Annotated in this window: 102 protein-coding genes, 2 tRNA genes and 4 pseudogenes (1 of these 108 only partly in view); 40 read left to right on the plus strand and 68 right to left on the minus strand. The window is 68.2% G+C overall.

Going from position 1 to position 114,197, the window contains the following annotated elements; translation table 11 throughout:
- Positions 1–198: 198 nt before the first annotated feature.
- The 3 genes from ACFVXC_RS06335 to ACFVXC_RS06345 form a co-directional block, all read right to left on the minus strand.
- Positions 199–2,415 (minus strand): sensor histidine kinase, encoded by a 2,217-nt coding sequence (locus ACFVXC_RS06335; protein ID WP_389902037.1) that lies wholly within the window; start codon positions 2,413–2,415, stop codon positions 199–201.
- Positions 2,405–3,232 (minus strand): response regulator transcription factor, encoded by an 828-nt coding sequence (locus ACFVXC_RS06340; RefSeq protein ID WP_389902039.1) that lies wholly within the window; start codon positions 3,230–3,232, stop codon positions 2,405–2,407. Before ACFVXC_RS06340 ends, ACFVXC_RS06335 begins: the two co-directional genes overlap by 11 nt.
- Before the next feature lie 86 nt (positions 3,233–3,318).
- On the minus strand, positions 3,319–3,810 hold the full coding sequence (locus ACFVXC_RS06345) for a hypothetical protein (protein ID WP_389902042.1): 492 nt from the start codon (positions 3,808–3,810) through the stop codon (positions 3,319–3,321).
- A 186-nt stretch (positions 3,811–3,996) separates the two neighbouring features.
- Between ACFVXC_RS06345 and ACFVXC_RS06350 the strand changes: the two genes are divergently transcribed.
- Positions 3,997–4,539, plus strand: coding sequence for a hypothetical protein (locus ACFVXC_RS06350; RefSeq protein ID WP_389902045.1), 543 nt, complete (start codon positions 3,997–3,999; stop codon positions 4,537–4,539).
- Positions 4,540–4,564: 25 nt separating this feature from the next.
- Here ACFVXC_RS06350 and ACFVXC_RS06355 read toward each other — a convergent pair whose 3' ends face one another.
- The 3 genes from ACFVXC_RS06355 to ACFVXC_RS06365 form a co-directional block, all read right to left on the minus strand.
- A complete protein-coding gene (locus tag ACFVXC_RS06355) occupies positions 4,565–5,641 on the minus strand; it encodes a LacI family DNA-binding transcriptional regulator (protein ID WP_389902046.1) in 1,077 nt (358 codons plus the stop codon).
- A 106-nt stretch (positions 5,642–5,747) separates the two neighbouring features.
- On the minus strand, positions 5,748–6,134 hold the full coding sequence (locus ACFVXC_RS06360) for a hypothetical protein (protein ID WP_389902049.1): 387 nt from the start codon (positions 6,132–6,134) through the stop codon (positions 5,748–5,750).
- Positions 6,135–6,731: 597 nt separating this feature from the next.
- Positions 6,732–7,100 (minus strand): hypothetical protein, encoded by a 369-nt coding sequence (locus ACFVXC_RS06365; protein WP_389902051.1) that lies wholly within the window; start codon positions 7,098–7,100, stop codon positions 6,732–6,734.
- 42 nt (positions 7,101–7,142) lie between these two features.
- Between ACFVXC_RS06365 and ACFVXC_RS06370 the strand changes: the two genes are divergently transcribed.
- Positions 7,143–7,307 carry a hypothetical protein gene (locus ACFVXC_RS06370; RefSeq protein WP_389902053.1) on the plus strand — a complete coding sequence of 55 codons (165 nt, stop codon included), beginning with the start codon at positions 7,143–7,145 and terminating at the stop codon, positions 7,305–7,307.
- A gap of 174 nt (positions 7,308–7,481) precedes the next feature.
- On the opposite strand, the gene ACFVXC_RS06375 is transcribed toward ACFVXC_RS06370, so the two are convergent.
- The 14 genes from ACFVXC_RS06375 to bldG all read right to left on the minus strand — a co-directional run bounded on the left by ACFVXC_RS06375 (position 7,482) and on the right by bldG (position 27,601).
- A complete protein-coding gene (locus tag ACFVXC_RS06375; RefSeq protein WP_389902056.1) occupies positions 7,482–8,039 on the minus strand; it encodes a hypothetical protein in 558 nt (185 codons plus the stop codon).
- A gap of 133 nt (positions 8,040–8,172) precedes the next feature.
- The gene (locus ACFVXC_RS06380) at positions 8,173–9,504 is read right to left on the minus strand and encodes a hypothetical protein (RefSeq protein WP_389902057.1); all 1,332 of its coding nucleotides are present in this window, start codon (positions 9,502–9,504) and stop codon (positions 8,173–8,175) included.
- Positions 9,501–10,637, minus strand: a complete 1,137-nt coding sequence (locus tag ACFVXC_RS06385) for a hypothetical protein (RefSeq protein ID WP_389902060.1) — start codon at positions 10,635–10,637, stop codon at positions 9,501–9,503. The genes ACFVXC_RS06380 and ACFVXC_RS06385 overlap by 4 nt, the downstream gene beginning before the upstream one ends.
- A 692-nt stretch (positions 10,638–11,329) precedes the next feature.
- Positions 11,330–11,403 (minus strand) — tRNA-Thr (locus ACFVXC_RS06390).
- Between the two features lie 191 nt (positions 11,404–11,594).
- Positions 11,595–13,142 (minus strand): alpha/beta hydrolase, encoded by a 1,548-nt coding sequence (locus ACFVXC_RS06395; RefSeq protein ID WP_389902062.1) that lies wholly within the window; start codon positions 13,140–13,142, stop codon positions 11,595–11,597.
- 106 nt (positions 13,143–13,248) lie between these two features.
- Positions 13,249–14,454, minus strand: coding sequence for a DNA polymerase III subunit delta' (locus ACFVXC_RS06400; protein ID WP_389902065.1), 1,206 nt, complete (start codon positions 14,452–14,454; stop codon positions 13,249–13,251).
- Between the two features lie 109 nt (positions 14,455–14,563).
- Entirely contained in the window at positions 14,564–17,710 is a 3,147-nt protein-coding gene (gene tmk / locus ACFVXC_RS06405) for a dTMP kinase (protein ID WP_389902068.1), read from the minus strand.
- 134 nt (positions 17,711–17,844) lie between these two features.
- Positions 17,845–20,676, minus strand: coding sequence for a type I DNA topoisomerase (gene topA / locus ACFVXC_RS06410; protein WP_389902069.1), 2,832 nt, complete (start codon positions 20,674–20,676; stop codon positions 17,845–17,847).
- A gap of 308 nt (positions 20,677–20,984) precedes the next feature.
- Positions 20,985–21,182, minus strand: a complete 198-nt coding sequence (locus ACFVXC_RS06415) for a hypothetical protein (protein ID WP_389902071.1) — start codon at positions 21,180–21,182, stop codon at positions 20,985–20,987.
- 297 nt (positions 21,183–21,479) lie between these two features.
- Positions 21,480–23,012 carry a methyltransferase gene (locus ACFVXC_RS06420; RefSeq protein WP_389902074.1) on the minus strand — a complete coding sequence of 511 codons (1,533 nt, stop codon included), beginning with the start codon at positions 23,010–23,012 and terminating at the stop codon, positions 21,480–21,482.
- A 138-nt stretch (positions 23,013–23,150) separates the two neighbouring features.
- Complete coding sequence (locus ACFVXC_RS06425; RefSeq protein WP_389902076.1) at positions 23,151–23,732, minus strand: small secreted protein; 582 nt, start codon at positions 23,730–23,732, stop codon at positions 23,151–23,153.
- A 199-nt stretch (positions 23,733–23,931) separates the two neighbouring features.
- The gene (locus ACFVXC_RS06430) at positions 23,932–26,340 is read right to left on the minus strand and encodes a sodium-translocating pyrophosphatase (RefSeq protein ID WP_389902079.1); all 2,409 of its coding nucleotides are present in this window, start codon (positions 26,338–26,340) and stop codon (positions 23,932–23,934) included.
- 368 nt (positions 26,341–26,708) lie between these two features.
- Positions 26,709–27,146: an ATP-binding protein gene (locus tag ACFVXC_RS06435; protein WP_389902081.1), complete on the minus strand. Its 438-nt coding sequence runs from the start codon at positions 27,144–27,146 to the stop codon at positions 26,709–26,711.
- A 113-nt stretch (positions 27,147–27,259) separates the two neighbouring features.
- Positions 27,260–27,601, minus strand: coding sequence for an anti-sigma factor antagonist BldG (gene bldG / locus ACFVXC_RS06440; RefSeq protein ID WP_003975386.1), 342 nt, complete (start codon positions 27,599–27,601; stop codon positions 27,260–27,262).
- A gap of 80 nt (positions 27,602–27,681) precedes the next feature.
- Between bldG and ACFVXC_RS06445 the strand changes: the two genes are divergently transcribed.
- Positions 27,682–30,135, plus strand: coding sequence for a DEAD/DEAH box helicase (locus ACFVXC_RS06445; protein ID WP_389902083.1), 2,454 nt, complete (start codon positions 27,682–27,684; stop codon positions 30,133–30,135).
- 261 nt (positions 30,136–30,396) lie between these two features.
- On the opposite strand, the pseudogene ACFVXC_RS06450 reads toward ACFVXC_RS06445, so the two are convergent.
- From ACFVXC_RS06450 to ssd, 7 genes and pseudogenes are all read right to left on the minus strand, one after another.
- A pseudogene (locus ACFVXC_RS06450) lies at positions 30,397–30,747 on the minus strand (Rv3654c family TadE-like protein); the annotation flags it as partial.
- Complete coding sequence (locus tag ACFVXC_RS06455) at positions 30,744–31,154, minus strand: TadE family type IV pilus minor pilin (protein ID WP_389902085.1); 411 nt, start codon at positions 31,152–31,154, stop codon at positions 30,744–30,746. The gene ACFVXC_RS06455 and the pseudogene ACFVXC_RS06450, both read right to left, overlap by 4 nt.
- Complete coding sequence (locus tag ACFVXC_RS06460; RefSeq protein WP_389902987.1) at positions 31,141–31,353, minus strand: DUF4244 domain-containing protein; 213 nt, start codon at positions 31,351–31,353, stop codon at positions 31,141–31,143. Before ACFVXC_RS06460 ends, ACFVXC_RS06455 begins: the two co-directional genes overlap by 14 nt.
- Positions 31,354–31,474: 121 nt before the next feature.
- Positions 31,475–32,257 carry a type II secretion system F family protein gene (locus ACFVXC_RS06465; RefSeq protein WP_389902087.1) on the minus strand — a complete coding sequence of 261 codons (783 nt, stop codon included), beginning with the start codon at positions 32,255–32,257 and terminating at the stop codon, positions 31,475–31,477.
- Entirely contained in the window at positions 32,254–33,099 is an 846-nt protein-coding gene (locus tag ACFVXC_RS06470) for a type II secretion system F family protein (protein WP_389902090.1), read from the minus strand. The genes ACFVXC_RS06465 and ACFVXC_RS06470 overlap by 4 nt, the downstream gene beginning before the upstream one ends.
- Entirely contained in the window at positions 33,096–34,271 is a 1,176-nt protein-coding gene (locus tag ACFVXC_RS06475) for a TadA family conjugal transfer-associated ATPase (RefSeq protein WP_389902092.1), read from the minus strand. Before ACFVXC_RS06475 ends, ACFVXC_RS06470 begins: the two co-directional genes overlap by 4 nt.
- Positions 34,268–35,413, minus strand: coding sequence for a septum site-determining protein Ssd (gene ssd, locus ACFVXC_RS06480; RefSeq protein ID WP_389902094.1), 1,146 nt, complete (start codon positions 35,411–35,413; stop codon positions 34,268–34,270). Before ssd ends, ACFVXC_RS06475 begins: the two co-directional genes overlap by 4 nt.
- Positions 35,414–35,933: 520 nt before the next feature.
- Here ssd and ACFVXC_RS06485 point away from each other — a divergent pair.
- Positions 35,934–36,773 (plus strand): HAD family hydrolase, encoded by an 840-nt coding sequence (locus ACFVXC_RS06485; RefSeq protein ID WP_389902095.1) that lies wholly within the window; start codon positions 35,934–35,936, stop codon positions 36,771–36,773.
- Between the two features lie 319 nt (positions 36,774–37,092).
- Here the strand turns inward: ACFVXC_RS06485 and ACFVXC_RS06490 are convergent, their stop codons facing one another.
- The gene (locus tag ACFVXC_RS06490; RefSeq protein WP_389902096.1) at positions 37,093–37,908 is read right to left on the minus strand and encodes an oxidoreductase; all 816 of its coding nucleotides are present in this window, start codon (positions 37,906–37,908) and stop codon (positions 37,093–37,095) included.
- Between the two features lie 100 nt (positions 37,909–38,008).
- Between ACFVXC_RS06490 and ACFVXC_RS06495 the strand changes: the two genes are divergently transcribed.
- Entirely contained in the window at positions 38,009–38,989 is a 981-nt protein-coding gene (locus ACFVXC_RS06495) for an ATP-binding protein (RefSeq protein ID WP_389902097.1), read from the plus strand.
- A gap of 150 nt (positions 38,990–39,139) precedes the next feature.
- Here ACFVXC_RS06495 and ACFVXC_RS06500 read toward each other — a convergent pair whose 3' ends face one another.
- Complete coding sequence (locus tag ACFVXC_RS06500) at positions 39,140–40,420, minus strand: hypothetical protein (RefSeq protein ID WP_389902100.1); 1,281 nt, start codon at positions 40,418–40,420, stop codon at positions 39,140–39,142.
- Positions 40,421–40,784: 364 nt separating this feature from the next.
- Between ACFVXC_RS06500 and ACFVXC_RS06505 the strand changes: the two genes are divergently transcribed.
- The 6 genes from ACFVXC_RS06505 (at position 40,785) to ACFVXC_RS06530 (ending at position 48,898) form a co-directional block, all read left to right on the plus strand.
- Complete coding sequence (locus ACFVXC_RS06505) at positions 40,785–43,151, plus strand: bifunctional SulP family inorganic anion transporter/carbonic anhydrase (protein ID WP_389902102.1); 2,367 nt, start codon at positions 40,785–40,787, stop codon at positions 43,149–43,151.
- Between the two features lie 49 nt (positions 43,152–43,200).
- Positions 43,201–45,204, plus strand: coding sequence for an acetate--CoA ligase (gene acs, locus ACFVXC_RS06510; RefSeq protein WP_389902104.1), 2,004 nt, complete (start codon positions 43,201–43,203; stop codon positions 45,202–45,204).
- Between the two features lie 220 nt (positions 45,205–45,424).
- Positions 45,425–46,846 carry a Na+/H+ antiporter NhaA gene (gene nhaA / locus ACFVXC_RS06515; protein WP_389902106.1) on the plus strand — a complete coding sequence of 474 codons (1,422 nt, stop codon included), beginning with the start codon at positions 45,425–45,427 and terminating at the stop codon, positions 46,844–46,846.
- Between the two features lie 121 nt (positions 46,847–46,967).
- Positions 46,968–47,483 (plus strand): phage holin family protein, encoded by a 516-nt coding sequence (locus tag ACFVXC_RS06520; protein WP_389902108.1) that lies wholly within the window; start codon positions 46,968–46,970, stop codon positions 47,481–47,483.
- Positions 47,480–48,427 carry an alpha/beta fold hydrolase gene (locus ACFVXC_RS06525; RefSeq protein ID WP_389902110.1) on the plus strand — a complete coding sequence of 316 codons (948 nt, stop codon included), beginning with the start codon at positions 47,480–47,482 and terminating at the stop codon, positions 48,425–48,427. The genes ACFVXC_RS06520 and ACFVXC_RS06525 overlap by 4 nt, the downstream gene beginning before the upstream one ends.
- Before the next feature lie 279 nt (positions 48,428–48,706).
- Entirely contained in the window at positions 48,707–48,898 is a 192-nt protein-coding gene (locus tag ACFVXC_RS06530; protein WP_389902113.1) for a hypothetical protein, read from the plus strand.
- Between the two features lie 40 nt (positions 48,899–48,938).
- Here the strand turns inward: ACFVXC_RS06530 and ACFVXC_RS06535 are convergent, their stop codons facing one another.
- From ACFVXC_RS06535 to nth, 3 genes are all read right to left on the minus strand, one after another.
- Entirely contained in the window at positions 48,939–50,141 is a 1,203-nt protein-coding gene (locus ACFVXC_RS06535) for a MarP family serine protease (protein WP_389902116.1), read from the minus strand.
- Between the two features lie 49 nt (positions 50,142–50,190).
- Positions 50,191–50,940, minus strand: a complete 750-nt coding sequence (locus tag ACFVXC_RS06540; protein ID WP_389902989.1) for an NUDIX hydrolase — start codon at positions 50,938–50,940, stop codon at positions 50,191–50,193.
- A 160-nt stretch (positions 50,941–51,100) separates the two neighbouring features.
- The gene (gene nth / locus ACFVXC_RS06545) at positions 51,101–52,141 is read right to left on the minus strand and encodes an endonuclease III (RefSeq protein ID WP_389902118.1); all 1,041 of its coding nucleotides are present in this window, start codon (positions 52,139–52,141) and stop codon (positions 51,101–51,103) included.
- Positions 52,142–52,442: 301 nt separating this feature from the next.
- On the opposite strand from nth, the gene ACFVXC_RS06550 reads away from it, so the two are divergent.
- Positions 52,443–53,117 carry a Crp/Fnr family transcriptional regulator gene (locus ACFVXC_RS06550; RefSeq protein WP_016642758.1) on the plus strand — a complete coding sequence of 225 codons (675 nt, stop codon included), beginning with the start codon at positions 52,443–52,445 and terminating at the stop codon, positions 53,115–53,117.
- Between the two features lie 165 nt (positions 53,118–53,282).
- Here the strand turns inward: ACFVXC_RS06550 and ACFVXC_RS06555 are convergent, their stop codons facing one another.
- The 4 genes from ACFVXC_RS06555 to ACFVXC_RS06570 form a co-directional block, all read right to left on the minus strand.
- Complete coding sequence (locus ACFVXC_RS06555) at positions 53,283–54,113, minus strand: MBL fold metallo-hydrolase (RefSeq protein ID WP_389902121.1); 831 nt, start codon at positions 54,111–54,113, stop codon at positions 53,283–53,285.
- Between the two features lie 112 nt (positions 54,114–54,225).
- Positions 54,226–55,092, minus strand: a complete 867-nt coding sequence (locus ACFVXC_RS06560; RefSeq protein ID WP_389902122.1) for an NUDIX hydrolase — start codon at positions 55,090–55,092, stop codon at positions 54,226–54,228.
- Positions 55,093–55,305: 213 nt separating this feature from the next.
- Positions 55,306–55,776, minus strand: a complete 471-nt coding sequence (locus ACFVXC_RS06565) for a RidA family protein (RefSeq protein WP_361190913.1) — start codon at positions 55,774–55,776, stop codon at positions 55,306–55,308.
- Positions 55,773–55,931, minus strand: a complete 159-nt coding sequence (locus ACFVXC_RS06570) for a DUF4177 domain-containing protein (RefSeq protein ID WP_355686832.1) — start codon at positions 55,929–55,931, stop codon at positions 55,773–55,775. The genes ACFVXC_RS06565 and ACFVXC_RS06570 overlap by 4 nt, the downstream gene beginning before the upstream one ends.
- Positions 55,932–56,013: 82 nt before the next feature.
- Between ACFVXC_RS06570 and ACFVXC_RS06575 the strand changes: the two genes are divergently transcribed.
- Both ACFVXC_RS06575 and ACFVXC_RS06580 read left to right on the plus strand, forming a co-directional pair.
- A complete protein-coding gene (locus tag ACFVXC_RS06575; protein ID WP_389902125.1) occupies positions 56,014–56,994 on the plus strand; it encodes an ArsA-related P-loop ATPase in 981 nt (326 codons plus the stop codon).
- The gene (locus ACFVXC_RS06580; protein ID WP_389902127.1) at positions 56,991–58,514 is read left to right on the plus strand and encodes an ArsA-related P-loop ATPase; all 1,524 of its coding nucleotides are present in this window, start codon (positions 56,991–56,993) and stop codon (positions 58,512–58,514) included. The genes ACFVXC_RS06575 and ACFVXC_RS06580 overlap by 4 nt, the downstream gene beginning before the upstream one ends.
- Positions 58,515–58,630: 116 nt before the next feature.
- Here the strand turns inward: ACFVXC_RS06580 and ACFVXC_RS06585 are convergent, their stop codons facing one another.
- Positions 58,631–58,975 carry a WhiB family transcriptional regulator gene (locus ACFVXC_RS06585; RefSeq protein WP_383269756.1) on the minus strand — a complete coding sequence of 115 codons (345 nt, stop codon included), beginning with the start codon at positions 58,973–58,975 and terminating at the stop codon, positions 58,631–58,633.
- Between the two features lie 449 nt (positions 58,976–59,424).
- Between ACFVXC_RS06585 and ACFVXC_RS06590 the strand changes: the two genes are divergently transcribed.
- Positions 59,425–61,701 carry a transglycosylase domain-containing protein gene (locus ACFVXC_RS06590; RefSeq protein WP_389902129.1) on the plus strand — a complete coding sequence of 759 codons (2,277 nt, stop codon included), beginning with the start codon at positions 59,425–59,427 and terminating at the stop codon, positions 61,699–61,701.
- Between the two features lie 150 nt (positions 61,702–61,851).
- Here the strand turns inward: ACFVXC_RS06590 and ACFVXC_RS06595 are convergent, their stop codons facing one another.
- A complete protein-coding gene (locus ACFVXC_RS06595) occupies positions 61,852–62,316 on the minus strand; it encodes a GatB/YqeY domain-containing protein (RefSeq protein WP_351166937.1) in 465 nt (154 codons plus the stop codon).
- A gap of 75 nt (positions 62,317–62,391) precedes the next feature.
- Between ACFVXC_RS06595 and ACFVXC_RS06600 the strand changes: the two genes are divergently transcribed.
- Both ACFVXC_RS06600 and ACFVXC_RS06605 read left to right on the plus strand, forming a co-directional pair.
- Positions 62,392–63,318 carry a metallophosphoesterase gene (locus tag ACFVXC_RS06600; protein WP_389902131.1) on the plus strand — a complete coding sequence of 309 codons (927 nt, stop codon included), beginning with the start codon at positions 62,392–62,394 and terminating at the stop codon, positions 63,316–63,318.
- A 179-nt stretch (positions 63,319–63,497) separates the two neighbouring features.
- Positions 63,498–63,571: transfer RNA gene (locus ACFVXC_RS06605), tRNA-Pro, on the plus strand.
- Positions 63,572–63,648: 77 nt separating this feature from the next.
- Here the strand turns inward: ACFVXC_RS06605 and xerC are convergent.
- From xerC to ACFVXC_RS06665, 12 genes are all read right to left on the minus strand, one after another.
- On the minus strand, positions 63,649–64,836 hold the full coding sequence (gene xerC / locus ACFVXC_RS06610) for a tyrosine recombinase XerC (protein WP_389902133.1): 1,188 nt from the start codon (positions 64,834–64,836) through the stop codon (positions 63,649–63,651).
- Positions 64,836–65,024: a helix-turn-helix domain-containing protein gene (locus ACFVXC_RS06615; protein WP_389902135.1), complete on the minus strand. Its 189-nt coding sequence runs from the start codon at positions 65,022–65,024 to the stop codon at positions 64,836–64,838. The genes xerC and ACFVXC_RS06615 overlap by 1 nt, the downstream gene beginning before the upstream one ends.
- Positions 65,021–66,400, minus strand: coding sequence for a replication initiator protein RepSA (gene repSA, locus ACFVXC_RS06620; protein ID WP_389902137.1), 1,380 nt, complete (start codon positions 66,398–66,400; stop codon positions 65,021–65,023). Before repSA ends, ACFVXC_RS06615 begins: the two co-directional genes overlap by 4 nt.
- Positions 66,393–66,578 carry a hypothetical protein gene (locus ACFVXC_RS06625; RefSeq protein WP_389902140.1) on the minus strand — a complete coding sequence of 62 codons (186 nt, stop codon included), beginning with the start codon at positions 66,576–66,578 and terminating at the stop codon, positions 66,393–66,395. Before ACFVXC_RS06625 ends, repSA begins: the two co-directional genes overlap by 8 nt.
- Positions 66,579–66,667: 89 nt before the next feature.
- A complete protein-coding gene (locus tag ACFVXC_RS06630; RefSeq protein ID WP_389902141.1) occupies positions 66,668–66,979 on the minus strand; it encodes a SpdD-like protein in 312 nt (103 codons plus the stop codon).
- A gap of 23 nt (positions 66,980–67,002) precedes the next feature.
- On the minus strand, positions 67,003–67,158 hold the full coding sequence (locus ACFVXC_RS06635) for a hypothetical protein (RefSeq protein ID WP_135332310.1): 156 nt from the start codon (positions 67,156–67,158) through the stop codon (positions 67,003–67,005).
- Between the two features lie 13 nt (positions 67,159–67,171).
- Positions 67,172–67,363 (minus strand): mobile element transfer protein, encoded by a 192-nt coding sequence (locus ACFVXC_RS06640; RefSeq protein WP_135332309.1) that lies wholly within the window; start codon positions 67,361–67,363, stop codon positions 67,172–67,174.
- A gap of 31 nt (positions 67,364–67,394) precedes the next feature.
- Entirely contained in the window at positions 67,395–68,054 is a 660-nt protein-coding gene (locus ACFVXC_RS06645) for a DUF2637 domain-containing protein (protein ID WP_389902144.1), read from the minus strand.
- A complete protein-coding gene (locus tag ACFVXC_RS06650; protein ID WP_389902146.1) occupies positions 68,054–68,257 on the minus strand; it encodes a hypothetical protein in 204 nt (67 codons plus the stop codon). Before ACFVXC_RS06650 ends, ACFVXC_RS06645 begins: the two co-directional genes overlap by 1 nt.
- Before the next feature lie 80 nt (positions 68,258–68,337).
- On the minus strand, positions 68,338–69,696 hold the full coding sequence (locus tag ACFVXC_RS06655; protein WP_389902149.1) for an FtsK/SpoIIIE domain-containing protein: 1,359 nt from the start codon (positions 69,694–69,696) through the stop codon (positions 68,338–68,340).
- Positions 69,697–69,698: 2 nt separating this feature from the next.
- Positions 69,699–70,055, minus strand: a complete 357-nt coding sequence (locus ACFVXC_RS06660) for a hypothetical protein (protein WP_389902152.1) — start codon at positions 70,053–70,055, stop codon at positions 69,699–69,701.
- Positions 70,056–70,194: 139 nt separating this feature from the next.
- Positions 70,195–70,977, minus strand: a complete 783-nt coding sequence (locus ACFVXC_RS06665) for a GntR family transcriptional regulator (protein ID WP_389902154.1) — start codon at positions 70,975–70,977, stop codon at positions 70,195–70,197.
- Positions 70,978–70,995: 18 nt separating this feature from the next.
- Here ACFVXC_RS06665 and ACFVXC_RS06670 point away from each other — a divergent pair, with 18 nt between their 5' ends.
- Positions 70,996–71,463, plus strand: coding sequence for an NUDIX hydrolase (locus tag ACFVXC_RS06670; protein ID WP_389902156.1), 468 nt, complete (start codon positions 70,996–70,998; stop codon positions 71,461–71,463).
- Positions 71,464–71,785: 322 nt separating this feature from the next.
- Here ACFVXC_RS06670 and ACFVXC_RS06675 read toward each other — a convergent pair whose 3' ends face one another.
- The 5 genes from ACFVXC_RS06675 to ACFVXC_RS06695 all read right to left on the minus strand — a co-directional run bounded on the left by ACFVXC_RS06675 (position 71,786) and on the right by ACFVXC_RS06695 (position 77,619).
- Positions 71,786–75,514 carry an NACHT domain-containing protein gene (locus ACFVXC_RS06675; RefSeq protein WP_389902159.1) on the minus strand — a complete coding sequence of 1,243 codons (3,729 nt, stop codon included), beginning with the start codon at positions 75,512–75,514 and terminating at the stop codon, positions 71,786–71,788.
- A 257-nt stretch (positions 75,515–75,771) separates the two neighbouring features.
- Positions 75,772–76,074, minus strand: a complete 303-nt coding sequence (locus ACFVXC_RS06680) for a hypothetical protein (protein WP_389902161.1) — start codon at positions 76,072–76,074, stop codon at positions 75,772–75,774.
- On the minus strand, positions 76,071–76,802 hold the full coding sequence (locus ACFVXC_RS06685) for a GntR family transcriptional regulator (RefSeq protein ID WP_389902991.1): 732 nt from the start codon (positions 76,800–76,802) through the stop codon (positions 76,071–76,073). Before ACFVXC_RS06685 ends, ACFVXC_RS06680 begins: the two co-directional genes overlap by 4 nt.
- Before the next feature lie 8 nt (positions 76,803–76,810).
- Entirely contained in the window at positions 76,811–77,008 is a 198-nt protein-coding gene (locus tag ACFVXC_RS06690; protein ID WP_389902994.1) for a hypothetical protein, read from the minus strand.
- A gap of 332 nt (positions 77,009–77,340) precedes the next feature.
- On the minus strand, positions 77,341–77,619 hold the full coding sequence (locus tag ACFVXC_RS06695) for a hypothetical protein (RefSeq protein WP_389902164.1): 279 nt from the start codon (positions 77,617–77,619) through the stop codon (positions 77,341–77,343).
- A 78-nt stretch (positions 77,620–77,697) separates the two neighbouring features.
- Between ACFVXC_RS06695 and ACFVXC_RS06700 the strand changes: the two genes are divergently transcribed.
- The 3 genes from ACFVXC_RS06700 (at position 77,698) to ACFVXC_RS06710 (ending at position 81,224) form a co-directional block, all read left to right on the plus strand.
- Positions 77,698–78,453, plus strand: a complete 756-nt coding sequence (locus tag ACFVXC_RS06700; protein ID WP_389902167.1) for a GntR family transcriptional regulator — start codon at positions 77,698–77,700, stop codon at positions 78,451–78,453.
- Between the two features lie 1,129 nt (positions 78,454–79,582).
- On the plus strand, positions 79,583–80,086 hold the full coding sequence (locus tag ACFVXC_RS06705) for a DUF4365 domain-containing protein (protein WP_389902169.1): 504 nt from the start codon (positions 79,583–79,585) through the stop codon (positions 80,084–80,086).
- A 1-nt stretch (position 80,087) separates the two neighbouring features.
- On the plus strand, positions 80,088–81,224 hold the full coding sequence (locus ACFVXC_RS06710) for a hypothetical protein (RefSeq protein WP_362374542.1): 1,137 nt from the start codon (positions 80,088–80,090) through the stop codon (positions 81,222–81,224).
- A gap of 66 nt (positions 81,225–81,290) precedes the next feature.
- Here ACFVXC_RS06710 and ACFVXC_RS06715 read toward each other — a convergent pair whose 3' ends face one another.
- The 3 genes from ACFVXC_RS06715 to ACFVXC_RS06725 all read right to left on the minus strand — a co-directional run bounded on the left by ACFVXC_RS06715 (position 81,291) and on the right by ACFVXC_RS06725 (position 83,805).
- Positions 81,291–82,796, minus strand: a complete 1,506-nt coding sequence (locus ACFVXC_RS06715; protein ID WP_389902170.1) for a LacI family DNA-binding transcriptional regulator — start codon at positions 82,794–82,796, stop codon at positions 81,291–81,293.
- Between the two features lie 31 nt (positions 82,797–82,827).
- Entirely contained in the window at positions 82,828–83,196 is a 369-nt protein-coding gene (locus ACFVXC_RS06720) for a DNA-binding protein (protein WP_389902172.1), read from the minus strand.
- A gap of 324 nt (positions 83,197–83,520) precedes the next feature.
- Positions 83,521–83,805 (minus strand): helix-turn-helix domain-containing protein, encoded by a 285-nt coding sequence (locus tag ACFVXC_RS06725; RefSeq protein ID WP_389902175.1) that lies wholly within the window; start codon positions 83,803–83,805, stop codon positions 83,521–83,523.
- Between the two features lie 300 nt (positions 83,806–84,105).
- On the opposite strand from ACFVXC_RS06725, the gene ACFVXC_RS06730 reads away from it, so the two are divergent.
- From ACFVXC_RS06730 to ACFVXC_RS06745, 4 genes are all read left to right on the plus strand, one after another.
- Positions 84,106–85,290: a DUF3631 domain-containing protein gene (locus ACFVXC_RS06730; protein ID WP_389902995.1), complete on the plus strand. Its 1,185-nt coding sequence runs from the start codon at positions 84,106–84,108 to the stop codon at positions 85,288–85,290.
- Between the two features lie 191 nt (positions 85,291–85,481).
- Entirely contained in the window at positions 85,482–86,261 is a 780-nt protein-coding gene (locus ACFVXC_RS06735; RefSeq protein WP_389902177.1) for a DUF2637 domain-containing protein, read from the plus strand.
- Between the two features lie 243 nt (positions 86,262–86,504).
- Positions 86,505–86,933, plus strand: coding sequence for a plasmid mobilization protein (locus ACFVXC_RS06740; RefSeq protein WP_389902180.1), 429 nt, complete (start codon positions 86,505–86,507; stop codon positions 86,931–86,933).
- 4 nt (positions 86,934–86,937) lie between these two features.
- Positions 86,938–88,638, plus strand: a complete 1,701-nt coding sequence (locus tag ACFVXC_RS06745) for a mobilization protein (RefSeq protein ID WP_389902182.1) — start codon at positions 86,938–86,940, stop codon at positions 88,636–88,638.
- On the opposite strand, the gene ACFVXC_RS06750 is transcribed toward ACFVXC_RS06745, so the two are convergent.
- Both ACFVXC_RS06750 and ACFVXC_RS06755 read right to left on the minus strand, forming a co-directional pair.
- Complete coding sequence (locus ACFVXC_RS06750; RefSeq protein ID WP_389902183.1) at positions 88,639–89,196, minus strand: flavoprotein; 558 nt, start codon at positions 89,194–89,196, stop codon at positions 88,639–88,641. It abuts the gene before it with no gap.
- Entirely contained in the window at positions 89,193–90,464 is a 1,272-nt protein-coding gene (locus tag ACFVXC_RS06755; RefSeq protein WP_389902186.1) for a helix-turn-helix domain-containing protein, read from the minus strand. Before ACFVXC_RS06755 ends, ACFVXC_RS06750 begins: the two co-directional genes overlap by 4 nt.
- A gap of 176 nt (positions 90,465–90,640) precedes the next feature.
- Here ACFVXC_RS06755 and ACFVXC_RS06760 point away from each other — a divergent pair.
- The 7 genes and pseudogenes from ACFVXC_RS06760 to ACFVXC_RS06790 all read left to right on the plus strand — a co-directional run.
- Positions 90,641–90,970, plus strand: a pseudogene (locus ACFVXC_RS06760) (ATP-binding protein); the annotation flags it as partial.
- A 144-nt stretch (positions 90,971–91,114) separates the two neighbouring features.
- Entirely contained in the window at positions 91,115–92,398 is a 1,284-nt protein-coding gene (locus tag ACFVXC_RS06765) for a UDP-N-acetylglucosamine 1-carboxyvinyltransferase (RefSeq protein ID WP_389902997.1), read from the plus strand.
- Complete coding sequence (locus ACFVXC_RS06770; protein ID WP_389902188.1) at positions 92,395–93,630, plus strand: bifunctional metallophosphatase/5'-nucleotidase; 1,236 nt, start codon at positions 92,395–92,397, stop codon at positions 93,628–93,630. Before ACFVXC_RS06765 ends, ACFVXC_RS06770 begins: the two co-directional genes overlap by 4 nt.
- A complete protein-coding gene (dcd, locus tag ACFVXC_RS06775; RefSeq protein WP_389902190.1) occupies positions 93,627–94,166 on the plus strand; it encodes a dCTP deaminase in 540 nt (179 codons plus the stop codon). The genes ACFVXC_RS06770 and dcd overlap by 4 nt, the downstream gene beginning before the upstream one ends.
- Complete coding sequence (locus ACFVXC_RS06780; protein WP_389902192.1) at positions 94,163–94,699, plus strand: deoxycytidine triphosphate deaminase; 537 nt, start codon at positions 94,163–94,165, stop codon at positions 94,697–94,699. Before dcd ends, ACFVXC_RS06780 begins: the two co-directional genes overlap by 4 nt.
- Entirely contained in the window at positions 94,696–95,817 is a 1,122-nt protein-coding gene (locus ACFVXC_RS06785) for a glycosyltransferase family 4 protein (protein WP_389902194.1), read from the plus strand. Before ACFVXC_RS06780 ends, ACFVXC_RS06785 begins: the two co-directional genes overlap by 4 nt.
- A gap of 98 nt (positions 95,818–95,915) precedes the next feature.
- Entirely contained in the window at positions 95,916–96,953 is a 1,038-nt protein-coding gene (locus tag ACFVXC_RS06790; RefSeq protein WP_389902197.1) for a serine hydrolase domain-containing protein, read from the plus strand.
- 55 nt (positions 96,954–97,008) lie between these two features.
- On the opposite strand, the gene ACFVXC_RS06795 is transcribed toward ACFVXC_RS06790, so the two are convergent.
- Together ACFVXC_RS06795 and ACFVXC_RS06800 are read right to left on the minus strand one after the other, a co-directional pair.
- Positions 97,009–98,145 carry an ImmA/IrrE family metallo-endopeptidase gene (locus tag ACFVXC_RS06795; RefSeq protein ID WP_389902200.1) on the minus strand — a complete coding sequence of 379 codons (1,137 nt, stop codon included), beginning with the start codon at positions 98,143–98,145 and terminating at the stop codon, positions 97,009–97,011.
- Positions 98,146–98,194: 49 nt separating this feature from the next.
- A complete protein-coding gene (locus tag ACFVXC_RS06800; protein WP_389902203.1) occupies positions 98,195–98,569 on the minus strand; it encodes a hypothetical protein in 375 nt (124 codons plus the stop codon).
- 117 nt (positions 98,570–98,686) lie between these two features.
- Between ACFVXC_RS06800 and ACFVXC_RS06805 the strand changes: the two genes are divergently transcribed.
- The 4 genes from ACFVXC_RS06805 to ACFVXC_RS06820 all read left to right on the plus strand — a co-directional run bounded on the left by ACFVXC_RS06805 (position 98,687) and on the right by ACFVXC_RS06820 (position 103,162).
- A complete protein-coding gene (locus ACFVXC_RS06805) occupies positions 98,687–98,827 on the plus strand; it encodes a hypothetical protein (protein ID WP_165951458.1) in 141 nt (46 codons plus the stop codon).
- Positions 98,828–98,919: 92 nt separating this feature from the next.
- Positions 98,920–99,927 carry a nucleotidyltransferase gene (locus ACFVXC_RS06810; protein ID WP_389902204.1) on the plus strand — a complete coding sequence of 336 codons (1,008 nt, stop codon included), beginning with the start codon at positions 98,920–98,922 and terminating at the stop codon, positions 99,925–99,927.
- Positions 99,924–101,387, plus strand: coding sequence for a ThiF family adenylyltransferase (locus ACFVXC_RS06815; RefSeq protein WP_389902205.1), 1,464 nt, complete (start codon positions 99,924–99,926; stop codon positions 101,385–101,387). The genes ACFVXC_RS06810 and ACFVXC_RS06815 overlap by 4 nt, the downstream gene beginning before the upstream one ends.
- Positions 101,384–103,162: an SAVED domain-containing protein gene (locus ACFVXC_RS06820; RefSeq protein ID WP_389902208.1), complete on the plus strand. Its 1,779-nt coding sequence runs from the start codon at positions 101,384–101,386 to the stop codon at positions 103,160–103,162. The genes ACFVXC_RS06815 and ACFVXC_RS06820 overlap by 4 nt, the downstream gene beginning before the upstream one ends.
- A 34-nt stretch (positions 103,163–103,196) precedes the next feature.
- Here ACFVXC_RS06820 and ACFVXC_RS06825 read toward each other — a convergent pair whose 3' ends face one another.
- Complete coding sequence (locus ACFVXC_RS06825) at positions 103,197–103,424, minus strand: hypothetical protein (protein WP_389903055.1); 228 nt, start codon at positions 103,422–103,424, stop codon at positions 103,197–103,199.
- Positions 103,425–103,469: 45 nt separating this feature from the next.
- Positions 103,470–103,994: pseudogene (locus tag ACFVXC_RS06830) on the minus strand (LacI family transcriptional regulator); the annotation flags it as partial.
- Between the two features lie 462 nt (positions 103,995–104,456).
- On the opposite strand from ACFVXC_RS06830, the gene ACFVXC_RS06835 reads away from it, so the two are divergent.
- On the plus strand, positions 104,457–105,914 hold the full coding sequence (locus ACFVXC_RS06835; RefSeq protein ID WP_389902209.1) for a hypothetical protein: 1,458 nt from the start codon (positions 104,457–104,459) through the stop codon (positions 105,912–105,914).
- 333 nt (positions 105,915–106,247) lie between these two features.
- Here ACFVXC_RS06835 and ACFVXC_RS06840 read toward each other — a convergent pair.
- Together ACFVXC_RS06840 and ACFVXC_RS06845 are read right to left on the minus strand one after the other, a co-directional pair.
- Positions 106,248–106,424 (minus strand): annotated as a pseudogene (locus ACFVXC_RS06840) (site-specific integrase); the annotation flags it as partial.
- 2,496 nt (positions 106,425–108,920) lie between these two features.
- Positions 108,921–109,628: a TMEM175 family protein gene (locus ACFVXC_RS06845; protein ID WP_389902210.1), complete on the minus strand. Its 708-nt coding sequence runs from the start codon at positions 109,626–109,628 to the stop codon at positions 108,921–108,923.
- A gap of 173 nt (positions 109,629–109,801) precedes the next feature.
- On the opposite strand from ACFVXC_RS06845, the gene ACFVXC_RS06850 reads away from it, so the two are divergent.
- Positions 109,802–110,113 carry a hypothetical protein gene (locus tag ACFVXC_RS06850; RefSeq protein ID WP_389902212.1) on the plus strand — a complete coding sequence of 104 codons (312 nt, stop codon included), beginning with the start codon at positions 109,802–109,804 and terminating at the stop codon, positions 110,111–110,113.
- 349 nt (positions 110,114–110,462) lie between these two features.
- Here ACFVXC_RS06850 and ACFVXC_RS06855 read toward each other — a convergent pair whose 3' ends face one another.
- On the minus strand, positions 110,463–111,071 hold the full coding sequence (locus ACFVXC_RS06855) for a TetR/AcrR family transcriptional regulator (RefSeq protein WP_389902214.1): 609 nt from the start codon (positions 111,069–111,071) through the stop codon (positions 110,463–110,465).
- Positions 111,072–111,933: 862 nt separating this feature from the next.
- Between ACFVXC_RS06855 and ACFVXC_RS06860 the strand changes: the two genes are divergently transcribed.
- Positions 111,934–113,373, plus strand: coding sequence for an FG-GAP and VCBS repeat-containing protein (locus ACFVXC_RS06860; protein ID WP_389902216.1), 1,440 nt, complete (start codon positions 111,934–111,936; stop codon positions 113,371–113,373).
- 296 nt (positions 113,374–113,669) lie between these two features.
- Here ACFVXC_RS06860 and ACFVXC_RS06865 read toward each other — a convergent pair whose 3' ends face one another.
- The gene (locus tag ACFVXC_RS06865; protein ID WP_389902999.1) at positions 113,670–113,972 is read right to left on the minus strand and encodes a hypothetical protein; all 303 of its coding nucleotides are present in this window, start codon (positions 113,970–113,972) and stop codon (positions 113,670–113,672) included.
- Between ACFVXC_RS06865 and ACFVXC_RS06870 the strand changes: the two genes are divergently transcribed.
- Positions 113,854–114,197, plus strand: partial view of a hypothetical protein gene (locus ACFVXC_RS06870; RefSeq protein ID WP_389903057.1) — the 5' portion only. 187 nt of this gene lie beyond the right edge of the window; the window shows 344 of its 531 coding nt (coding positions 1–344); its start codon is at positions 113,854–113,856; its stop codon lies beyond the right edge, outside the window. The genes ACFVXC_RS06865 and ACFVXC_RS06870 overlap by 119 nt on opposite strands.

Genomic DNA, 114,197 nt, shown 5'->3' on the forward strand with positions numbered 1-114,197 from the left:
TCGAATCCCTCAATGACGCCCGAAGCGGTATCCCCGTATCCCTCGGTAACGCCAACCGGCCATTCCGACGGGTGACGCCAACGGGAAGCACCAACGGGAAACCTGACCGGCAACACCACCAGCCGACACCACCAGCCGACATCCCCAGGCAGCGCCAGGCAGCACCAGGCAGCACCAGGCAGCACCAGGCACCGTCCATCATTCCGACGGCACCCGCACCGTGAAGACCGCCCCTTCCCCCGGCGTGCTCCGCGCCGTCACCGTCCCGCCGTGCCCCTCCACCAGCTGCCGGACGATCGCGAGGCCGAGGCCGCTGCCGCCGGTAGCCCGCGTACGCGACTTGTCGGCGCGCCAGAAGCGGTCGAAGACGTGCGGCAGATCGTCGGGCGCGATTCCGGTACCGGTGTCGGCGACCTCCACCACCACCGCGTCGAGTGTGGCGCGGCAGCTGATCGTGACGCTGCCGCCCTCCGGAGTGTGCCGGATCGCGTTGGAGACCAGGTTTCCGATCGCCTGGCGGAGCCGGAGCGGATCGGCGGTGAAGCAGGGGTCGCCGAGCGTGGTCGCGCTCAGCCGTACGCCCGCCGCCTCCGCGCCCGCCTGGTGCCCCGCCGCGACCTGGTCCACGATGTCGGACGCGTGCACGGGCTCACGGTGCAGCCGGAGCGTACCGGCGTCGGCGGCGGCAAGATCCTGCAGGTCATTGACGATGTGCTGGAGCAGAAGCGCCTCTTCGAGGAGCGAGGTGACGAGCTCAGGGTCGGTCTCGACCACGCCGTCCTCGGCCGCCTCCAGCCAGCCCCGGATGTTGGACAGCGGCGTACGCAGTTCGTGCGCGACGTCGCTCACCATGGCCTGACGCTGGTCCTCCAGGGCCTTGCGGTGGGCGGCCATGTCGTTGAAGGCCTCGGCGAGCTGGCGGATCTCACCGGCGGAACCCGCCGACCGCGCCGTGACGGGTTCGACCCCTTCACCCGTCTTCATCCGCTGGGTCGCGGCGGTCAGCGCCCGCAGAGGGCGGGTCAGCCGGGTCGCGGCGAAGGCGGTCACGGCGACCGTCACCGCGAGGATGCCCGCGGAGAGGCCCGCGAGCCGGAGGGTGTTGGCCCCAGAGAGGCTGAACTTCGAGCTCTCCACCGCGCGGGCCACCGCGGTGCGCGAACCGTCGGAGCTGGTGACGAAGAGGAGCGCGGGTTCGGAGACGTACAACCCGAGCTGCTCGCGCCGGGCGCTGCCCACGCAGGCGGCGGTCTTGGTGTCGTACTCCCTGCCGGCACGGCTGACCCCGCCCGACGGCACGGCGGGGGAATCCGTTTCCGAGGGGGTGGTCGTGGGCGTGTCCGGCGTGTCCGGCGTGTCCGGCCCCTCGGGAACTCTGACAGCATCGCCCGGCTCGGTGGGGGTGAAGGCGTCGGCCTGGCCGCCCGTCACCGATTCGGGCACGCCCGAATCGGTGGGATCGGTGGGATCGGTGGGATCGGCGGGATCGGCAGGATCGGCAGGATCGGCAGGATCGGCAGGATCGGCAGGGGTGTAGCGCCCGGAAGACCGGGCGAACACTCCCGCCGACTGCCACCACGTCAGATCGAGCCCGACCTTGACGGGCGGGGCGCCCCCGCGCCGCAGGCAGGCGTTGGTGAGCTTGTTGAGCCGCTCGAGCGCTTTGCTTTCGGTACGGGTGGGCGTGTCGAGCTGATCACTGTGGCAGATCGAGTCGAGGAACCGGGACGGGTCGTTGGGGGCGTCGACGCGAGGACGTCCACCGGGGCCTTGAACGGCCCGGGCGGAAACCCCGAGGTCGTGCATGCAGCCCACGACGCTCGCGGCGACCTTCGCCAGCTCTCTTCGCTCCACCGCCGGCAACCGGAAGGGACCGACCGCGCGCGGGTCGATACGGTCCTGCCCCCCGGTCTCGGCGTTCGCGTTCCCCGCACCGGCGGTCAGGGCCCCGTCGACGGCGAGCGGATCGACGACGGCGGAGGCTTTGGCAGGCAACTCAGTGCCAACTACCCCTTTACCGCTTTTGTTTCCCGCCCCACCCTTATCCCCCTTACCGCCCTTACCGTCCTTACCGCCCTCATCGCCCTCATCCCCCTCATCACCCTTGCTCCGCGAGTCGGCGATGACGACACGCTTCTGCGTGGTCAGGGTGATACGCCGTCCGGTCTTCCGGGCAAGCTCCCGCACGGTCTTGTCGGCACCCTGCCACCCGGGCGCACCGGCCCCGAGGCCCAGCAACTCGTCGTAGACACGGGCGTCATCGGCGAGCACCTGCCCCTGCTCCTGCCGGATCGCGCCGGACGTGGTCTGAGCGGCGAGCCAGGCGGTGGCGGCGATCGAGACCACGGAGACGAGCACGGAGACGACGAGCAGCCGGGGCAGCAGGCTCTTGCGGAACGGTATGTCACGCGCCATGTCGCGCCGCCGCCCCCGGGGCCGCGGCGGTGGGTGCGCCGATGGGTGGGGCGCCGGTGGGTGGGGCGCCGATGGGCGCAACCGTGAGCTTGTATCCGACACCGAAGACCGTCACCAGATGGCGGGGTCTGCGCGGATCGTCCTCGATCTTCTTGCGCAGATTGAGGACATGTACGTCGACGGTGCGCACCGATATGTATCCGGACGACCCGTGGATACGGTCCAGGAGCTGGGGCCGCGTGAACACCCGCTCCGGCTCCGCCGCGAGAGCCGCGAGCAGGTCGAACTCCCCCGGAGTGCACTCGACGAGCCGCCCGTCGACGGTCACCTCGTGCCGCACGGGATCGACGGCGATCCCACCCGCCCGCAGCACACGCGGCACGGATTCGGCACCCTCGACGACCGGGTGGTACGTGCCCTGGGCACGCCGCAGCAGCGTACGGACGCGGGCCATCAGCTCGCGCGGACTGTACGGCTTCGTCAGATAGTCGTCGGCGCCGAGATCGAGGCCGAGCAGCAGATCGTCCTCGGTCGTACGCGCGGTCAGCATCAGAATCGGAATGGCGGCCACGGGTCCGGGCCCGCCCCCGCTGCCGCCCCCATTCCCGCCCCGCAGCACACGAGTGACGCCGAGCCCGTCGACGTGCGGCATCATCACGTCGAGCACGAGCAGGTCCGGGGGCCTGCGCCGCACCTCGTCGATCGCGGCACGCCCGTCGTGGACGACGGCGACCGTGTGGCCCTCACGCTCCAGATAGCGGCGGACCAGCTCGGCCTGTTTCTCGTCATCCTCCGCGACCAGGACAAAAGCGCACATGGCGATGAGCATAAGCGGGGCGGGCCTGCCCGAACGGAATACGAACAGCGGCCTGACAGGATCCTCATAAGTCCCCGCGAGACTGCCTACGCCTCGTGCGCCCTGTGCGCTCCGTGCGCCCCGTGCACCCCGTGCGCCCCGTGCGCCCCGTGCACCCCGTGCGCCTCGTGCGCCTCGTGCGCTCCGTCGTACGGCACGACGACGACCTGGAACTCGTCCTCGTAGACAACGCGCCCCGGATCCGACGACCGCACCACCCGGCACTCGATGTCGTGGGCGTCCAGGATCTCCAGATACCCGGGTACGCGGTCGATGAGATGGGTGGCGGTGACCTTGAACCAGGCCACGGCGCCGGGCGTGACGGCATGGTCGTAGACGGTGGGGTCGACCTTCGACGGGGTCGGATACGCGGAGTCGTACCAGTCGTTGTTGGCGCGCCGGAACCGCTCCTGCTCCGGCGTCAACTTCCCTTCCCTCGCAAGCCCGTTGACGAGAAAGAACACCCCGGGGAAGTGCCCGCGCTCATGACGCACGGGCGACTCGTAACGAACGTATGCGGCAACACCTTCATCACTCATCGCGGCATCCTCGCACCCCCACCGGGAACGCCACCAAAGGGCCTCTCTCCCCCGCCCGTCCGCAGTCGGCGGCGTACCCGAGGGGACGACCCGGTAGGCCTGCCCGCATGGCCCCCGCATGGCCCCCGCAACCCATACGGCCGCCCCACCTCGCGCCGACCGTCCATCCCCCCGAAGGTGGTCCGCATGACCGTGACCCGCACCCGTACAGCCGCCACCCCCACCGGCCCTCGCACCGGCCCCCGCACCGGCCCTCGCACCGGCTCCCGCACGGCCGCCCGATTCGCCACCGCCGTAGCCGCCACCGCCCTGCTGGCCCTCACCGCCACCGCCTGCTCGGACAGTGACGTGGACAAGGCCAAGGACAGGGCCGCCTCCGCGACGGCCAAGGCGGGCGAAGCCGTGTCATCCGCCACGGAGGCCGCAGCCTCCAAGATGGCCGAGGTGAAGGACGGAGTGGACGCGAAGGCCGACGTGAAGGTCGACGGCCCCACCAAGTCCGACGACAACCGGGCAACGGCGAAGATCACGGCGACCAACAGCACGGACAAGAAGGCGGACTACGCCATCTCCGTCAACTTCCGCGACGGCGACGGCAACCTCCTGGACACGGTCGTCCTCAACATCAACGGCACAGACCCCGGCCGGTCGAAGTCCGGCACGGCCCGCAGCAACAGGAACCTCTCCGGCACCCCGAAGGCAGAGATCGGCAAGGCACTACGCCACTGACCGATCGCGCCCCCAGCCAGCCGGATCAGGCCGACTCCCGCACCACCAGTCGTACCGGAGTGACCACCGAGGACAACGGAAGGCCACAGTCTCGCCCCACGCGCTCACCCGATGCCGTCGACTCGAACAACAGCTGTGCCATCAGTCGCCCCATGCCCTCAATGTCCTGGTGCACCGTGGTCAGCGACGGTTCCGTCACTTCGGCGATGGTCGCGAGGTCGTCGAAGCCGACGACTGCGACATCCTCGGGTACGCGGCGCCCACGTTCTCGCAGCAGGCGCAGAGCACCGACGGCCATGAGGTCCGAGGCGACGAAGACCGCGTCCAGGTCCGGGCACCGGTCGAGGAGCACGGCGATGGCATCGGCGCCACCCCGCAGTGTGAAGTCGCCCTCGGCGATGAGTTGGGGCGGGGAGTCGGGGAGTACGTCCCGGTAGCCGTCGAGGCGGTCGATCGCGGAGGCCTGGTCGAGCGGGCCGGTGACGGTCCCGATACGCCGGCGTCCCATCCCCACGAGATGCCGGACGGCTTCCCTGGCTCCGCCACGGTTGTCAGCATCAACGTACATGTGACCGTGACCGTGACCGTGACCGTGACTGTGACCGCGACGGCCGGAGTCAGCGCCCGCCCGACCGCCGAAGACGGCGGGCAGGCCCATGCGCTCGACCATGGCGGGCAACGGGTCGTCGGTGCGCAGCGAGAACAGCAGGGCGCCGTCGACGTGGCCGCCACCCAGGAAGTTCCCGACGCGCGGATAGTCGTCCGGCTCCTCGATGAACAACAGCACCGGTTGCGCCCCTCGCAGGACGAGCTCCTGTCGGATACCGCGAAGCAGGCAGTCGAAATACGGGTCCACGAAGAGCCGGTTCTGCGGTTCTGTGACCACGACGGCGACAGCGTTGTTGCGGCGCGTGACCAGGCTTCGGGCGGCCTGGTTGGGTATGTATCCGAGCTCGTCCACGGCCTGTCGGATACGATCCGCGACCGTGGCCCGCACTCGGGGCTCCCCGTTGATCACACGGGACACGGTGGACTTCGACAGCCCTGCCCGCTGCGCTACGTCCTCAAGTGTGGCGCGACGTCCGTTCGACCGTTCCGTCAACACCGTCTCCGATTCGCGCAGTTCACCGGACGCAGAACACGTTAGCGGCCGAACGCCGGTACAAGGGGGCCCAATACCTCGCGACGTCGCTCACCGGCCGACGGAGTCAGGCGCGCTCCGCCTCGCCCGCCGCCTCATCCGCCACCCCGCCCGCTGCCTCATCCGCCACCCCGCCCGCTGCCCCGCCCGCTGCCTCGTCCGTCTTCTCGGTGGCGTCGGCCCCGGTACGACGACGGCCCAGCAAGGCGGTTCCCGCGATCACCAGGCCGATGGCGACGACCTTGGCGGCCTGGTAGTAGCCCATCGCCATCTCTTGCGGGGTACCGGGCAGCCGGAAAAAGACCCACACGGCCGCGAGTCCCCCAAAGACGATCAGCCCGACGGCCCCCCACGCCCCGAGATCCTCCCACCAGGGCCCAGGCCCGTAATCCCGCTCATCGTTCTGCTCGACGTCCTTGTCGGTCACGGTCCGCTCTCCTGTACGTGTAGTCACGATCAACAGGGGAGACGCAAGCCCAGCACGCCCGGTTCAACAAACGGAACGTTCACCACCACCACGCACAAGTAGAAGCCCCAAGTCACGGCAGGTGAGTCCTCGGGCGTCCACAGCGCCGCCAGCCGCCCTCCGACGGCCAACGGGGCGGCCTCTCAAGAAGGAGGGCCGCCCCTTGGCAGGAGATCAGGGGTTAGATCCCGAAGCGGCCAAGGCCACCACGGCGAAGGTGCTGACAAGCATTCGCGTCATCATTCTTGCCCTTCAGTCTGCGTATGCCGGAGGTCATCCCGGCACCTCTGAAGCTATGTCCGGCACCAAAGAGCGGGCATCGAACCCTGGTTGTGCTTCCACATAGTTCCGCCCCCACCACATCCCGGCAGGAAAAAACCCCAGGTCACGGGGAGTGAGTCCTGGAGTTAATCCGAACCGCCTTCGGACTCGAGCCCGAGACCTACGCATAACGAGGCCAGCAAGATCGTCTCGGGTGATGTTGAACGGTGCCGCCAGGTCCCGTTTCCCCTGATCAGAGAGGCGCGGCCGGGAATCGCATGCCACTCAGTCCGTCTCGTGTCGCACTGTCCGCTCACGCAGCGCTCACGCGGAAGGCAAGGCTCGCCAACACCGATGACTGGCAGCGAACTCCAGAGCAGGCCCACCAAGAGGCGCCTCGCGGCACAGGATCGCCTTGAAGCCAGCCTTATCCGGGGCGGTCCAGCCCGGCGCACATGCCGCGCTGCTGGGAGCCGTGTGATTGTAACGGGCGGGGCTGAGCAGACGTCGTACTTCCTCGTAGACGCCGTACGGGTCGCCAGTCGCAAGGATCATCACAGCCATCACGTCGATGGCCTGATCGAGCTTTCCCCCGGTATTCCGTTTCCCCTCCTCCAGCCGACCAAGATGTTCGGCGATCTCTGGGCGCGCGGCCTCGAAGGCTGCAGGCAACCGATGATCGGCGTCGGCCAAGTCCCAGCCCTCCGGGATGAAATACGTGAATTTCGATGAACCTTGTTCAACCTCCCTCACTACTGGTTCGGCATTCCAGGGCCCAGCAGTGATCCACGTCCAGGAGCAGCTTCGACCGGCAAGGCCAAGGGCGGTAAGCCGACGACCAACGCGAAAGCCCAGGCCAAGCACGCCAAGAAGGCCAAGCGCCGGAAGCCCGAGAGGTAGGTCCCTGAGCGGCTCCGCTCAGGCAAGCAATCTCACGGCACCCCGACCGTGCGACGCGTCATACCCCGAGCAACAGAAGGCGCCAGGTCACAGGCTATGTGACCTGGGACTTCCGCAGAGCCGCCTTCGGAATTTGAACCCGAGACCTACGCATACGCAGGCAGCTGCACATCCTCAGCTCTCATTCCAGTCGAGACCGAATCGGTTGAGGTTGCTGAGGTCTCTCAGCCGCTCAGTGCGTTGGGCGATGAGTTCTCGAATCCGACGTGCCAGGGCGTCGCGCATGACCGTCCATGCATCCTGCTGCCTCTCTGGAACGACCGGTATCTGGCGACGCAACTCCCGTTCAACCTCGTCACCGCGAGCGTGGGCCCACTGACCGTCCCGCTGCCAGTGGATCACCGCTGAGCGGCTGATCGCGTTCCGGAGGGAGCCGACGTTATACCGGTAGCCGAGCTGTTTGAGGCAATAGTCCATCGCGTCGATCGTCAAGGGCCGGTCCGCGGCGATGAGGACAAGGCGACTGGCCTCTTCGAGATTCCGCGGGCCTGGTAGTGGGCCATGCCTGTACAGGGCGTACAACCCGCTGCCGGCCCAGCAAAAGCGCCGGTCGGGTGAGAGAACGGCGTTCGCCGTCGACCTCCCCAGTTTGCGGCCGTAGTCACGCTCTGCCAGACGCACGAAGTCCAGGACGTGGACAGGCGCGGGAACGGAACAGGCAATCGCGTACATGATTTCTGCATTGCCCAACCTTCGCGGCCCGCCGCATCCGCAGCGCCCCTTCTCCCACGGAGCCAAAGGAGACCCACATAGGCGGCAGACGCCCAAACTCATGCCTCCCCTTCGGTTTCGACGAGGCTGGAACTCACCCTTCGCTCCAATCCGGCGATGTCGTCACCGAAGCGGCCACGACGGGACCGATGTCTTCTTCGGTGTCGGGTCCGACCGCGTCGAGATAGCGGGCAATCGCTTGCTCGTCGATAATCTCCAGGTTGTCGCCCGAAGCGGCCTCGATAAGACCGTGCGCCTTGCGCAGCACATCGCGCGGCTTCCGGTTCGACCGGTTGAACAGCGCCGCCACAGCGGCGGGGGTGAAGGGGTGGACGTCGGCGGACGCCCGGTCAGTCTTCTTCCGAGCCGCGTCGAGGTATTTGGTGAGGAGTTTGACGGCCGAGGGGAGATCCCGCAGAGCCGGCAACACCACGATCCGGTGCTTGTTAGCTTCGGAAATCTCAAAGGTCGGGAGGTCCGCGAGTTCCCACGCCGTGCCGATGGTGAGAGCAGCCCGCGGATGCATGGTCACCACGACGCTGAGCATGTCGGCCATGGGCAGCGTCTCGAGGATGATGTCGCGAAAGCGCTCCGTCTCCAAGTCGCGTTTGGCCTTGGCCGTAGTGGTGCTCGCGAGGTCCTCCAGTTGGTCGCAGCAGAGCAGCACGTGCTTCATTCCGGCAGCCGCCGCGAAGAGGAGGAACGTGGCGAGATACACCGATCCGTTGCGAGTCCGGGAGGCGGGCTTGACCTTGTCGACGTAATCCCTCGCCACGGAGGGGTCGGCGTCACACAGGGCGAGGATGAGCTTGTCGTCGGGCGGCCCAAGGGTGCGGCCCCGCAGATCCCGGTGTTCATCGATGACGAATTTTGCCAACGTTTGCGGATCTTCGGCCGCGGTTCGCGCTACGAGCGCCCGCCGCAGGCGCTGGGCAAGGGTGAGGTCCCCATCATTCACCCGGAAGTCGGTCGCGTATTCGACGGCAGTGAAGAGAGCCGCGCTGAGGGAGCGGATCTGGGCGGTGTCGAAGCTGGTCAGCAGCCCACAGATCGGCGCCTCGTCGGCGTCCTCCTCATCGAGCCCGCAACTGAGATAGGCCGTACGGCCGAAGTCCTCGTTAAGGCTCCCGGTGAGATGCTGCATCAGCACGGACTTGCCAAAGCCGCGAGCGTCCGAGTCTCCCGGCCCGGTGCCGGTCGACCACAGATAGCCGAACCGAAGGCCCGAGAATGCCGCGCCCAGCACGAATTTCTCGATGGTCTCCTGGAGTTTGTCCGCATTTACATCCGGCTCGTAGAGGAGTCCGTTCTCGCGCTCGTCGCTGCCACCGAGTCGGGCGATTCCGGTGGTCGGGAAGGGGTTGTTACGCAGCCCCCACTGCTTCTTCAGCCAGACGGGGCCCGCTGTGCGGGGGACGATGGTCATCGGTTTCGGGTCTCCTTGGTGATGTCGGTGGTCTCGGTGGCGACGTCCGGTGCGATGCTGATGACGTTGAACACCCGGCGGAGGCCACTCGCGTTGGGGATGACAAGCGGCTTGGTCGAGGCGGGAGCGACCCGCAGCGATGCCTGATCGAGGTGGATGCTCAGGCCGAGGCCCTCGTGCTCACCGGCCAGCGCTTCCCGAAGCGCCCGATCGAACTCGTCATCGCTGATCCGCTGTTTCCAGCAGACCGCGGCTCGTAGCTGCCAGACGGGCAGGTACATGCCCCCAGCCCCATCGGCGCGCTGATCGCGCCAAACTGCCCAAGTGCCGTCGAGAGCGGCCCGCCGGACGTCCTTTCCGACGCGACGGCTGATCTCTACGCTGTCGCCGCTGCCCGTCACCGTGGCGGTCGACCAAAGCCTCAAAGCTGGTGGTCCCGGGGCGTAGTAACTAAAGTTGGCCAGACCGAGAAACCGTGTCCACCTGCGCAGCAGCTCGTGACTGATGTAGTCCATCTTGCAGCCCGCAGCACTGAAGGCGACACGAGTCATAGCCTCCTCGCAGGTGACGGCGAACTGCTTGCGGCTAATCGCCTTCTGTCGAGCCTGCGCCCTCTCCTCGAACCGCCGGACATACTTGCGGACACTTCCGCTGATGACTTCGGGCTCTGCGGTCCAACCGAGAGAACCGCGCAGCGCGGCATCCGCGGCGAACCGGACGAAGTCCTCGAGATAGGCGCCATTGGTCCGATACTCCATGGCGTTGAACTTCAGCAACGGGACCGTGAGATGGGCGGCATCGCTGTCCGGCCGGGCTCCGACCAGACGTAGGAATCCTTCGAACTGCGGGTGGGTTGCGATCAGCACGCCGGTGAGGGCGTTGTAGGCCGTTCGGCGGTCTGCAGCAATGAGCTGAGCCCAGCCCTCACCGGCCTGAGTGAGCGTGAACGTGGAACTGGCGTGGGCGAAAGCAGAGTTGGGGCCGGAGGGTAGGATATGTCGCTCCACCCACCCCAGCCGCATGAGCTCCTTGAGGACATCTACGGTGTTGTGGACGTGCTTCTTGATGTCCGCCTTCGCCCGCTCCCACTTGTGCGGAGAGTAGGAGCCGTCTGTGTCGCTCTCGCGCGCCACATCCGCCGCTCTTTGGACCAAGGCCCGTCGGACCTGCTCGAACGACGCCCCATTGGCTACCTGACCGATGGCGACCTCTATGTACGCCAGGTCCTGCAGCCGCGGGATCCCGGATCCCCCCACGCTCACCCCTGCCCCCCGTGACATGCGACGGGCCGCGTGGCGCGGGGCCGAGCGGCACACATCGGAACGATGCCGCTCACAGGACTCCGTGAGGTAAAACGACGGGTGGGATGCATCGATGCTCCGAGACGGACGAGGACGGTCGGATGCCACCCAATGTCGCCGCAACGCGCTTGCTGCACAAGGGAGTTACTTGTATTGGTGTTCTCATGGGGCATGAGGACGCCCACATCTTTATATAGCCCGCCGATTCGCGCGCACGTGCCACCAGAACCACTGTCAGCTGGCCTGACTGCCGACCCGCTCCCCACCCGCGGCACGGGCAGCGTCACCACGGCCCACGGCCGCTCTGGCGTCGACCCCGGATGGAACCAGGGCAAGGGACATGCCATCGATTCGGGGAAGGGATACCCGCGGACCGGCCCCGGTCCGTTCCTGACCTCCGGAGGCGCTCCGCTCACGCATCGCTCACGCACAGGCATCGGGGCCCTAGCCGCCACATGCGCCAAACGACCCCGGAAAAAGCAAAAGCCCCAGGTCACGGCGAGTGAGTCCTGGGGCTTCCACAGAGCCGCCTTCGGGATTCGAACCCGAGACCTACGCATTACGAGTGCGTTGCTCTGGCCATCTGAGCTAAGGCGGCACGCGTCCCGCACCTATGGTGCGATCAGCAGCGACGCCAAGTCTACACAGTTTCCGGGGGTGCTCCGTACACGCCCGGTGTGCGGAGCACCGGGGCCCGCGTCACCCCTGTGAGCAGCCCCGTTGTACCGAGCACCCGAGCCCGCGTCACCCCCGTGAGCAGCCCCGTTGCACGAAGCACCCGAGCCCGCGTCACCCCTGTGAGCAGCGCTTTCCGTCGTCCGGGGCCTTGCCCTCCAGCAGGTACGCGTTGATCGCCGAGTCCACGCACTTGCTGCCTCGGCCGTACGCCGTATGCCCGTCTCCCTCGTACGTGAGCAGCTTGCCGGAGGAGAGCTGGTCGGCCAGGGACTCGGCCCAGCGGTAGGGGGTGGCCGGGTCGCGTGTGGTGCCGACCACGACGATCGGGGCCGCGCCGTCCGCCTTGATGCGGTGCGCCTCCCCCGTCGCCTTCTGCGGCCAGTACGCGCAGTTCAGCGAGGCCCAGGCCAGGCCCTCGCCGAAGACCGGGGAGGCCTTCTCGAAGTCCGGGAGCGACTTCTTCACCTCGGCCGCGTCGGTGAAGGCGGGGGGCAGGTCCAGGCAGTTCACAGCGGCGTTGGCGAACATGAGGTTCGCGTACGTTCCGTCGCCGTCGCGCTCGTAGTAGCTGTCGGAGAGGGCGAGGAGGCCCGCGCCGTCCTTCTCCTTGATCGCGGCGGTCAGTGCCGAGCGCAGTTGGGACCAGGCCGCCTCGTCGTACATCGCGGCGATCACACCCGTCGTGGCGAGCGCCTCGCCCAGCTTGCGGCCGTCGGAGTCGCCGGCGGGGATCGGCGTGCGGTCCAGGTCGCCGAAGAGCGACTTGAGGCGCTTGCCCGCGTCCGCCTCGCTCTCCGTGCCCAGGGGGCATTCCGCCCGGCCCACGCAGTCCTTCGCGAACGACTGGAACGCCGTCTCGAAGCCCTCCGTCTGGTCACGGTTCATCCGGCGGGCCGGCAGGGACGGGTCCATCGCGCCGTCCAGGACGAGGCGGCCGACACGGTCGGGGTAGAGCCCGGCGTACGTCGCTCCCAGGAACGTGCCGTACGAAGCGCCCACGTAGGTCAGCTTCTCGTCGCCGAGCGCCGCGCGCAGGATGTCCATGTCACGGGCCGCCTCGACCGTGGAGACATGCGGCAGCACCTCGGCGGAATGCTTCTCGCAGCCCGCCGCGAACTTCTTGAAGGAGTCCGAGAGTTCGGTGGTCTCGCGCTGGTCGTCCGGTGTGATGTCCGTCTGCGTGTACGCGTCCATCTGCTTGCCGTCGAGGCAGGTGACGGGCTCGCTGCGGGCCACACCACGCGGGTCGACCGCGGCCATGTCGTACTGGGCACGGACCTTCTCGGGGTACCCGAGGGCCGCGTACGTCTGGAGGTAGCCGATCGCCGAGCCGCCGGGGCCGCCCGGGTTGACCAGGAGCGATCCCAGGCGCTTGCCGGGTCCTGTGGCCTTCTTCCGGGAGACGGCGAGCTTGATGGCCTGACCGTCCGGCTTCGCGTAGTCCAGGGGTGCCTTCATCGTGGAGCACTCGAAGCCGGGGACGCCGCACTCGCGCCAGTTCAGCTTCTGTCCGTAGTACGGGGCCAGCTCGGCCGGGGTCGCGCGGGGCAGCGCGGCCATGGACACGTCCTCCGTCGTGCTCCCGGCGGAGCAGCCGGAGATGAGCAGTCCGGCGGCCAGGAACGCGGTCGCGGGCGTGCGAAGTCCTCTGATGCGCATCACGCGAGCCTAACGCTATGCGATGACCCGGTGACGCAATGTGCCCTTGAGTGCCCTTACGGGTGACTCGGTCAACCCTCCTGCCGGAGGCCTGCGCGCCGCGCGCCTAGCCCGCCCGCAGCGCCACCGTCATCGCCTCCACCGCGAGCAGCGGCGCCACGTTCCGGTCCAGTGCGATGCGGCAGGCTCCGATCGCCTCGATGCGGCGCAGCGTCGACTCCGGCGAGGCGCCGCGCGCCAGGCGCTCCAGCATGTCGAGCACCTCCGTGTTGGCCAGCGCCACGCGGGAGCCGAGCTGCAGGGTGAGCACGTCGCGGTAGACACCGGTCAGTTCGATGAGTGCGAGGTCGAGGCTGTCGCGCTGGGTGCGGGTCCTCCGGCGCTTCTGCCGGTCCTCAAGTTCCTTCATGACGCCCGCCGTGCCGCGCGGCATCCGGCCGCCCTTCTCCGCGCCGAGAGCCGCCTTCAGGTCGTCGGTCTCCTTGACGTCGACCTCCTCCGCGACCTGCTTCGCGTCGTCGCCGGCCGTGTCGATCAGCTCCTGCGCGGCCTTCAGGCAGCCGCCGATCTCAGCCACCCGCATCGGCAGCTTGAGCACGGCGGCGCGGCGCTCTCGCGCCCTCGGGTCGGTCGCGAGGCGGCGGGCGCGGCCGATGTGCCCCTGGGTGGCGCGCGCGGCGGCCGCGGCGACGTCCGGCTCGATGCCGTCGCGCCGGATGAGCACGTCCGCGACGGCGTCCACCGGAGGCGTACGCAGTGTCAGGTGGCGGCAGCGGGAGCGGATCGTGGGCAGCACGTCCTCAAGGGAGGGCGCGCAGAGCAGCCATACGGTGCGGGGGGCGGGCTCTTCCACGGCCTTCAGGAGGACGTTGCCCGCGCCCTCGGTGAGGCGGTCGGCGTCCTCCAGGACGATGACCTGCCAGCGGCCGCCCGCGGGCGACAACTGGGCCCGCCTGACCAGCTCGCGGGTCTCCTTGACGCCGATGGACAACAGGTCCGTACGCACCACTTCGACGTCGGCGTGCGTGCCGACCAGGCTGGTGTGGCATCCGTCGCAGAAACCACAGCCGGGGGAGCCCCCGAGCGCGCGGTCCGGGCTGGTGCACTGGAGCGCGGCGGCGAAGGAGCGGGCGGCGGTGGACCGCCCGGAGCCTGGCGGTCCGGTGAACAGCCAGGCGTGCGTCATCTTCGACGCCTCGGGCCGCGGAGCGCCCGTGGCCACGGCGGTGACCAGCGCGTCGGCGTCCCGAGCGGCGGCGCCGAGCTGCTCACTCACCCGCTCCTGGCCCACCAGGTCGTCCCATACGGTCATCGGTCACCGCCTCCGCCCTGCACACCTGCGTCGCACACGTCGCTCGTCACGCTGTCGAGTTCATTGTGGAGCACACCACTGACAACGCGGGCCGCCCGTCCGGCGAGGCTCAGCGCCTGTTCCGCCCCCGACCGCCCCGGCCGTCCTCGTCCTCGTCCCGCCCGCCCAGCAACTCGTCCGCCAGCGTGGGCAGATCGTCCAGCGGAGTCTCCTCCGCCCAGTCGGAGCGAGGACGCTGGCGAGGCTGCCCCTGCTCATCGACCTGAGGCAGCTCACGGGTCCGGTCGTTCCCACCGCCGCCCGAAGGCTCGGCCTTGGGCCGCTCGTCGCGGAAGTACCCCGGCGGCACCTTCTCCTCCTGCACAGCAGGCAGCACAGCCGTCTCGTCGGCAGCCCCCGGCACCGGCGGCTGCGGCAGCACCTCGGTCTCGTCCGAGCCGGACGCGTCCCGCACCGCGGGCAGCACCGCCGTCTCGTCCGCGGCGGAAGCCCGAGCCGCGTCGGGCTTCACGATGGGCGTGGGCACCGTCGTCTCGTTGTCCGGCACGGCGTCCGAAGGGGAATCCGAAGAGGCCGAAGGCGAATCCGAAGGGGAATCCGTAGGGGAAGCAGCCCCCGTCGAAGAAGGCGAAGCAGTCGAAGCACTCGTAGCCGTCGAAGCAGCAGCCGCAGCCGCCGCCGAAGCAGCAGCCAACCGCCGCGCCTCCTCGGCCCGCAGCAGCGCCTCCTCTGCCTTGCGCTGCTTCTCGACCCGCCGCGCCTCGGCCTCGGCCCGCAGCCGCGCCTCTTCCTCCGCCTCGCGGTGGCGCCGCGCCTCCTCCGCCGCCCGCACCTTCTCCTCGGCGAGCAGGCGTGCCTGCTCCTCCTCGGCCCGGCGCTTGGCCTCCTCGGCGCGCTGCCTGGCCTCCTCCGCCTGGCGCTCGGCCTCGCGGCGCTGCGCCTCCTCCAGCTCGCGGCGCTTGCGCTCCTCCTCCTCGGCGCGGAGCTTGGCGAGCTGCTCCTGGCGCTCGCGCTCGACCCGCTCCTCCTCGGCCTTGCGCGCGGCTTCCTCCTCGGCCTTGCGGCGCGCCTCTTCCTCGGCTGCCTTGCGGGCCTCCTCCTGCGCCTTCACCTCGGCCTCGGAGAGCGGCAGCATCAGGTCGAGCCGGCGCCGGGCCACGGTCGTGACCGCCTCCGGCTCCTGGGCGGCGTCGACCACCAGATACCGCCCCGGGTCGGCCGCGGCCAGCGTCAGGAAACCGGAGCGCACGCGCGCGTGGAACTCGGCGGGCTCCGACTCCAGACGGTCGGGTGCCTCGGTGAACCGCTCCCTTGCCGCTTCCGGGGAGACGTCGAGCAGCACCGTCAGATGCGGCACGAGCCCCGCCGTCGCCCACCGGGAGATGCGGGCGATCTCGGTCGGGGACAGATCGCGCCCCGCACCCTGATACGCCACGGACGAGTCGATGTACCGGTCGGAGATGACGACGGCGCCGCGCTCAAGAGCGGGACGTACGACCGTGTCGACGTGCTCGGCGCGGTCGGCCGCGTACAGAAGTGCCTCGGCGCGGTGCGAGAGGCCGGCCGACGACACGTCGAGCAGGATCGACCGCAGCCGCTTGCCGACCGGCGTGGCACCCGGCTCGCGCGTCACGACGACCTCGTGGCCCTTGGCCCGGATCCACTCGGCGAGCGCCTCGGCCTGCGTCGACTTGCCCGCGCCGTCGCCGCCCTCCAGGGCGATGAAGAATCCCGCGGTCGCGATCCCCTGCACGGGGTCGTCGCCGCCGCGCAGCGCGTCCCGGAGGTCGTGCCGCAGCGGCACGCCCTGCCGGTCGTCGATCTTGGCGAGGACCAGCGCGGCCACCGGCAGGAGCAGCGCGCCCACCAGCATCAGCGTGAAGGCGGCGCCTCCGTGGTCGAACACGAACTTGCCGTTGACGAAGCGGTGCGGGCCGATCGCCGCCGCGACCACGGGGGCGACGAGCGCGCCGAGCGCGATGAAGAGGCGTACGACCGCCTGGAGATGTTCCGTCGTGCGCGCCCTGCGGTAGTCCTCGACCTCCTGGTCGAGCAGCGCGTGCCCGGTGTGCGCGGCGATGCCCGCGCCCACCCCGGTGAGCACCAGGAGCAGCAGCACGGTCGTCACGTCGGGCACGAGACCTGCGGCGAGCAGCGCCACGCCGGTGAGGGCGATCGCGAGCGCGAGCAGCCGGCGGCGCGGGAGCGTGGGCAGCAGGGACGGTGCGGTGCGGATACCGAAGGCGGTGCCGCCGGTCAGCGCGAGGACGACGAGGCCGTACGTGACGGGCCCGCCGTCGAGGTCCTTGGCGTGCAGCACGGCGACCGCCACAGCGGCGGCGACGGCTCCGGCGACCGCGGCGCAGGCGGCGATGAGCAGCGGGATCGCGCCGGTGCGGCCCTTGTCGGTGCCGCTGCCGGTGCGCGGCCTGCGCAGCCCTTCGAGGGGGCTACGCGCGCGTGGCGTCTGCGTGGCGGGAAGTTCGAGGAAGTAGACGATCGAGAGGGAGGCAGCGAAGAGGCCGGCGGCGACGAACGAGCCGAGCCCCGCCTGGTGCAGCTCGAACCAGTCGAGCCCGGCTCCCAGGAGGTTGCCGACCAGCGTGACGGCGACGAGCGCGGCGGCCGCGATGGGCAGCGCCACGAATCCCGTACGCAGCGACAGGCGCCGCAGTGCGTCCATGTGGTCCGGCAGCGGCCGCACCGTCGCGCCCTCCAGGGGCGGCGCGGGCAGCAGCGCGGGGGCCGCGCTCTCCCGGCAGACCGTCCAGAAGCGCTCGGCGACTCCGATCACGAAGGCGGTGACGAGCAGTACCGCGAGCGCGTTGTCCGGCGTCCAGTCGATCCACAGCGGCGCGACGACAAGCAGCGCGGCCCGCAGACCATCCGCCACGACCATCGTCCAGCGCCGGTCGAGCGGCCCGTCCGGTGACGTGATCGAGCTCAGAGGTCCCAGAAGTACCGCTCCGAAGAGCAGCGTCGCGAGAACGCGTGCCCCGAAGACAGCGGTGACGGCGAACGCCACCCCTCGATAACCGCCCCCGAACGCCCCCTCGGCGATGGCCGCTTGCAGCGCGAGCACCACGAGGACAAGGAGGGCGAGGGCGTCGCCGACACCGCCGACGAGCTGGGCGCTCCAGAGGCGCTTCAGCTGCGGCACGCGCAGCAGGGCGCGGACAGCACGCTCTCGCGAATCTGCGACCAGGGCGTCGTCGGGGGTCGGGTTTCCGACCGTTGGCTGCTCGGCACGCGTCATCCGTCCAGCCTATCTGGACGGTGCGACACCCCGAAGGGGCGCCCGAACAAACGGGCGCCCCTTCGGTTCACACATTCACAGCGCCGCACAGAAAGACGTACAGAACGCGCACGCCGCCTTACTCGGCTGCTCGGCTACTCGGCGTCGGACGCCTTGGCCGCCGAAGCCGTGGTCTTCTTGGCGGCGGCCGTCTTCGTAGTGGTCTTCTTCGCGGCCGTCGTCTTCTTGGCGGCCGTTTTCTTCGTGGCCGTCTTCTTGGCCGCGGTCTTCTTGGCGGGGGCCTTCTTCGCCGCCTTCTTGGCGGTCTTCTTGGCCGGACCCTTCGCCCGCTTCTCCTCGAGCAGTTCGTAGCCGCGCTCGGGAGTGATGTCCTCGACGCTGTCGGCGGCCCGCAGCGTCGCGTTCGTCTCGCCGTCAGTGACGTACGCCCCGAAGCGGCCGTCCTTGACGACGACCGGCTTCTTGCTGACCGGGTCCTCGCCGAGCTCCTTCAGCGGCGGCTTGGCCGCGGCCCGCCCGCGCTGCTTGGGCTGGGCGTAGATCGCGAGGGCCTCTTCCAACGTGATGTTGAAGAGCTGCTCCTCGGCCTCGAGGGACCGCGAGTCCGTGCCCTTCTTCAGGTACGGGCCGTAGCGGCCGTTCTGCGCGGTGATCTCCACGCCTTCGGCGTCTGCCCCGACCACACGCGGCAGGGACATCAGCTTCAGGGCGTCCGCGAGCGTCACCGTGTCGAGCGACATGGACTTGAAGAGCGAGGCCGTGCGCGGCTTGACCGCCTTCTTGCCCGTCTTCGGGGTGCCCTCGGGGAGCACCTCGGTGACGTAGGGGCCGTAACGGCCGTCCCTGGCGATGATCTCGTGGCCCGACGTGGGGTCGGTGCCGAGCGCGAAGTCACCGCTCGGCTTGGCGAGCAGCTCCTCGGCGTACTCGACGGTCAGCTCGTCCGGCGGCAGGTCGTCGGGCACGTCGGCGCGCTGGTGGCCCTCCGCGTCCTTCTCGCCCCGCTCGATGTACGGGCCGTAGCGGCCGACGCGCAGCAGGATGCCGTCGCCGACGGGGAAGGAGGAGATCTCCCGGGCGTCGATCGCGCCCAGGTCGGTCACCAGTTCCTTGAGCCCGCCGAGGTGGTCGCCGTCGCCGTTGCCCGCGTTGGACGCGGCCCCCGCGTCGTCGCCCTCACCGAAGTAGAACCGCTTCAGCCACGGCACGGCCTGCGCCTCGCCCCGCGCGATGCGGTCGAGGTCGTCCTCCATGCGTGCGGTGAAGTCGTAGTCGACGAGGCGCCCGAAGTGCGTCTCCAGGAGGTTGACCACGGCGAAGGACAAGAAGGAGGGCACAAGGGCCGTGCCCTTCTTGAAGACGTAGCCGCGGTCGAGGATCGTGCCGAGGATCGACGCGTACGTCGACGGGCGGCCGATCTCGCGCTCTTCGAGCTCCTTGACCAGCGAGGCCTCGGTGTAGCGGGCCGGCGGCTTGGTCGCGTGGCCGTCGACCGAGATCTCGTCGGCGGACAGCGCGTCACCCTCGCTGACCTGCGGCAGCCTGCGCTCGCGGTCGTCGAGCTCGGCGTTCGGGTCGTCCGCGCCCTCTACGTAGGCCTTCATGAAGCCGTGGAAGGTGATGGTCTTGCCGGACGCGCTGAACTCGGCGTCGCGGCCGTCGGCGGCCGTGCCACCGATCTTGACCGTGACGGAGTTGCCGACCGCGTCCTTCATCTGGGAGGCGACGGTCCGCTTCCAGATCAGCTCGTAGAGCCGGAACTGGTCACCGGTGAGGCCGGTCTCGGCGGGCGTGCGGAAACGATCGCCCGAAGGGCGGATCGCCTCGTGCGCCTCCTGCGCGTTCTTGACCTTCCCGGCGTACGTACGGGGCTTGTCCGGCAGGTAGTCGCTGCCGTACAGCTGCGTGACCTGAGCGCGAGCGGCGGTGATCGCCGTGTCGGACAGCGTCGTGGAGTCCGTACGCATGTAGGTGATGAAGCCGTTCTCGTACAGCTTCTGGGCCACCTGCATCGTGGCCTTCGCGCCGAAGCCGAGCTTGCGGCTGGCCTCCTGCTGCAACGTCGTCGTACGGAACGGCGCGTACGGAGAGCGGCGGTAGGGCTTGGACTCGACGGAGCGGACCGCGAACCGGGTGTTCTCAAGGGCCGCGGCGAGCGAACGGGCGTTCGCCTCGTCCAGGTGCAGCGTTTCGGACTTGAGCTGTCCGACGGAGTTGAAGTCGCGGCCCTGCGCGATGCGCTTGCCGTCGACCGTGGTGAGGCGCGCGACCAGCTGCGAGGGGTCGGACGCGTCGCCCGGGCGGCCCGTGCCGAAGGTGCCCGTCAGGTCCCAGTACTCGGCGGAGCGGAAGGCGATGCGCTCGCGCTCACGCTCGACGACGAGGCGGGTCGCCACGGACTGGACACGGCCGGCCGACAGGCGCGGCATGACCTTCTTCCACAGGACCGGCGAGACCTCGTAGCCGTAGAGACGGTCGAGGATGCGGCGGGTCTCCTGGGCGTCGACCATGCGCTTGTTGAGGTCGCGGGGGCTGGCGACGGCCTCCTGGATCGCGGCCTTGGTGATCTCGTGGAACACCATGCGCTTGACCGGGACCTTGGGCTTCAGGACCTCGAGGAGGTGCCACGCGATGGCTTCGCCCTCGCGGTCCTCATCGGTGGCGAGGAAGAGTTCGTCGGAGTCCTTCAGCAGGTCTTTGAGCTTCTTGACCTGCGCCTTCTTGTCGGAGTTGACGACATAGATGGGCTCGAAGTCGTTCTCGACGTCCACGCCGAGACGGCGCACCTCGCCGGTGTACTTGTCGGGGACCTCCGCGGCGCCGTTCGGGAGGTCGCGGATGTGCCCGACGCTTGCCTCGACTACGTAGCCGGGGCCGAGGTAACCCTTGATCGTCTTCGCCTTGGCAGGCGACTCGACGATGACGAGTCGGCGGCCGCCCTTTGCGGTCTCGCTGGTCGGGGACAACTTCGCTCTTCTCTCCGGTCGGTACTCGGTGGCCGGGTGCGTGGCCTCGCTCGGTGCGCTTGAGTTGCGCTGACGCTGCGGAGTGTGACGGTACATCCCGCCCCCGTGTCAAACGGGAAAAGCCCGCAACGGCCACTCGAACGGTAACCCGACTACCGCCATTCCTGCCGCCCGGAGTGGCGACCTGCCGTTTCCTCACCTGGTTCACCATGGGCTTCACCACCGGCTGCGCACCGGCTCAGCACCGGCGCGGGGCCTACGGCCCGTACGCGCCCCGCAGCCGCCGTCCGGTCACCGACCGCCTCCGGTCACAACCGAGTGAAACACCACACCCCGAGCACCAGCGCGCCCGATCCCGCCAGGGCGGCGAGCGTCGCGGATGCGACAGGGTTCACACCCTCGGCGACGGGCGCGCGGTGCGCCACACGTGCTCCGGTCCACAGCAGCAGCCCTGCTCCGAACAGCGCGAACACCGTGCCCGCGAAGATCGCTGGTCCGCTCTCCATGTCATTGCCTCCCCGTACCGAGTTCCCGGCTTGGGAACTTGACACGCCCGGGAAACCGGGGCGCGAACCCCGGGTGAACGGAGGGCGCCCGGCCTGAAGAACCGGTCGGCGCGGGGCCCGGCCCGACCGGAACCGGCCATCTCGGGGCTGGTTCGCACAGTCCACCTTCTCGATGTACGTCCGGCGGTCGCCGCCGCCCGTCCACCCCACCCACAACGGGGGACCGACGTCCCCGGAAACGTACGAGACACGCCGTACGCTCACCGCCGACGGCCCGGCGGCCCCCTCGCGGCGTCTCTACGACTCGACGGGCTCCAGGAAGCCCTGCTCGACGAGGAGCCGGATCTGCGAGGGCGTCCGGTCCCGCAGCAATACGGGGTCCTCCCCCACCAGTTGGGCGATCGCGTCGAGGATCCGCCCGGCGCTCAGCGTCCCGTCGCACACGCCTGCGAAGCCCGCGCCCACCGTGTCCACCTTGGTGGCCCGCCGCATCCCGCGGTGCTGGCGCAGCACGACATGCTCCGGGTCCTCGGCGCCGGGCAGCCCGACCTGCTCCTGCACGACCTCGGCCGCGAGCTTGAAGTGCCCGGCGAGCAGCGCGGCGTCGTCGTGCGCCCGCAGGTAGTCCTGGCGCGCGAAGAACTCCCGCACCGTGTCACCAAGGGGCTGCTCGACGGGGTGCGGCCACTCCTCCACGGTCACGGACGGCTCGGCCCCAGCGGATCCGGCGCCACTCTTGCGCAGCGTGATCCACCCGAACCCGACCGCGCGCGTCTTGCGGGCCTCGAACTCGTCGAGCCACGCGTCGTACCGCGCCGCGTACTCCTGCGGATCTGACCGGTGGTCCCCGGCGTCCCGCAGCCACAGCTCCGCGTACTGCGTGACGTCCTGCACCTCGCGCTGCACGATCCACGCGTCGCACCCGCGCGGCACCCAGGAACGGAGCCGCTCGGTCCACTCCTCGCCCTCCACGTGCTGCCAGTTGGCGAGGAAGTGCGCGTACCCCCCTTCGTTCAACCGCTCCCCCGCCTGCTGAACGAGCGACCGGCACAGATCGTCCCCGCCCATCCCGCCGTCGCGGTAGGTGAGCCGCGCCCCGGGAGAGATCACGAAAGGCGGATTGGACACGATCAGGTCGTACGTCTCCTCGCCCACGGGTTCGAACAGGGAGCCCTCCCGCAGGTCGGCCTCGGGCGCCCCGGAGAGCGCGAGGGTGAGCCGCGTGATGTGCAGCGCGCGGGGATTGAGGTCGGTCGCGGTGACCCGGGTGGCGTGCTGCGCGGCGTGCAGCGCCTGGATCCCGGATCCGGTGCCGAGGTCGAGAGCACTGGCCACGGGCATACGCACCGTGAGACCGGCCAGCGTCGTGGACGCCCCGCCCACACCGAGTACGACCCCTTCGTCGTGGCTGCCGATGCCACCGGCACCGCCGACCGCGCACCCCAGGTCCGAGACGATGAACCAGTCCTCGCCGCTCGGCCCGCCGTAGGGCCGCACGTCCACGGTCGCCTTCAGCGCACCCTCACCGTCCGCCGCGGACAGCCAACCGCTCTCCTGTAGAGGGCCGACCGGCAGAACGGCCGCCACGCGCGCGTGCGGCACGGAACGCTGCAACAGGAAGAGCCGTACGAGTGTCTCCAGTGGCCCCTCGCCGCGGGTGGCCCGCAGGGCGGGCACGGTCTCGCTGCGCGCGAGCGCCGTGTAGGCGGGCGCCCCGAGCAGCTCGAGCAGCCCGTCAGCGGTGAAGTCGGCCGCCAGCAGGGCTTCCCGCAACTGAGCGGAGGCGTCGGCACGATCGGACGAGGGCAAGGGGGCGCTAGCGATACTCACCCCCTCATTGTGACCCGCATCCGGCTCACCGGCTGTGCCCGCCGCCGACGGGCGCGGCCCGGCGCGACACTGCCCCGACGCCCCGGGGACTCTTTCCCCCGGGGCATCGGGGCAGCGGGCGAAGGAAGGGTGCGGCCCCTAGGCCGCAGAAGGCGTGGCGGAAGCCGACTTGCAACTGTCCTGCTTGCTCATCGCCTTGCCCACCTCGCCCTCCTGCAGCTTCTCAAGGGCCTCGTTGCCGCTCTTGCTCAGCTTGTCCAGCTCCCCCGCGACACTCTTGAGCCCGTCGGCGAAGTCCGCCTGGTCCTTGGTGTCCAGGCCGTCGACCTTCTTCTTCAGATCGCCGTACGACTTGGAGATGGCGTTCAGTTCCTTGACCGCGTCGTCGGTCTTCTTCTGACCGCCGTCGACCGGCGGGGCGCCCGCCTTCTTCACCGCGGCGCCCATCGACTTGTAGGCGTCGGACATGTCCTGGAACGCCTTGGAGTCGGTCTTCTGGACGTCCCCCGGCGAGCTGTTGTCCGAGGTCTCCTTCTGGATCGCCGCGTTGGCGTCGGCGATCTTCTTCGACTGCGGCTGAACCGAGTCACAGACGTCCTTGGCCCAGGAGTCCAGCTTCTCGTTGCCGTCGTCGCTGCAGCCCGACAGCGCCAGTACCAGTACCGCACCGCCGGACAGTGCGGCTGCAAGCTTCTTGTTCACCGGATTGGTCCCTTCCATGGCTCTCGGCCCCGGAACTTACACGCCAACTGGGCTACAACCGCATGCCGGGGGCCCGGTACCACCCCTATTGAAGCCATTTGCACCAAGCGCGGAGCGCGAGAGAAGGCTCACCGGCCGGCTCACGAGACACACGAAGGGCGGACGCCGCGTCAAAACGCACCGTCCGCCCTTGTGTTGGGCAGAGTCTGACCCGGCGTTACGAAACCACGGCCGGATCAGCCGAGTTACCTACTCGCTCCGCACCACCTTCCTCCTCGTCGCCCACGGCGATCCCTCGCCTCTTGGACACGTACACCGCGCCGATGATGACCAGGATCGAAAGCACCGCGATCAGTGCCCGCACCCCGGCGCTCGCGTCGTCCCCGTAACTGAACTGGACGACCGCCGGCGCGATGAGCAGCGCCACCAGGTTCATCACCTTCAGGAGCGGGTTGATCGCCGGCCCTGCGGTGTCCTTGAACGGGTCACCGACGGTGTCGCCGATCACCACCGCGGCGTGGGCCTCACTGCCCTTGCCGCCGTGGTGGCCGTCCTCGACGAGCTTCTTCGCGTTGTCCCAGGCGCCGCCGGAGTTGGCGAGGAAGACCGCCATCAGCGTGCCCGTGCCGATCGCGCCCGCCAGGAACGAGCCGAGCGCGCCGACGCCGAGCGAGAAGCCGACCGCGATCGGCGTGAGCACGGCGAGCAGACCCGGCGTGGCCAGCTCGCGCAGCGCGTCCTTGGTGCAGATGTCGACGACGCGCCCGTACTCAGGCTCCTCGGAGTAGTCCATGATCCCGGGGTGCTCGCGGAACTGCCGCCGCACCTCGTAGACCACCGCTCCCGCCGACCTCGACACCGCGTTGATCGCGAGCCCCGAGAAGAGGAAGACGACCGCGGCGCCCAGGATCAGGCCGACCAGGTTGTTGGGCTGTGAGATGTCCATCACCAGGTTCATGGGAGCGCCGTCGCCCATTTTCTCGCCGACGTCCTTGGCCGCGGTCGCGATGGCGTCGCGATACGAGCCGAAGAGCGCCGCGGCCGCGAGGACGGCCGTGGCGATGGCGATGCCCTTGGTGATGGCCTTGGTGGTGTTGCCGACGGCGTCCAGGTCCGTGAGGACCTGCGCGCCGGCGCCCTCGACGTCACCGGACATCTCGGCGATGCCCTGCGCGTTGTCGGAGACCGGACCGAAGGTGTCCATGGCGACGATCACGCCGACCGTGGTGAGCAGGCCGGTACCGGCGAGCGCCACCGCGAACAGGGCGAGCATGATCGACGTACCGCCGAGCAGGAACGCCCCGTACACGCCGAGCCCGATCAGGAGCGCGGTGTAGACGGCCGATTCGAGGCCGAGTGAGATTCCGGCCAGGACGACGGTGGCCGGCCCTGTGAGCGAGGTCTTGCCGATGTCCTTGACCGGACGCCGGTTGGTCTCCGTGAAGTAGCCGGTGAGCTGCTGGATCAGTGCGGCCATGACGATGCCGATCGCGACGGCGACGACCGCGAGAACCCGCGGATCGCCTTCGTGACCCGCGATCGCCGCGTCCGAGACGCCATCCAGGTCGGCGTACGACGACGGCAGGTAGACGAAGACCGCCGCTGCCACGAGCGCCAGCGAGATGAACGCGGAGATGAAGAATCCGCGGTTGATGGCGGTCATCCCGCTGCGGTCGGAGCGCCGTGGCGCCACCGCGAAGATCCCGATCATCGCCGTCACGACACCGATCGCCGGAACGATCAGCGGGAAGGCGAGTCCGGAGTCGCCGAACGCCACCTTGCCGAGGATCAGCGCGGCCACCAGGGTCACGGCGTACGACTCGAAGAGGTCGGCGGCCATGCCCGCGCAGTCGCCGACGTTGTCGCCCACGTTGTCGGCGATGGTCGCGGCATTCCTCGGGTCGTCCTCCGGGATGCCCTGCTCGACCTTGCCGACCAGGTCGGCGCCGACGTCGGCGGCCTTGGTGAAGATGCCGCCGCCCACACGCATGAACATCGCGATCAGCGCCGCCCCGAGGCCGAAGCCCTCAAGGACCTTCGGCGCGTCGGCCGCGTAGACGAGCACCACACAGGAGGCGCCCAGAAGACCGAGCCCCACCGTGAACATGCCGACGACGCCGCCCGTGCGGAAAGCGATCTTCATGGCCTTGTGCGAAACAGCGGTGAGATCCTTTTCGGGCTCACCTTCCGTGGGAGTGGCCTCTCGTGCGGCTGCCGCCACACGAACATTGCTGCGTACGGCGAGCCACATGCCGATATAGCCGGTGGTCGCCGAGAACACCGCACCGATCAAGAAGAAGATCGATCGGCCGGCGCGCTGATTCCAGTCGTCTGCCGGCAGCAGCAGGAGCAGGAAGAACACCACGACGGCGAAAACACCGAGAGTGCGCAGCTGCCTGCCGAGATAGGCATTGGCGCCCTCCTGGATCGCCTTCGCGATCTTCTTCATGCTGTCGGTGCCCTCGGTCGCCGCGAGCACCTGGCGTACGAGCACCCAGGCGACCGCTAGGGCCGCGACCGCGACGATCGCGACGCCCATCACGATGAGGCGGTTGTCGTCGGTCAGTACTGCCGCTGCGAAGGTTGAGGTGTGGTCAAACTGATGAGGGGTAGAAAGCCCCGCCATTCGTCCTCCTTGACGCCTGGGGTGAGCTCAAGATGTGGACGGATTGTAGGGAGCTGAACCTGATCAAAACAGAGCGCCGCAAACGGAATTGGCTAGAGATTGCTTCCCAGCAAATGATCGTGACCGCAGATTGGCCCCGAAAGCGGTAATGCCCCAAAACCGTTGACGGAGGTCGACTGCCCCGAGGCAATTGACCGGGGCAATGATCAAATAAGAAAAAGGCCCTGCTCCGGATGGGGAGCAAGACCTTGGTGCGGCGGGAAGGGGAAGCCGCCGAATCGGGCTTGATCAGACCAGGTCGGGCCGGATCGGACCGAGCCAGATCGGACCGAGCCAGATCGGACCGAGCCAGATCGGACTTCGGCCGGTCAGAGAAGCGGCGCGGGGGTCGTCGGCCACGTCATCCGGATGAGACCGCCGTTCTCGCCCGCGGTGACCTCCACGTCGTCCACGAGCCCGCTGATGACGGCGAGACCCATCTCGTCCTCACCTTCGGCGTCCAGGTCGTCGGCCGCTCCGGGCCCCGAGCCGGGTGCGCGGTCGCCGGACGTCGCGTGGGGGGCCTCATCGCCGACCTCGATGGAAAACTGCTTCTCGTCCTCGATCAGGGCGACAAGAACCGGCGCCGAGACGCCGTTGCTCTGGTGCAGTCCGACAGCACGCGTGCAGGCCTCGCCGACAGCGAGTCGGACCTCGTCGAGAACGGCCTCGTCCACTCCGGCCCTGCGCGCGACCGCCGCCGCCACGAGCCGGGCGGTCCTGACGTGCTCGGGCAGCGCGCTGAATCGGAGTTCAACGGTGGCCATGCATCCCCCTCGGACATACGCGCGTGCTGTCAGAGGGCCGGGCCGAGGGCCCGGTCCCCTGCTGTTCTGCCACCCCCGGGCCGAGCAAGCAGCCGACCCGGGGCATCCGGCTCTCAGTCGGTGGCCGCGACCGCTTCCTCGACCGAGGTGTGAATGGGGAACACCTTGGTCAGGCCGGTGATGCGGAAGATCTTCAAAATACGTTCCTGGTTGCAGACCAGGCGCAGTGAGCCCTCATGGGCACGCACCCGCTTCAAGCCGCCGACCAGTACGCCAAGTCCGGTGGAGTCGAGGAAGTCCACGCCCTCCATGTCGACGACCAGGTGGAAACTGCCGTCGTTCACCAACTCGACCAACTGTTCGCGCAACTTGGGCGCGGTATAAACGTCGATTTCGCCACCGACCTCGACGACCGTACGATCGCCGACGGTACGGGTCGACAGGGACAGGTCCACGGATCCTCCAGCACCTTGCTATCGAGCGGTCATCCCTCGGGACACCTCGGCAGAGCCCCCAGGACGGATCGCCAGCCGCGATGGCATTCAATCACTTACCGGCAGGCGTGCACGACGCCTTGGGACCATTGTCCATCCTGCCAGTGACACACTCGGTGCCGATGGCCAACTTTCCTCCACCGGGAAGACCCTTCACGGGCGCCCCGGCACGCACGTCTCCACGGACGGTCCTGGACCGGCTCACCGCGGGGCCGAGCCGTGCTTCGCGCGTCACTCATACGGAGCACTTGCCCCCGCGCGCGGCCCGATATGCAGTCTGGCCTGATCGCATTCGTTCCGAGGTCGTCGCGGCGGTGCAATCGGCCGGGATCGAGCACCCCTGGGCCCACCAGGCACTCGCCGCCGAGCACGCCCTGGACGGCGAGTCGGTCATCGTCGCCACCGGCACGGCGTCGGGAAAGTCACTCGCCTACCTCACCCCCGTCCTCTCGGCCCTCCTCGACGGCTCAGAAGCCCCGAACGGCCGCGGCACGACCGCGCTGTACCTCGCCCCGACGAAGGCCCTGGCCGCCGACCAGCGCCGCGCCGTACGCGAACTCGCGGCACCCCTGGGCAACGCGATCCGCCCCGCCGTGTACGACGGCGACACCCCCGTCGAAGAACGCGAATGGGTACGTCAGTACGCCAACTACGTCCTGACCAACCCCGACATGCTGCACCGCGGGATACTCCCGTCCCACCCCCGCTGGTCCTCCTTCCTGCGCGCCCTGCGCTACGTCGTCATCGACGAGTGCCACACCTACCGCGGCGTCTTCGGCTCCCACGTCGCCCAGGTCCTGCGCCGCCTGCGCCGCCTCTGCGCCCGCTACGGCTCCGACCCCGTCTTCCTCCTCGCCTCCGCCACCTCCGCCGAGCCGGCCATCGCCGCCGAACGCCTGACCGGACTGCCGGTCAAGGAGGTCGCCGACGACGCCTCACCCCGCGGCGACCTCGTCTTCGCCCTCTGGGAACCCCCGCTCACCGAGCTCCACGGCGAGAACGGCGCCCCCGTCCGCCGCACCGCCACCGCCGAGACGGCGGACCTGCTCACCGACCTGACCGTCCAGGGCGTCCGCTCGGTCGCCTTCGTACGTTCCCGGCGCGGCGCCGAGCTGATCTCGGTGATCGCCCAGGAGCGCCTCGCGGAGGTCGACCGCTCCCTGACCCACCGCGTGGCCGCCTACCGGGGCGGATATCTCCCCGAGGAGCGCCGCGCCCTGGAGCGGGCCCTGCACTCCGGCGAACTCCTCGGCCTCGCGGCCACCACCGCGCTCGAACTCGGCGTGGACGTCTCCGGGCTGGACGCCGTGATCATCTCCGGCTATCCGGGGACCCGTGCCTCGCTCTGGCAGCAGGCGGGCCGCGCCGGGCGCTCCGGGCAGGGCGCGCTTGCCGTCCTCGTCGCCCGCGACGACCCGCTGGACACGTATCTCGTCCACCACCCCGAAGCGCTGTTCCAGCAGCCGGTCGAGTCGACGGTCCTCGACCCCGACAACCCGTACGTCCTCGCGCCCCACCTCTGCGCGGCCGCCGCGGAACTCCCGCTCACGGACGACGACTTGATCCTCTTCGGCCCGGCCACCGAGGAGCTGCTCCCGCAGTTGGAGGCCGCGAAACTGCTGCGCCGCCGCACGAAGGCCTGGCACTGGACCCGCAGGGAGCGGGCCGCCGACCTCACCGACATCCGCGGCGAGGGCGGGAAGCCCATCCAGATCGTCGAGGAGGGCACGGGCAGGCTGCTCGGCACCGTCGACGCATCCGCCGCGCACTCCGCCGTCCACGAGGGCGCGGTCCACCTTCACCAGGGCCGTACGTATCTCGTGCGCCGCCTGGATCTGGAGGACTCGGTCGCCCTGGTCGAGGAGGCCGGTCCGCCGTACTCCACGACGGCCCGGGACACCACGGCCATCTCCATCCTGGAGACGGACACCGAGATCCCCTGGGGATCGGGCCGCCTCTGCTACGGCTCCGTCGAAGTCACCAACCAGGTCGTCTCCTTCCTGCGCCGCAGGCTGATCACCGGGGAGGTCCTCGGCGAGACCAAGCTGGACCTGCCGCCCCGCACCCTGCGCACCCGTGCGGTCTGGTGGACGGTCACCGAGGACCAGTTGGACGCCGCCCGCGTCAATCCGGAGATCCTCGGCGGCGCCCTGCATGCCGCCGAGCACGCCTCCATCGGCATGCTGCCGCTCTTCGCGACCTGCGACCGCTGGGACATCGGCGGCGTCTCCGTGCCGCTTCATCCGGACACGCTCCTGCCGACCGTCTTCGTGTACGACGGCCATCCCGGCGGTGCGGGATTCGCCGAGCGGGCCTTCCACACGGCCCGCGAGTGGCTGACCGCCACCCGGCAGGCCATCGCCTCCTGCGAGTGCGAGGCCGGTTGCCCGTCCTGCATCCAGTCCCCGAAGTGCGGCAACGGCAACGACCCTCTGCACAAACGCGGCGCGGTCCGTCTGCTCTCCACCCTGCTCAAGGACGCTCCCGCCCCCTGAGGGGCATCGGTGGATCGCACCGCCTTCGGGCCGCCGACCACCGGGCGCCGGTGTCGCCGCCCCCGGCAACGCGAGGCGCGCAGCGGATCGCCACACGGCAGAACGCGCCGCCCTCACCTCAGGCTTCCGTCCAGCAGGCCCCTCAGGGCGGTCTGAGAGCCCTCCGGCGGCTCGCGCCGCCCCCTCGTCAGTCCGCCACCCGGCGTGCGCCACAGCCCCCGCTCCGGGCGTCGGAGCGATCGGCCCCGCCGGGCCCGCCCTGGACCTGACCTCCGTCCCGAACGGACCGAAGCCCGCCGCCGCGGTGACGTCCGCGATCTCGCCCCTCACCGCGCACCGCACGATGCGCACCCCCTGCGCCTCGGCCACCCGCCCGGCCTCGGCACACGCCCCGGAACGCCCGTCCATCCAGTGGTCCGCCGCGGCGAGCGCCGCCAAGTCCGCCGCGCCGCCCGCTCGATGGCGGGCGACGATCACCTGCCCCATCGCGAGGACCGCGCCGCAGATCACGCACAGCACCGCCATCACGACGACGACCCACACCGTGGCGGCTCCCCGGTCGCCCTGGTCCGACACCGGCCCGGCCGTTCGCCACCCGGCCCGCCCCCTCACGCTCCCACCCCCGAGGTCTCCCCCACCGACACCGTCTCCTCCGCCGACGCCACCGCCTCCGCCCGCAGCCGAAGACCGAGCCCGAGCGCCTCAGGCCCCGGCGAGTCCGCCACGACCTCCACCCGCACCAGGTCCCCGTCCCGCCGCACGACCACCGACGCACCGCGCGGCGCCGCCTGCCGGGCCGCCGCCACGGCCCCGCTCGCAGGGTCCTGCCGGGCCATCGCGCGCGCCCCTGCCCGTGCCGCGTCCACGCACTGGATCTGCGCGGACGCGGTCAGCAATGCCCAGACCAGCGCCATCGTGAACAGCACGAGCGTGGGAAGGACCACGGCCGCCTCAGCCGTCACGAACCCCTGGTCCCCGCGGCGCCCGCGGCCGCCCCCGGGCCCCTTAGAACTGGACATCGAGCGCCTTCTCCACGACCGCCTGCAACGCCGCCCTGACCTGCCCGCTCGTCACCACCTTGTAGAGCAGTCCGGCGAATCCCACCGCCGCGATGAGCCCCATCGCGTACTCCGAGGTGACCATCCCCACGTCCCCGCGAACCGCCCGCCCCACATACGCCCTGTACTGCGACGCCCGTACACACAGCTGTCCCCACATCTCAACCCCCATGAAATTTCCGTCTTTTCAGAACACGGCAGCCACGCCTCACGCGGCCGCCGTCCAGCCAGTCGTCCAGCCACTCGGCCGTCGAACCACTCAGATGCCGTTCAGAAGTCGCTCACAGGCCGCTCAACAGCCCGCCCGCCAGGCCGATCACCACAGGCAGCACCCCCACCGCGATGAACGCGGGCAAGAAGCACAGCCCCACCGGCGCCGTCATCAGCACTCCGGCCCTGCGCGCCGCAGCCGTCGCCGTACGACCCCGTTCCGCGCGGCAGTCCGCGGCCAGACGCGCCACCGGATCCGCCGCCGGAGCCCCCGACTCCCCCGCCCGCTCCAGCAGGCGGGCCAGCGCCCCCGCGCCCGGTATCGCGCCCAACCTCCGCCAAGCGTCGACCGGTTCACCGCCGAGCCGCACCTCCGCGGCCCCCTGCGCGAGCCGCTCCCCGACCGGCCCCCTCAACGCGTCGCCCACCGCGTGTGCGGCCACGACGGGCCCCGCGCCCGCAGCGACGCAGGCCGCCAACAGATCAGCCGCCAAAGGGAGTTGCCGAGCCGCCTCCACGACGTCGAACTCCGCGGCGCGAGCGCCCCGCCCCCGCCACCAACGCCACACCCCGTACCCGGCGCCCAACCCCACCAGGCACCCCGGAAAGCCGCCCACCAGCACCCACCCGGCACTCACCGCACCGGCCACCGCCAGCCATCCCCGCACCGCCTCCCGGCGCCGGAACCACCGCCTCGACGAGCCCACCGCTAGCCGCGCCTCGACCCCCAGCACAGCCCCCGACCGCCCCCGCACCGCCCGCTCACGCCGCGCCGCAAGGACCGCCGACACCAGCCACAGCAAGGCCGCCGCACCCCACACAGCCACCCCCACCTCGTGGACGACGAAACTCATCGCTCCTCCGCTCCCCGTACGATCCGCAGCGCCCACCACACGCCGGCGCCCTCCAACGTCCCGCCCACCGCCAGGCATCCCAGCCCCGCCCCCGTATGCAGCAACACCCGCAAGGGCGCCGCCCCGAGCGCGCTCCCCATCAGCAGTCCGAGGACCGGAAGCCCCGCGAGCATCACCGCCGTCGACCGCGCACCCGCCAACTGGGCCCGCAGATCGGCACGCTGATCCCGCTCCGCGCGCAGCGCGCCCTCAAGCCGCTCAAGGCCCGCGGCGAGCCCGGCACCGCGGTCCACCGCCACCCGCCAGCACGCCGCGAGCCCCAACAGCCCCTGCGCCCCCGGCTCCCGTGCCGCTTCCTCCAGCGCGCCCGGCACATCCCCGCCGAACCGCGCCGCCGCCAGAACCCCGGCCCGCGCCTCCCCGAGCCCACCACCGGCCGCGGCCCGCAATGCCTCCCCCGGCTGCCGCCCCGCCCGAACCTCACCGGCGAGCACCCCGCACAACGCGATCACCGCGGCGGCCCGACGCTCCCCTTCGAGCCGCGCGTCTCCGGCCCGCCGTACACGCCGCACCAGCGGCACCCCGGCCGCACCCAAGATCAGCGGCACCACCGACTCACCGAGCAGCGCGACCGCCGCCCCGCCCGCCAGAGCCCACCACTCGTGCCGCACCCGGGCGCCGGCATAGTCCGCCGCCCGCCGCCACGCCGCGTCCCCCGACGCCGCCTCGAAGCCCCCTCCCGCCAGAACAGCCCGCGCCCGCCGCAGCCCTCGGTCCCGCCCCATCACCAGCCAGGCCGCGCTCCCCGCACACGCGGCCGCCGCCACCCCCGTCGCACTCATCGCCCCTCACTCCAACCACCGGCCGTCAGGAGCGAGCTCAGCCGCTCCCAGCCCCGCTCCCGGACAAACTCCTTCTCGCCCCACCGCAGCGCCGGCACCGTCACCACGAGGCCGGACGGATCTCGTTCCAGGACACGCACCTCGGCGATCCGCCGCAGCCCCGTCCGGTCCCGTGCCAGATGGATCACCACGGAAAGCGCGGCGGCCAACTGGCTGTGCAGCGCCGCCCTGTCGAGTCCGGCCGCCGTCCCCAGGGCCTCCAGGCGGGCCGGGACGTCCCCCGCGGCGTTCGCGTGAACCGTGCCGCAACCGCCCTGATGGCCCGTGTTCAGGGCGGCAAGGAGGTGGACCACCTCAGCGCCACGCACCTCGCCGACGACCAGCCGGTCGGGACGCATCCGCAGCGCCTGTCGCACCAGGTCGTCGAGGCCCACCTGACCGGCCCCTTCCTGGTTCGCCGGTCTGGCTTCGAGGCGCACCACGTGCGGGTGATCGGGCCGCAGCTCCGCGGAGTCCTCGGCGAGCACGATCCGCTCCCCCGGCCCGACGAGGCCGAGGAGCGCGCTGAGGAGCGTCGTCTTGCCCGACCCCGTGCCGCCACTGATCAAGTACGAGAGCCGGGCGTCGAGCAGTGCCCGCAGTACGCGGTCTCCACCCGGCGGCACCGTCCCCGCCGCTGTCAGTTCCGCCAGCGTGAAGGCCCGGGGGCGTACGACGCGCAGGGAGAGGCAGGTCGATCCGACGGCGACCGGAGGCAGCACCGCGTGGAGGCGGGTGCCGTCCGGGAGCCGTGCGTCCACCCAGGGCCTCGCGTCGTCGAGCCGGCGTCCGGCCACGGCCGCGAGCCGCTGTGCGAGCCGCCGCACCGCCGTCGCGTCCCTGAAGGACACCCCGGTCAGCTCCAGGCCTCCGCCTCGGTCCACCCACACCCGGTCGGGCGCGGAGACCAGCACGTCGGTCACCGAGTCGTCAGCGAGCAATGCCTCAAGGGGTCCCGCGCCCACCAGCTCCGAGCGCAGCTGCCGCGCCGCGCCCAGGACTTCCGCGTCGCCGAGCACCCTGCCCTGGGCCCGCAGCGCCTCGGCGACGCGGGCCGGTGTCGGCTCGGTCCCGTTCTCCGCGAGCCACTGGCGCACCCCGTCCAGCATCTTGGCCCCGACGACGGCGCTCATGAGCCGCCTCCGGTGGCATCGACAGGGACGCGCTCCCAGAAGGCCGTGCAGAACCGTGCCAGCGGCCCGCGGGCGGCACTTCCGGGCGGCATCCCCCCGGCCTGCGCGGCCAGCAGGCCCGCTTCCCGCGGCAGTTCGCCGACGAGCGGCAGCCCGAGCAGTCGCGCGACCTCCTCCGCGTCAAAGCCACCGAGGCCGTCGATTCCGCCTCCTGCGGCGCGACCGGCGCCGCCGCCTCCGGCGACCACCACCCGCAGATCCCGCAGCACCATCCCCACCGCCGACGCGACCCGCCGCGCCCCGGCCACCGCGCGCAACTCCGCCGGCACCACCAAAAGCCCCAGATCCACCTGGGCCAGCGCCTCGGCCACGCCTTCGTCCACGCGGCGCGGCAGGTCCACGACGACCGCCCCGCCCCGCCGCCGGGCGGCGGCGATCACCGCCCGCATGGCCTCGGGCGCGATGACCACCGCGTCGCCCCGGTCCCAGCTCAGGACGCGCAGGGAATGCAGCTCGGGCAGTGACTCCTCAAGCGCGCCACCGCCGACCCGGCCCCTGGACTGCGCGAAGGCGGGCCAGCGGAGTCCGTCGGCCGCCTCGCCGCCCAGCAGCACATCGAGACCACCCCCGAGCGGGTCGGCGTCGACGAGCATCGTGCGTCGGCCCGCACGGGCCGCCGTGACGGCAAGCGCGCACGCCAGCGTCGAGGCACCGGCTCCCCCGCTCCCGCCGATCACCCCCACCGTGAGCGCGGGCCTTCCCACGCCCTCGGCGACATCGGCGATGCGGTCCACAAGCCATCGCTCGCCGTCGGGCAGGACCAGCACATGATCGGCGCCGATCTCCACCGCGCGCCGCCACACCCCGGGGTCGTCCTGATCCCGCCCGACCAGGACGACCCCACGCCTGCGCGCGGCTCCCCGCACCCGGTCCACCGCGTCGTCCCCGACAAGGACCAGCGGCGCCGCGTCCCAGCCATCCCTGCGCTCCGGCACGCCGTGCCGCACCTCGGGCCGCGCCCCCGCCGCGGCGCACAGCCGCAGCAGGTCGTCCAGCAGGTCCACATCTTCCGTGACGATCAGCGGTCCGCCCTGTCGTCCATCGGACGACGGCGGCCCGTCACGTGTAATCACTCCAGCCACGATCCTCAGCCCCCACTCACTACAAGCCCGTTGAATGCCGCGTTCCACATCGGCGCTGAACCGGCCAAAGCAATCCGGCCATGAACTTCGCGTGCAGAACGAGCGGATTCAGCGTGCAGCGGTAGCGGATAACGTGTGGATCTTGGTCAATAACTGTGGACAAGACAGGGGCTGTGAATATCCCCTTCACCCATACCGGTGACATCTCTGGGACTTCCACAGAGCAGCCCAATGACTACATACAGTGACGGATCATGGGCATGCGAAAAGATCGCCAGAACGGCCGCCGGAGGGCGCCAGGCGATCAGATGAAGGTCGAGAGAGGTCCGGAAAACCCATCCGGACATGCGACGACCCCCGCCGGGGGGGAGAGCGGGGGTCGTCCCCACGGTCCGACTCGGGGGGGGAGGAGCCAGACCGGGTTAGCACGGTCGCGAACGATCCGTGACTTCCATGGTGTACCCGAGAGCCTTCTCAGGCAAACCCACGCGCCTCACCTTACGCCGAATGGTGGGCGCCTATGCTCGGGCTCGTGGAAAACCACTCCTTGCCCCGCACAGCCGCCTTCTTTGACCTGGACAAGACGGTCATTGCGAAGTCGAGCACTCTCACCTTCAGCAAGTCGTTCTACCAAGGCGGCCTGATCAACCGCAGGGCTGTACTGCGAACTGCATATGCACAGTTCGTCTTCCTCGCCGGCGGAGCCGATCACGACCAGATGGAGCGGATGCGCGAGTATCTGTCCGCGCTGTGCCGCGGATGGAACGTGGAGCAGGTCAAGGAAATCGTCGCCGAGACGCTTCACGACCTGATCGACCCGATCATCTACGACGAGGCCGCTTCCCTCATCGAGGAGCACCACACCGCGGGGCGGGACGTCGTCATCGTCTCCACGTCGGGCGCCGAAGTGGTCGAGCCGATCGGCGAACTTCTGGGCGCGGACCGAGTGGTGGCGACCCGGATGGTGGTCGGCGACGACGGCTGCTTCACCGGCGAGGTGGAGTACTACGCGTACGGCCCCACCAAGGCGACGGCGATCAAGGAACTCGCGGAGTCCGAGGGGTACGACCTCGACCGCTGTCACGCTTACAGCGACTCGGCGACCGACCTCCCCATGCTCGAGTCCGTGGGGCATCCGCACGCGGTCAACCCCGATCGCGCGCTGCGGCGTGAGGCCCTCGCGCGCGAGTGGCCGATTCTCGACTTCCACCGCCCGGTCCGCCTCAAGGAACGGCGCCAGAAGCCGTCCCGGCCCGCGCTCGTCGCGGTGGCGGCGGTGGGTGCCGCGGCGGCCACGGCGGGCCTCGTGTGGTTCGTGAGCCGACGCCGGACCTCACGCGCCCGATTCACCCTTGTTTGAACCTAAAAGTAAAGAAGTAGTGCCAGCACTTCCGCTTACTCCAGGACAGGAGTACAAAGGATTCAACGGCCCGCGAGACCAAGGACATCCGAGAGGATGACCTTTGAACGCAACTAAGGCCCCACGGACCGAAGCATGAACACCGAGCACCCACGCGACGTCGACCCGTCGATTACGGGCCAGCCGCACCAGGTGACGGGCTAAGTTCCCGACCTGATGGGCAACCTTCGAGGACGCTTGGTAACACGGTGAACATGCCAGCGGCGGTACGAGAACTCGTACCGCCGCATCCCTGTTCAGGGCCTCTTCCGCAGGCGCCTCAGGCCGCGCCGCGCTGCATCGCCTCGCAGACCGCCGTCGACTCCCTGGCCCCCAGTTCGACGGCCCGCCCGCAGTGGGCGATCCAGGCCGCCATTCCTTCCGGAGTCCCGGACGCGTACCCGTCGAGCGCCCCTACATAGGCCGCCCTGCCCTGTTCCCCGTGCCCCGCCTCGGCCGGGCAGACGGACTTCGGGTCGAGCCCGCTGCCCACCAGGACGATGCGCTCGGCCGCCCGCGCGACCAGGCCGTTGTGCGAGCCGAAGGGGCGCAGGCTGAGCAGCTCGCCGTGCACCACGGCCGCCGTCACCAGAGCCGGTGCGGAGCCGCCTGCGATGATCAGCCGCGAAAGACCCTCCAGACGGCCCGCCACCTCGTCGGAGTCCGGCGCATCCAGCTCGACCAGCGGCTCGTCCACGGGCTCACCCGCAAGGCGCGGCCGGCCCGCCGCCTCGTCGTTCTCCGCGGCGGCGACCAGGTGGAGGCGCGCGAGGACCCGGAGCGGGGACTGCCTCCAGATGGACAGGAGTTGCCCCGCCTCCGCGGTAAGTCGCAGGGCCGCGCCGATCGTGCGGGCCTCGCCGTCGCCGCTGAAGTCGCTGCGACGCCTTACCTCTTCGAGCGCCCAGTCGGCACCGGAGAGCGCCGCCGAGCCGCGTGCGCCGCGCAGCGCCGCCTCGGAGGTGATCTCGTTGCTGCGGCGCCGCATGATCCGGTGGCCGTAGACCCGGTCCACGGCCTTGCGCACGGAGTCCACGGAGTCGGCCACGCCGGGCAGTGCGCCCAGGGCCGCGAGCGGATCGGCTGTCGTACTCATGAGTACGACCCTACGCACCCACCGCACTCCCCCACGAAGGAGTGGTCTTCTTCACGCCGGATCGATACACCAGGTAGTCACTCGACTACCCTTGGTGAACATGAAGATCGCTTTCGTAGGGAAGGGCGGCAGCGGCAAGACCACGCTGTCCTCGCTCTTCATCCGACACCTCGCCGCCACCGGAGCGCCGGTCCTCGCGGTGGACGCCGACATCAACCAGCACCTGGGCCCAGCGCTCGGCCTCGACGAGGCGGACGCCGCCGAGCTGCCCGCCATGGGCGCGCGCATCCCGCTCATCAAGGACTACCTGCGGGGCTCCAACCCCCGGATCGCCTCCGCCGACACGATGATCAAGACGACGCCGCCCGGCGCGGGTTCGCGGATCCTGCGGGTGCGCGAGGACAACCCCGTGTACGACGCGTGCGCGCGGCCGGTGGAACTCGACGACGCAGCCGTGCGTTTGATGGTCACAGGGCCGTTCACCGAAGCCGACCTCGGTATCGCCTGCTACCACTCCAAGACGGGGGCGGTGGAGCTGCTCCTGAACCACCTGGCCGACGGGCGCGACGAGTACGCGGTCGTCGACATGACGGCGGGTTCGGACTCCTTCGCGTCCGGCATGTTCACCCGCTTCGACATGACGTTCCTGGTGGCCGAGCCGACCCGCAAGGGCGTCTCCGTCTATCGCCAGTACAAGGAATACGCACGGGACTTCGGCGTCGGCCTCTTGGTCGTCGGCAACAAGGTGCAGGGCCAGGACGACATCGACTTCCTGCGCGAGCAGGTGGGCGACGACCTCCTGGTGACGGTCGGGCACTCGGACTGGGTGCGCGCCATGGAGAAGGGCCGCCCGCCCCGGTTCGAGTTCCTGGAGGACGACAACCGCCACGCCCTGCGGGCACTTCAGATCGCCGCCGACACCTCGTACGAGCGCAGGGACTGGGACCGCTACACCCAGCAGATGGTCCACTTCCATCTGAAGAACGCGCAGAGCTGGGGCAACGAACGAACGGGTGCCGACCTGGCTGCCCAGGTCGACCCCGACTTCGTACTGCGCGAGTCACAGCCGCAGAGCGCCTGACGGCACGCCGACCGGCGGACGGAGTCCGGCGCAGCACCCCGAAGCCCGCTAAGCGGTGCGAGGGGTGCAGAAGGAGGGTCCTTCCTGGCTGCCCAGGTCGGCCCCGACTTCGTACTGCGCGAGACGCAGCCGCAGAGCGCCTGACGGCGGCTACGGCTTGTCGGCCGGGGCTCCCGGGACTCCCTTCGGCGCCGGTGCGGGCCGGGCGGAGAGGAAGGACGCCCAGCCCTCCTTCGGGGCCTTGCCGACCCGGAGTTTGGTCAGGCGCTCCACGGTCTGCGGGTCCTGGGCGTCGAGCCAGTCGGCGAGCTGCCGGAAGGAGACGCACCGCACGTCGCGCTTGGTGCAGACGGACTCGATCGTCTCCTCGATGGCGCGCATGTACGTGCCGCCGTTCCAGGACTCGAAGTGGTTGCCGATGATCAGCGGGGCGCGGTTGCCCTTGTAGGCGCGGTTGAAGCCCTGGAGCAGGCCGTCACGCATCTGGTCGCCCCAGTACTCGTGCTTGCCCGGGTCGCCCTGGGAGGTCGTGCCCGACTGGTTGACCATGAAGTTGTAGTCCATGGTGAGTGTCTCGAACTTGCGGCCGGGTACGGGGACCAGCTGCATCGACAGGTCCCAGAGGCCCTCCTTCTTCTTGGGCCAGATCTGGTCGTTGACGCCACTGGTGTCGTAGCGGAAGCCCAGCTCACGGGCCGCCCGCATGAAGTTCTTCTGGCCCTCCAGGCAGGGCGTGCGCGCGCCGACGAGTTCCTTGTCGTAGTCGAAGGGCAGTGGCTTCGCCTTCTTCATGCCCGTGTTCGTCTTCCAGGCCTTCACGAAGGACTTGGCCTGGTTGATCTCGCTCTTCCAGTCGGCCACCGACCACTGGCCCACGCCGCCACTGGTGCCGCAGAAGTGGCCGTTGAAGTGGGTGCCGACCTCATTGCCCTCGAGCCAGGCGCCGCGGAGCTGCTCCACGGTGTTCTTGATTCCCTTGCGGTCGTTGAAGCCGATGTCCGAGCTCCCGGACTGGTGCTGCGGCGGGTCGTAGAGCTTCCGCTTCGCCTCGGGGAGCATGTACACGCCGCTGAGGAAGTACGTCATCGTGGCGTCGTTCCGCTTGGCCACCTTGCGGAAGTGCGAGAAGAGCTTCTGGCTGTCCTCACCGGCGCCGTCCCAGGAGAAGACCACGAACTGGGGTGGCTTCTGGCCGGGTCTCAGTCGCGCGGGGCGGGGCAGGTGCGGCTGTTGGCCAGTGAAGGCGGTGGAGCCGTCACCGATCATGCGTACCGCGCTCTTGGGAGCCGGGGCGGGGGACGCCTTCTTGGCTCCGTGTGTGACTTTCTCGGCGCCGGTGTCGCCGCTGGCGCAACCGGCCAGTACTGCGGCGCATGCGGTGAGGGCGGTGACGCCCCCGGCGATCCGCTGGATCCTCTGGGTGGCGGCCATCTTCCGCCCACCTTCTTCCTTCGAGTCGGCTACGGGTCGGGGTATGGCTGCAGGGGTCATCACCGAAGGTGTCGCGGTGCAATTGCCCTGAAATGCCCGACAGTGCCGCCAACGTCGCACGAAGGTTTGGGCCAGATGTTCCGACAAGCCGACAAATAGCTTTAATCACTCTCTAGAGTGATCTACTGACCCATTTGCCTCGTTTGTCTATCCTTCGCATTTACTCTCCATTACGATTCATTTACCGAGAGTTGAGATATCCCGCCGCTGCAACGCCGTGACCCACGGCCGCGACCCGCCCTCCGGAGACCGCCGGAGGACCCCCTGTTCCGCGACCGCGCTGCCCCGGAGGAGACGGGAAACCATGTCTGCCTGCGTCCCCACCCATGCCACCGACTCGGCCCACGCCTCACGCGACCACGAGCCCCACGCACCGCCGCCCGGCAAATTCCGCAAGTTCCGCAAGTTCCGCATCGCCGGCACCGACGTATCCGCGTCCATCGCCGTCTTCCTGATCGCCCTGCCGCTGTCCCTCGGCATCGCGCTCGCCACCGGAGCACCGCTCCAGGCGGGCCTCGTCGCCGCCGCAGTCGGCGGCCTCGTCGCCGGACGGATCGGCGGATCGCCGCTGCAGGTCAGCGGCCCCGCCGCGGGGCTCACGGTCGTCACAGCCGACCTCATCCACCAATACGGCTGGCGAACCACCTGCGCCATCACCGTTCTCGCCGGGTTCGCCCAACTCGCCCTGGGTTGCCTGCGCGTGGCCCGCTCAGCGCTCGCCGTCAGCCCCGCCGTCGTGCACGGCATGCTCTCCGGCATCGGCGTCGCCATCGCCGTCGCCCAACTGCGCATCGTGCTCGGCGGCACCCCGCAGAGCACCGTGCTCGACAACCTCCGCGCGCTGCCCGCCCAGTTGGCCGACCTTCACCCGGCCACGCTGACGATCAGCGTGCTGACCCTGGCGGTGCTGCTGCTCTGGCCGCGGATTCCCGGCCGCGTAGGCAAAGCCGTCCGTGTCCTGCCCGCGCCCCTCGTCTCCGTGGCCGCGGCGACGGCCGTCGCCGCGTTCGCAGGGCTGAGCGTGGCCAAGGTCGACCTCCCATCGTGGCGCAGTCACTCCCTTGCGGGCCTGCCCGAAGGCCCCGTGCTGGGGCTCGCCGCCGCCGTGCTCACGATCACGCTGGTCTGCAGCGTGCAGTCACTGCTCGGCGCCGTCGCCGTGGACAAGCTCGTCTCCGGGCGGCGCGACCTGGGCACCGGTGGCGGCCGCTCCAACCTGGACCGCGAACTGCTCGGCCAGGGCGCGGCCAACGCCGTGTCCGGGGTGCTCGGCGGGCTCCCCGTCGCCGGGGTCGCGGTGCGCAGCGTGGCCAATGTGAAGGCCGGTGCCGTCAGCCGGAACTCCACGATGCTGCACGGCGTTTGGGTAGTAGTAGCCGCCCTGCTGATGGTTCCCCTGCTGGAGCTGATCCCGCTCGCCGCGCTGGGCGCCCTGGTGATGGCCGTCGGCATCCAGATGGTGAACCTGAACCACATCCGCACCATCACCCGCCACCGCGAGATCCTCGCCTACACCACCACGACACTCGGCGTCGTCTTCCTCGGCGTACTCGAAGGCGTGGCCCTCGGGGTCGCCGTGGCCGTGGCCGTCGCGCTGCACCGCCTCGCCCGCACCCGGATCACCCACACCGAGGAGGACGGCACCCACCACGTGCGCGTGCGCGGCCAGTTGACCTTCCTCGCCGTGCCGCGCCTCAGCAGAGCGCTGCACCTCGTACCCCAAGGGGCATCCACCATCGTGGAGCTGGACGGATCATTCATGGACCACGCGGCGTACGAAGCACTGCAGTGCTGGCAGGACGCGCACACCGCGCAGGGCGGCAACGTCGAGGTGACCGGACGCGCGGGGACGCGGATCGCCGAGCCCGCGAGCGCCTCGCACTCCTGCTGCAGGCCCTGGACGGCCTGGCGCAACCACCACTGCGACCGCCCGCTGGAAGCCCCCCGGGGCGAGAGCCGGCCCAGCGGGCACCAACTGGCAAGCGGCATCAGCGCGTTCCAGCGGAACACGGCCCCGCACGTGCGGAGCGAGCTCGCCCGCCTTGCCCGCGAGGGCCAGCAGCCCTCGCAGCTCTTCCTGACCTGCGCCGACTCCCGGCTCGTCACCTCGATGATCACGTCGAGCGGCCCGGGTGACCTCTTCGTCGTACGCAATGTCGGCAACCTGGTGCCGCTGCCGGGCGCCGAGAGCGGGGACGACTCGGTGGCCGCCGCGATCGAGTACGCGGTGGACGTCCTTGAGGTGCGGTCCATCACCGTGTGCGGGCACTCCGGGTGCGGGGCGATGCAGGCACTCCTCGGCACCCCGCCCGGAGGCGCGCAGACACCCCTGAAGCGGTGGCTGCGGCACGGGGCGCCGAGCCTCGAGCGTCTCGCGGCGCACAAGGACGAGGGCGGCTGGGCGCGGCTCGCGGGACGGGCACCCGCCGACGCGGTCGAGCAGCTCTGCCTGACCAACGTGGTCCAGCAACTGGAGCACCTGCGCGGCCACGAGTCGGTGGCGCGGCGCATGGCCGAGGGCACCCTGGAGCTGCACGGCATGTACTTCCATGTCGGCGAGGCGCAGGCGTATCTCCTCACCGAGAGCCCGGACGATGTATTCGACCAGGTCACCCCGTCACCGCACGAAGGAACACCGCGTGAGGAGCCCCCCACCCGAGTAAAGGTCTAAACCAATTTTCGGCAGGCTCTTGTCACCAGGGGTATACGTCTGATGAGCTGTGGCTTTGGACACAACGGACACCCTGGGAATGGGAGATGTCGTGAGCAACGAAAGCCTGGCCAACCTTCTTAAAGAAGAGCGAAGGTTCGCGCCGCCGGCCGACCTGGCGGCCAACGCCAATGTCACCGCGGAGGCGTATGAACAGGCCAAGGCTGACCGGCTCGGCTTCTGGGCCGAGCAGGCCCGCCGCCTGACCTGGTCCACCGAACCGACCGAGACGCTCGACTGGTCGAACCCGCCGTTCGCCAAGTGGTTCGCCGACGGGAAGCTCAACGTCGCGTACAACTGCGTGGACCGTCACGTGGAGGCCGGCAACGGCGACCGCGTGGCGATCCACTTCGAGGGTGAGCCCGGCGACAGCCGGGCCATCACCTACGCCGAACTCAAGGACGAGGTCAGCCGGGCCGCCAACGCGCTGACCGAGCTGGGCGTCCGCCAGGGCGACCGCGTCGCCGTCTACCTCCCGATGATCCCCGAGGCCGTCATCTCGATGCTGGCCTGTGCCCGCATCGGCGCCGCGCACTCCGTGGTCTTCGGCGGCTTCTCGGCCGACGCCATCGCCAAGCGCGTGAAGGACGCCGACGCCAAGGTCGTCATCACCTCCGACGGCGGCTATCGTCGGGGCAAGCCCGCCGCCCTGAAGCCCGCGGTCGACGACGCCGTCGCGCGCGAGGACAGCTCCGTCGAGCACGTCCTGGTCGTGCGCCGCACCGGCCAGGACGTGGCGTGGACCGAGGGCCGCGACGTGTGGTGGCACGAGCTCACCGAGCGCCAGTCCGCCGAGCACAGCCCCGAGGCGTTCGACGCGGAGAACCCGCTGTTCATCCTCTACACGTCGGGTACGACGGGTAAGCCCAAGGGCATCCTGCACACCTCCGGCGGCTATCTCACCCAGGCCGCGTACACCCACCACGCCGTCTTCGACCTCAAGCCGGAGAGCGACGTCTACTGGTGTACGGCCGACATCGGCTGGGTCACCGGGCACTCGTACATCACGTACGGCCCGCTGGCGAACGGCGCGACGCAGGTCATGTACGAGGGCACGCCCGACACCCCGCACCAGGGGCGCTTCTGGGAGATCGTCCAGAAGTACGGCGTGACGATCCTCTACACCGCGCCCACCGCCATTCGTACGTTCATGAAGTGGGGCGACGACATCCCCGCGAAGTTCGACCTCAGCAGCCTGCGGGTCCTCGGGTCGGTCGGTGAGCCGATCAACCCCGAGGCCTGGATGTGGTACCGCAAGAACATCGGCGCCGACAAGTGCCCCATCGTGGACACCTGGTGGCAGACCGAGACCGGCGCCATGATGATCTCCCCGCTGCCCGGCGTGACCGAGACCAAGCCGGGAAGCGCCCAGCGCGCCCTTCCGGGCATCTCGGCGACCGTCGTCGACGACGAGGCGCGCGAAGTGCCGGACGGCGGTGGCGGCTACCTCGTCCTGACCGAGCCGTGGCCCTCGATGCTGCGGACCATCTGGGGCGACGACCAGCGCTTCATCGATACCTACTGGTCGCGCTTCGAGGGCAAGTACTTCGCCGGAGACGGTGCCAAGAAGGACGACGACGGCGACATCTGGCTTCTCGGCCGCGTGGACGACGTGATGCTCGTGTCCGGGCACAACATCTCCACCACCGAGGTCGAATCCGCGCTCGTCTCGCACCCGGCGGTCGCCGAGGCGGCCGTCGTGGGCGCGGCGGACGAGACCACCGGACAGGCCATCGTCGCGTTCGTGATCCTGCGCGGCACGGCGAACGCCGACGACGAGGGACTCGTGGCGGACCTCCGCAACCACGTCGGCACCACGCTCGGCCCCATCGCCAAGCCCAAGCGGGTCCTTCCGGTGGCAGAGCTGCCCAAGACCCGGTCCGGGAAGATCATGCGCCGCCTGCTCCGGGACGTCGCCGAGAACCGCGCGGTCGGTGACGTCACCACGCTCGCCGACTCCTCCGTGATGGACCTGATCCAGAACAAGCTGCCCGCCGCACCCAGCGAGGACTAGGTCAGACCTGATCTTTGGACCCGAGAGGGGCACCCGGCACCACGCCGAGTGCCCCTCTTGCGCATAAAGTGAAGATCGCCGGATAAGTCCGTTCGCATGTTAGGTACGCTAAGGATCGCGTCAACATCACGACAACAACGCGACAAAGAAGAACCTAGGTGCGCCGGGAAGTCTGGTCGGCAAGTGATTCGTCCTGCCTACCGACCGGAGGTCGACCCCCGTGGCCGCGCCCGCACCCAGCAACGGCAAGAACAACAGCCGCGGCAACAGCCGCAAGGTTCTCGGACGGCTCTCGCTGCCCGAGCGGAACTTCGTCGCGAACGCGCTGCGCGCCGAGACCGTCGGCGGTGTCCTCCTCCTCGTAGCCGCCATCACCGCGCTGATCTGGGCGAACACCGCAGCCGGGTCGTACGAATCCGTGCGCGGCTTCCACCTGGGACCGAGCTCGCTCGGCCTCGACCTCTCGATACAGCACTGGGCGGCCGACGGGCTGCTCGCCGTCTTCTTCTTCGTCGCCGGCATCGAACTCAAGCGCGAGCTCGTCGCGGGCGACCTGAGCGACCCGAAGGCCGCCGCGCTCCCCGTCATCGCCGCACTCTGCGGCATGGCCGTACCGGCTCTCGTGTACGTCCTGGTCAACACGGTCGGCGGCGGCTCCACGGACGGCTGGGCGGTGCCGACCGCCACGGACATCGCCTTCGCCCTCGCCGTCCTCGCGGTCATCGGCACCTCGCTGCCGTCCGCCCTTCGCGCCTTCCTGCTCACGCTCGCCGTCGTCGACGACCTCTTCGCGATCCTGATCATCGCGGTCTTCTTCACCAGCGACCTCAACTTCGCGGCGCTCGGCGGCGCGGTCATCGGCCTCGCGGTCTTCTGGCTGCTGCTCCGCAAGGGTGTACGCGGCTGGTACGTATACGTTCCGCTGGCCCTGGTCATCTGGGGGCTGATGTACAACAGCGGCATCCACGCCACGATCGCCGGTGTCGCGATGGGCCTGATGCTGCGCTGCACCCGCCGACAGGACGAGGAGCACTCGCCGGGCGAGCACATCGAACACCTTGTACGACCCCTCTCCGCGGGCCTCGCGGTTCCGCTGTTCGCGCTGTTCAGCGCCGGTGTCGTCGTGTCGGGCGGCGCGCTCGGGGACGTGTTCAGCAAGCCGGAGACGCTCGGTGTGGTGCTCGGTCTCGTGGTCGGCAAGGCGGTCGGCATCTTCGGCGGAACCTGGCTCGCCGCCCGGTTCACCAAGGCCGAGCTCAACGACGAACTCGCCTGGCCGGACGTGTTCGCGGTGGCCTCGCTCGCCGGTATCGGCTTCACCGTCTCCCTCCTGATCGGCGAACTCGCCTTCACCGAGGACCCGCTGCTCACCGACGAGATCAAGGCAGCCGTCCTGATGGGCTCTCTCATAGCGGCCGTGCTTTCCGGGATCCTGCTCAAGGTGCGCAACGCCCGCTACCGCGCGCTGTACGACGACGAGGAGCGCGACGACGACCTCGACGGCATCCCGGACGTGTACGAACAGGACAAGCCGGAGTACCACCTGCGGATGGCCGCGATCTACGAAAAGAAGGCGGCCGAACATCGCAGGCTTGCCGAAGTGTCGGCCGGGGCACGCGCCGGAGACGATGGTCCGGCATGATCTGAGCAGGTTCGACTGCGCAGACTGAACTGAGCGGTCGTATCCGAGCGGTCGTATCCGAGTCGTATCTGAACAGACGTTGTGAGCACGCATACGCAGGCTTACGGAGAAGGGGAAAGCGATGAGCACACCCGACGGGCCCGTCGGCACCGAACGCAGCCTCGGCCAGCTGGTCTCCACGGCGACCAGCGAGATGTCCGCGCTGGTGCACGACGAGATCGCGCTGGCCAAGGCCCAGCTGCGGCAGGACGTCAAGCGGGGTGCGGTCGGCGGCGCCGCGTTCGCCGCGGCGGGGACGGTGCTGATCTTCTCGCTGCCGATGCTGAGCTTCGCCCTGGCGTACGGCATCCGTACGTGGAGCGGCTGGAACATGGCGATCTGCTTTGTGCTCTCCTTCGCGGCGAACGTGCTGGTCGCCGGGGTGCTCGCGCTGATCGGCGTCGTCTTCGCGAAGAAGGCCAAGAAGGGCAAGGGGCCGCAGAAGGTCGCCGCTTCGGCCAAGGAGACGGCTGCCGTGCTGCAGAACGCCAAGCCGCACCCGCGTGCGGTGAGCCCCGTGGACGTGGTCACCACCGCGGGTGCCACCCTGGATCGTGGCAGTGAGAAGGCGGCAGCTGTGGCACGCTCGTCTTCATGACGGACCCCGCCACACCCACCCCCCATCCGGCCCAACCGACGTCACCCGTGCGCATCGAAGGACCGTGGACCCACCGGGACGTCGCCGCGAACGGCGCGCGCTTCCACATCGCCGAGATGGGCGACGGGCCGCTCGTGCTGCTCCTGCACGGCTTTCCGCAGTTCTGGTGGGCCTGGCGGCATCAGATGGTGGCGCTCGCCGACGCGGGCTTCCGGGCGGTGGCGATGGACCTGCGGGGCGTGGGCGGCAGCGACCGTACGCCGCGCGGTTACGACCCGGCGAACCTCGCGCTCGACATCACGGGCGTCGTGCGGTCCCTCGGTGAGCCGGACGCCGCGCTCGTCGGGCACGACCTGGGCGGGTACCTCGCGTGGACGGCGGCCGTGATGCGGCCCAAGCTGGTGCGCCGCCTCGCCGTCTCCTCGATGCCGCATCCGCGGCGCTGGCGCTCGGCGATGCTGTCGGACCGCAAGCAGACCGCCGCGAGTTCGTACGTGTGGGGCTTCCAGCGCCCGTGGGTGCCGGAGCGTCAACTCGTCGCGGGTGACGCGGCTCTGGTGGGGCGTCTGGTGCGTGACTGGTCGGGGCCGCGGCTTCCGGGCGACGAGGCGGTGGAGACGTACCGCCGCGCCATGACGATCCCCTCGACGGCGCACTGCGCGATCGAGCCGTACCGCTGGATGGTGCGGTCGATGGCCCGTCCGGACGGCATCCAGTTCAACCGGCGCATGAAGCGCCCCGTGCAGGTTCCCACGCTGCATCTGCACGGCTCCCTGGACCCGGTGATGCGGACGCGCAGTGCGGCGGGCTCGGGCGAGTACGTCGAAGCGCCGTACCGCTGGCGGCTGTTCGACGGACTCGGGCACTTTCCGCAGGAGGAGGACCCGGTCGCCTTCTCGACCGAGCTGGTGAACTGGCTGAAGGATCCCGAACCGGATCGGTAGACCGCGCGCGGGGCTCCGGATCGGTAGACCGCGCGGGGCTCCGGATCGATAGGCCGTGCGGGGACTGAATCGGGATCGGCGGGGTACGCGATCAGAGTCGGCGGAGTACTCGGTCAGAGTCGGCCGGGGACGGCAAATACCTGAAACAGGGTCAGAAAGACGCCCATACCCGGGAGTAGGGGAACGTCTGTTCTTCGAACGGCTACTTGCCACCCGCATAGGCCAATTGGGGCGCGTGTGCGCGGTTACCGACCTTGAGGCACGGGCACACGTCGGGGTATGGGCTGGACGCACGACTACAGTGAAGTAGCACGCAACCGCCGCTCAGCCATCGCGCTGAACAGCCGTGAGAGGGGCGGTCCGCATGATCCGGGCCATGAAGGCCCTGCTCAAGAAGGCATCGGCATTCCCCACATCCTGCGCCGCAGGGCCCGCTGGGTCTCGGCGCGGCTGAGGCATACGCGCGACTGATCCGCCTGCTCCACCGACTGCTCCCCGACTGCGGCCCCGGCTACAGCGCGCAGCCCTGACTGTCGACCTCTTGGTTGGCGGTTCGGCCCGCCTTGATGTCCTCGCGGACCTCGTCGGCGGTGAGCGCGTAGCCGGTGTCCGGGTCGTCCAGTGACTTCGCGAAGACCACGCCGTAGACCTTGCCTTCGGGCGTGAGCAGCGGGCCGCCGGAGTTGCCCTGACGGACGGTCGCGTAGAGCGAGTACACGTCGCGGCGCACGGTGTCCCGGTGGTAGATGTCCGGGCCCTTGGCGGTGATGCGCCCGCGCACGCGCGCGGGTCGGACGTCGTACGGACCGTTCTCCGGGAAGCCCGCGACGATCGCGTTGTCACTGCTCGACGCGTCCTTGGACGTGAACTGCAGCGCGGGCGCCTGGAGGGTCGGCACGTCCAGTACGGCGATGTCGCGCTCCCAGTCGTAGAGCACGACCTTCGCGTCGTACGTCCGGCCATCCCCGCCTATCTGGACCGTCGGCTCGTCCACTCCGCCGACCACGTGCGCGTTCGTCATCACGCGACGGTCGGAGAAGACGAAGCCGGTGCCTTCGAGGACCTTGCCGCAGCCGCGGGCCTCGCCCTGCACCTTCACGATGGACTGCTTGGCCTTCGTGGCGACCGCGCTCTTGGCGAGCTTGGGGTCGGGTGCCTTGACGTCGGTGATGGGCTCGTTCGAGAACGGGCTGAAGACCTGCGGGAAGCCGTTGCGCGCAAGGACCGACGAGAAGTCGGCGAACCAGGTGTCCGCCTGGCCCGGCAGCGCGCGCGAAACGCCGAGCAGGATCTTGGAGTTGCGTACTTCCTTGCCGACCGTCGGCAGCGTCGTGCCCGCGAGGGCGGAGCCGATCAGCCAGGCCACGAGGAGCATCGCCAGTACGTTGACCAGCGCGCCGCCCGTGGCGTCCAGGGCGCGGGCGGGCTGCCAAGTGATGTACCGGCGGAGCTTGTTGCCCAAGTGCGTGGTGAAGGCCTGGCCGATGGAGGCACAGACGATCACGATGACCACGGCGACGACGGCGGCCGTCGTGCTCACCGCTCCCTCGTCGTCCGTGAGGGCGCCCCAGATGACGGGCAGCAGGTACACCGCGACGAGTCCGCCACCCAGAAAACCGATCACCGACAGGATGCCGACGACGAATCCCTGGCGGTAGCCGATGACCGCGAACCATACGGCGGCGACCACCAAAAGGATGTCCAGCACGTTCACCGATTCAATCCTCGCCTCGCATCGCGGTCGCCACGTCCCCGCAACCTTGTCATGCGCGCCAGTCGAGCGGCACCTGCTTGGTGCGGTCCCAGGGGCGTTCCCAGCCTGCGAAATGCAGAATCCTGTCGATCACTCCAGCCGTAAAACCCCAGACCAGAGCCGATTCGACGAGGAAGGCCGGGCCTTGGTGGCCGCTCGGATGAAGTGTCGTCGCGCGGTTGTCGGGATCCGTGAGATCGGACACGGGAACCGTGAAGACGCGGGCCGTCTCGGCCGGATCGACGACGCCGACGGGGGTGGGCGAGCGCCACCAGCCGAGCACCGGGGTCACCACGAAGTCGCTCACCGGGATGAACAGTTTGGGCAGCACGCCGAAGATCTGTACGCCTCGGGGGTCGAGCCCCGTCTCCTCCTCGGCCTCGCGCAGGGCGGCGCGCAGGGGGCCGTCCGTCAGCGGATCACCGTCCTCGGGGTCGAGGGAGCCGCCGGGGAAGGAGGGCTGGCCCGCATGCGAGCGAAGGCTGCCGGAACGCTCCATCAGGAGCAGCTCGGGGCCGCGCGTGCCCTCTCCGAAGAGGACGAGCACGGCGGACTTGCGCCCGGCGCCGCTCTCCGGGGGCAGGAAGCGGCTGAGCTGGGTCGGCCGGACGGTTTCGGCGGCGCGGGCGACGGGATCCAGCCAAGCGGGCAGGCCCTCGGTGCTGAGACGCACGTGTCCGTTGGGGCTGCCGGGGGGACCGGGTCGGCGGGGCTGGCCGGTCCGGTCGAGCCGCCCCTGGAGGCCGTTGCCCTCACTCATGCCGCTCATGCCGCTCATACCGCTCGTGTCACTCATGTCGCTCGTGTCACTCATGTGCGTATCGCTCGTGTCGGTTGTCTCGCTCGTGTCGCTCGCGTGCGTCATCGGCACCCCCGTCCAACTGTGGACAACGCCTGTGGCCCCTCGGTTCGTTCCTCGCTCATGCGGCGCCCAGCGGGGGCGCCGCCTTCCCCGGATAGTCCGGCGGGGGCTTGAGGCGCTGGCCCGGCAGACCGCCCATCTCGTACTTCAGGAGCTTCTTCGCCTTCTCCGGATCGGTCTCGCCCTCCCCGTACGACGGGCAGAGATCGGCGATCGGGCAGGCACCGCAGGCGGGCTTGCGGGAGTGGCAGATACGGCGGCCGTGGAAGATCACGCGGTGCGAGAGCATCGTCCACTCGCTCTTCGGGAAGAGGTCGGCGATGGCGGCCTCGACCTTCACCGGGTCGGTCTCCTCGGTCCACTTCCACCGGCGGACGAGCCGCCCGAAGTGGGTGTCCACGGTGATGCCGGGGACCCCGAAGGCGTTCCCGAGCACGACGAACGCGGTCTTGCGGCCCACGCCGGGCAGCTTGACCAGGTCTTCCAGACAGCCGGGGACCTCACCTCCGTGGTTGTCCCGCAGGGCGACGGCGAGCCCCATGATCGACTTCGTCTTCGCCCGGAAGAACCCGGTCGGCCTGATCAGCTCCTCGACCTCTTCGGGGTTGGCGCCGGCGAGGTCCTCCGGGGTCGGGTACGCGGCGAAGAGGCGCGGGGTCGTCTGGTTCACCCGCAGGTCCGTGGTCTGCGCGGAGAGGACCGTGGCGACGAGCAGCTCGAAGGGGTTCTCGAAGTCCAGCTCGGGGTGGGCGTACGAGTACACGTCCGCGAGCTCGCGGTTGATGCGGCGGGCCCGCCGGACGAGGGCGGCGTGGGACTCGGGTTTGGGCTTGGCCGGGGGTTTGGCTTTGGCTTTTGTCGGGGTCTTGGCTTTGGCCGGGGTCTCGGCTTTGGCCGGGGTCTTGGTGGCCGGGGTCTTGGTGGCCGGGGCTTTGGTCTTGGCCGGGGTGGTCTTCTTCGCCACGGGTGCGGTGGCCTTCTTCGCGGGGGTCCCGGCGGCCTTCTTCGCGGAGGTCCCGGCGGCCTTCTTCGCGGGGGTGCGTTTCGCCGCGCCGGCGGTGGCTTGATTCTTCTCCGAAGGCTGACTCACCGGTGGCACCCTTGTCCCTTTTGTCGCATTCTCTGGACCAATGGAAGCATGTTCGCCCACAGCGGAACCCGGGCAGGCTGTAACCTTCCGAATCCCCTTGGCCTGTGCTCTCACCGGCTTTTGGACACTCGGCCAGCCTAGAGCCCGACACTGACATCCGCCCCGGACCCTATGGATCGGCCCCCAATTGGCCCCCTCCCGCACAGCACGCGACGCCAGTGCGGCAGACTTGTGACTGATCACACTGTTTGGACCGTCCGGCAAAATGGGGAGCACGGTCCCCTGATGCAGGTCGACAAGGAGAGAACTCGTGGACGACGTTCTGCGGCGCGCCCCGCTCTTCGCGGCGCTCGATGACGAGCAGGCCGCGGAGCTCCGCGCCTCCATGAGTGAGGTGACGCTCGCGCGCGGGGATGCGCTTTTCCATGAAGGTGACCCCGGAGACCGCCTTTACGTGGTCACCGAGGGCAAGGTGAAGCTTCACCGCACCTCACCCGACGGCCGGGAGAACATGCTCGCGGTGCTCGGCCCCGGCGAGCTCATCGGTGAGCTCTCGCTCTTCGACCCGGGCCCGCGTACGGCGACCGCCTCCGCGCTCACCGAGGTCAAGCTGCTCGGCCTCGGCCACGGCGACCTTCAGCCGTGGCTGAACGCACGGCCCGAGGTGGCCGCGGCGCTGCTGCGCGCCGTCGCGCGGCGCCTGCGCAAGACGAACGACCAGATGTCCGATCTGGTCTTCTCCGACGTGCCCGGGCGTGTGGCCCGCGCCCTTCTGGACCTGTCGCGCCGCTTCGGTGTGCAGTCCGAAGAGGGCATCCACGTCGTGCACGACCTCACGCAGGAAGAGCTGGCCCAGCTGGTCGGCGCCTCCCGCGAGACGGTCAACAAGGCGCTCGCGGACTTCGCCGGGCGCGGGTGGCTCCGGCTCGAGGCCCGCGCGGTGATCTTGCTGGACGTCGAGCGGCTGGCCAAGCGTTCTCGCTGACGCGTTTTCGCTGACGCTGTTTCGTACGCGGATGGGGTCCCGCCTCTGTTGAGGTAGGGCCCCATTCGCGCTTCCGCCACAGGCTTCCCCGCCCGCCAGGTGGCACCCACACAGGTGGCACCCACCGGGGCTGCAGGGCGGCAGGTGGTCGTTCCCGCCCTGCGGCTAGATCAAGCCGTGTTCCCGCAAGTAGTCCAGCTGCGCCCGTACCGAGAGTTCCGCTGCCGGCCACAAGGAGCGGTCCACGTCCGCGTACACGTGGGCGACCACATCCGTAGGCGCCACGTAGCCGTTCTCGACGGCCGTCTCGACCTGGGCCAGGCGGTTCGCGCGGTGGGCGAGGTAGAACTCGACGACGCCCTGAGCGTCCTCAAGGACCGGGCCGTGGCCCGGCAGGACCGTGTGCACGCCGTCGTCGACCGTCAGGGACCGCAGGCGCCGCAGGGAGTCGAGATAGTCCCCCAGGCGGCCGTCAGGGTGCGCTACGACCGTCGTACCGCGACCCAGGACCGTATCACCCGTCAGGACAGCCTGATCGGCCGGGAGATGGAAGCAGAGGGAATCCGCGGTGTGTCCCGGCGTCGGGACCACGCGCAGCTCCAGGCCGCCCGTCGTGATCACGCTCCCCGCCTCCAGTCCCTCGTCGCCGAGACGCAGCGCGGGGTCCAGGGCCCGCACCTTGGTGCCGGTCAGCTCGGCGAACCGCGCGGCGCCCTCCGCGTGGTCCGGGTGGCCGTGGGTGAGGAGGGTGAGCCCGACCCGCTGCCCGGCCTTCTCGGCCGTGGCGATGACGTTCTTCAGGTGTACGTCGTCCAGAGGGCCCGGGTCGATGACGACCGCGAGCCCTGAGCCGGGTTCGGAGACGATCCAGGTGTTGGTTCCGTCCAGCGTCATCGCGGAGGCGTTGGGGGCCAGCACGTTGACCGCGCGCGCGGTGGCGGGACCGCTGAGGACTCCGCCCCGGGGCTGGCCGGGGAGGGCGGCGGCTTCGGTCATGCGGGGGTGGCTCCCGTCCGGTTCGTGGCAGGCGTGGCTGTGGTGACGGCGGGCATGGCCGTGGTGACGGCAGGCGTCGCCGTGGTGACGGCGGGCGTCGCCATAGTCATGGTCATGCGGAATCCCCCGTGGGGATGTGCTTGGTGAACTCTTCGTGGCCCGGCCAGGTCAGCACCAACTCGCCGTCCTCCAGGCGGGCCTGGGCCAGGACCGGGGTCAGGTCGCGCTCCGGGGCCGCGGAAAGGGCGTCGGCGGCAGACCCGTAGAGACTCAGTTGGCGCAGGGTCGCGATGGTCGGCGGCATCATCAGGAGGTCGCCCTTGTCGTACCCCGCGGTGGCCTCCCCCGGAGCGATCCACACCGTGCGGTCCGCCTCCGTGGAGGCGTTGCGGGTGCGCTGCCCCTCCGGGAGGGCGGCCACGAAGAAGAACGTGTCGTAGCGCTTCGGCTCGAACTCCGGAGTGATCCAGCGGGCCCACGCGCCGAGAAGGTCACTGCGCAGGACCAGGCCCCGGCGGTCCAGGAACTTGGCGAAGGAGAATTCGCGGGCCACCAGCGCCTCGCGGTCCGCCTCCCAGTCGTCGCCCGTGGTGTCGCCGACGACGCTCGACGGGGTCGGCCCCGCGAGCAGCACACCCGCTTCCTCGTACGTCTCGCGGACGGCGGCGCACACGATCGCCTGGGCGCCCGGCTCGTCCACGCCCAGGCGCGCCGCCCACGTCGCGCGGGACGGGCCCGCCCAGCGCACGAGGTGGTCGTCGTCGCGCGGGTCCACGCCGCCGCCCGGATACGCGTACGCGCCTCCGGCGAAAGCCATGGAGGCGCGTCTGCGCAGCATGTGTACGGCAAGGCCCGCCACGGAGTCCCGAAGGAGCATGACCGTGGCCGCCCGGCGCGGAGTCGCGGGCTTCAGGTCACCGCTGCTCAGCGCACGGATGCGGTCGGGCCACTCCGGGGGATACCACTGCCCATTAGCCATGGGCGGAGGCTATCTCCTGGTGAGCCGATGTTCGAGAGGCGTCTATCGGGTGCCAGAGGGCAGCGATCAAGCCTCAACCGGCCCCGAACCAGCTCCGAACCAGCCCCGAACCAGCTCCAGGATCAACCCACAACCCGTCCCGAACCAGCCCCAGGATCAACCCACAACCCGTCCCGAACCAGCCCCAGGATCAAGCCCCGGCCCGTTCCAGGATCACGCCTCGGTCAGCTCCACCTGGATCTCGACCTCGACCGGCGCGTCCAGCGGCAGCACCGCGACGCCCACCGCGCTGCGGGCGTGCACGCCCTTGTCGCCGAGCACCTCGCCGAGCAGCTCGCTCGTGCCGTTGATCACCGCGGGCTGACCCGTGAAGTCCGGGGCCGACGCCACGAAGCCGACGACCTTCACGACGCGCGCGACGCGGTCCAGGTCACCGGCGATGGACTTCACCGCGGCCAGCGCGTTCAGGCCGCACGTACGAGCCAGTTCCTTGGCCTCCTCGGGGGTCACCTCCGCGCCGACCTTGCCGGTCACCGGAAGCTTGCCCTCCACCATCGGGAGCTGGCCCGACGTGTAGACGTACACACCGGACTGAACCGCCGGCTGATAGGCGGCGAGCGGCGGCACGACCTCGGGCAGCGTCAGACCGAGCTCGGCCAGCTTCGCCTCCACGGCCCCACTCATGCCTTCTCCCGCTTCAGGTAGGCCACGAGCTGCTCGGAGTTGTTCGGCCCGGGCACGACCTGGACGAGCTCCCAGCCGTCCTCGCCCCAGGTGTCCAGAATCTGCTTCGTGGCATGGACGAGCAGCGGCACGGTTGCGTATTCCCACTTGGTCATATGGCCGACTGTAGCCGTTGTGAGGCGCTGCTCACGGTGGCCTCCTGCTTAGTCCGGGCGGCGACTGGTTAGGCTCGGAAGTGTGAGCAGGCTCCAGGTCGTCAGCGGCAAGGGCGGTACCGGCAAGACCACGGTGGCCGCCGCACTCGCGCTCGCCCTCGCGACGGAGGGCAAGCGCACCCTCCTCGTGGAGGTCGAGGCCAGACAAGGCATCGCGCAGCTCTTCGAAACCGAAGCGCTGCCGTATGAGGAGCGGAAGATCGCCGTCGCTCCCGGGGGCGGGGAGGTGTACGCCCTTGCCATCGACCCCGAGCTCGCACTGCTCGACTACCTCCAGATGTTCTACAAACTGGGGGGCGCCGGACGCGCGCTCAAGAAACTCGGCGCCATCGACTTCGCCACCACCGTCGCACCGGGTCTGCGGGACGTCCTGCTGACCGGCAAGGCCTGCGAGGCCGTACGCCGCAAGGACAAGAGCGGGCGGTACGCGTACGACTGCGTGGTGATGGACGCGCCGCCCACCGGCCGCATCACGCGCTTCCTGAACGTGAACGACGAAGTCGCGGGCCTGGCCAAGATCGGCCCCATACACAATCAGGCGCAGGCCGTGATGCGCGTACTCAAGTCACCCGAGACGGCGGTGCACTTGGTGACGCTCCTCGAAGAGATGCCCGTCCAGGAGACCACCGACGGGATCTCCGAGCTGCGTGCCGCGAAGCTCCCCGTGGGGCGCGTCATCGTGAACATGGTGCGGCCCACGCTGCTCGACGAGGCCTCCCTGGAGCTCGGACTCGACCGGACCCCGCGTACCGCCATCGCCAAGTCCCTGTCCGCCGCCGGGCTCGGCGGGGCCCGCCGGGGCGGTGTCGCCGAACGCCTGGTCGATCCGCTTCTGGAGCAGGCCGCCGAGTACGCCGAGCGGCACGCCCTGGAGGGATCCCAGCGCTCCGTCCTCGGCGACCTCGGCCTCCCCCTGCACGAGCTCCCGCTGCTGGCCGGCGGAATGGACCTGGCGGGGCTCTACGAACTCGCCACGGAACTGCGGAAGCAAGGGATCGCATGACCTCGGACCCCGCACGACACCGACACCAGGACACGACACGGGCCCCGGACACGACACACCCCCTGGACCCGGCCCGCACGCTCGACGTGGACCGCCTGCTCGACGACCCGAAGACCCGCATCGTGGTGTGCTGCGGCTCCGGAGGCGTCGGCAAGACGACCACGGCGGCCGCGCTCGGCCTGCGCGCCGCAGAACGGGGCCGCAAGGTCGTCGTACTGACGATCGACCCGGCACGCCGACTCGCCCAGTCCATGGGGATCGACTCGCTCGACAACGTCCCGCGCCAGGTCAAGTCCATCGACGGATCGGACAGCGGCGACGGATCTGACGGCAGCGACGGGTCGGACGGCATCGACGGATCTGACGGCAGTGGGTTGAACAGTGGCGGGCCGAACAGCGGCGGGTCGAACGGTGGCGGGTCGAACGGTGGCGGCGAGCTGCACGCCATGATGCTCGACATGAAGCGCACCTTCGACGAGATCGTCGAGGCGCACGCGGACAAGGAGCGGGCGAGCGCGATCCTCAACAACCCCTTCTACCAGTCGCTTTCGGCGGGCTTCGCGGGCACGCAGGAGTACATGGCGATGGAGAAGCTGGGGCAGCTGCGCGCCCGCGACGAGTGGGACCTGATCGTCGTCGACACGCCGCCCTCACGTTCGGCCCTCGACTTCCTCGACGCGCCCAAGCGCCTCGGCTCGTTCCTGGACGGGAAGCTGATCCGGGTGCTCATGGCCCCGGCGAAGGTGGGCGGCCGGGCCGGGATGAAGTTCCTGAACGTCGGGATGTCGATGATGACGGGGGCGCTCGGCAAGCTGCTCGGCGGGCAACTGCTGCGTGACGTCCAGACGTTCGTAGCCGCGATGGACACCATGTTCGGCGGCTTTCGCACCCGCGCGGACGCCACGTACCGGTTGCTTCAGGCGCCGGGTACGGCGTTCCTCGTGGTGGCATCGCCGGAGCGGGACGCACTGCGTGAGGCGGCGTACTTCGTGGAGCGCCTGGCCGCCGACGACATGCCGCTCGCCGGCCTCGTACTGAACCGGGTGCACAGCAGCGGTGCCGCTCAGCTCTCGGCCGAGCGGGCGCTTGCCGCCGCGGAAAATCTTGATGAGAGCCGCATTGTGGATCAGGAGGACGGGAAGGCTGGAGTGCGTACCTCCCACGAGGCTCCCGGCAACTCCCCCGAGGCCCCCGACCGTTCCGAGACCCCTGAGACCTCCGGTAGTTCCGAGCCCTCCGAGACCCCCGGTAGTTCCGAGCCCCAGGACACTTCCGGCCCCCAGGACACGCATCCGCCCGTGGCACAGCTGACCGCAGGCCTGCTGCGACTGCACGCGGAACGCATGAGGCTGCTCGCGCGCGAACAGCACACGCGCGACCGCTTCACCGCGCTTCACCCCGAGGTGGCCGTGGCCGAAGTGACGGCGCTGCCGGGTGACGTGCACGACCTGGCAGGCCTTCGGGCCATCGGAGACCGGCTCGCGGCCGGTACTGGTACTGACCCGGCCGGAGCTGCCTGAGCAACGGGACTGACCCACTGCCGCGCGGCTGGCGTCGGGGACCTTTCCCCAGCGCCTGCTGGGACTCTCCCCAGCCCGGTGGAGGCTTTCCCCCACCGCCCCGCGGCCGACGGGCGCTAGCCCACTGCCGCGTAGCTCTCGTACGTCTCGTCGTCCTCCAAGTCCACGGGCAGCAGGCCCGCGCCACGCTCGTACTCGGAGCGCGCCGTCTCCAGCAGACGGCGCCATGAGGTGACTGTGGGACGCCTGCGCAGCAGTGCGCGGCGCTCCCGCTCAGTCATGCCACCCCACACGCCGAACTCGACGTGGTTGTCCAGCGCGTCGGCCAGGCACTCCGTGCGCACCGGGCAACCGGTGCACACCGCCTTGGCCCTGTTCTGCGCTGCTCCTTGAACGAACAGTTCATCTGGATCGGTAGTGCGGCAGGCCGCCTGCGCACTCCAGTCGGTTACCCAGCCCATACCGGCGCCGTCCTCTCCCGAATCGAGGCTCCCCCACGGCGGCAGCGGCATATTCACCGCCGCCAGTTGAGGACGTTACGGAAGGTGGGCACAGCGCAACACCCCCTTCGGGCCCAATCTTGAATGGCCCGAACGGACTATGCGTAAGCGGCAGATCACCCGACGGAGTGAGCTGGCGACATGCGTGATTAACCCGGCAAATGCGGGCACTTCAGCTGGGCCACAACGGGCATCGGATGCCGCATGAGGCGATTTCGGGCACTTCCCCGAGCTCATTCCGAACGCGATCCGAGCTCGTGACGAACCTCGTGAAGAAGAGGGGACCCCACTCGGGATTCGGGACCGATGGGGTGAGGGAGTGTTGCCAAACCGCACTGCTGTGACAGTTGAGAGCAGCTTAGGCCAAGGCATTGAGGCGTGTCCGGCGAATCAGAACGTAGGCTGCCCTCATGGGAAAGAAGCGCTCCGGCGGTGGTCTGTCACCAACTCAGCAGGCCGCGAAGTTCCTAGGTGTCAGCGTGCTCGCGGGAGCCGTGCTGGCAGGCATCGCCCTGCCCGCGGTCGGCGCGCTCGGCCTCGCGGCGAAGGGGTCGGTCGAAGGATTCGACGACATCCCCTCCAACTTGAAGCAGCCGCCGCTGAGTCAGCGCACCACGATCCTGGACAACAAGGGCGGCTCCATCGCCACTGTCTACTCACGTGACCGCACCGTGGTGCCGCTCAAACAGATCTCGCCGTACATGCAGAAGGCGATCGTCGCGATCGAGGACTCGCGCTTCTACGAGCACGGCGCCGTCGACGCGAAGGGCATCCTGCGCGCGCTGAACCAGAACGCGCAGAGCGGCGGAGTCTCCCAGGGCGCGTCCACGCTCACCCAGCAGTACGTGAAGAACGTCTTCGTCGAGGAGGCGGGCGACGACCCGACGAAGGTCGCCGAGGCCACCCAGCAGACGCTGGGGCGCAAGATCCGCGAGCTGAAGTACGCGATCCAGGTCGAGGACAAGCTCGGCAAGAAGCGCATCCTGAACAACTACCTGAACATCACCTACTTCGGGCAGCAGGCGTACGGGGTCGAGGCCGCGGCCCAGCGTTACTTCTCCAAGCCCGCCAAGGACCTGCAGGTCCAGGAGGCCGCGCTGCTCGCCGGCATCGTGCAGTCCCCCAGCAGGTACGACCCCGTGAACGACACGCAGGAAGCGACCAAGCGTCGCAACACCGTGCTGCAGCGGATGGCCGAGACGCACGACATCACGCAGGCGGAGGCCGAGGCGGCGAAGGATAAGCCGCTCGGCCTGAAGGTGAGCAGGCCCAAGAACGGCTGCATCACGTCGGTCAGCGGCGCCGGGTTCTTCTGTGACTACGTACGCGAGGTCTTCCTCTCCGATCCGGTCTTCGGCAAGACCAAGGAGGACCGGGCCAAGGTCTGGAACCAGGGCGGTCTGCGGATCAAGACGACCCTCGACCCGCAGTCGCAGCAGTCCGTGCAGGCCTCGATAAAGGATCACGTCAACCAGACCGACGAAGTGGCGACGGCGGCCACCATCGTCCAGCCCGGCACCGGCAAGATCCTGGGCATGGGCCAGTCGCGGCCCTACGGCTTCAAGAAGGACGAGACCACGATCAACCTCTCCGTGGACCACGCGGTGGGCGGCGGCGCGGGCTACCAGCCGGGATCGACCTTCAAGCCGATCGTGGCCGCGGCCGCTCTGGAGGGCGGCACGCCGCCGACCAAGAGCTATGGATCTCCGTACGAGATGCCGTATCCCAGCAGCGTCGCGGCGTGCGACGGCAAGAAGTGGGTGAACTCGGGCGGCGACAAGCTCACCAATGAGAACGAGACCGAGGTCGGCCCGTACGACATGAAGGAAGCGACCGCGAAGTCGGTCAATACCTACTACGTGGAGATGATCGGCGACATCGGGATCTGCCCGGTGACACAGATGGCCGAGAAGATGGGCGTCGAGCGGGCCGACGGCAGGAAGATGGACCAGGCGCCGTCGATCGCGCTCGGCACCCAGGAGATGTCGCCGCTGACGATGGCGGGCGCGTACGCGACGTTCGCCGCGCGCGGTAAGTACTGCTCGCCCATCGCGATCGAGTCGATCTCCGATCCGGAAGGCAAGTCGATGCCGGTGCCGAAGTCGACGTGCTCGCGCGCGATGACGACGAAGACGGCGGACACGATCAACACCCTCCTGAAGGGCGTGGTCGAGGACGGAACCGGCCAGGAGGCGGGCCTCGGCTCCCGCCCGAGCGCGGGCAAGACGGGTACGACCGACTACCGCTTCGCCGCCTGGTTCGTGGGCTACACCCCGAACATGTCGGGCGCGGTCTGGGTCGGCGACCCGCAGCACAAGCGGAAGATGGTCAACATCACCATCGGCGGAGTCCCGTACGACAAGGTCTTCGGTGGTGAGGTCCCGGGTCCGATCTGGCGGGACGCGATGAGCGGGGCCCTGTCGGGCAAGCCCTCGCCGGGCTTCAACAACGTCCACATCCCGGACGGCGGCAAGGGCAAGGACAAGGACAAGCCGCACGAGGACAACAAGCCGGGCGGCGGCAACGGCGGCGGAGGCGGCAACGACGGGGGTGGCGACGGCGGGGGTGGCGACGGCGGGAACGGAGGCGGCAACGGAGGCGGCAATCCTTGGCCGGACATCTCCCTGCCGCCGGGCACCATCGGCGGGAACGAGGACGGCGGCGGGATCGGCGGCTGGGGCCGGTAGCCGGTAGGCCGCCGCTCCGTAGTCAGTCCGACCCACTGGCCTCATGAATGAGGGCGCCCCCTGGCTTCAGGGGGCGCCCTCATTCACGTACGCACGCGTCTGTTCACGTAGACGTGGTGTCTGCTCTCTGATCAGCCCGCGAGTCTCTGATCAGCCCGCGAGCAGCTTCTTGACCACTGCGGCGACGCGGCCGCCCTCAGCCAGGCCCGCGACCTTCGGGTTCACGATCTTCATGACCTGGCCCATGGCACGCGGCCCCTCGGCGCCGGCGGCCCTGGCCTCCTCGACGGCCTGGGCGACGATCGCCTGGAGCTCGTCCTCGGAGAGCTGCTTCGGCAGGTACTCGGCGAGGATCTCGCCCTCCGCCTTCTCCTTCTCGGCCTGCTCGGCGCGGCCGCCGTTGGCGAAGGCCTCCGCGGCCTCGCGGCGCTTCTTCGCCTCGCGGGCGATCACCTTCTGCACCTCGTCGTCGGAGAGCTCGCGGGCCGTCTTGCCCGAGACCTCCTCCTTCGTGATGGCGGTGAGGGTCAGCCGGAGCGTCGAGGAGCGCAGCTCGTCACGCCCCCTGATCGCGGCGGTGAGGTCTTCCTGAAGCTTCGACTTGAGCGTGGTCATGCGGTGATTGTCGCAGGTGCGTACGGCCCGACGCCCGCTGATTTAAGGGGCCTTCGGGTCTGACACGATGGGTGGATGCGCGCGCGATACGCAGTACCCCTGGGAATTACGGCGACGGCCGCCGCCGGTCTGGTCTACTCGGTGGGCATCGAGCCCCGCCTCTTCCGACTGCGACGGGTCACGGTGCCGGTCCTTCCGCCGGGGATGCGACCGCTCAGAGTCCTTCAGGTTTCGGACATCCACATGGTGTCCGGGCAGCGCAGGAAGCAGCGCTGGCTGCGCTCGCTCGCGGGCCTCCGCCCCGACTTCGTGATCAACACCGGGGACAACCTCTCCGACCCGGAGGGCGTGCCGGAGACGCTGGACTCGCTCGGCCCGCTGATGCAGTTCCCCGGGGCGTACGTCTTCGGCTCGAACGACTATTACGGCCCCAAGCCGCGCAACCCCGCCCGCTACCTGGTCGAGAAGTCGCAGGGCAAGCACGGCCTGAACGGCAATCCGCCCGCCGTCGGCGTGATCCACAACCCGTGGGAGGACCTGCGCGACGGCTTCGACGCCGCGGGCTGGGTGAACCTGACGAACACGCGGGGCGCACTGAAGGTCGAGGGCTACGAGATCGGCCTCACGGGCCTGGACGACCCGCACATCAAGCGCGACCGGTACGCGCAGGTGGCGGGCGGTCCCGACACGGGCGCCGACTTCTCGATGGGCATCGTGCACGCCCCGTACCTGCGCTCCCTGGACGCTTTCGCGGCCGACGGCTACCCCCTGATCCTGGCGGGCCACACCCACGGCGGCCAGCTGTGCATCCCGTTCTACGGAGCGCTGGTAACCAACTGCGACCTGGACAAGGACCGCGTGAAGGGCCTGTCGACGCACGAGGCGGAGGGCAACACCTCGTACCTCCACGTCTCAGCGGGCTGCGGCGCGAACCGCTACACCCCGATGCGCTTCGCGTGCCCGCCCGAGGCGACGCTGCTTACGCTTACTGCGGGGGGCTGAGGGGCGGGGCTCGGGCTTGCCCGGCTGAGGCGGGGCTCGGGCTTGCCCGGGGGATCCGGTACGGGTTCCCCCCGAGGTCCCGGGGGTGCTCGGAAACCGGATTTCGTCTCCGGGCGCCGGTCCGCTAAAGTAATCGATGTCGCCACGGCCTGCGCAGCGGGCCAGTGGAACAACGACATCGGGGTGTAGCGCAGCTTGGCAGCGCGCTTCGTTCGGGACGAAGAGGTCGTGGGTTCAAATCCCGCCACCCCGACAGCTAAGCAGCAGGTCAGAGGGCCGGTACTGATTTCAGTACCGGCCCTCTGGCGTTGTGGGTGTCTATCTGAGTGACTACCGCTTCGGAGGCGGGGGCGTGCCGAAGATGCCGTCCATGGCGATGGCGCCCGTCTGGATCACCGGACGGATCTGCTTCCGGTAGACCTCCTCGGTTACGGCCGTACTGGAGTGCCCGACGAGTCGGGAGATCTCTTCGAGCGGGATTCCCCCGTCGGACAAGATCGAGACGAAGGACGTGCGGGTTTCCCGAGGCGTCCACTCACGAGGATCGATCTCGATACCGGGCATCTGCGCGGCGTGGGCGAGGACCTTGCGGAACTCGCGCCGGACGTTCGCAGCGTCCAGCTCGGTGCCTACGGCCGAGGTGAAGACAAGGTCGTTTTCCTTCCACTGATCACCGGCCGCGAGACGCTGCCAGCCCTGACGCTCCCGCTGGATCTTCAGCGCGTCGACAGCCCGACCGGGTAGCGCGAGGGTACGGCGAGACTTCTTGGTCTTGGTGTCGCCGGAACTCCGGACCGAGCGCCATACGGCGAGGTGCGGCGGGATCTCGGGGGCGGTGGTCGAATCCCCGTAGAGGTCGACGTGATCCCAGCGGAGAGGGCGCATCTCCTCGGTACGGCCGCCGGTGAGGAGCGAGACCACGAAGTAGGCGTACAGCGGCGAGTCCTCGGCAGCGACGAGCACGGCCTCAGCCTGCTTGAGCGTGAGGGACTTGGATGGCCGGCCAGGTCGCCCCGCGGGGACTGAGCACAGCTCGACCACGTTGCGCTTCACCTTGTCCCGCGCCATGGCTCGCTTCACAGCGCGGTTCAAGCATGAGCGGACCGCCTCCAGCGAGCGGGTGCTGAGCACCTTCGACTTGGCGCCGAGCCACTTGTCCACGTCGTCGGCGCTGAGATCCCGCAGCTTCCGGGCGCCCAGGGCGGGGATCACGTGCGTGTTGCAGAGGATCGTGTTGGTGGTGAGCGTCGACGCGTCCCGTCCGTTGAGCCCGTACTTGAGCCAGTCCGTCACTGCGTCCTTGACCGTGTAGCCGGTGGGCGCGATCGCAAGGCCGTCCTCGTAGTCCCGCAGCACCTCCTTGAGCTTGGCCTTGGCAGCCGTCTTGGTCGTACCGCTGGCCTTCTTCACGATCCTCTTGCCGCTGGGGTCGAAGCCGAGGCTGGCCGTGGCCATCCAGCGTTGCCGCTTCTCGTCCCAATGGAGGCCTCCGTCTCCCCTACTACGTCGCTTCGACATCAGGCCGCCTCCTCCATTTGGTCACGGATGAAGTCCTGGACAGCGACAGCGGGGATACGGCGGGCGCGGTCGATGGTGATCGAGGCCAGGCGGTGCGTGCGGATCAGGTCGTAGACCTTGGAGCGTCCGAGCTTTAGCCGCGCCATGACTTCCGGGACGGTCAGCAGGTCGGCGGGGGCGGTAGTCATGCTGCGGCTCCTTCCAAGGCGTGTTGGTCGCGCAGGGCTTCACGGGCGGTGTCGCGGTTGAGCTGGAGGTCTCGGGCGATCGTCGCGGCGAGGGCGGACTCCCCCGGCGTGTGGCCGTGCCCCGCGTACTGCCAGTCGGCGAGGACGAGGACGGTGTCCGGTTCGCGGTCGTCCAGGCCGAGGGCGCCGCGTTCCTGGGCGGCGCGGAAGTCGGCGCGGGCCTGGCGGAGTTCACCGAGGGTGGTGGAGTAGCGCCGGGACTTGGAGGAGAAGTGGCCCCGGAAGCCGAGCATGTGCGCCCAGGCCCAGAGGCGGCGGTCCGGGTAGAGCGGATCGAGCAGCTTGCAGGCTTCGATCAGGCGGCGGGCGTGGGCCGGGACCTGGTGGCGGTCGAGCTCGGAGAGTTCGCCGATGCGGCGGTCGAGGGTGCCGGTGTTCTCGGCCGCCTTGGTCGCGTACTTGGCAACGTACGAGGCAACAGCCTGCTCGGTGATGTCGGAGCCGTCACCGAACGCCTTGACCGGACGCACGTCGAGTTGGGTGCCCCAGCGGAACGTACGGGCCGGTTGGTCGTCGGCGGCCGGGACCGAGGCCGAGGTGTATGAGTGCGTCGCGGCGGCGTGGATGGCTTCGGTGAGGAGGTCGACGCTCGCCCAGGACGGGGGCGGGGTGTCGGGACCGTCCGGGCCGTCGAGGCGGATGATCGCGTGGAAGTGCAGGGCTCCGCGCTTCTGGAATTCGGCGACCTTGCCGTACGAGAGGCGGGCGGACTCTTTCAGTTCGCGTTGGGTGAGTGGGGCGCGGGCGGCGATCTCTCGGCGTAGGCGCGTCGTGAACCTCATCCACAGGTCGCCCGCGTGGTTGTTGAAGAGGACGGCGGCGGCGTAGTCGTAGGTGGTCGGGTCGAGGGCGGTGCCGAGTACCGGGTCGTCGGTGGGGTGGTGGGTGCCGCAGCGGCAGGTGCCACGGTCGGGACGGTTGTGGACCGGACCGAAGGACGGGGCGGTGAGAGTGGTGAAGACGCGCGGGTGGTCACGGACGGTGGAGGGGACGTCTCGGCGGTCGTCGCCCGCCAGGCCTGCGCGGATCAGGTGGTAGGTGTCTCCGGCGTACGTCCAGGCGCACGAGGGGCAGCGGGAGGCACGGCGGTTGCCGCAGGCGAGGCGGAGGCGTCCGCCGGGCTCGGTCTGGGTGGAGTAGTGGTGGAGGGTCTCGCCGGTCGTCTTGTCCTTGGTGAGGGACCAGCCGGTGAGGTGGATCGGGTCGGAGCAGCCGCCGGTACGGCGGATCTGGTCCTGCCAGCGGTCGAAGTCGAAGGCCGAGGCCACCCTCAGCAGGTCGCCGAGGGTGATCGGGTCGAGCAGCGTGTCAGACACGGGCGCCCTCCCGCGTGAGCGGGCGGCGGACGGTGGCGATGCCGTGGCAGTCCAGGCAGTGGGCGGTGATGGTGCGCAGGTGGCCGTGCCGGTCACGGCCGCCGAGGGTGATGGCGACGGAGGCGAAGCCGTCGCAGGCCGGGCAGATGTTGGACGGCGGGCGGGTACGTGCGGTCATGATGGGGCTTCCTTCCGGATCTCTGGTTCGGAGAGGGGCACGGCTCCCGGGCGGCGGAGACTTGGCGGTTGAGGCGGCCCGGGGGCCGGTCAGCGGCGCTTGTGCTCGGCGGTGATGAGGGAGCGGATCACCAGCGCGCAGATGGCGATCGAGGCGCCGGTGATGGCGACCGCGAGCAGCATCGAGACCAGGACGGCGCCGACGACCAGGACGACGGCGGTGCCGCTGCCGACGAGGGCGACGACGCTGCCCGGCGTGAGCTGGACGGTGGGCCGGGCGGGAGCAGCCGGGGCGACGGGTGCCGGTGTCTGGGGGTGCTGGACGACGGCGGCCGGGACAGTGGCGAGCGGGGTGACGATGCCGGTCGGGGCCGGGTTGGTCGGGACCTTGGGGCGGAGCATGGTGGATCTCCCTTCGCGGGCAGCTACTTGACGGTGGAGTCGATGGCGGGGGCGAGCAGGCTGTCTGCGAGGAGGTAGCCGCAGAGCAGGAGGACGATCACGAGCCACCAGGGCGGGTGGATGAGCTTGAGGCCGAGGTAGCCGACGACGATCAGGGCGAGCCAGAGCGGGACATCCATGGCGGTGATCTCCTCAGCGGACCTTGCAGCGGTGGGTGCGGGCGGCGAGCTGGGCGGCCGACTGGCTGGCGTAGTCGGAGGACCAGCCGCAGCGGTCGGCGGTGCACACGGCGGCGTGCTTGGTGCGGCCGTGGCGGTCGCGGTGGGTGCCGATTTGGACGGGGCCGATCTGCATCACGGAGTGGAAGTGGTCGCGGGCGGGCATGGGTGGTTTTCCTTTCAGGTCAGGGTTCCGATCAGGTGAGTTGGGCGGCGATGGCGTCGGCGAGCTGGGGCGGGACGCCGAGGCGGGCCCGGAGGGTGTCGGTGTCGATACGGGTGCCAGTGCGGGCTTGGTGGTCGTCGGCGACCTTGCGGGCGTGGTCGACCAGGGCGGCCGGGACCGGGGCCGCTGATTCGGCGGTGGGTAGCGCGGGAGCTTCCTCGGCCGCGGGGACTTGGGCGGTGTCCGGCTCCGAGACGGCAAGGGGCTCGGGTGCGGGTTCGGGGGCTGTGGGTGCCGGCCGACCCGGCTCCGACATGGTCTCGGGTGCGTGGGCGGTATGGGCGAGCAGCGTGCCGCCGAGGAAGGCGAGGGCGGGCCAACCGGCGACGCCGAACCGCAGCCAGGCCGGAGGGTGTTGCAGGTCGAGGAACCCGGCGGTGGCGACGTTGGCCCCGAGGGAGGCCACCAGGGCGATCAGGAACCAGCACCAGGCGAGCCGGGACGGACCGTCGCTGCGAAGCCGCCGCCAGGCCGCGACCAGGAGGAGGTCGACGCTGATCGGGTAGGCCCACGCCTTCCAGCCATCTTGTCCGGCAGCGGCGGCGAGGTCGTGCAGGTGGGCGAAGGAGAGGGCGCCAGCGATGAAGGCCTGTACGAGGACGGCATCCAGTCGGACCGCGGGCCGGGCCATTACGAGCCCTCGCCGGGGTAGTCCGGCCCGTCGGTCGGGTCACATTCGGACGGCAGCGGCGGGAGAACACGACGGGGCAGCGAGGCGGCGACAGCCGCGCCCGTGACGGCTACGAACTCCTCGTCGGCGTCGGGCAGGTCGGCGTACAGGGCCAGGGCGCCGAGCAGCTGCACTGTGCGGTTGAAGTCCTCGTAGGCGTCCACTGGTTCACCTCCGGATTTGGGCATGGGCGGGGTAGGGACGTGGCGCGGATGCGATCGCGCCGACCGTGGTGCGGGAGTGGTCAGGCCGTAGCGGTGGCGGCCTTGGAGAGCGGCGCGTGGGCCAAGGGCAGCGGGGCGACGACGGGCCGGAAGGGTGCCAGCTCGGGCAGGTCCGGGGTGCGGTCGGCGTGCCGGTTGCAGATGTTCACGGCTTCGCGCAGCGAGGTGTGCGGGGCGCGGATGCGGGCCCAGCCGCCGGACGAGTCGCCGGTGACGGCGATGCCGGGTGTCTCGGTGGGAATCTGGATGGCGGCAAGGACGGCGTCCGGGGCGATGTCGCCGAAGGCCATGTTGGCGCTGGATTCGTCGTTCACGCGGTGGGCGGTACGGCCGGTGAGCTGGGCACGGAGCATCGTGATTCCCTTGCCGAGCTCGGAGCCGAAGCGCTGTCCGCAGATTTCCAGATAGATCCCGGCGGCGCGGCCGAGCTGGGCGAGGCGGACCAGGTCCGTGATGATCCGATCCCGCCGTTTCTCCTCGTCCTTGCTGGCGTAGAGGGCGAGTTCGGCGACCTCGTCGACCAGGACGACGACGGGTACGGGCCGCAGATCCTCACGCAGATCCCAGATGTCGGCGGCGATCTCCGCATCGGGAACGCCGACGCTGATGCGCTGCTCGGCGCGTATGAGCTCGTAGACGGCCTCCATGTGGGAGACGAGCACGTCGAGTAGTTCGAGGGCGGTGTCCTGGTTGCCGGCGAGGGCGGAGAAGCGCCGGGCCAGCGGGAAGAGTTCGACGCCTTGCTTGCAGTCGATGCCGACGAGGGCGACGTCCTGCGCGGCCAGCCCGGCAACGAGGTTGCGCTGATAGACGGACTTGCCCGACTCGGTGGCGCCGAGCGTGAGACCGTGCGGCACGGCCCGGTAGTCGCGGTAGTGCACAGCGCCGTCCTCGCGCAGGGCGACGGGAATGCGCATCGGGCGGCTGTCGGTCGTGGCGGGCATCTTCACCCGCTGGAGTACGTCGTAGCCGGTCATCCTCAACTCGACGATGCTGGAGCGCAGTTCGCGGGAGGTGACGCCGTACACCCCGAAGGAGTGGCGAAGCCGATCGGTGGCGGCCGAGACATCGAACGCGTCCTGCCCCGGGCGGAGTTTTAGGCGTAGGACGAGACCGGTACGAGTGGGCCGCAGCCGCAGAATGCGAGGAGCGCGCTGCTCAGGCACCGGGCGGTTGGCCATCCGGGCGAGGGAGAGGCGCCAGCGCGAGGGCGGGACGGTGAGCCCGCAGGCCTCCATGACCGAGGCGTACCGGACCAGGACCCGTAACGCGGCGAACGTGACGCCGAAGCTCACCCAGTACCAGGCGGGGCGCCGCCTCCGCAGGATCACTGCGGAGGCGACGACCAGCAGAAGCAGCGCGACCGTGAAGCCGGTCATGATCAGGCCGCCTTGGGCTTCGTGGCACCACCGGTGAGCGAGGTGACGGCGACGGCGCGGAAGGCGATGCCGTGCCGCTTCTGCCCGTTGAACTCGTTCTCCCAGGGGCGGGCGATCAGGCCGGTGAGGGCGACCGGGGTGCCCATGGCCAGCTCGTCGGAGATGCCGGGCTGAGGGACGGTGACGGACAGGATCTCGACCGCGTCGTTGGCCGCGAACATCACGTCCACGGTCATCAACTGGGCTCCGGTCTCGCTGTCTTGGGCGAGCTCACCGGTCCGGCGGTCCTTGACCTTGGGCTGCGGGGCCTTGGCGACCATCACGGTGGCGGTGGAGGTGTCGACGGGGATCTGACGCATAGCGGATCACTCCTCTAGAGATGTTGGACTCCGTCACTCATGTATAGGAGTGACATGAAGAAGAGTGCATCACTCCTATATATGAGTCAACCCGCCGCGACGAATAAGTCACGGCGGGCTGCGAGGAGTTGAGGGGGCGTCAGTCGGCGGCAGGGATCCGATACTCGAAAACGAACTGGTCAGCGGCCATGAGGGTGTCGCAGACCTCGACCACACGACCCTCGATAGTCCGGGCCTCACGGATCAGATGAACTACCGGAGCTCCGGGGCTGAGCGCGAGCTCGGTCGCCTCCGCTTTCGAAGCCGGACGCGCTTGCAGCGTCTCGACGAACTCCGCGAACTCGCGGCCGTGGTCTTCGAGTCGGGCGTAGATGCCGCCGCGGCCGGGGTTCTCGGCGAACAGCTCGGGGATGTCCTTCACGACGTCCCACGGCAGATATGAGGACGCGGTCTCGACGGGGGTGCCGTTACGGAAGTAGAGACGGCGCCGGGCAAGGACCTGAGTGCCGGGCTCGACGCCCAACCTCTCGGCGGAATCCGCGGGGGCCTCCATGGGCCCGATGTACAGGACGCTGACCTTGGCGGTGGCACCGGACTGCGCAGACTCGGCAAGGTACGCGGCCTTGCCGCCCTCCTGCCGAAGCGAACGCCGGAAGCGATCCGAGGACCGATGCCGCACCGGCGGCCGATCCTTCACCATCGAGCCCTTGCCGTGCCGAGTCTCGACGAGCCCACTGGCCCGCACCTCGACCATGGCCTTGCGAATCGTCCCGCCGGCCACGCCGTAGCGCTCCACGAGCTCCGACTCACTCGGCACCATGTCACCAGGCTTAAGGACTCCCGCCCGGATCTGCTGAACGATGTCGTCAGCGATCTGCACGTACCGGGGTCCGGCCCTCCCCTCTCCTACCGCAGTTCCCATAGTCCTTCTCTTCCTCCTATGCTCCTGTACATGAGTAACAGCGCCAAGGAAGGCCAGTCAACGCCACTGCACTCCGTGTCCGTAGCCGGAGTAGTGGTACGCGAGGACGGCCGACTCCTGGCAATCCGCCGCGCGGACAACGGCACTTGGGAACTCCCTGGCGGTGTGCTCGAACTCGACGAGACCCCCGAAGAGGGCGTACGACGCGAAGTCCTGGAAGAGACAGGCATCCACATCGAGGTGGACGAGCTCACCGGGGTCTACAAGAACACGACCCGAGGCATCGTGGCGCTGGTCTTCCGCTGCAAGCCGGTCGGCGGCACCGAGCGCACATCCAGCGAATCAACGGCGGTCGACTGGCTCACACCGGAAGAGGTCGCCGGTTGGATGTCCGAGGTCTACGCGATCCGGCTCCTGGATGCCCTCGATGGGGCAGGCCCTCACGTGCGAAGCCACGACGGCAAGCGCCTGACGCCAGCGCGATAGAACTTTCCCTACTTCATCAAGGCCCGCGCACAGCGCGGGCGCGCGCCGCCTCGACGGCGCGGCCTGCCTCCTGTCTCCGCCCCGGCTGGCCGCGCCAGGCGGCGCGCTCGCGAACTGCGGGCATGAAGTGGCAGACACCCTCTATGGCTGGGGCGGTCGGCTCCACGGCTTTAGGCAGCCACTTTGGGGCGAGCCTCGAAGATCATGGCCCCAACGTCGTGCTTTAACAGGCAGGTCCACAGACTGCCCGACTCGCCGGAAGCTTAAGGGGCCATGATCACTCGCCCCAAAGCAGCTCCAGCCCAAAGCCCTTCCGCCGACCTTACTGCTCCTCGAACCAGCCGCCCTCTTGCGCCACTTTCGACAGGGGAACAGTCTTCCCAGCTAGATCCCTTTTGACGCTAAGTTCCGCCATGCGGACCAGGAAAATCGGATACGCGACAGAATTTTTGGCAATCTTGCGAGCAATTTCGACTGGCATATCGACCGCAGAACGAAAGTACCCCATATGCCCGATGGCCATACCCCCTACCCGATATGCTCTCTTAATTCGTTCACTCTCTGCAGCCCAATCAGCCACCCCGGATTGAATCCTTTGCATCGTGGCAGCGAAAATAGCCTGCATAACCGCCACGTCATTTCCCTTATAGGGGGTCAGGTATCTATTAATAATTATCTCACGCGCAGAATCATCTGCCCACAAGGTAAGGGCAGCGGCAAGCCGTGGGCTCATTGAGTCCGGCAGCAGGTCAACACGCACATCTCGAACTTTACCCAACCAACCTCTAATCTGATCTACGCCATCGAATAGCCGCATCGCGTCGCGCCTATCGAGGTCGTCGATTACAGCATCCAATTCACTGTGAAGCTTGGACAGCGTCGCAGGCCCGCACAAGCAGAGTGCCACAAACGCCCAAATCTTCCGCTGTTCTGCGTCTGCTTCCTCAAGTTGCCTCTTCCACCAGCTCGAACTCCCAGCTTGCAGACGGGCACATCTGATCCGATCCATCACACTGGCCGACCCATCAAACAATCTAGTGATGCCCCCAGTTCGCTTACCTCTCGGAGCTAGGAGCGCAATAGCACATGCCGTCGACCAAACTGGCCAGCGCTCCCCAATAAGCAAACCCAGCGTATCAACGTACTTAGTAAATACGCCGCCCGGCTCCAGAGCACCCTCCTCCTGCGAGCTTTCCAGGAGTTCCTGGAATGATTCGGCTACACCATCAATTGTTACATCCGCAACAGAAATTAGCCCGTTCTGTGGCAATGAGATTCCAAATCTCCTCGTGAGGCTTTCGGCGTAAGTGCTACGGCCATCACGACTGTACCTAAAGAGAGCAAGCGGGTTCAACGCCGCACATAGTAGATCAACGCTGTACTTGCTGGGGCGCAGGAAGCGAAAACCGGAGATGTAGCCGTCGCAGATTCTTTCCTTGTATTCCGCCAAGAGATCAGGACGCTGAACGAAGAATCCCGCCTTTGCGGATGCCATCAAAGCCTTCACTACTTCATCATCCAGCACAACGTCGAATTGAGTGAAGATTTCAAGCAAATCTTGGTCTCTGTAGGACGTAAGTACCCCCAGAAAGTGCCCTGACCAAACCCACGAGATCTTTGCGCTTGCGGATTCCAAATTAGGAAACCCGCTCTCCCAAAGCTCGCGGACCTCCTCCCGCGTACCGTTCTTCTGAGCAAGGTCAGTAATTGATACCTGAATATCGCGAGGTGGAGCAGCCTGAAGAACTCCCATGCAACGCTCAAGCAGTTCAATACGACCGCAGTCATCTGGAAGGGAAATCGGCTCCTCACCACCATGACTGTACCGTCCATCTCCGAGGAGGGAGCGATATCCATCTCTATCCAGAATGAGTTCAATTACCTTCTTAAGGCTCCTGTGGTTTTGGCTAAAGACCCAGTCAGCCACAAGTGTGGCCGCAAGGGAACGGGGGTGCGACGTCAGCCCTAGGTCATTATCAGCGCAGAGGACCTCTAGGCGATCTACGAGGGCCGGTAGCTCACCCTTACTGAAGCAACCGGCATAGAATCTAGTGACGTTCAACCAATAAGTATTCCGGGCTACAGCATCAAAGCGCTCATCCTTAGTGCCGCGTCTCGGACTGCCCACAGGGCTATATGGTGCCGTTTCGTACAAAAATTTGCCAGCGAAGTACTCTCGCAAAGGCTGAACTTCAAACTCGAATAGCCCTTCTACGGCCCCAACAAGGAATACAACCCTTTGGGCAAGTCCTGTGAATAGTTCCTCGGCCCAGGAGGGGTCCCTTCCCTCGGAGATCAAATATTCTCTGATCACTTCGCGAAGTCGATTAGCATCAATCTTCCCTAGGGCCCTGCCGGTCTCCGCCTCGCTATGAAGCATCCACGCTAGATAGCGATGCAGGTCAATCAAAATCTCTTGGCGTTTCTTTACAGTCTCACTTTTTTCAGCCTCGCGCGCCAAGAACTGTTCGATGTAAAAGTCATACAGTGCAGTCCTCTTGTCAGGAAGGGCCTCCCCACGCGTATGAATTACTGTAAGAAGAATGGCCAACTGCATCGGATTCCGCGCCAAATCACGCATGTGCGGCTGGTCAAGCTTCTCCGCCAGTGTCCGCCGGAGGCTAGCCTTCTCCTTTTGTTTGAGGCGCCGCGATTTAGCCCATCGCTCGGAGTACTGCTCAATTAGAGGACGGCCCAGGCTCGTCAAAGTCCATCGCTGAAATAGCTTTGCAGGAAAGGCTGAGACTTCTGCAAGTGCGGACGGCCTAGTAGTAACAAGCATTTGCAGGGCAGCCGCTGACTCCTTCAGCCTGCGGGCCGCCGAGCTAATCTCTTTGACCATCTCGTTCCGAAGGCGCACTTCCGCTACTTCGTCCAAGCCATCAAGCACAATAAGGAGTGAACTCGAACGCGCAACGCTAGACAAATCATCCACTGTGAATGTGCGGCCACCTGACACTTCACTAATCAAAGCGCTGATGAAGGATTCGAGGGATTTCGTCGATTGCGCTGGCCTAGTTGCGCCCGCTTCCTGGCTGAATGGGTCATTCCCGGCCAACCAGCTCGCGTATTCTCGGAGATCTACTTTAATAGGGAACCGGACAGCTTTTGGACGGTGCTGTGCGGGGAGAGTTTCAAATTCTGCTCGTCCTAGCACGCGCATCCTGTGCACTTGACACACATACTGCGCCAAGGTTGATTTACCTTGGCCGGGACCACCTTCCAAGATAACTAGATCAGACAGTCGCGCTATAACGTCATGCAGGAGTAGCGTTGCTGCGCCAATGGGCTCATCGCGATCAATACTCGGTTCGCCCTGGTTGGAAATTTGAATGACTGCTTCGCGAACCTCAAGTGCGCGCTTCTCTTCCTTGCGCCTACCATCTGAATGCACCATTGGGATCACAGCAGGAACATCAACGAAAAGATTCAAAATCTCATTGCTAAGCTCGACCTGCTTGAAACGCACTTCATTATCCATCTCGAACTGCTCAGTGGCAAAACTACGCAAGGCATCAAGACGGCTGCCCAGCAAATCTGACCCGATTGATTCTGCCAACGACTGGAGTAGGTCAGTCCCACGCAAGATATCCGGGTATGACCACTTCACATCTGCATGGCCATCGCACCTTCGATCGAGGTCGTCTCTCCACCAGACACGAATGGGGACAGTGCTCTCAGCATTCAGCAGGTGGTTCAACTTGTCGATCGAACCTGCTCCGGGGAAGGCAGTCCCCGGGACGTTGCATACCAGGATGTACTCGATCGCCCCTTTTCTCCTGTTGAGGATTTCCTGAATCTTAGGGACTTCGGGTTCCATGGTTTCGACAAACCATTTGTGCACATCCTCAACAATGAACGGATTCCTGACAAATTTCACCTGGAAAATACGGTAATCGCCTTGCTGATTAGCGAAGAGCTGAACCGCATCTCGGCCTCCATCTCTCTGGCCAACGGGAAAACACTGGGTTCCAGGATATTCAAGGGAAATAAGAGCCTGGCTGAGGTGCTGGAACCGTTCGGGGTCCAGCTGCTCGTATAGGTAGGTCAACTCAGCCCCTCAACTTCGCTGGGTACAAAGATCCTGACGCTAGGTAGCACCTTATCTGCCGCACGTTGCTGATGTGGGGGTCTGATTGAACTGCTAGCCCCCGATAGAAGTGATTCTGATCCGTCCTCTTGTGTGACCGAAGACTGCACCGTCGTGACCATGGCACCGGTGCCGTGGTCCAGCTACCGCAGACCGTGTCGAGCAGCGGGCCGCCGCGAGTGCTCTTCACAAGCAGTCCTCGCCACGTGGCTACGCCTTCAGGAGCGGTCAGGTTCGCTCACTGCCAAGAGATGACCGCGGCTGGTCGCTACGCGAAGCGCGTCCCGCAAGGCTCCCGTCAGGTCTGTCACCAGGAGCCGAACCGCCTCCAGCTCGGCGTGCTCATCGCTCAGTGCTTCTAGTGCTTGCTCCAGCAGTTCGGCTGCCATCCCGAGCTGTACCGCCTCGATGTTGTCCGCCAAGCGGGACATGTGGCCATCGCTGTCGTCGGTGCTGAGGTAGCAGGGCTTGCCTTCCGGCCCCGACCACGGGAGGAGCCGCAGCTCGTTTCGGGTTGTCATCTTTCCGTCCATCCCTCGTCGGTCACATGGCGGGTGGTGAAGACCGCATCGGCGCGGTCCCCTGGGAGCACCAGGAGCGCGGCCTCGACCACGCGCCCAGTGATGTCGGCTGTCACGCGTGTGATCGCGAGAACCGCCAGGGCAGCGCTGATTCGAAGGGTTGAGGCTTCGTCTGGTGTCGGGAGGCGAGCGCTGACTGTCTCCCGGACTCCCGCCGATGTCGGGCGCAGTGCTGCGAATCTCGCCTCTGCCCCCTCGTATGGGCGCGGCTCGTTGAGCACGGTGGCCGGCTCCAGGTCGCGAGGGACGTAGATGCGGGCCAGGCTGTGCGGCGACTTCGCCTCGTAGCTGACGCAGTGGAATTCCGTCAGGGGGGTACCAGTCGGCACCTGCAAGAGATCTGGCAGATGACCCCGCGCCCGGATCTTGGTGGTGCTGACTGTGATGCGCAGAGTTGCGTCAGGGGCAGACTGCGAGGCCTGTGCGCCCCATCCGCCAACGTAGGTGATCCTGCGGAGGGAGCGACGGACAAAGTTGCCCTTGCCGTGGATCTTCTCGACTAGGCCCTCTCCTTGGAGCATTGCCAGCGCGCTCCGCAACGTCGCAGTGCTGACCTCGTATTTGGCGGAGAGTTGGGTCTCGGAGGGGAGGCGCTCGCCGGGCTTGAGTCGACCGGTCGTGATCTGGGTGCGGAGGTCATTGGCGATGCCGTGACGACGAGAAGGCATGGGCTTGATCACCGTCTTCTCGTCATCCGAAGCGCGACGAGTCGGGTTCGCGGGTGCATGGTCAGCAGCTCGCCCGTCTCGAATACGAGTTGCTTGCAGCCCTGGGGCAATTGGAAGAGGTCGGCGACTCGGCAGAGCTGGCCGCCGACTTGGATGACGTCGCCGCACTGGACGCTGGCTGCGGTGATCTCCACCGGGGCGACCATCGCGCCGCTGTGGGCCCATCCCCTCACCGCAGTACCTCCATGGCCGTCGCGTGGCAGGGGCAACCGCAGGTCTCGTAGACCACGGGAACGTCAACGGGTGCTGTGGCGGGGGAGGACTCCGCGCATGCGTGGTGTGTACCGATCCGGCACGCGCCAGACCGGTAGGGGACAGCTTCCGTGTACGTGATGTGGGGGCGCTGGCTGGGTGGCATCAGCAGGCACCCTCCATGGCGTACCAGGGGCGAGGTAGGGCAGTCGGGTGCTGCCGTGCACGCTCCTCACAGACAAGTAGGAGGGCACGTTCGATGCGGTTGAACACGCTGCTCAAGCTCCTATCGCTGATGGCCTGGTCCGCCGACATCGCCCGTCGTCGGGACCGTCTTGCGTACGACCGCCCAGAGGGTGCGGTCGTTCAAGCTGGTGGCGAGAAGGCCAAACCGGTCGGCCTCTGCCACCACTTCCAGGGCCTCCCGCCATGACTCGACGGAGAGCGATTCCGGCACCTCCGCTTCGATCCACGTGTCTCGGTCGTGCTCCTCCACGCGTGTGGAGAGCCCGAGGGCCGATAACCGAGCTGCGATGGCCTCCGCGCTCACGTCTGAAGCAGGCACAGGGCAGCCTCCGTCACCGGCGATCACTTTGAGTTAAGCTAGTTAACTAGATTAGAGCTAGTGGACTAGATTTTCCATATGTCTGAGCAGCCGCCTTATCTCCGCATCGCCGACGTACTGCGGCGGCGGGTCGCGGAGCACGAGTGGACGCCCGGAGACCGGCTCCCGTCCCGCGCCCAGATCGCCCAGGAGTGCGGCGTGGGCGAGAACGTGGTCCGTCGGGCCCAGGAGCTGTTGATCTCCCAGGGAGTGCTGGAGGGGCGCGCCGGTTCTGGTACCTACGTTGCCGAGCCCCGGAAGCGTGTGCGGGTTGTCCGGTCAGCTGCGCGCGAGCAGCCCCAGAGCTCCCCGTTCCGCGCGGACATGAAGGCTGTAGGCAGGCAGGGAGATTGGGAAAGTCGGACCGATGCCAAAGTCCCGGCGCCGGCCGAGGTCGCCACGCGTCTTGGGATTGCCGAGGGCGATCTGTGCGTCCGTACCGCCTATGAGTTCCTCGCCGACGGCAAGCCGGTTCAGCTGTCGACGAGTTGGGAGCCGTACGAGATCACCGGCGGCACTCTCGTCGTCCTCCCCGAGGGAGGCCCGCACGCCGGGGCGGGAGTCGTGAACCGCATGGCCGAGATCGGCATCACCGTTAGCCACGCTGTGGAGCAGCCGGAGCCGAGGCAGGCGACCGCCGAGGAGGCGTCGCTCCTGGGTATCCAGAAGGCGGCGCTGGTCACTCACATTCGCCGGACCTACTACAGCGACGAGGGCCAGCCCGTGGAGACGGCGGACATCGTGGTGCCCGCCGCTCTGTGCGAGATCGTCTATGAGGTTCCGATCAGCCGCTAGCAGAGCATTCCTGCACAGACCGAAGAGGCTCCGTTTCGCATGGGCCGGACCAGTACCCGGCGGAAATTCGTCTCGGTCGTTCGTATAGTGGCGCGCTCCACCTGTGGGCCATGAACCACGCCCGCTCCACAAGCGTCTGGGTCGACGGCGGACAGGATGGGAGCTGGGGTGAGTGGTGGTTGATGTCCGTGATGAAGGTGGGGGCAAGGCAGAAATCTCGGCTGATATCACCGAAAACCCTCCGACGATTTCCGGCCAAGAATCTCGACGTCTAAACATCCGATTTGGATGGAATTGCGAGATTGCCTCTATGTTCATCACCGACTTCAGAGGTGGGTAACCACCCCTGCGATGGTGCGGGCTCACGGCATCCTAAAGAAATTCTACTAGACAAGCCGCAGGTCAGGAGCGTTGTAGGTTCGCTGCCGAAGGAGATGACCTCGCCCGTCATGTCTCGCCAGACCCGGGCGAGGTCATCACACGGCGCCCTAATGGGCACACGTCGAAAGGAACGCTGTGGAAACGCCCAACGCTCCCCTCCGCCCCGAGAATAATGACAAGCCCTTCGTCAATGCCAGCGCACTCATGGTTGGCATCGGAACCCTCCTCATGGGCGTCGGCGCCTTGATCGCAGCCATGCGGTGACTTGCATCGGGGACGTCGAGCTCGCTCATGCGAGGTGAGTGTCTAACTGCGTGACAACCGCGGCGCACAACCGCGAACAACCGTGGACGCCAGCGGACCATCAGCGCACGTAACGAGCACATCACCCCAAGGACAGCGCCCATCCCAAGTTGCTTCGGGACGAAGAGGTCGTGGGTTCAAATCCCGCCACCCCGACAGCTGAAACACCAGGTCAAGGGCCTGATCCTCTCTGAGGATCAGGCCCTTCCTGCGTCTGCGGTGATCGTTTGGGAGAAATCTGGGAGAAGATCTTGGTCGGGGTCTCCCAGACGGTCCTGCATCTCGCACCCAGCGCACATCAGCCCTCACGCCGCTGAACCTGTGCGTTCGCCAATCGGTAACCAAGGTGCCCGTAACAGGGGCGCCGGAAGATGGCCCGCGTACGCGGTATTCCCTCACTTGCAGATCCCACTTATCCTCGCGATCACGCTACCGGGGGGTGAGCATGGCTGCTGAGGCAACGAGCTGGCAGAAGGAGCAAGTCAGTCGCGCTTACGTGCATGCCTTAGCAACGCAAGGCGGGTACACCATCTGCGACTGGAACGTGGACAAGGACGGGGTCGACGTCACACTCCGTTCCCGCGGCCTCATGGTCGATATCCAGCTCAAGTGCACACAGAGCCCGCGCACTATCAGAAGCGGCTACAGCTTCGACCTGGACGTTGAGACCTACGACAAGTTACGTGACCCAGAGCGCTCAGCGCCTGGTCACCTTGCACTGCTCATAGTTCCGCCCGACATCGGCCGCTGGGTCGTCCACCAGCCGGATTCGATAGTGCTTGCTTGCCACGGCTACTGGTCCTCTCTCTACGGGATGGGACACGCCCCTGGTGGCTCCACCACCGCAATCCACCTTCCTGAGCACCAGGAGCTCACCGTGAAGGCCATGGGGACCATGTTCGATGCTGCGCGTCGCATGACCAACAGCGCTGGTCTGGGGTTGAGCTGACATGGCGGACATCACCCCAGACTTTGGCCCCGAAGAGATTCGCAGCTACCTCAAGGTCACCGGATGGGCCCCGGTATCGGGCGGGGACGTAGCCGAACTATGGAGCCTTCCAGGGCCGGCGGACGAAGTCGTCCTGGTCCCGATGAAGCCCGGCGCACCAGACTTCGCCAAGAGGGCTCGGATCCTCACCCAGGACCTGGCAAGGGTCGAGTTCGAAGACGTCCAGACAGTCCACGACGCCATCGCCACGGTCTACAACGACGTCACTGACCTCCGGGCCTCCCACCCATCAATGAGCGACGGATCGATCCCGCTGGAGTCCGGGTACGAACTCTTCGTCTCCGCCAAACGACTTCGGGTGGCCTCAGCCGCGGCAACGATCCGGCGCCAAGGGCACTTCCGGAACTTCCCGACTCGGGCGCGTGATCAGGCGCGAGAGGTTCGCCTGGGCCAGACTCGTCGCGGCTCCTACATCGTGCCCATCATCAGCCAGGCACGCTCCCCCGAGGACGTCTACTCACCCCGTCAGGATCACATCGACGTCCAGGTCGAGGAGACTCTCTTCGACCGCCGGGTGACTGCCACGATGTCTCGCGCACTAGGCGTACTTGAAGACATGGCAGGCGCTGACCACGAACCCACGCCCAGCGAGATCAATGACTCCATCGGCGAGGGGGTCTCCTACGAACTGTGTCAGGCCCTCGCCAAAGTCGTGAACACCGAGTCCGTCAGTGCGCTCGACGTGGCATTCAACTGGTCCCGCGTAGCTGCACCACCGCCCGGTACGCCAGCGCGCGTTGAGTTCAACCGCGATGCGATCGAGATCGTCGACCTGGTGTCCGAACAACTCAAGACCAAGGTCTACACGCGGGAGCACTTGATCTACGGCGTGGTCACAGACCTCAGTCGCCACCCCGATGACGACACCGGGCGCGTCGGGGTCCAAACGCTCATTCAACGCCGCAGCCGCACGGTATGGATGGACCTCGCTGACAGCGACTATCACACAGCCGTGCACTGCCACGATGCCGGAATCCCCGTCCGAGTGAGCGGCATGCTGACCAGTCCACCCGGCGGGCTCGCCCGCATGAAGGTCACCGGCTTCGGACCTGACCCATCGCTGGGAGCAGACGACTAGCAGCTCAAAACGACGAGGCGGGACTGTCCCAACGACAGTCCCGCCTCTCGCGACTTGCTAGCCGCTCTATCCCCTCGACCTCAAAAGGCGATCGAGAACACGCACTGGCGAGGTCGAGCACATGACCCGACGCGCATCGAGCGCCGCCTCCCACCGTTCGGTAAGGCCGACCGTAAGGCGCCTGCGCATGCCTGGAGTGACGTGCGCATAGCGTGCAGAGACCGAGCCGTCGATGTGGCCCATGCGCTCGTCCATGAGGACCTTCTCGGTGCCGAGGTCCTCCATCATCGTCCGGTGGGTGTGGCGGAGGCCGTGCGGCGTGAGGCCCTTCGCGATCGGGAGCCAGCAGGCGTCCGCCCGCGCAGCAGCGCCTCGGCCTCGGGCCGGGACACCGGGCCACGGCTCGCCGAGGATCGGCACCGGGCGGGCCTCCTGGGGTGCCTTCTTCGGGTACCAACCGGAGACCGCCGGGGTGAACAGCCAGGTCGCGAAGCCGTTGCGGCGCCAGTGAGCAGCGTGCTCTGACATGACGCCTCCGCGTGCGAACCCGAGCTCTGCGATGGCGAGTTCGACACGTACGCGGGTGTCCTCGCGCACACGGTCGGGGTGGTTGAGGACGTTCGAAACCGTGCCCGTGGAGACTTCGGCACGGCGGGCGACATCGACGACCTTCGCGCCCTGGTGGCCGCCGGTGCGTGCAGCGCCCTGCCCTCGGAAGACGTACGTCCTGCCGTGGCAGGGGCAGGGTGTCGGCTTCGAGCGGGCGATGTGGTTGAAGACCAGGGCCGACAGCCAGTCCGGCGAGTCGATGTCGCGATAGCTGTCGTCCTTGGGCGGGCAGCGCACCAGCTCGCCGGTATCCAGCTCGTACAGCTGCCACTCGACCCGGAAGGCATTGGGCCGGACGAACTCCATTTCCAGGCCGACGATCTCGCCCCACCGTTTGCCGGTGTATCCCTTGAGGACCACGGCGACGAACTCGTCGTCGCGGCCGGACAGCAGGGCGGCCCGCTCAGCGGTCAACAGGATGCCGAGCGCATCGGTGACGACCTTCTCCGGGCCGCGGTCACGGGAACGGCCCGCGCGCTTGCCTCGACCGCGTCGTCTGGCCGCCGGGTTGGACGTGAGCAGGCCCTCGTCGATCGCGTCCTCGAAGATCAGGTGGAGCGTCGAGCGCCAGGTCTTGACGCTGGAAGCCGCGTACGCGGCCCGCTCCTTCTTCTCCCAGGCGTCGACGTCCGTGCGCAGGATGCCTGCGAGCGCCTTGTCCTCGAAGTCGAAGAGCAGGTGCTCCTCGATGTGGCGCTTGTAGTTCTGCATCGTCGAGGCGGCCAGGTCCTGGGAGGCATACCAGCGGCTCGCATACTCGCCGAAGGTCTCCTGCCCGAGGCCCGGGTCGCGCCACTGACCGCGCCGAACGGTCACCTCTTCCGCGTCCGCGGCCTGCTTGGCCTCCCGCTTGGTGGCGAACTTGACCACGTTGCCCGCGGAATCGGCGACGGTGCCGTACTTGCCGTCCTCGATCTTGTAGCGACCACGCCAGTAGCCGCCGCGCTTCTCTGCGTACCCCACAGATTTCCCTCCCTTCCGTCGTATGGGTGCGCTAAGCCACGGTTCCGTACTGGGACTTGGCCATCCGGCGTGGCGGCCGGGCCTTGAGGCGGACGGTCGGCACATCCGTCTCGAGTTGCTGCTGGGTGCGCGGCTTCCGAATCGGGGCGCGAATGACGCCAGGGTGCTGCGGAGCCTGGGCGGGACGCTCTTCGTTCATGCGAATGATCTCGGCTAGGTGCTCGTCCGAGAAGCGGTAGGCACGGCCGACTCGGGTGAAGGGGATGAGCCGTCGGCGGGCGCGGTCCTTGACCCACCAGGTGGAGCAGCCGAGTACGGCCGCGATGTCCTCGGGGAGGTAGAGGCGCGACAGGGGGGTGTCAGCGTGCGGGCGCTGTATGCGGGCAGGGGTGGTGGCCATGTGGGGCAAGCGGGGTCCTTTCGCGGCTCGGTGGAATCGGCAGCAATTCCAACCGGGTCGGGTTCGTTCAGGGGCGGTACAGGCGGCACTGGCCGTTCTGTGGGAATTTCGAGTCCAGGACAGAATGGGCGAACTACGCATGGCCAGCAGCCGGAATCCACCCGCGTGCACTTCTTGTATTTCTGCACTCCGGGGTTTTAGGCGGTCGGCGCAAAGACTCCTCACGTAAATTGCCAGACTTCTGGCAGGGATCGGCACGGCGGGCGTCCCGGTAAGCATCAATGGTCCAGAGAATCGCCGGTTTGGGTAACCGGCGATCGTCGGCTATGTTGCGCCCGCGCTGACCGACTCCAGGGGCTCGGCGGGACCGCCGAGGAGCGCGCAGGGGGAGACGTCAAGGGCGGCGGCGATGGCGACGAGATCGTCGATGTCGCAGCGCCGGACCGTGCGTTCGATGCGGGAGAGCGCGGTGAAAGTCATGGGTCGGCCGCGCGCGGTGACCAGGGCGGCGAGCTGGCGCTGGGAGTGACCGCGTGCGGTGCGGATGCGCTCGATGGCTTGGGCGGCGGCCTGTCCGGCGGGTCCGATTTCGAGGGGGCGGGGCGGCATTGGTGTGTTGTAGCTTGCGCGCCGGTCGCTTGGGAAGCGTTTCCCTGTCTGCTGTGAGCGATGACGGTGTCGACGAATCCTGGTGGCGATTTCGTCAACCGGGATTTCGGTTCTACCGTCATGGGGTTGCCGAAAAAGTCGTGAAGGGTTTCAGAACCAAGTCTGGACTTTCGCGCACCAGGTGTGGCTGTGTTGTCCACACACCCGGCGCTGCCGGATTCCCCGCCCCGTTTTCCATATCTGGTCGCCCCTGCCGGCGACCGTCAGTGAAGGAGCCGCCCCTTGGAAGCCGACATCCCGATGCCCTCTCCCGAAGGCGCTCAACCGACCTGCCCGCAGCTCGCGATAGGTGGGTCGTCCATATCCCCGTCCGACCCCGCTTCGCTGTCCGAGGGCGAGCAGGTCTTGGCCGACCTGCGGGCGCAGTTCCGGCGCTATGTCGTACTGCCGAGCGACGACGCCCTCACGGCGGTGACACTGTGGGTGGCGGCAACCCACCTGCAGACGGCGTGGCAGCACGCCCCGCGTCTCGCGATCGTCGGCCCCGCCAAACGGTGCGGCAAGTCCCGCCTGTTGGACGTGATCACCGAGACTGTCCACGACCCGCTGATCACGGTCAACGCCTCAGCCGCCGCGGTGTTCCGGTCGATTACCGACAACCCGCCGACCCTGTTGGTCGATGAGGCCGACACCCTCTTCGGCTCCGTGAAGGTCGCGGAGAAGAACGAGGAGATGCGCGGCCTGCTCAACGCAGGTCATCAGCGCAACCGGCCCACTCTGCGGGTCTCCGGGCCCAGCCACGAAGTGTCGAAGTTCCCCACCTTCGCCATGGCCGCTCTCGCCGGGATCGGTGACCTGCCCGACACGATCATGGACCGTTCGGTCGTGGTCCGGATGCGCCGCCGTAGGCCGGGCGAGAGGGTCGCGGAATTCCGCACCGTACGGGACACCCCCATGCTGCACGCCCTGCGCGACAGGCTCGTGGGCTGGCTGGCCCCGCTCCACGCGGAAGCGATGGATCTGACGCCGACCATGCCGGTCGAGGACCGCGCGGCCGACACTTGGCAGCCGTTGATCGCCGTCGCCGACCTCGCCGGCGGCCAATGGCCACACCTCGCCCGTGCTGCCTGCCAGGCGATGACAAAGCACGAGGCCGAGCAGGACCAGGACAACAGCAGCCTCGGCATCCGCCTCCTGGGCGACATCCGCCGTGCCTTCGCCGCCGAGGGCAACCCATCGGCGCTCCGCACGAGCCGCCTCCTCGACATCCTGAACCAGGATGACGAGTCCCCTTGGCCCGGATACACCGACAAGGGCCTCACCCCGCGCGGCCTGCAGATCCTGCTAAAGGACTACACCAGCGGCGCGACCAACCGCCGCTTCCCCGGCGGCGTCCAGGCACGCGGCTTCACGCGCCTGCAGTTCGCCGACGCCTGGGCACGCTACTGCCCCGAATCCGAGCCGGATTCCACGACCGCCGCCTGACCCGCCACGACCCGTCGCGACTCGTCGCCGTGCAGGTCAGCACCGTGACGGGTCAGCTGCCCGCAACGGGTCGACTCGACATCATCACCGCTCCCGCATCTGCTCTGACCAGGCATGCGACGAGTCGCGACGGGTCCCGGCCCTCCACGGGCGCACCAGCCCTCCGTCCTCCCCTTGGAGCCATTCCGCCCTTGTCTTCGCTCACCCATGCCCCCACCTCCGTACCGGCGACGCTGGCCGCGGCGATCCGCACAGGTGTGGCGCTCCTGGCCGTGGCCGCCTTCGCGCTCTCCTACGACGCCCTGCGTCAGATGGCCGCCGCCAGCCACATCCACCCGGCTCTCACCTACGCCTTCCCTCTCGTGATCGACGGCTTCATCGCCATCGGCATCGGCGCTCTTCTCGTCCTGCGCACCGCGCCCTTGCGCCCTCGGCTGTACGTCTCCGCGCTGGTCGGTACCGCCACCGCCACCAGCATCTGGGCCAACGTGCTGCATGCCATCCGCCTCAACCAGCAAGCCCGCCGTCCAGGGCTCGCGCTCGACGACATCACCGTCGGGATCATCTCCGCCATCGCTCCCCTGGCGCTGGCCGGTGCGGTCCACCTCTACCTCCTCGTCCAACGCCGCCCCACGCACACGGAGCCGCCCGAGGCCGATCGCCACACCACGACGGACACCGGTCCAGAACGTGATGTGGCTGCCACAACGGTGGCCAAGGAGACCGTGGATCAAGTGGCTCATCCCGAGAAGCCGCCAGCCACACGTCGTGGTCGGCAACCGAGCGCCACCTTCGCCCAGGCCATCGAGATCGGTCGGACCGCTCCGCTCGGACGTGGCGGCCGTGTCTCCCGCCGCCATATCGAGAAGGCCATCCGCGACAAGGGACTGGGTGTGGGTCGCGAACGACTCGACGAGGTCAAGGAGTCCCTCCAGGCCGAACTTGACCGACCTCGCACCGACGCCCTCTAGGCCCATCTCCCACCGCGAACCGGCCGCTCGTCCCAGAACCTCCCTGGCGTGAAGGCCGGTTCGTCTGACTTCTTCAGACCCACCATCAGAAAGCTTCTCGTGCAAGAACGACACATCACCGGCCTCAACAGCGCAGCAAGTTGTCGGGTAAGGAGTCCTTACCCGACCTCCACCCCGCAGGGGGCGGAGGCATCCGGCGCCGAGGCGGCACCGGGGTCGGCCGGCCCGGGGGAGCCGGCCGAGATGGGGACCGGCAAGCCGTCGCTGCCCGCGTCGCGCAAGCCCGTGCAACGTCGCCGTCTGCGTGACAAACAGCTGCGCGATCGTCGCGTCCACCCCCGCTACAACGACGACGAGTTCACCCTCGTAAAGAACGCCGCCGCCCTGAGCCACATGGCGCTCGGTGGCTATGTGGCCGAGTGTTCGCTCGCCGCCGCCCGCTCCGACGACCCCACCGCAGCCGTCGCCGACTACCGCGCCATGATCAAGGCGCTCATGGCCGCCAACGGGCAGCTCGGCCAGATCGGCAACAACCTCAACCAGCTCACCTGGCACCTCCACAAGGACGGCGCCTGGCCCCATCCCGACACCGTCCAACGGCTTCTGGACCGCGTCGAGGCGTCGGTCGCCGAGCTGGACACCGCCATCGCTCAGGTCACCGAGGGGCGGTGAGCGGGTGATACCCAAGATCATTCTCGGCTCGGTCCCGGACGCCACACGCCGCACGATCGGCTACCTCTTCGGCAAGGGCCGCGCCAACGAACACATTGACCCGCACCTCGTGGCCTCCTGGAACGGCTTCGCCCCCGACCCCGGCCGCAGCTCCCACCGTGATCCGAAGGACGCGATGGCCCAGCTCGTCGCCCAACTCGACCAGCCCGTGAAGATGCTCGGCGACAAGGCACCCAAAGACACCGTGTGGCACTGCCCCGTCCGAGCCGCACCCGAGGACCCGATCCTCACCGACACCCAGTGGGCCGACATCGCCCGCCGCATCGTGGCCGCCGCCGGCATCGCTCCCGACGGGGACAAGGAGGGATGCCGGTGGGTGGCCGTTCGGCATGCCGACGACCACATCCATATCGCTGCCACCCTCGTCCGGCAGGACGGCCGGCGCCCTGAGCGCGGCTACGACCAGCGCGCGGTCCAGCGCGAGGCCCGCGAGATCGAAGTCGACTACGGGCTTCGGCGGCTGAAGCAGGGCGACGGAACCGGCTCCAAACGCCCGACTAGCAAGGAGCACTTCAAGGCCAAGCGCCTGGGCCAGGAGGTCGCCACCCGTGATGTCCTCCGTCTGCGGGTGCGCCGCGCGGTTGCCGCCGCAGCAGACGAGGCCGAATTCTTCGCCCTGCTGGAGGCGACGGGTGTGACCGTGCGCCTCAAGCTCGGCCCATCCGGCGACGCTCTCGGCTGCAACTTCGCCCTGCCCGAGGACACCAACGACAAGGGCGAGCCGGTGTTCTATGCGGGCTCCACCCTCTCCCCCGACCTGTCCCTACCCAAGATCCGCAAGAGCCTTGCCACCACGAGCCCTGAGCCGACCGCGGTCCGGGCGGGTGACCCGTGGCAACAAGCGACAGCCGCCGCCGAACGCATTCCCCACCACCTCTCCCGCAGCGACGAGAAGGTCGGTCAAGGCCAACTGGTCGCGCTCGGCGCAACGCTGGAGCTGCTGCCGATCACCGCGCCGCCCGCAGTGAAGGCGGAGCTCCAACAAGCCGCCCTCGCCTTCGAGCGCGCTACCCGCTCCCGCATCGCAGCCGACCTGGACAGCACCCGCGTCCTGCGTCGCGGCGTCCAAGCAATCTGGCGCGAGAGACCCCAGGACGGCGACGGATCCGGGTTCGCGATGCTCCTGGACACCGTGCTCACGGCGGTGGCGTTCGCGATGCACTGGCATCGCACGCACCGGCACGCCCAGCAAGAAGCGGCAGCCGAACAGGCCCTCGTCCACCTTCAGATCACGTACGGGCAGATCGCCGAGCCGGTCCTGGCGGGCCTCGCACAACGCGCCCCCAGCCTCCAGATGAAGCAGCGCTTCGCCCGCCACCTCCAGCAGGCGGTCCCCGATCATGCCGAGCGCATCCTGAACGACCCCGCCTGGGACGCGCTCACCACCGTGCTCGCCGAAGCAGAGGCCGCCGGGCACAACGCGGCAACCGTCCTGGACCAGGCGCTCGGCCAACGCCCCTTGGACAACGCCCACAGTCCCGCCCGTGCGCTGACCTGGCGCGTCCGCCGCCTCGGCGAGCGCCACGCTCCTGGCCCTCGCGCGCAGGCAGCCAGGGCCCGCAGCGCCGCACAACGCCCCACTGGCCCGATCCCTCCGACAGCAGCTACTCCGCCGCCGCAGGCGCCACCGGGACGGCGGCGCTGATCAGGCTGGTTCAGACAGCTCGGGAGTGAGCAGCTCCAGCGCTTCCTCCCAGCGGTAGCGATCGGCACCGCCGCCGGCCTTCGGCTTGTGGGGCTCGTACGAGCCGATCAGGACGCCCATCTCGCGCAGCACGTCGAGGCTGCGTGCGTACGCGGGGTGGGCAGCCTGGGCCGCGTTCAGGTACGGGAAGGCAGCGATCGGGATGCCCATCCCGTACGCCTCGCAGAGGATGCCCAACGCCAAGGTGTCGGAGATCCCGGACGCCCACTTGTTGATCGTGTTGAAGGTGGCCGGCGCTACCGCGATGGCATCGGCTGGCGGCAGCGGGCGCGGGTCGCCAGGCTGTCGCCAGGCCGAGCGGATCGGGTAGCCGGTCTGTGCCTCGATCGCCTCGGCGTCTATGAAGCCGAGTCCTTGCGGAGTGGCGACCACGCCTACGTCCCAGTTGGCCTCCTGGGCCGTGGTGATCAGCTTGCCGACGTCGCCAGCGATGCCGCAGGCGCACACGACGACGTACAGGAAGGGCTTCTTGGTCTGCTGGTCTGGCTGATCACTCACGCGGGGACTCCCAGTTGACGACTGAAGCGGTGCAGTTCCGGCAGCGTACGGCGGCGGTCGCGGGCGGCCATGTCGGCCACCAACTCGCGGACAGCCGGGCGGCGGATGTCCTGGGCGGCGCAGCTCTCGGCGATGCGGAGGGCCTGGTACCCGTCGGCCAGGCGTCCCTGCTGGCTGTAGGCACGGCCGGCCTCGATCCACAGGGCGGCGCGGCGCTCGGGGACGGGGATGTGCCGGCGCATGAGCGGTCGGGCGGTGTCCAGGGCGACGCCTGCGTCGCCGAAGACGACGGCCGCGCTGAGTCCGTGCAGGGCGACGTTGGTCGGGCTGAAGTTGGCCCAGGCGTCGGGACTGTCGAGCGCGACGTAGCAGGCGACTTCCTTCGCCTCGGTGAGGAAGTCACGGGTGGCCGAGCGGTCACCGCCGCTGCTGGCGGCGGTGACACCGCGCAGGAGCAGCAGTCCGAGCGCCGCGAGGTACCTCGGGGACCGCTGGTCGTACGAGCCCGTGAGCTGGTCGGCGGTGTGCCGGACGAGGGTGATGGCCTGAGCGGTGTGGCTGTCGCGGGCCAGGGCGTGGGCGTGAACGCGGACGCTGGAGGCGAGAACGACGGGGTCGCCGGAGCGTTCGGCCTCGGACATGGCGCGTCCGACCGCGAGCCAGGCATTGCCCTGGTCGCTCTGTTTGAGCAACAGGCTCGCCGAGGTCTGGTATGTCGTGGCGAGGAGACCGGACAGGTCGCTCGAGCCGGGGCTTTCGCTGATGGCCTGCCGTAGCTGCCCGATCAGAACGGGCAGCGTGCCCTCCAGTTGCGTGTAATCGCAGGTGCAGAAGAGACGTCGTACGCCTGCGACTTGGTCGCGCAGGCTCTGGAGATCCGGCACCGGTTCGGCAGTCACACGGGCTGCTCCGGGCAGCAGCGACTGGACCAGGTCCTGGTGGGCGGTGCCGGGGATGGTCGGGGCCGCGAGCGCAGCGATGCCGGCGGCGAGAACGGTACGGCGGCGCATGTCCTCTGTCTCGGGGTCGCAGGGGCTGATGTCCGAAGCGGCGGCGAGGCCGAGGCGGTGCGGAGGAATCGCCAGCACCTGCGCGACCTCGCGCAGCACGCGGACGTCCTCCGTGCCTCTGCCTCCTTCCAGGCGGCTCACCTTGGACTGGTGATAGCCCAGGGCAGAGGCGACATCCTTCTGCGAGCGCCGCTGTAATACGCGTGCTTGACGGATCACTTCACCGATCCGTCTCGCTTCACTTTGCGCTTCGGCCATCTGTGCCACGGCTCCTCCTGCCGTCGCCGATCCTGCCTGCTCAACCGAGCGTAATGGACTGGCAGTTCACCGTGATGCAGCTCCTGCATAGACGATGCAGCACCAGCACATGTCCTGGTTCGAGAGGCCCGTGCGGCGGTTGCGTGGAGTGGCCGAACCGATCCAGGAGGCCGCTCATGGAAGCGCACCACATCCGGATTTCCGTCTCCGGCTCGCCTGCCGGCGCCGCGACCGCACGCCAGCAGATCGCGGATGAGATACGGGATTGGGGAGTTTTCCTGGGGTCTGAACTCCTGGATGCGGCAGAGCTGGTGGCCTCGGAGCTGATCACGAACGCGGTTCGGCACGCACACGAAGGCCCGATCACAGCCGACGCCGACCTGCACGAGAAGGCGCTGCGGATCGCTGTGGTCGACACCAGCTCCGAGATCCCCGAAGTCTGTCTGCCGGACGCGGAGGGGGAAGACGGCCGTGGTCTGTTCCTCGTCGCCGCGCTCGCGGATCGTCACGGATTCGAACCGCTTCCTTCCGGCAAGCGCTGCTGGGCCGAGTTCGAGTTCAGCGCCCCGCCCCCAGTCCTCGCAACACACTTTCCCCAGCAGAGGAGTCAACTGTTGCCTGCCGTACGGATTCCCCCAGTCGCGGCCGAAGTGGTCGCCGTGCGACCGAGTGTTCCGCTTACCGGGGCAGTGACCGTCGACGGTTCGAAGAACGCGGCCCTGCCCCTGCTGGCCGCCGCTGCGGCGATGCACCGCCCGGTATACCTGAGCAATGTCCCGGCAAACACGGATGTCGAGACGATGCTCACCCTTCTCCAGCAGGCGGGCTGGCACGCGGCCCGTCCGGTCAGCGATCCGCACACCACGGTGATCTTGCCGAGCGACAAACCGCAGCCGGATCCGAACCCCGAGGTCGCTGCGCGCATCCGGGCTTCGTACTACCTGGTCCCGGCGCTGCTCGGTGCTTACGGACGGGCTCGCTTGCCGTGGCCGGGCGGCTGCGCCATCGGGCAGCGCGGGATGGAGCAGCACTTCAAGGTGTACGAGCGCTTCGGTGACCGCACGACCGTCGATGACCACGGCTACGTCGTCGAGGCGGCCACGGGTGAACGCGGCACGGTGTCGATCATGCTGCCCTTCCGGTCCCGCGGAGCGAGCATCGCTGCTGTCCTGCGCGCGGTCGTTGCCGGACGGCCGCTACGCCTGGGCCAACCGAATCTGTCGCCCGAAGCGCTCAGTGTCGTAGAGGCGTTGAAGACCGCCGGGTGGGAGTGCCGGATCACCGAGAGCGTCCTCACGCTCCAGCCGCCTCGGTCCGTCACCGACGACACGCTCGCGTGGAGGGTGCCCGGCGACAAGATCGAGGCCGGCACCTTGGCCTGCGCGGTCGCGGTGAGCGGGGGCAACGCACACATCGTCGGTGTCCGCAGCGACGACGTCGCGCCCCTCGTCAGCGCGCTGCGCTGGCTCGGTGTACCCGCCGAGGCGAAGGACGGCACCCTCGCCGTCCAGGCCGAGGACGCCCAGCCCACCAGCCGGCCGCTGCGAGCCATCGCCTCCCTGTCCCCCGGCGGCCTGGACGCGGACTTCGAACCTCCGCTGATGGCCCTGGCGCTCACCCTTCCCGGCACCCACCTGTTCTCCGACGACATCAATCCCGGCCGCCACGGCAACCTGCTGCCCCAGCTCGTCCGCCTCGGGGCCACGATCGACGAGCTGTCGTCCACGCAGTGCCGCTTCGCCGGGCCGCAGCAGCTGACAGGTGCCGGAGTGGAGGCCACCGACATCCGCACGGGCTCCGCCCTGCTCATCGCCGGCCTCGCCGCTCGCGGCGTGACCACTCTCGGCGGCCTCGAACAGCTCCGACGCGGCCACGCCGACCTGCCCGTCAAGCTGCACGCCTTGGGCGCCGACATCTGCGAGGTGATCCCGTGAACCGGCAGCTACGGCAGATCATCGCCACGACCGACGTCCACTCCACCTTCGGCTCGGCCATCCCGATGCTCGCCTACCTCCACACCGCCAGGCCCGACAGCCTGATCGTGGACTGCGGAGACTTCTTCGAGGGCAGCGGCTACTACCAACTCGGCAAGGGACACATCGAGCGCGAGGTCCTAACCACCCTCTACGACCTGCTAGCGCCCGGAAACCACGGCTGGCCGCACTACTTCGAGCCCCAGCTGCACCGGATGACGGTGTGCGCGAACACGACCGACGACAGCGGCAATCCGCTCTTCGACCGCGTACGCATCCGCGACATCGGCGGACGACGAGTCGCCGTCACCGCGGTGATGGGATCGCAGGCGTTCAACGCCATTCCCGTCGATCAACGCACCGGCCACCGCGTCGCCAATCCCGCCCAGGCCCTGCGCGAAGTGATGCTGGAGCACCACCACCGGGCCGACGCCTGGATGGTGCTGTCCCACTCCGGCTTCGAGGAGGACCTGAAGCTGGCCGCCGCCTGCCCGTTCGCCGACGTCATCTTCGCCGGGCACTGCCACAGCGACACCCTCGGCCCCGCACACGTCGGCGACACCCTCGTGGTCAAGGGACGCGAACTCGGCGCCGGTTACGCCGCCGCCGAATCCGTCGGCAGCGGCTGGGCCGCCCGCACCAGCACTTTCCCCGACGCCCCTACCGTTCCCGACGACCTCGCCGCCCTGCTGGCTGAGATCTCGACCATCGGACAGCAGCTGAAGAGCCCCCTCGGCACCGTGGCCGAGCCCCTCCGCAACACGCACCTGGACCGCCGCCAGCTGCTCGAAGAGATCGCCGGTCGACTGCACACCGGCCTCGGCGCTGACGCGGTCGTCCTCAACGAGACCGCACTGCGCCCCGTGCACCTCGGCACCACTCTCACCCTCGGTGACCTACTGGCCATCGAGCCCTTCGGCAACCAGCTCGTGCACGCCTTCCTCCCCGAACCTCACGCCCAGGACCACGGCAAGCTACTCGGCCTCCTCACCGACCGCGTCGGCCCTCTCGTCGTCGCCCCCGCTCCCCTGCCGTCGGCGGTCCGCACCGTACTGACCACGGACTACCTCGCCGACGGTTACCTCGGAGGGCGAACTCATCAAGCAGGCATACAACTTGGACAGGCTGTATGCCACGTCCTGACTGCCGCGCTGCCCACCTCCGCCGATCCCCAGGAAGCAGGCGAGCAATGATCCTCACCGGGCCTGAGATCAACGCCGCCGTGGCCGACGGCCGTCTGCGCATCGCCCCCTTCGCCCCGGACCAGACGAACCCCAACAGCTACAACGTCCGCCTCGGGGTCACCTTGCTGACGTACGCCTCCAGGGTGATCGACGCTCACCGCGCCAACCCCACCCGCTCCGTCCTGATCGGCAAGGACGGGTACGTCCTCCAGCCCGGAGAGCTGTACCTGGGCCACACCGTCGAGGAGGTCGGCTCGGACGTCTTCGTCCCGCTGCTGTTCGGTCGTTCGTCGGTCGGGCGGCTCGGGTTGTTCGTCGAGATCACCGCCCCTATCGGCGACATCGGGTTCCACGGTCAGTGGACGCTGATGCTCTCGCCCATCCGTCCGCTGCGGGTGTACGCGGGCATGAAGATCGGGCAGGTCATGTTCTTCGTCTCCACCGGTGACGTCGATCTGTACCGCGGCAAGTACCAGGGCGCGACAGGACCCCAGCCCTCCCGCTACTGGCGGGATACGGCCCGCATCCCGGCGGTCGCGTCATGATCCTCACGGGCCCCGCCATCGCCGCCGCCGTCAGCACGGGTGAGATCACCATCTCCCCCTACGACCCCGCACGCCTCTCGCCCAACGCCTACGACTGGCGTCTGGGCGACACCATCCGTGTCTGCGCAGGCGACCTGGACGCGGCGATGCCCACGGCTTTCACCGAGCACCCCATCACGGCCTCCGGCCTGGTCCTGAAGCCTGGCGTGCTGTATCTCGGTGCCACGTTGGAGCGGACCGGCTCGGAGACGTACGCGCAGTTACTGAATGGCGATCGCACCATCGGCGCCCTCGGCATCTGGGTCCACGTCTCAGCCCCACTCGGCCACCAAGGTCACGCCATCCGCTGGACCTTGGAGATCCGCACCGCCAGACCCGCCCGTGTCTATCCGGGAATGACCTTCGGCAAGCTCGTCTTCCTCACCTCCCTCGGTGCCCCTGCCAGCTACCAGCAGGAGCAAGCCAAGTACGCGGCCACGAATGGCATCGACATCTCCCGCCTGTACGAAGAGATCCCTCAAGGAGCGCTGTGAATCCCGCCATATGCCAGGAAGCGGGTCCGGTGGCCGCGACCTTCCTTGACCTGCCAGCCGGAAGCCCTGGCGGCAGCGTCGAACTCTTCCTCGACCTCTACACCGGAGATCAGCCGCTCATCCCCGCGCGAGCATTCATGCTGGCCCCTGCCGGGGGCAGACCTCACCTCCCCACCAACCTCGGCCTGCTGACGGCACCCGGCAAATGCTTGGAGGGTCCAGCATTCGCCCGTTACGTCGCAGCCCTACGACGCGCCTTAGTGGCCGCGGTCGACCCGGCCCAGATCGAGGTCCTTCACCTGCAGCACCTCGCCTTCGGCGCCACCCCCGCACTGCTCCGGGCCCTGCCATCCCACCCCAGGATCGCCCTCGTCCATGGCACCGACCTGATCTTCGCCGAAGCACACCGCGATCAACTCCAAGTGCTCCGCGAGACAGCGAGGGCAGCCAACGCCATCGTCGTGCCCACCAAGGCGATGGCGGACCACCTTCTGAAGCTCGCCCCGCAGACCGACCGCCGAAAGCTCGTCCACGTCCCCTGGGGCATACCCGACCACCTGCTCACCGATCCACCGTTCAGACCCGACCGAACCCCGACCAGCCATCTACGACTCTTGTACGCCGGTCGCCTGACCGCCGAGAAGGGCGTCGGGCACCTGATTACCAGCGTGTCAGCCCTTCCAGGAGTCGAACTGAGCATCGCCGCCCCCAGAGCCCAGTTCCACGCCATGGCTCCGCTCCTCAAACGGGTCGGGGTACGACCGCGATATCTCGGCTGGCTCCGACGTCCACAGCTGTGGAAAGCCTTCGCCGAGCACGACCTGCTGGTCATGCCCTCCACGACGCTGGAGGCCATGGGCCTGGTCGCGCTGGAGGCCCAAGCCTGCGGCCTGCCCGTCTTGCACCAGCCAGTACCCGGCCTCAACGAAGTCCTCGCCGCGTCCGGAGTGGCCACCGACTTCACGCACCCCGCCTCACTCGCACTCGAACTCGACCGGCTCCGAGCCGCACCTGACCTGTTCCCAGCTCTTCAGCAGGCGGGCTACGCGAACGCCGCCCGCTACCCGCTCTCGGCGACAGCAGGGACGTTGGCCGACCTCGGCCGCCAGCTCATCTGAACACGTCCACGGCCCGGTTTCGACGCGCCATTGCCCTTCCAGTTCCGCCCGCGTCACTACGCTGACGCGGCGGGACACCGATTGTGAACAGGGAGACCATGACGTACCGCACCGACCGCATCGAACAGCTCCTGAGCCAAGGCGTCCGGGACAAGGTCTATCCAGGTGCCGTATGGGCTGTCGGTGACGCCCATGGCACCCACGCTCAAGGCGCCGTCGGAGTCCTCGACCCTGCCGAGCCGGACGTGCCGATGCGACTCGACACCGCCTTCGACGCCGCCAGCCTCACCAAGATCCTCGCCGTCTGGGCCTCGATCGGGACCCTGTGGGAAGAAGGAAAGCTCGACCTTGACATCCCGCTCGGGACCTTCTGGCCCGAGGCCGACGGACACCCGCTGGAAGCCGCGACCGCTCGCAACCTCCTGACCCACACCGCCGGTCTACCGCTACGAGCCCAGCTCAAGAACCTCTACGGCACCGACCCCCAGGACGTCCGCGACGGAGTCCTGCACGAGGCCCTGCACCGGCCGCCGGGCGAGGCCGTCGAGTACACCGACCGGGCCGCCCTCATCCTCGGATACCTGGCCGAGCACCTCTCCGGACAACGGCTCGACCAGCTGGCCACGCAACGGACCTGGCAGCCGCTGGGCATGCACAACACACGCTTCGGCCCACTGCCCACCGAGGTCGCCGCACGCTGCGCACCGACGGAACTCGACCAGGACACCGGGACCCACCTCAAGGGCGTCGCCCATGACTTCTCCGCCCGGCTCCTGGGCGGGATGTGCGGCATCGCCGGTGCCTTCACGACCCTTGACGACCTCGGAACCTTCCTGCGCCACATGCTCGCCTCCTCTCCGGACGGAGGCGGGTTCGGCTCCGCCTGGACCGCGGATTCGCTGACCATCCAGACCGGTGGCCTGGAGCCGGTACGCGGCCTGTTCTGGCACCCGGCCCCCGGCAGCGTCTCCGACGACGACATCTGGGTCCACTACGGCTTCACCGGGACCGGCATGTGGATCTCGCCTCGGCAAGGTCGATGGGCGGCGCTCTTGACCAACAAGCTCTACTACACACGCGATCGGCAACCCCTCACTGATGTCCGCAACGCCTTCAGGGCGCTTGCCTTCGCCTGATGCAAGCAGTTTCTGCCGGCTTGCGCGGTGGGTAGGGGTTCCTTTAAACGTGTGGCTAGCCCGCGGTGAGATCGCCGGAGAGGCTGATCTCGATGGGGCGCTTCAGCTTGCTGCCGTATTTCCAGTCCAGGACGCCGTCGTGCTGGAGGCGTCCGACGACGATGCCCGGGGCGATGCCAGCCTGGCGGGCGAAGGCTGTGATGTTGGTGAAGGGCATGGGGCGCTGGGCAAGTTGCTTGTAGGTGGCCGCGTGCTCGGGCGGGATGAGGGTTTCCCTGGCGAAGGCGTCTGCCTCATCCTCGCTGCGGTCTCCCTCGGGGGTCGTGTCGTCGTCACGGCTTGTGTTGTCGATGAAAGTGAGGCGTTTGCCGTGCAGGAGGACATGGCCGAGCTCGTGGAAGACGGTGAACCAGAAGTGGTCGTCCTTCTTGAACCGGCCGCTGAGGGCGACTCCGACCTTTTCCGGGGTGAGCCATCGGGTGACGCCGGAGACGCGACTGTTGGGGGGCGCGGCAACGAACACCACCGCGACGCCGGCTCGAGCGCATAGGCGCGGGATTTCGGTGCGCCAGACGGCGGGTTCCTTGACGGTCAGGGCGCGCAGCTGGGGAAGTAGCTCAAGCAGGGCCGCGCGGTCGTAGGGTGCGCAGGGGATTTCGCGTGCTCTGAGTTCGGCCTGGCGCAGCCAGACGGCGGTGGCGTAGTCGTCCGGCGTGAGGACGGTGGAACGCCGGAAGGCAGCCCGGTAGCTGCCCCACACGTTCTCTGCAACCTCGGGGTCGGCGACCCCGAAGAACGCCAGCAGATGCTCGAGATTGTCCACCGTGCGCTTTTTGGTCGGCAGAATGCCCCGCTTGACCAACTCCTGCAGGGAGAAGCGGTCAAGCCAGTCGAGGCGGTGGCTGAGGGCTTCACGGCTCTGGGTACGGCTGACATGGGTGCGCCAGGCGGCCTCCATCTGGTTCCACAGCGAAGCCGGGATTCCGACGGCCCGCTCCAGCAGAAGGGCACTCTCGGGGGTGAGGACAGCGCTGCCCTGGACGATCTGGTTGACGTGCTTGGTCGACAGCCCGGTGCGGCGGGCAAGGTCAGCCTGGGGGATACCAAGGGCGTCGAGCTGTTCTTTCAGCGTGTCGCCCGGTGGCAGGGCTTCATCCGGCGCGAACGGGTGCTGGGCGGAGGGCGGAGTCACGTGAGTGCCTCTCGGTCGGCGAGGCTGCGGGGCGGGCCTGGTGGCAGGGTCAGGGGCGGTGGATCGCTGCAACGATCACAGCGCGTACGGCGTGCTCGTTGAGGGTGCCGTCGTCGAGGGTGCTGGGCGGGTCGTCGCGCGGGCGGACCACGAGATCGCCGTGATCACCGAGCGACACCAGCAGAGTGAAGCAGTCCCCGTTGACTGCGGGCCGCAGCCGCGCGGCCGCAACGTGGCGCAGGTCGGCCAGATGGTGGGCGGCCACCATCTGGCCAAGACGCCGGAGCAGGGTGGTCGCCCCGTCGGGGCCTAAACGGTCCCTGCGGGCAGGGCCGCTGTTGCAGACACGAGCGAGCTCGGCGTCCTCAAAGACGATCTCCACCAGCGACCTCAGAATCCTCTTCCGTGTACCTACTGCTTCCATGCTATCCTCCTGATCAAGGATCGCGAGATTTCATGCACCTACTGGGTAAATGAAACTTGAGAGTAGCGTGTGGCCTGTGCTGCTGCAGGCCACCGCAGAAGATCGGAAGGACAGCTCATGGCAGGCAAGAGCAGCGCATCCAACGGCAAGCGGGGCCGCAGCGCCATCACGGGCCGGTTCGTGAAGCAGGCCACCGTGAAGCGGCACCCGAAGACAACGACCAATGAAAGCGCCGGCAAGGGCGGCAGGAAGAAGTAGGCCCCCAGCCCCTCGCGACGGACCTCGCATTGTCAGTGGTGTGAGGCAATCGCAGCAGGCCCATGCAGTCACCACCAGAACCGGAGGGCCCGATGGCTCACCTCAAGCAGCAGTTCAAAGATGCGCTGAGCTCCATCGAGCCCGGCGACGACAAGACCAACGCACCAGAGGCACATCGCCTCGTCCGTGACGCCCTCGAGGCTGACTCCAAGCTCGCCGAGTACGGCGTCAGCCCGATCTTGATCGGCTCCTACAAGCGCAACGTGTCGATCCGCAGGATCAAGGACGTCGACGTGTTCGTGCGCCTGCCCGATGTTCCGAGCGACGTCACATCGAAGGACATCCTCGACAGGTTCTTCAAGGTCCTGCATGCGGATTTCGCCACGGACGCCGACGGGCACCGGCGCACCAAGCGCCAGGACCGGAGCCTGCAGGTCTCCTTCCCGGAGTACGACCTCTACGTCGACGCGGTGCCCGCCCGCCCCTATGGCGACGGAACCTGGGAGATCCCCCAGAAGGGCGAAGAGAACGAGTGGGTGCGCACCAACCCCGACGGGCTGACGGACCTCTCGAGCACGATGAACGCGGACCACGACGAGTACTACGTACCGACCGTCAAACTGCTTCGCCAGACTCATCGCGCCCTGCTCGGCACGAAGAAGCCCGGCGGATTCTTCATCGAAATGGCCGCCTACCAGGCGTTCGCCTCAGGCGCAGTCTCGGGCAACGACCAGGCGGAGTACTACGTCTCCGCTCTCCGGGAGGTCAGCAAGATCATAGAAAACTTCGTGACCTACGGCATCGCGGTGACCGACCCGACCCTGCCCGGACACACCATCCACATCCGCGCGACCGACGATGAACTGGACACCGCACGTACGCGGTTCACCGACGCCGCGACGTCGGCAGAGGCTGCGCTCGCCGAGGAGGACGCGGGCAAGGCCGCGCTGGCGTTCCGGAAGCTGCTGGGAAAGAACGGCGATGGAGATACAGTCTTCCCCACGCTCCTCCCCGGCTTTAACGAGGACGGCAGTAAGAAGGCATCCGCGATCTCGCCCGGCGCTCGCGTCGTTCCTGCCGGCAAGAGGACCTTCGGGTGACCTCTGTCGGCTTCGACGAGTACGTCGCCTACGCACGGCTGCTCTTCGAGGAGGGCTTGATCCACGCTGGGTTCCACGAGGTGGAAGCAGGGTGGGAAGGACCGGTCCCGCACTCGGCAGGCACGACCCGTGTCGTGATCGACCTGCCGCCCAGTTTCCCGTTTCGGCCGCCGAGGGCGGTGCCAGTCGATCACGACGCGGTGCCCTGGTCCTGGCACCGCGACCTAGACGGCGCGCTGTGCCTGGTTGCTGAAGAAGATCACGACGGATTGTGGTGGACGGAGGCACCGGCGTTCCTCGAACACGTCACAGCATGGTTCGAGCACGCGGACACCGGATGGACGGACGATCGGCCCGACCTCGACCGGTACTTCCATCAGTCCGCGGACCGGCGCCTCTACCTCTACGACGACCTCGGCCAGTACCTCAACCGCTCCGTCCGCTTCAGCCCGGCCAGCAACAACACGATGCGGATCAGGCACGGCATCCGTCCCAGGAAGGCCCTCAAGCACAGCAAGGACCGCTTTGGGTTCGTGGCCGATCTCGGCGAGGTCGACGTGCCGCCGCAAACCTGGGCAGACATCTGTGCCCGGCTCGGCTCGAACGCGGATCTGGACCGCAGAATTCGCCAGCAGTCGGTCGCGGTCGTCGTGCTGGTTTACCGACGAGGCACCCACGAGGGCGCGATCGTGCTGGACGTAACGCCCACGAAGGAGGGCGGCACGGCCGTCACACGTCTGCGCTCGGGCGCAGACACCGAGGCCGCCCGGTCCGCTCGCGCAGGCGTCCTCGCTGCCGAACTGCGTGAATCCAAGGTTGCCGTGGTCGGCGTCGGCGCTTTGGGCTCGTTCATCGCCGACATGCTGGTGCGCTCCGGTGTCCGTCACCTCACTCTCATCGACAACGATGTGGTAATGCCGGGAAACCTCGTCCGCCACCTCGTCGGCCCCGACGCAGTCGGACTGCCAAAAGCCGAAGCAGTCAAGCGACACCTCGTCAGGCACAACGAGGCGCCGGCCACAGGCATCGACACCATCGATAGCGCCCTTACCTCGGGTGCCGACGCGGACGACCATTTGCGGAACCACGACCTCGTCGTGAACGCCACTGCCGATTTCGCCACCACCGCACTCCTGCATGTAAGCGCCCTGGCACTGGGCACACGGGTCCTGTCTGCGGCGCTTCAAAACGACGGCAGGACCTATCGCATCGACGTACTGCCACCGATCGACGCCGCAGCACCGCTGCCGCCTTCGACGACCAGAGCCGACACCGAGACACCGCAACTGTTCGAAGCAGGCTGCGGAAGCCCGATCTCCCCAACGCCGCCCCACGCGGTGATCGAAGCAGCAGCGGCAACCGTCCGCCACGCCCTCGGACTCCTCGTGGACCGCCCCCTCCATCCTGCAGGGGAGACGCGCCACCTCCACTCCGCACCACAAGGGAGCCACCACCAGTGACCCGGCCGGCACCACGGATCGAGCTGCGCCAGGCGGCATACGAGGTCATCGCGTCCGCGACCGCGCAGCAGCTGCCGCGGGAAACGGGTGGCATCCTCCTCGGCTATCAGGAAGACGCCAACGTCGTTGTCACCCATGCCCTCATGGTCAACGGACAAGGAGCGTCCACCCACAGGTACGTGCGCGATGACATCAAGGCGAACACGCTCCTCGCAGGGTTCCTGGCCGAGCGATCGGACGACGATCCAACCGGCTACGTCGGCGAGTGGCACAGCCATCCCGCACCGTCCGGACCGAGCCCGACGGACCTTGCCGCGATGCGGGCAATGGCCCGGGAACACGACGGCCCGATCGCACTCATCGTTTACGCTCCCGGCGGGACGGACCCCTTCTCCGGACTGACCACCCGGCGCCAACGATGGGGACGCGTCACCAGCAAGGCAGCAACGGTCCTTCCGCCACCACAGAGATTCAAGGCGCTGGGGCCGCTGCCCAAGGGCGCAGTCCGGCCTGACGGCGCGGTGTTCATCTCCTACCGGCAGTCTGACGGGTCCCCGCAGGCCGAGTCGATCGAGAATCTGCTCAGGGCGGCCGGTCTCGTCGTGTGGAGAGACCATACCGACCTACGCGCGGGCACAACGACCGCTCGCCTCGAACAAGCCCTGACTCAAGGGCTTTCAGCAGCCGTGCTCGTCGTGACACCGGACATCGTCCACAGCGACATCGTCCGAGAACGCGAGCTGCCTCGGCTACTCCAACTGGACGAGGACCCCGCCTTCAGCCTGTGCATCGCGAACAAGACCGCCAGATCAGGAAGCGATACGCGGTGCGACTACGACGCACCGGACCGACTCCTAAGACTCGCTCCCTCCCGGACCCTCGCCGACAAGAAGCAAAGCAACACGCTCCGGCCGTCGGGCGAGAGCGAGATCGTGCGCGACCTGCTGATGCACCGAGTCGAACAACGCAAGCCCGCCATTCACAGCCAGAACCGCGCCTTCACGATCCGAGTCCAGACCCGCCCCGCGCCCTTCGCTATGGACGCGGGCGAGGACGACCTGCACATCCGCATCAGGGCCGCCAGCGACGGGCGTCTGCCGTTGCGAGAGGGACTTCAACTCCTGCAGACCACACTGCCTCTGACCAGCGACGCCGTCTATGCAGCCAGCACGCAAACCGTACGCGTCTTTGGCGGAGCTCACCTGTCGGTAGCCCTGGCCTTGGGAGCCGCCCTGCCCGAGACCAAGATCGGCAATGTCGAGGTGGTCGACACCCGCGGCGCTCAGTGGACGTCTGCAGAAAGTGGTGACGACCCACTGACCAGCGAACTTCATACGCAACCAATTGACCTCGAACAAGCGCAGACACCCGACAGTCACGACCGCATCGCGATCTTCCTCAGCCTGACTGCCAATCCAGATCGGACCGCATTCGAGCAGCTTCTGCACGGGTCCAGCGACGGCTTCGCCGCGGCCGCCGTGATCTCCGTTGCTGGCGAAGACCGACTCGACCCGCGCGAGGCCGCACGCCTCAGCACGGCCGCCGCGCAACAGATCAAAGCGCTTGCCGCACACAGCGGACGTGCGGAGGTGCATCTCGCTTTCCACGGCCCCTACACGATGGCTCTACTCGTAGGGCGATACCTCAACACACTGCGCACCGTCGTGTATGAGTGGGACGATGCGACCCCTGGGAGGCCCCGCTACACCCCAGCTCTTGTGCTCGAGCCAGGTGTCACCGGCGGACCGATCACCGAGGTCCTGCTCAGCCAATAGGCGTGGCGATGCACGTGCAGCGTGCCAGCCGGTCTTACTCCGCCTGGCTGGAGCTGAAGCAGTGCGCCACGGGAATGTTGCTGAGCCAGGCGGTGATCCGGACGAGGTTGGTCGCGGCCCCGGTGAGCTGATGCTGGAGGCTGGTCTTGGCCACGCCGCAGTAGCGGGATTTACGCAGACCAGGTGCCAGGACGGCCGTCGAACTGAACGCTGCCGTTCGATCCTCGAAGCCGATACCCCCGCATGCCATTGACCTGGTCATCGAGGAGCGCCTCGTCCAACTCGGTCTCCGAGCCGAGACGTATGCCGTCACGTGCGTAGCGCGCTGGTCCGAGCCGTCGATGTGACCCATGCGCTCGACCATGAGGGCCTTCTCAGCGCCGAGGTCCTCCATCATCGTGCGGTGAGTGTGTGGCGTAGGCCGTGGGGTGTGAGGCCCCTGGCGATCGGGCGCCAGCAGGCGCCGGCCCGCTGACTTGCGCCGCGCCCGCGTGACATGATGCCGGGCCACGGCTCACCGAGGATCGACACCGGTCGGGCCTCCTGCGGTGCCTTCTTCGGATACCAGCCGGAGACCGCCGGGGTGAACAGCCAGGTGCTGAAGCCGTTCCTGCGCCAGTGGGCCGCGTGATCGGTGGTCGTGCCGCCCCGCACGAAACCGAGGTCGGCGATCGCCTGCTCGACGCGGACGCGGGTGTCCTCCCGCACACGAGGGCGCCAGCTTCGTGCGGGCGACGTGGTTGAAGATCAGGGTGGACAGCCAGTCCATCGAGTCGATGGTGCGGTGGCTGTCGTCCTTGGGCGGGCAGCGCACCAGTGCGCCGGTGTCCACCGACCTTGGCAAGCCGAGGATCGCCTGGGACGACGAGGCCACCCGCGCTGGTCGCCGACGCCCTCAACCTGCTCGGGCACCCGCCCGAACAGGAACTGGGCGAGAGGGCGGCGAACGCGGTGGGCCTTCTGGCCTGTTCAGGGGCCAGGACGCGGAAGGTCTTCGTCAGACCGAGTCATCGGATCGATCCGCCAAGCCGGTGGCCTCAGAGGGGATCAGCCTGACGCACCCACAGTGGGACGTACCCGGTGAAGGCACAGCCTGCCTGTCAGTGCTGAGCCATATCGTCGTTTCCCCGGACTCTGACGGTCGAGACAGATTGAGGACGAACACCGCCATGCTGGCTGACGAAACACACTTCGCCGACCATAGCGAAGGTGCTCGATGATCCCCCGTGGACCGGACTGCACGGTGACCACCCTGATCGAGCTGCAAGGCGGCAGGTCGCAGTGGGACAAGGCCATGCGGCGGCTACGGGAGCTGGGCTGGACGTGCCACGAGCTCAGCCCGAAGGAACGACGCACAGCCCGCCGGGCGTTCGACTCCAACGTCAATCTCAGCGAGTTCTGGTGGGTGGAGGTACCGATCAGGGGCTCCACCTGGCGTGCCGACCGCGAAGCAGCCTGGCAGATTACGGAGTTGAGCCGGTCGGTACAGACTGTGATCTACGGTCGGCTGTTCCGGCGTGACGAGTTCGATCGCGTCCTCGAGCCCGAGTGGCAGGTGCACTCGACAGAACACGAACCCGAAGGCACCGTCGCACCGGGCTTCCGTCGGCTTTGGCGAACAGTCACGCGCTGGTACGCGACTCGCACTGGGCTCCTCGACGTCCGCGTGCGCATCCATGCGAGCAAGGACGCCGCCCGACACCTGGCCCGGCATCTGCGCACGGACGGACCCCGAGCGGACCTCGACGTGCGGCCGCTCGACGGACGGGGGCGCACCGGAACCATCCATCATCGGGAGGACGCCCTCAACAGGGCTCTGGCGCTCTTCGGCGGGCCACTGCTCGCTATGGCCCTCTTCCTGTCAACAGCTCAGCATTTGATACCCGTTGCGGCCGTAGTGTGCTGGTTCCTCGCTGTCGTCTGTGCCGTCCCAGCCTGGTGGACGGCGTTCGCCCTGCCCTTGGCTCGCTCTCGGCTCCACTGTCTGGTTATCTGCGCCATTGCGACCCTCGCAGTGGCCGTCTACACGCTGGGCGTCCCTGGACTCTTCGACGGCGTCGACTCCCGTTACGCCTGGGTGACGGCAGCAATCGGCTTCTACGTGACCGGTCTGATCCTGCTGGGGCGCCGCTGGCGATGGCAGGTACTGGCCGCCACGGTGCTTCCCCTGCTCGCCACACTGCTCGTCGCGGCTCTGCCCTTCACCGGCAGGATCCTGCAGGACGGCTACGCGGACGAGCTGTCCCTATCACCGGAAGAGACGGCGGTCAGCGGGGCATACCAGCTCGCCGCGGCGGTGAGACTGCTGTGGCCCACCCTCGCGGCGATCCTCTTCGTAGCAGCCGCTTGGGGCGTCCTGCGCTACTTCCACTTCATACGGCCGCGGAGCGTCTTCGCTGGCACCCTGGCCGCAGTCTTCCTCACCCTTGGCCTGCTCACAGCCGCCGAGTGGACCTTCGCGTCACCGCAGCACGCGGCCGACAAGCTGAAGCGAGCAGCCTCTCATCATACCAAGGCCCCACCGTATTTCGGCATCTCAGCAGACTGGGTCTGCGTCCGTCCCACAGTCTCGGCCGACACCCTGAACGAGCAGGGTGGAGCGCTTATACCACGCACCCCCTACCTTTCGTTCGGCGTCGCCGAAGGCAACGTGGTCCTGTGGAACGCCGCAGCCGACCGCCCACTGCGTGTTCCGGCCGGACAGGTGAAGCTGCTTCCTGCCGGGAACCCCGGGCTCTCTTGCGTCACATGATTGGACGACACAGTCGGCAGAGAACCGAGCAAACTTGCTTGCGCTACGCAGCTCGGAACCAAGGCTTCGAGAGCACGGCACCCCTCGCTGGGAGATTTCTGGGAGATGATCTTCGGTCAGAGACCAACCGGAACCTCGCCGTGCCACTTCAGACCAACCACCTGACCTGCACTTTTACAAGATCCGCAGGTGTCGATCTTGCCCGAACCTCATTCGGGACGAAGAGGTCGTGGGTTCAAATCCCGCCACCCCGACAGCTGAAACACCAGGTCGGCAGCCTACTCACGTTGAGTAGGCTGCCGATCTGTTTCGTGTGCGTGTCTATCTGCGTGACTACCGCTTCGGAGCGCGCCTGAAGATGCCATCCATGACCACCGCGCCGGTCTGGATCACGGGCCGGATCTGCTTCCGAAAGACCTCCTCGGTCACGGCTGTCCCGGAGTGGCCAACGAGGCGGGAGATCTCCTCCAGGGGCACGCCACTGTCGGAGAGCAGCGAGACGAAGCTGTGGACAACAGCAACATCAACGAACCGACCACGTAGGAACAGCAGATCCGCCCAACATTCCAGCGGCGAGGAATGAGTTACAACTTTCTCTACTGGTTCAAGCACCCGGCGCCGCTCCTGCCGTCGGCCCGCTCCGCCCCGGCTGCGCCTACGCCCGCCCACACACGGATAGGGCCGAGGCCAATCAGCGATCACACGCCGCAACGGCCCAGGGAGAAGGCAATGCCTCCGGCGGGGGCGCTCTGACTCTGGGATGGAGGGGGCGCCGTACGCGACTGCGGGCCCATCGTGGCGAGCGTTAGGGGCTTCCATCCCGTCCACCATCGACCCAGGCATAGCCGAGCAGACGCGGCCCATGGCGTCCAGGTCGTTCGTACAGTGGCGCGCTTCACCTGGACGCCATGAACCACGCCCGCTCCACGGTGTGTGGGTCGGCGGCGGACGGGATGGAAGCAGGGGTGAGTGGTGGGTGAGGAATCATGCCGCGTTCGCCTGGCGTCTCGTCAGTTCTGTCGAGTACCCAAGGCTCGCGTGCGGTACGCTCAAACGTCAGTCGCATCACGCGAACACCAACAGCCGTACAGCGTCGCAAGTTTCCCGACTCGCGCTGACGCTGCACGGCTATGGCTCTAGGAGCTCTCTTGTCTGACGTTGAAGCGTCACGGACTCAAGTTCCGCGACATGTAGCTACAGAGAACCCCTGCTGTGTAGCTACACACTATCGGGAGGGCCATGGCATTGCAATGCCATTGCCAATACCCCTTGACAAGCCAGTCGACAAGCCAGTCGGCGACGGCAAGTCGCACCACAACGCATCCCGGATCGCAACCACGGCACAGGTCGTCCAACTGATCAAGGAGATCACGGTACTGATCTTGGCGATCGCCCCCTGGGTAATCACCAAGCTGTAGGCGTGCCTCAGACGTGCCCCATACAGCGGGCAGTGACGGGGAACCATGCGGACGATGGAGCATAACCGCAGGTGAACGCATCCCCAGCTCGCCGGGCATCCGCATACGCGATCTTCCAAACTGGTGCCTCAGGCCCCGGCAGTAGCTTTGACTTGGTCGTTGAGGCTCCGTTGGCCACGTGGGTGCGCTAAGGTCCGGCACGGAGCTGTGCTGAGCTCGGCATTGCCGAGTCTCGCTCTGTCCCTCTTCGCAGCCGTTATCTGCAAGGTCCTGGCATCAAAGTTGAGTAACAACGACCAGGGCATGGAGACGAACGACGAGGAGAACCGTATGGCTGATGTATCGAAGTTGAGCAGGATGAAGCAGGTGGCTAGCGCTGTTTGTGACGTACTGGGAGACCTTACAGTCGGGTTCGCGGGTGGGGCAGTGTCGAGCTGAGCACAGCTCCGTTGTCGTACAGCAGAGAAGTACAGCAACCGCAGCAACTGACTATGGCCATCAGTCAGCGTGAGAGACCGAACAGGGGCCTCCATGACCCACGTTGACCGATCTATCTAGAGCTACGGATCAGAAGGTCGTGCATCCCTTGAGGCGGTCCAGCCACAGGCCGAGCCGTCTCAGTTTCCGTCTCATTCAGCACCGTTCACGGCCGTTCAGACGGGACCGAAGCCTGTAGCTACTTCCGCGACCGACCGCCTATGAACGCAGGTGAACGGCCCTGTACGCGGCCCGGCGAGGCACCCCCACAGTTGGAAAGCGTGCCCCTGCCGTCGGCACGGGACGGGGGCGCGGTCGGCTCTGGCAGGTCATCCGCTGGCCATCGACGAAGCCCGACCGTCGGTTAGGTCCCGGACGATTCTCCGGGCCGCCCCCAGACAGGCCGGGGATGCAACCATTCTCTTCAGAGCTGGAACCCCCGGAAGCCGACCGCGCGCTTGAGACCCTAAAGGTCGGCACTGACAACGGCTGTGTGTCGGACTGGCTGTTGAGCGGTGAGTGCCTAACTGCGTGACAACGCCGACGGACAGCGGCGGACAAGCGCGGACGCCTGCGGACTATCAGCGCAGGTGAGGAGCACGGCAACCCAAGGCAACACCCCCACCCCAGTTGCGTTCGGGACAAAGAGGTCGTGGGTTCAAATCCCGCCACCCCGACAGCTGAAACACCAAGTCAGGCCCGGTTTCCAGAAATGGAAACCGGGCCTGACTCATTCTCTGAGGCCTGGGGAGTAAGCGGGGAGTGGATCAAGGAAATCCACTCCCCGGCGCTTGAGCCTCCAGCGCCCTTGCCCAGAGGAGGAGCCGCTCAGCTTCAGCTCCGCACTCGGGCCAACACCGGAGATCCACGGCAGGAGAGCATGCCCTGCATTGGCATGCTCTCCACTCGGCATAGACAACTGCCTCCGGCCAGAGCTGTTACGAGTTTCTCTACCTCATCGAGATTGTCGTCGCCGTCGCCGTCGCCGAGTACATCGACTGGTTAAGCCTGCGACGCCTCCGGCGAGCCGGACCCACGAACCCCTCCAGGAAAACCAGCCAACTGACTCTCCACGTAACCCGGGGCTCGACACCCCGACGAGGCTCGGTCTTCAGCGGGCGGTGCGGCGGCCTCGGAGGCGTGCGCGTCCCGCCACGAGCAGCAGCAGCAAGCTGTAGTACTGCAGCACGGGTACGGCGAGGGCCAAGGCGAAGGCGACGACCAGCGCTATGACGTTGAGGTAGCTCTCGGTGTACGAGTCCTCGATCCTCCGCCGGGTTTCTGGACCGTCCCCCTCATCAAGCAGCCCCGGAGAGGACTTCAGGATCCTCAGCATCGCCCACCGGCACACCATGCTGGCCAGGAGGACCGCGTAGTAGAAGGACGCCACGAACCGGTCGCGGCCGAAGGCGCCGATCATCTCCGTCGGGAGGGGAAGCACGACGACGCTCAGCAGCCACCCCATGTTCCATACCGTCATGGAACGGGGGACCTTTGCGATCGACGAGAAGGTCCGGTGGTGCTCCCCCCAGATATTCGCGATGACCGCGAAGCTGAGCAAGAAGCTCCAGATCTGGTTCACATGACCAGTGATCACCTCGCTGGCGCCCTCGTGGGCTGATGCGACCTCCGGGACGAGATCCACCAGCGGCAGGACCAGCAGGGTGATGGAGATCGCGGTCACGGCGTCTGTGAAGAGCACCAAGCGCTCCCCGGAGGCGCCCGACTCGATCCTGTCCGGAGTCGAAGGCGGAGCCGACTGCCCTGCCGGGTCCGGGCCTCTTGTCTCGGTCTTGTCGACGCCGTCGCTGGCACCCATACCTCGCACCTCTCCCTGCCCGGTCTAACGCGTTCTGCCGCCGCTCCCTGGAGCGGAATTACTGGATATTAGCTCTAGTTAATCAGAGCGAGGCTCCAGTCCGAGGGTGGAGGGTCCGCGAGGTGAAGCCCCGCCCGTCCCCCGGACGGCGGGGCGAAGGGAACGGGAGCAGCGTGAACGGAACAGCGGTGGTGATCGGCGGGAGTGTGGCAGGGCTGCTCGCCGCGTGCGCCCTGCACGATCAGTTCGAGCGTGTCGTGCTGATCGGGCGGGACCGTCTCCCGCAGGAGCCCGAGCCCCGCCGGGATGTTCCGCAGGGGCGCCAGCTGCACGCTCTTCTCGGGCGTGGCCTGGACGCCGTGGAGGCGCTGCTGCCCGGCTTTCGCGGTGGTCTCCGCGCCGCGGGCGCCATGCCGTTCGACGTGGTGCAGGACCTCTGCATCTGCATGGACGGCCGGCTGATGGCCAACGCGCCCTCAGGATAATCAACTTCGGTGTCAGCAGTACGCTTCGGACCACTCAGAGAGCGCACACAAAGTCGCCACCGACCTGCTGCTGGCGCGGCTCGCGGGCGACGCGGTGGCTCGCTGCATAGGCCACCCCCTGCCCAAACAGACCAGCGTGCGGGCCGACGTCGTCTACGTGACGCGGCGTTACCGGACACCTCCGGGTGCCCCCACACCCGCACGGGTGATGGCCCATCCCCACCCGGACAATCCACGGAGCGGGGTCATCACCCACGAAGAAAACGGCGTGTCGATGGGCGCGCCGGTGGCGAGGAGCTCGGTGATGTCGGGGGAGCGGCTTGGAGCGGCTTTGAGCGGCTTTGAGCGGCTAAGGACGCTCGACGCCCAAGGCTTCGACGCACCGGTCGAGAAGCCATTCCTGCGCCCGCTCGTACTCCCAGTCATTGTCGTCGTGCAGGGTGAAATAGCCGCTGTATCCGAAATAGAACCACAGCACGTCGTCGATGAACCGCGCACCACCCGGCACGCCGAGACCGTCAAGGTGCTCGGCGACCTTCCTGATCGTGCCGCGGTAGCGACCCGTGGACGCTTCCAGTTCTTGCGCGATCTGCGGATGGCTCGGAGCCGTCGCCAGCAGGATGCGCATCGTGTCCCCGTGCTGCTCCCGCACCGCGCGGCTGGCCTGCGCAACATAACGTACGACTTCGAAAGGAACGTTGAGCGTCGGGAGCGCTCGCAAACTCTCGCCCAGCACGCTCGAGTCCGCCCATCGTTTGGCCAGCTCGGTGATCATCCCCTGTTTTCCTCCGGCAACCGCGTACACGGTGGCCGGAGAAAGGTCCGCGAGCTTGGCGATGTCCTGGACCGTGGTGGCGAAATACCCTCGTTCCACGAAGAGGCGCCTGGCTGCATCGATAATGGCCTCGTGCGTTATTGCCGCATGCTGAGCTCGCCGCTGTTGTGAGGGCCGTTCCATGGGACAGACGGTACATCCACCGACCCGGTGTTCCGAGACGAGGAACCTCCGCCCCACTCAACGAGCCGACCCGCACCACGGCACCCGGCAGGAAAGGGGATTCGCACTGGCCCAGGGCGGTTGCGGGTTCCGTCGTATCGCGGCTGGTCGGGTGATCGCCAACTTGAGGCACGCGTGCGGGACGTCGAGCGACAGACCAGTGGCGCAGTCCTTGTTCCACACCTCGCCGCGTCGCCGCCCAGGTCGTCGGGCAGGTCGTCGGGCAGGTCGTCAGCACACTCTCGCCGCCCTGCGGAAGCGGGGTATCGAGTGTCCGGGCCGCCAGGCGCGTGCGCGGTACACATATCCTGCCGGTCGGAAGAGCGATCCCAGCTAGAACAAATGACCGCTCAGCGCGGGCCCCGCCTGTACCTCGGCCACCGGGACGCTGTGCGCGACCCGCGCTGTCGTTCACCACGGTGCTGCCGACCTCGCCGATCGGGCCTCCCCTCGTATGCTCCGCGGCATGCCGGGCCGTCCATTCGCGGGCCAGTTGCTCGAAGGACGCAACGGCCGCTGCGGATCCCCGCCGGACACCCGCCGGACAGGTGAAGCTCCTTCCCGTCGGGACAACGGGCCATGCCAAGGGCCGGCCACGGGCGCCGCGGTGCCCTCACGGTGCTTCCGGGGCCCCGGGAGCGCAGACCGGGAGCGAGCCGAAGTGGGCCCGAAGTGGGCCGAAGTGAGCCGTGTTCACCGCGTAGCCACCTTCGCACAACTCTTCGTACCCCTCATGAGTCACATCCCCAGAAGGCCTCACCCCTCTCGATTCCCTCTCGCGATTCCCTCTCTCATTTCCCCCCTCGATCAAGGGAGTTCCACCGTGCGTGCACGTACCCTGGCCGCCACCGCCGCCGTAGCGGCGCTCACAGCCGCAGGTCTGACCCTGCCGCTCGCCGGGAGCGCCGCGGCTGTCACGACGACTCCGCGGTTCGACTTCAACGGTGACGGATACGCGGACATCGCGGTCGGCATGCCGAACGCCACCGTGGACGGCAAGGCCAAGGCCGGCTACGTCAGCGTGATCTATGGCGGGCCGCAGAGCCCGAATCAGTCCTCCGGCGTCATCAGCCAGGCCGAGGCGGGCATACCCGGTACGCCCGAGGCGGGCGACCGGTTCGGCTCCTCCGTGGCGCCCGTCGACGTGAACGGCGACGGCGTCTTCGAGCTCGTCGTCGGCGCGAGCGGCGAGACGCTCAACTCCGAGCAGTTCGGCAGCGAGGGCACCATCACCGTCCTGGACGGCTCGGAGTGGAACGTCAAGGGCACCACCGTGGCCAGGGGCACGTCCGAGTTCAGCGGCATCGGCGGCACCATCGCCACGGGCGACTACGACGGCGACGGCGACACCGACCTCGTATACGGCGAGAACAGCGAGGAGCGCGGGTCGCTCCGGTTCCGCCCGGGGCCGCTCACCGCCGACCCGGTGGCCACCACCACCCTGCGCAGCTACGGCATGGGCGGCAGAACGAGCGACCTGGCCACCGGCGACTTCGACGGCGACGGCCGGGACGACCTCGCCACCACCTGGAAGGGCATGGAGGACTCCAGCACCTTCATCACGCGCTGGGACGACCAGGCCAAGCCCGCCCAGTGGTGGGCCGACGCCGACCGCGGCAGCGCGCTCGCCGCCGCCGACTTCGACCGTGACGGCACGGACGACCTCGCGGTCGGCCTCGTACAGCCCAACCCGGAGTCGGAGACCACGCATTGCGAGAACCGGCTCGGCGGTGCGGTGCTCCTGCTCAAGGGCTCGAAGACCGCGTCCTTCGGCACCGAGAACGAGTGCGTCACGCAGTCCAACCCGGATGTCGGCGGCGCCGCCGAGGAGGGCGACGACTTCGGCGCCGCGCTGGCCGCCGGTGATCTGAACGGCGACAGCCGCCCGGAACTCGTGGTCGGCGTGCCCGGCGAGGACGTGGGCACCGTGAAGGACGCGGGCGGCTACGTCACCATGAACGGTACGGAGCACGGCCTCCACGGCGGTCTGGCCCGCAGCCAGAGCACCCCGAACATGCCCGGCACGGCCGAGGCCGGTGACCGCTTCGGCGCCCAGGTGGCCGTCGGCGACTACAACCGCGACGGGCTGTGGGACACCGCTGTGAGCGCGCCCGGGGAGAACGCCGGTGAGACCAGGTCGGGCGGCGTCTGGTTCGCTCCGAGCAGCACAGAGGAGACCTACCCGCTGGGCAAGTCGCTGACCCCGTTCGGCTTCGCGCTGCCCCACGGCGCCATCAAGTACGGCGAGGTGCTGGGGCTCTAGGCATCCGCTTGTCCCCTCGCCCGCTCATGACGGCTCGGCGCCGCGGGAGTTCTGGAAGTCCCCGGCCCCCGGCTACGACGTGGCCACCGGCTACCACATGGCCACCGGCTACGACGTGGCCGCGGGCGACTTCGACGGCGACAGCGTGGACGACTCGCTGAGACTCCTGCGACGCGGGCACTGAGACTCCGGTGACGGATCCTCCGGTGCTGAGAGAGGTGACGGGCCCGGTACTGGGAGATCAGTACCGGGCCTGATTAACGAGCCCGACTATCAGGCCCGATTAACAGGCCTGCTTAACGGGCCTGATTCCCTTTGCCGGAGCCCAGCAGCTTGTGGGAGCCCTGCAGCTTGTGGGAGCCCTGCAGCAGTTGGGCCACCAGCAGGACGCCTCCCGCCGCCGCCCCCACCGCCAGGAACCCGCCGGAAGAACGCCAGGACAGCACCGACCACCGTGACTGCGCGGAGAACAACGAGCCCGTGCTCAGCCACGACCCCGTTGAGATCAGCGACAAGGAAGAACCGATCGAGCCGGCCGACAGGGCGCTTCCGATCGAGCCGATCGACAACGCCGAACCGACGGACCCCACGGACAGCACCGAACCCACTGAGCCGATCGACAACACAGAGTCCTGTGACCACAACGACAGGACCGAACCGGTGGAAGTACTACGGGCCGATGGGACCGACCGGACCGACCGGACCGACCAGACCGATCGGACCAACCGGACCGACGACCGTGCGGACAGTTTTGTCATGAGGCCATCCTGCCCGCCGGTCACTGTGCGGCGGGAGCTCTTCACGCTCCACGTCGTTTCGGCGCC

It is taken from the genome of Streptomyces sp. NPDC058257, from assembly GCF_042881845.1.
GTDB lineage: Bacteria > Actinomycetota > Actinomycetes > Streptomycetales > Streptomycetaceae > Streptomyces.

Coding starts and splice junctions, on each gene's coding strand:
- ACFVXC_RS06335 (WP_389902037.1), bottom strand. CDS start 2,415: ATGGCGCGTGACATACCGTTCCGCAAGAGCCTGCTGCCCCGGCTGCTC.
- ACFVXC_RS06340 (WP_389902039.1), bottom strand. CDS start 3,232: ATGTGCGCTTTTGTCCTGGTCGCGGAGGATGACGAGAAACAGGCCGAG.
- ACFVXC_RS06345 (WP_389902042.1), bottom strand. CDS start 3,810: ATGAGTGATGAAGGTGTTGCCGCATACGTTCGTTACGAGTCGCCCGTG.
- ACFVXC_RS06350 (WP_389902045.1), top strand. CDS start 3,997: ATGACCGTGACCCGCACCCGTACAGCCGCCACCCCCACCGGCCCTCGC.
- ACFVXC_RS06375 (WP_389902056.1), bottom strand. CDS start 8,039: ATGTACGCGATTGCCTGTTCCGTTCCCGCGCCTGTCCACGTCCTGGAC.
- ACFVXC_RS06380 (WP_389902057.1), bottom strand. CDS start 9,504: ATGACCATCGTCCCCCGCACAGCGGGCCCCGTCTGGCTGAAGAAGCAG.
- ACFVXC_RS06395 (WP_389902062.1), bottom strand. CDS start 13,142: ATGCGCATCAGAGGACTTCGCACGCCCGCGACCGCGTTCCTGGCCGCC.
- ACFVXC_RS06400 (WP_389902065.1), bottom strand. CDS start 14,454: ATGACCGTATGGGACGACCTGGTGGGCCAGGAGCGGGTGAGTGAGCAG.
- tmk (WP_389902068.1), bottom strand. CDS start 17,710: ATGACGCGTGCCGAGCAGCCAACGGTCGGAAACCCGACCCCCGACGAC.
- ACFVXC_RS06415 (WP_389902071.1), bottom strand. CDS start 21,182: ATGGAGAGCGGACCAGCGATCTTCGCGGGCACGGTGTTCGCGCTGTTC.
- ACFVXC_RS06425 (WP_389902076.1), bottom strand. CDS start 23,732: ATGGAAGGGACCAATCCGGTGAACAAGAAGCTTGCAGCCGCACTGTCC.
- ACFVXC_RS06430 (WP_389902079.1), bottom strand. CDS start 26,340: ATGGCGGGGCTTTCTACCCCTCATCAGTTTGACCACACCTCAACCTTC.
- ACFVXC_RS06435 (WP_389902081.1), bottom strand. CDS start 27,146: ATGGCCACCGTTGAACTCCGATTCAGCGCGCTGCCCGAGCACGTCAGG.
- ACFVXC_RS06445 (WP_389902083.1), top strand. CDS start 27,682: ATGGCATTCAATCACTTACCGGCAGGCGTGCACGACGCCTTGGGACCA.
- ACFVXC_RS06455 (WP_389902085.1), bottom strand. CDS start 31,154: ATGTCCAGTTCTAAGGGGCCCGGGGGCGGCCGCGGGCGCCGCGGGGAC.
- ACFVXC_RS06460 (WP_389902987.1), bottom strand. CDS start 31,353: ATGTGGGGACAGCTGTGTGTACGGGCGTCGCAGTACAGGGCGTATGTG.
- ACFVXC_RS06465 (WP_389902087.1), bottom strand. CDS start 32,257: ATGAGTTTCGTCGTCCACGAGGTGGGGGTGGCTGTGTGGGGTGCGGCG.
- ACFVXC_RS06470 (WP_389902090.1), bottom strand. CDS start 33,099: ATGAGTGCGACGGGGGTGGCGGCGGCCGCGTGTGCGGGGAGCGCGGCC.
- ACFVXC_RS06475 (WP_389902092.1), bottom strand. CDS start 34,271: ATGAGCGCCGTCGTCGGGGCCAAGATGCTGGACGGGGTGCGCCAGTGG.
- ACFVXC_RS06485 (WP_389902095.1), top strand. CDS start 35,934: ATGCTCGGGCTCGTGGAAAACCACTCCTTGCCCCGCACAGCCGCCTTC.
- ACFVXC_RS06490 (WP_389902096.1), bottom strand. CDS start 37,908: ATGAGTACGACAGCCGATCCGCTCGCGGCCCTGGGCGCACTGCCCGGC.
- ACFVXC_RS06495 (WP_389902097.1), top strand. CDS start 38,009: ATGAAGATCGCTTTCGTAGGGAAGGGCGGCAGCGGCAAGACCACGCTG.
- ACFVXC_RS06500 (WP_389902100.1), bottom strand. CDS start 40,420: ATGGCCGCCACCCAGAGGATCCAGCGGATCGCCGGGGGCGTCACCGCC.
- ACFVXC_RS06505 (WP_389902102.1), top strand. CDS start 40,785: ATGTCTGCCTGCGTCCCCACCCATGCCACCGACTCGGCCCACGCCTCA.
- ACFVXC_RS06520 (WP_389902108.1), top strand. CDS start 46,968: ATGAGCACACCCGACGGGCCCGTCGGCACCGAACGCAGCCTCGGCCAG.
- ACFVXC_RS06525 (WP_389902110.1), top strand. CDS start 47,480: ATGACGGACCCCGCCACACCCACCCCCCATCCGGCCCAACCGACGTCA.
- ACFVXC_RS06530 (WP_389902113.1), top strand. CDS start 48,707: ATGGGCTGGACGCACGACTACAGTGAAGTAGCACGCAACCGCCGCTCA.
- ACFVXC_RS06540 (WP_389902989.1), bottom strand. CDS start 50,940: ATGAGTGAGGGCAACGGCCTCCAGGGGCGGCTCGACCGGACCGGCCAG.
- ACFVXC_RS06555 (WP_389902121.1), bottom strand. CDS start 54,113: ATGACCGAAGCCGCCGCCCTCCCCGGCCAGCCCCGGGGCGGAGTCCTC.
- ACFVXC_RS06560 (WP_389902122.1), bottom strand. CDS start 55,092: ATGGCTAATGGGCAGTGGTATCCCCCGGAGTGGCCCGACCGCATCCGT.
- ACFVXC_RS06565 (WP_361190913.1), bottom strand. CDS start 55,776: ATGAGTGGGGCCGTGGAGGCGAAGCTGGCCGAGCTCGGTCTGACGCTG.
- ACFVXC_RS06570 (WP_355686832.1), bottom strand. CDS start 55,931: ATGACCAAGTGGGAATACGCAACCGTGCCGCTGCTCGTCCATGCCACG.
- ACFVXC_RS06580 (WP_389902127.1), top strand. CDS start 56,991: ATGACCTCGGACCCCGCACGACACCGACACCAGGACACGACACGGGCC.
- ACFVXC_RS06585 (WP_383269756.1), bottom strand. CDS start 58,975: ATGGGCTGGGTAACCGACTGGAGTGCGCAGGCGGCCTGCCGCACTACC.
- ACFVXC_RS06590 (WP_389902129.1), top strand. CDS start 59,425: ATGGGAAAGAAGCGCTCCGGCGGTGGTCTGTCACCAACTCAGCAGGCC.
- ACFVXC_RS06595 (WP_351166937.1), bottom strand. CDS start 62,316: ATGACCACGCTCAAGTCGAAGCTTCAGGAAGACCTCACCGCCGCGATC.
- ACFVXC_RS06600 (WP_389902131.1), top strand. CDS start 62,392: ATGCGCGCGCGATACGCAGTACCCCTGGGAATTACGGCGACGGCCGCC.
- xerC (WP_389902133.1), bottom strand. CDS start 64,836: ATGTCGAAGCGACGTAGTAGGGGAGACGGAGGCCTCCATTGGGACGAG.
- ACFVXC_RS06615 (WP_389902135.1), bottom strand. CDS start 65,024: ATGACTACCGCCCCCGCCGACCTGCTGACCGTCCCGGAAGTCATGGCG.
- ACFVXC_RS06625 (WP_389902140.1), bottom strand. CDS start 66,578: ATGACCGCACGTACCCGCCCGCCGTCCAACATCTGCCCGGCCTGCGAC.
- ACFVXC_RS06630 (WP_389902141.1), bottom strand. CDS start 66,979: ATGCTCCGCCCCAAGGTCCCGACCAACCCGGCCCCGACCGGCATCGTC.
- ACFVXC_RS06635 (WP_135332310.1), bottom strand. CDS start 67,158: ATGGATGTCCCGCTCTGGCTCGCCCTGATCGTCGTCGGCTACCTCGGC.
- ACFVXC_RS06640 (WP_135332309.1), bottom strand. CDS start 67,363: ATGCCCGCCCGCGACCACTTCCACTCCGTGATGCAGATCGGCCCCGTC.
- ACFVXC_RS06645 (WP_389902144.1), bottom strand. CDS start 68,054: ATGGCCCGGCCCGCGGTCCGACTGGATGCCGTCCTCGTACAGGCCTTC.
- ACFVXC_RS06655 (WP_389902149.1), bottom strand. CDS start 69,696: ATGACCGGCTTCACGGTCGCGCTGCTTCTGCTGGTCGTCGCCTCCGCA.
- ACFVXC_RS06660 (WP_389902152.1), bottom strand. CDS start 70,055: ATGCGTCAGATCCCCGTCGACACCTCCACCGCCACCGTGATGGTCGCC.
- ACFVXC_RS06665 (WP_389902154.1), bottom strand. CDS start 70,977: ATGGGAACTGCGGTAGGAGAGGGGAGGGCCGGACCCCGGTACGTGCAG.
- ACFVXC_RS06670 (WP_389902156.1), top strand. CDS start 70,996: ATGCTCCTGTACATGAGTAACAGCGCCAAGGAAGGCCAGTCAACGCCA.
- ACFVXC_RS06680 (WP_389902161.1), bottom strand. CDS start 76,074: ATGACAACCCGAAACGAGCTGCGGCTCCTCCCGTGGTCGGGGCCGGAA.
- ACFVXC_RS06685 (WP_389902991.1), bottom strand. CDS start 76,802: ATGCCTTCTCGTCGTCACGGCATCGCCAATGACCTCCGCACCCAGATC.
- ACFVXC_RS06690 (WP_389902994.1), bottom strand. CDS start 77,008: ATGGTCGCCCCGGTGGAGATCACCGCAGCCAGCGTCCAGTGCGGCGAC.
- ACFVXC_RS06700 (WP_389902167.1), top strand. CDS start 77,698: ATGTCTGAGCAGCCGCCTTATCTCCGCATCGCCGACGTACTGCGGCGG.
- ACFVXC_RS06705 (WP_389902169.1), top strand. CDS start 79,583: ATGGCTGCTGAGGCAACGAGCTGGCAGAAGGAGCAAGTCAGTCGCGCT.
- ACFVXC_RS06710 (WP_362374542.1), top strand. CDS start 80,088: ATGGCGGACATCACCCCAGACTTTGGCCCCGAAGAGATTCGCAGCTAC.
- ACFVXC_RS06720 (WP_389902172.1), bottom strand. CDS start 83,196: ATGGCCACCACCCCTGCCCGCATACAGCGCCCGCACGCTGACACCCCC.
- ACFVXC_RS06725 (WP_389902175.1), bottom strand. CDS start 83,805: ATGCCGCCCCGCCCCCTCGAAATCGGACCCGCCGGACAGGCCGCCGCC.
- ACFVXC_RS06730 (WP_389902995.1), top strand. CDS start 84,106: ATGCCCTCTCCCGAAGGCGCTCAACCGACCTGCCCGCAGCTCGCGATA.
- ACFVXC_RS06740 (WP_389902180.1), top strand. CDS start 86,505: ATGGGGACCGGCAAGCCGTCGCTGCCCGCGTCGCGCAAGCCCGTGCAA.
- ACFVXC_RS06755 (WP_389902186.1), bottom strand. CDS start 90,464: ATGGCCGAAGCGCAAAGTGAAGCGAGACGGATCGGTGAAGTGATCCGT.
- dcd (WP_389902190.1), top strand. CDS start 93,627: ATGATCCTCACCGGGCCTGAGATCAACGCCGCCGTGGCCGACGGCCGT.
- ACFVXC_RS06780 (WP_389902192.1), top strand. CDS start 94,163: ATGATCCTCACGGGCCCCGCCATCGCCGCCGCCGTCAGCACGGGTGAG.
- ACFVXC_RS06790 (WP_389902197.1), top strand. CDS start 95,916: ATGACGTACCGCACCGACCGCATCGAACAGCTCCTGAGCCAAGGCGTC.
- ACFVXC_RS06800 (WP_389902203.1), bottom strand. CDS start 98,569: ATGGAAGCAGTAGGTACACGGAAGAGGATTCTGAGGTCGCTGGTGGAG.
- ACFVXC_RS06805 (WP_165951458.1), top strand. CDS start 98,687: ATGGCAGGCAAGAGCAGCGCATCCAACGGCAAGCGGGGCCGCAGCGCC.
- ACFVXC_RS06810 (WP_389902204.1), top strand. CDS start 98,920: ATGGCTCACCTCAAGCAGCAGTTCAAAGATGCGCTGAGCTCCATCGAG.
- ACFVXC_RS06825 (WP_389903055.1), bottom strand. CDS start 103,424: ATGACCAGGTCAATGGCATGCGGGGGTATCGGCTTCGAGGATCGAACG.
- ACFVXC_RS06835 (WP_389902209.1), top strand. CDS start 104,457: ATGCGGCGGCTACGGGAGCTGGGCTGGACGTGCCACGAGCTCAGCCCG.
- ACFVXC_RS06845 (WP_389902210.1), bottom strand. CDS start 109,628: ATGGGTGCCAGCGACGGCGTCGACAAGACCGAGACAAGAGGCCCGGAC.
- ACFVXC_RS06855 (WP_389902214.1), bottom strand. CDS start 111,071: ATGGAACGGCCCTCACAACAGCGGCGAGCTCAGCATGCGGCAATAACG.